Origin of the sequence: Phaeobacter cretensis (genome assembly GCF_047372505.1) — a bacterium.
Lineage (GTDB): Bacteria > Pseudomonadota > Alphaproteobacteria > Rhodobacterales > Rhodobacteraceae > Phaeobacter > Phaeobacter cretensis.
The window spans coordinates 115,343-203,490 of sequence record NZ_JBKBEU010000002.1 but is presented as its reverse complement, the minus strand read 5'-3'; the positions used below and the strand labels follow the sequence as shown (position 1 = coordinate 203,490).

The following is an 88,148-nucleotide window of genomic DNA, read 5'->3' as shown; positions in this document are numbered from 1 at the left end:
CTCTGTTCCTCATGCTCTGTAGCGCGCCCTTGTTGATCTTGTGGACGCTTTTTCTACCTAGAAACTCGTTTACGCCGAATTTGCAAAAAACGCAAAACCTAATATCGTAAGAATAAGCGTCCTGTCCCCACAGGGACATAAGCGGCAATAGACTGGTCAAAGCCCTTGTTTCGAAGCGTCCGGGCGATTCGGAGCATGCATAGGTCTCAAGCCTAGTCTCTGGATGTGAGACCCTAATATAGGGGGACACGGTTTAAGATACCGCTCCATATTGGGGGACATTTTCCACCCATTAGGGGACATCCAGAGCGTCACCCAATACCACTAATACCTATTTTTGATTCAAGAATGGGATTGGGGCGAGGAAGCAATCAACAGCAGGCTTGACAGAATCGCATCTCCGGACGCAAATCAGATAGGCGAACCCAAAAACGTTGAGTTCGGGCTGAAACTGAGCCAGTATTGCAGAGACATAACCGGAATCACTTTCCGCAACTGGCAATTCAGAACCAACAAGATCTCATGGCAAACATGAGACAATAGAGGCAGTCATCCAATAAAGGATGAAGACAAGAGGGCAGCCATGCTCATCAACAAACCCGTCGGGCGACAAGCTGCGGCATTAAAATATGATATCCTCACGGCAATGGGGACCTATGCTCTGTCTTTAGACAAGGGACCACAGCGGCTTGTTCTTCGCTTCATGACTCTCATGACAGCGCGCTATAACTGGCAACGAAATGAGTTGGCGGTTGGGCAACGCGAGATAGCCCGCATGTGGTCCGTGGATGAGCGCACCGTTAAACGAGAGATGGCCAAACTGCGCGCACTAGGGTGGCTGGTCGTGAAACGCCAGGGCTCGCGGGGGCGAGTCACCGAATACGGATTTGATTTGGAGTCCATCCTAGAGGACACCCGCAGTTGTTGGTCAGCAGTCGGTCCAGACTTCGATCACAGGATGAGCGGGAGCGACGTACCAGAAAAGAACGTGGTGCCATTGATGACCGGCACTGCGGCGGCAGCACCCGATATTACTGACGGCAGCGAATGGAGCCTGGCCAAGGCAGTGTTGCACAAAGAAGATGCTGCGACCTACACGGCCTGGATACAGGCGCTCACACGTGAGGGCAGGGCAGGGGGGCGTTTGGTCCTGCGCGCACCAAGCCGGTTTCATGGCAACTATGTCACCGGGCATCTGCATGATAGGCTGCTGGCCACCTGTCGCGATATCGATAGTGACGTAGACATGCTGACGATCTTGTCATGATGTGGGCATGATACTGCGCCTTAGCAGACAAGCATAAACCCTCTAGAATTATACAAAGGCTTAGACCGAACAGACAGAGGGATCTTAGCGTCGACTGGGGACCTTATTTTCAAAGTGTCGAAACGCGAGTGTGATTAATCCAGCTATCGCCATGTAGACCAGTGCCAATAGCAGCAGTGGTTCATACACAATGAAGGTGTCAGAGCGCACCCGCGATGAGACGGCATAGATGTCCAAAACTGTAATCGTTGCCACCAGTGGTGTGGCCTTCAATTGCAGAATGGTTTCACCACCTAATGTTGGCAGTACATTGCGTACAGCCTGTGGGAGCCATATCCGGCGGAACATAGTCGTGCGCGGCATGCCATAGGCCTTGGCTGCCTCGAGCTGGCCCTTGGCAACGCCGGAAAAGGCGCCCCGCATCACTTCACCCTCATAGCCTGCATATGACAGCGTAAGCGCGAGCACCGCGTAGGGCCAAGCCTGCCGTAGATAAGGCCAAAGCTCGCTGGAGCGAATCCACGGGAACTGCGGAAAAAGGGATCCCAACCCGTAATAGAGCAGCCAGATCTGAAGCAACAAAGGCGTGCCTCGAATGACGGTGCAGAATATCCGCGCAGGTACTGCGAGGTACCACGGCCCCACAGCTTGGGCGAGGCCCAGCGGCACTGCCAACGCAAACCCAAGGATGGTGGTGACAATAAGGATCCAGATCGTGGTCCATAGTCCTTCAAGCGCGAGGGGTGCGTATTTCGGAATCCAATCCCAGCGCAGCACAAGAGCGCACCAAATAACCAAGGCTGCGAACAAAGCCATCAGCACAAGTCGATGGGGTTGCATGAGTGGTCTCAGTAGGGTCATTGGCGCCCCTCTCTCAGCGAAGGCTGGCCGCGTCTTGCCCACCGTTCGATCCAACCAAAGATCACGCCTGAACACAGAGTCACCATTAGGTAAAGCGCACCAGCAGCGAGGAAAAACGTGAAGTAGGCACGCGTACTGCTCGCCGCTTGCCGGGTCTCCAGTGTTAGCTCGGCAAATCCGACGATTGCCAAGAGAGCCGTGTCCTTTGTGGCAATCAACCAAAGATTGGCAAGCCCCGGTGTTGCAAAACTCATCATCGCGGGGATGGTTACGCGGCGCATGGTCATGAAGGCTGGCATGCCATACGACCGTGCCGCCTCTATCTGGCCGGGCGGCACTGCTTTTATGGCACCGCGCAGTACTTCTGTCGCGTATGCGCCTTGGACGATGCCCAGTACCCAGATGCCCGCAACGATACCGCTGATTTCAACCCGCCCATAGCCCAGGCTGGCGGCAACCTTATTGATCAGATCGGTACCGACATAATAGAGGATGAGAATCAGCACCAGTTCAGGAACAGCGCGGATTACGGTGGTATAAATGGCGAGCAAATCCCGCAGGATTGGCCCGCCGTAGAGTTTACCGTAGGCCCCGAAAAGCCCGATAACTAGCCCTATACCGAACGCGCCAAAGGCGATTTGAAGCGAATTGGCGAGGCCCCGCAAGAGGTTGCTACCCCATCCTGGAGACGAGAGCGACAATAGCTGCGCGCTCTCGGCCAGACCAAGCAGGTCGAGGAGTCCGGTCACGATGCGCCCTTACTCGGAATATATGCTGGTCGTGAAATACTCTGAGGTGATATTCGCGTGGGTGCCGTCGGCCAGGATTGCAGCAATACCTTTGTTCAGCGCTGCCAGAACCTCTCCTTCGCCTTTGCGTACCCCGGCGCCGACCCCTTTTCCGAGGATCGCCTCATCATTGGCAACCGCGCCTTTGATCTCGCAGCATCCACCGGCATCAGAACCGACGAAATCCGCCATCGCGATGCTGTCAGCCTGAGTGGCATCGATGCGACCCGCGAAGAGATCTTGATTGGCTTCGTCTTGGGTTTGGTACACTCGCAGTTCGGAATCTTTGAAATACTCCTGAGCATAGGCCTGGTGAATGGTGGAGGCCTGTATGCCGACAATCTTACCCGCAAGGGAAGCTGGTGTTGCGCCGATATCCATCGATTTGTCTGCCACGATGACCGCCGGAGTGTTGTAGTAAGGATCGGAGAAGTCGATGGTTTTCAGACGCTCTTCCGTGATCGACATGGAGGCCATAATGGCGTCGATTTGCTGACCGGTGAGCGATGGAATAATGCCGTCCCAGGCTACGGGTGTAATCACGCAATCCAGCTCAGCGGCGGCACAAACCGCATTGATGATATCAATTTCCCAGCCAACCCACTGACCCGAGGAATCCAGCGAGGCAAAAGGTGGATAGGGTTCGGCAGCCACGCCGATTTTGACCGGTTCCGCCTGTGCAATAGCGGCAGTCGCTGCCAGTACCGTTGCCGCAAGAGCTGTAAATTTAAATTTGTACTTCATAGACATAGCTGTCTCCCTGTTTTGTTTTTGTCGTTCTTGTAGTGCGTTGATTAGGTGACTGAGCTGAGGAATTGTTTTAAACGCTCAGATTTTGGATTGCCAAAAACCTCTGACGGTGGACCCTGTTCTTCGATCAGGCCTTCAAAGAGGTAGACAACGTGGTTGGCGACCTCTCGGGCAAATTTCATCTCATGTGTGACCAGCAACATAGTGCGGCCCTCGGATGCTAGACCCCGGATCACGGTCAGAACCTCACCCACAAGTTCCGGATCCAAGGCTGATGTAGGCTCGTCAAACAGCATCACACTCGGGTCCACTGCAAGAGCGCGCGCAATAGCGGCTCGTTGTTGCTGACCGCCCGAAAGGAATGCTGGAAAGGCGTCCGCCTTGTCACCCAGACCAACACGGGCCAACAGTTCACGTGCGCGAATGATGGCTTCAGACCGGGGCGTTTTCAGAACATGCACCGGAACTTCAATCACGTTTTCCAGCAGGGTTCGGTGGGTCCATAGATTGAATTGCTGAAAGACCATCGCCAACCTGGTACGAATGCGTTCGATCTGACGTCGGTCGGCAGGTCTACCATCGGAGCGCATAGCGATTTTCTCACCTGCTATTTTGATTTCGCCTGAGTTCGGTGTTTCCAAGAAGTTGATGCAACGCAACATGGTGGATTTCCCGGACCCACTGCCACCAATGATTGCTACGACATCACCCTGTTTGGCGGTCAGAGAGACGCCTTTCAGAACTTCCAGAGAACCGAAGGATTTATGCAGGTTGTCGACCCTGATCGCCTCGGCGCGCGGCGCGACCTGGGTATCTTCATTGGGGGAGACTAGTACGGCCTCAATGGTTGTCGAAAGCGGGGCAGGATCTGCGGCTGCCGGATCAGGCATTTTCTATTGTCCTCATATTTCGGGTTGTAGTAAGGCGGAGTTGGCGTAATTATGCAAGTGTATAATTATTACGAACCCGTCGTCGCACAACGCCTAGGAGGTCCTGTGTCAGCTGAACGCCGAAAATTTAAGCGAGCGACCGCAGAAGAGCGCAAGCACGCGTTGATAACCGCTACGTTGGAGTTAGTGGTTGAAAAGGGTGTGCGTGGTGCAACTGTGCGCGACATTGCCGAACGGGCGGATGTTACGCAGGGGCTGATCCGGCATTATTTTTCCTCGAAAGAGGAGCTTATGACGGCTGCTTATGAACATCACATGGTGTTCATCAGTGATCTCACCTTTGATCCTGTGGCTGGGATGGAAGGCGACGCGCGTGCGCGGCTTGCAGGCCTTGTAGAAGCGTCGTTGCGGCCTCCTGTTGTGGAGCCGACAGCGGTGGCGCTTTGGGCTGGGTTTTTGAACAAAGTTCAGCAAGATCCGCAAATGCGGGAGATCCACCAGCGTACTTATGAGTATTTTCGTAACAAGCTGGGTGAGCTGATCGCTGCCGCACTGGAAGAAGCGGGGAGGCCTGTTGACGCCGCGCGGCTACACCATCTGGCGGTGGCCTGCAACGCTGTGATCGACGGGCTTTGGATGGAGGGCGGGGCTCTGCCAGACGCTTTTGAGGAAGGTGAATTGCCAACCATCGGCCTGGAGTCCGTTGGTGCGATTTTGGGATTAAATTTGCAGCATAAGGCAGAACAGTCATGAGAATGACCGATGTGACCAAACAACTGGCGGGGCTTGGCGGAGCAAAATGGCAGGTGCATCTAGCTGCGCGAGAAATGGTAGCCGCTGGGGCGGATGTCATTGAGATGACGATTGGTGAGCCAGACGTGCCACCGCCCGCAGAGCTAATGGAGACAGCCAGCGCTGCAATGTTGGCGGGGCGAACGGGGTATTCTAACGGCCGCGGTGAGGCCAATCTGCGCGAGGCGCTTGCGGAACGTTATAGCGCCAGCAGCGGTCGACCCATTGCATCGGAAAATGTGCTGTGCTTTCCGGGAACCCAGACCGCCTTGTATGCAGTTCTGATGGGTGTGGCCCAGCACGGAGACGAGGTGCTGGTGGGTGATCCAATGTATGCTACCTACGAAGGCGTCATTCGAGCAACTGGTGCAGACTTGATCCCTGTTGCCTTGCGTCCGGAGCACGGATTTCGAATGCAGGCTTCTGATATAGCAGAAAAAATCACGCCGCGCAGTCGCGCTATCCTGCTGACGACGCCCCATAACCCGACGGGATCCATTCTGACGACAGATGATCTGGATGCCATCGGGCGCTTGGCGGCGATCCATGATCTCTGGATCATCTCGGATGAGGTTTATGACCAGCTGGTTTTCGATGCAGCAGAATTTGTTTCCCCGCTGGCGCGGGCAGCCTTTGCCGAACGGGTTATTGTGGTCTCTTCAATTTCTAAATCTCATGCTGCGCCAGGGTTCCGCAGTGGCTGGTGCATTGCCAGCGCCGCGTTTTGTGACGGGTTGCTGCCTTTGTCGGAGACCATGCTGTTTGGCAATCAACCGTTTATTGCGGACATGACGGAGCAGGCGGTGCGCGACGGTTCGCCCGTGGCGGCCGGTATGCGTGAGCGGTTCGCGGCAAGGGCGATCAGGTTAGAAGAGCGCCTGCATCATGACACCAGTTTGAGGGTGCATCTCCCTGAGGCTGGTATGTTCGCGATGATTGATGTGACATCAACCGGTATGGATGGCGACGCTTATGCACAGGATCTTTTGCATGGTGCCGGTGTGGCGGTTATGCCGGGGTCATCCTTTGGCGAGAGGCTGCGCGGCTGGGTACGGGTCGCACTGACCATTAAAGAAGATCGTTTTGATCTGGCGCTGACGCGTATGGTCGATCATGCCAACCAAAGATCGGTGGCCCCGACATGAGTGGGGGTGATAGCCAAACAGCCGGACAAACAGTTGGCGAAGCATTGGTGGGCGAGTTGGCGGCGCGCGGCGTGCGCCATGTTTTTGGGATCCCCGGGGTTCACACGGTTGAGCTGTACCGAGGTTTAGGCCAATCAGATCTGCGTCATATTACACCGCGTCATGAACAAGGCGCCGGTTTCATGGCTGATGGCTATGCGCGGGTGTCAGGCCGACCTGGTGTTGCTTTTGTCATCACAGGGCCCGGAGTTACCAACTTACTGACGCCCATGGCGCAGGCGCGCGCAGATTCGGTACCGATGTTGGTGGTTTCAGGCGTGAATGAAAGCCGGTCGCTTGGCCGTCAGTTAGGCCATTTGCATGAGCTACCGGATCAGCATGCACTGGCAAAACTCGTCGCGTTGAATTCGGAGCATGTTTCGGCGGCGGAGGAATTGGCCCCAGCTCTGGAGCGGGCATTTGCGCTGATTGATGGCAGCGAAACCGCGCGACCGGGGCCGACCCATTTGCAGATTCCACTGGATATTGGGGGCAGTGCAGCTGCGTATAAGAGCGAGATTGCGGCGGACCACACGGGCGGCGACAGTTTGGAGCAGGCCATTGCCGATCTGCCGCTTCTGATGCAACGCCTCACCGCCGCGGAACGACCGGTTATTCTGGCTGGAGGGGGTGCGCGGTTCCAGGCTAATCAACTGCGACAACTGGCAGAAAACCTAGGCGCGCCAGTGATTCAGACGGTAAACGCCCGTGGGGTAATGTTTGACCATCCGTTGTCGGTGCCAGCCAGCCCCAGCCTTGCGTCTGTCCGGGCGCTGATCGAAGCAGCGGATCTGGTTCTGGCCTTGGGAACGGAGTTGGGCCCAACCGATTATGACATGTATGCCACAGGAGTCATGCCACAGATGACGGGGCTGATCCGGGTGGATCTTTGTGCCGAACAACTTGAGCGCCACCCTGCTGAACTAGCGATCCAGGCTGATGTGGCTGATGTTCTGTCTGCGATCTTGGCCGACCTTGAAGCTGTCACTATGACACTCAGTGATTGGGGGGTGAATAAAGCCAGTGAAGCCCGCGCTGCCGCTTGGATGGAAATTGGCGAAGGATATCGAGCGCAGGTTGAAGTGCTGAACGCATTGCGCGCGGTCGCGCCGGGCTCGATTGTTGTCGGCGATTCCGCTCAGCCGATTTATGCCGGCAACCTGTACTATGATCATGATCGGCCCGGTGGCTGGTTCAATGCGGCTACGGGATATGGTGCGCTTGGCTATGGTATTCCGGCAGCTATCGGCGCGGCCATCGCCGCGCCCGATACCACTGTGATCTGTATCGTTGGCGATGGGGGGGCGCAGTTTTCGTTACCCGAGATCATGACGGCCGTCGATGAGGATTTGCCGATCACTTTTGTGGTGTGGAACAACTATGGATATCAGGAAATTGCACGCTCCATGCAGGATGTCGGAGTGCCGGTAGTCGGGTGTGACCCGACACCGCCGGATTTTTCTGCAACGGCGCGATCCTTTGGGGTATCGCACCGGGCGATTTCTGCGGATCCGCAAGACGTCGCCGCTGCCATGCTGGACTGCGCCAAAGAGACAGGGCCCAGCATGATTGAGATTATCACGCCGAAATTCGTGCCGACACCGGCCAAAAAGGACTGAGTTATGAGCAACCCGACATTTGAATTCACCCGTGCCATCACCCGTCGCCCGGCATCCAGCATTACGGACGGGTTGCGTGCAGAGGATATCGGCACTCCAGATCTCGCCCAGATGCTGTCAGCCCATGCTGAATATGTCGCAGCCTTGAAATCCACCGGTGCCGAGGTAATCGAACTGCTCCCGCTTGAGGCCTTTCCTGATGCGGTTTTTGTAGAGGATACAGCATTGTGCCTGCCCAGAGGTGCTGTCCTGATGCGGCCCGGAGCGCCATCGCGATTGGGCGAAGTTGCCGAAATGGCCCCTGCGCTGCGCCAATGCTATAACGACGTCCGCGAGATCACCGGCCCCGGTTTCATAGAGGGCGGCGACATTCTGGTGACCGACCGTGAAATTCTCGTAGGTCGCTCAGCGCGTACCGATGCCGCAGGGGTCGCTGAACTAGCGGAGATTGTGTCGGACTGGGGTCATCAACTGCGCGAAGTGTTTACGCCGGAGGGCGTTTTGCATTTCAAGACCGACTGCTCCTTGATGGATGGCGAGACCATTCTGGCAACCAAACGGCTGGACGCCTCTGGATGTTTCGAAGGCTACCGTGTTCTGCATGTCGCTGACGGTGAAGAAGCAGCGGCAAATGCCATTCGGTATAACAACCTGGTGCTGATGGCTGCGGATTTTCCACGCACGGCCGAAATGCTGGACCGCGAGGGGTTTGAGGTTGTTCAAATCAGCAATTCGGAATGCGCGAAGCTGGATGGCGGAATGTCTTGTCTATCATTGCGATTCTGAAATCAAACCCCTCCTGCAGGATCTCCTCGGGTTTCGGAGGCAATCTGGCTGCATATGGTTGAAACTTAGTTCCTACGCCCCTTATGAAAGGCAATCGGGCAGATTAGAACCATTGGAGTAGCGTATGAGTGGGACAGAACGGATTTGCGTGATCGGGCTTGGCTATGTCGGGTTACCTCTGGCCGTCGAGTTTGGAAAATCGCGCCCAGTTGTCGGTTTTGACATTAGCGCGGATCGCATCGGTGCATTGCACGCAGGCGCGGATAGCACCCGTGAAATCAGTGCAGAGGCACTGGCGAGGGCTACACAACTGACATTGACCGACGATCCGGCAGATATTGCCGATTGCACAGTTTTTATCGTTACAGTGCCTACCCCAATTGATAGCAGCCGTCGCCCGGATTTGACGCCGCTGCTACGGGCGTCCGAGACCGTTGGCAGGGTGCTGAAAGCTGGCGATTTGGTAATCTATGAATCGACAGTCTACCCGGGTGCCACTGAGGACGATTGCGTGCCGGTTCTGGAACAGATGTCAGGGCTGGAGTTCAATCGTGATTTCTTTGTGGGATATAGCCCGGAACGGATCAATCCGGGCGACCAGACGCGGCGCTTGCCGGATATCGTCAAAGTGACCTCAGGCTCAACACCGGAGATCGCAGATCGGGTTGATGCGCTTTACCGTGAAATCGTGACGGCGGGCACCCATAAGGCGGAGAGCATTCGTGTAGCCGAGGCCGCCAAGGTGATTGAGAACAGCCAGCGCGATATCAATATCGCGTTGATCAATGAGCTGGCCAAGATCTTCAATCGGATGGATATCGACACTGAGGCAGTGCTGCGGGCAGCCGGGACCAAATGGAATTTCCTTAACTTTCGCCCCGGACTGGTTGGCGGGCATTGCATCGGCGTTGATCCCTATTACCTTACCCATAAGGCCGAGCAGCTGGGCTATCACCCTGAGATCCTTTTGGCAGGGCGACGGCTGAATGACGGTATGGGTGCCTATGTGGCAAGTCAGATGGTCAAATCCATGCTCAAGCGCAAGATGGCGGTCGCCGATGCACGGGTATTGGTGATGGGGCTGACGTTTAAGGAGAACTGTCCGGATCTACGCAATACGCGGGTGATCGATGTGGTGCATTGTTTGCAGGAGTTTGGCCTGACAGTTGATGTTCATGACCCCCACGCCGACCGAGATGAAGCGCGCGAGGAATACAGCATTGATCTGGTCAACCTCCCGGAGACAGGCATTTACGATGGAATGCTATTGGCGGTAGCGCATCATGAGTTCCGAGAGATGGGAGCGGATCAGATCCGGGCGTTGGGCCGCGCTGGCGCGCTCCTGTACGATCTGAAGTATGTATTGACGCCGGATCAATCTGATCTGCGGCTCTGAGTTGACGTTTTGGCCCTAACCGTCGTTATTTCGGAACCTTTGGGAGTTTGCCACCGCGCCAATAGGCACCGGTATCTTCTCTCACTGTTTCATAGGTGCGGATCCTGTCTTGCGCCGTCTCACCGCCGGCATCGATCAGATGGGTCAATAAGCAATCAAGCACAGCCATCGCCCCGCCGTAGCCACCAAATGGATGTAGTGTGTTATCGGACACCAGTAACAGGTGATCAGGTTGTAGCGCGGGGGCGATAACCTCGCTGTCGGAGATCAGGATTAGGGTTGCCCCCTTGTTACGGGCCAGCCGCAAAGCCTGAAGCGTTTCTGAAGAGTAGGGCGCAAAGGTCATTGCGATCAAACAATCCTGAATGCCGATGTCCATCAGTTCATCCACTGCAGTACCCATGTGGCGCGGAACCAGATCCAGACTTGGTAACGCCATCCGGCCTACGTAGTGAAAGTAGTAGGCCAGCGCATAGCTGGCGCGCGTTGCAGTGACATAGCAGTGACGGGCAGAAGTTAGCACGGTAACGATTGAAGTGATGCGTTCAGGCGTCATCAGGCGCAGTGATCGGGCGACGATGTTAACCTCATTGCGGGCGATACGGCCGTGACGCGCTGTCGTCTCTGTCTGTTCCAGACGATCAAGCCAACCAAGACCCAACCCACCTTCACGGTCTGTGGTCAGCGCTGAGCGAAAGGGGCTGCGGAGGGCTTCGAAACTGTCAAACCCGAGATGCGTTGCCAGACGGACCAGTGAATTGGCACTGACACCGGCCTTGGTTGCTGAGACACGGATCGGATCAAGACCAAAGTCACCGGGATTGTCGATGATGTACTTCGCAGCCACCGATAGCGCGGGTGGCAGACTGTCGATCTGTGTCTTTAATTGGGTTAGCAGGCGATGAGGCTGCTTTGGGTCAATAGCTGTGTCCATCCCACACTTCAGACCATTTGTGTGAAAGAGCGCAAGTAAGAACATCTGTTTCTGCCCCTCGAAAAGACTGATTTATGTCAAGCCGAGGGACAGAAAAGAAGGGCGTAGGACTAGGCGGATACGACCTTTAGCCCCTGCGTTGTCGGCGGAATGATCGAACCATCTTCGGCCACGGTGACCTGATCACCATGTTCCAATTGATCCAACCCTCGGCAGGCCACAAGCATCAGAATGTCTTTTTCGCGGGCAACAATCGCCATATGGCTGAGCCAGCCGCCGACTTCGCTGAGTACCGCACCTGAACGCTGCACATAGGGTAGCCAGGCGGGATTGATCATACGGCAGGCCAGAACATCGCCATTCTGGAACCCGTCGAAAACCTCTGGACCGATGGCGGTTTCATCCTCAACCCAAAAAACACGGGCTTTCACCTCGCCGCTGCCGGCCACGCAGGTGCCGCCCAGATCACAATCGCTGGCTCCGGTCTGCGCACCAAGTGAGAGAAGTTCGCAATCGCGGAGAGACAATGTGACGTCAGTCGGTGCGGAGAGCTTGCGCAGCTCCTCCTTATGTTTGCGCGCCAATGCGGTTTCTTTCAGGGCTTCCGGCCTATTCCAGCTGTCGGTGATAATCTGATCCATGCTGAGATAGAAAATCAGGTCGTTCAGTCCCGTATTGGAGCCAAGGGCCAGCAACGCGCGCCGCAGCTCTGCCAAAACGCGCAGTGCCTCATGTTTGGCTTGTTCTTTGAGGTCCTGATAGGCGATTGCCAGATCCAGTGTATCGTGCAACCCATCCGGCAGATGAGCGGGATTTGCTAAGGTTCCGTTGATAGGCTCGACCGAGCTATTGAGCAGAGAGGCAAGAAGGGTAGGTGCTTCACTATAGCGGGGGGTAGCCAGCTCGTAGTCGAAGATCGAGCGGTGGCCCATGAGCTCTTGCGCGCGGCTTTCAGCATCCGGACCTGTACAGGACGCGAGCAAGCTGGACGGAGCATTGGGCAATTCGGTATGCATCAGTTTAGCCCGTAGCGCTGGGTCGCCTGCGGCAGCCGCGCTCGCTTCGCTCATGGTAAATCCTGCTATAATGTTGATTTTTTCAGCCTCGACATAAATGTCGGTAACAAAGAGATCGCGTAGGGTTGCGATGGCTTCCAGCAGTTTGTGCCGGGGCAAAGCCTTGTAGTCGACCGCCTGCCAAAACGCCAGCTGATCGGTTAGCTGCGGCATCAGTTCATCCTGGAAGTGGGATATTATCGGCCGGGCTTGCTTGCGGAGTTGCTTTGCTTTGGTCGCTGTTAGTTTCAGCGTCATCTGTTCCTTGAGGCTGACATCAACGTATGTCTTACCAAAAAGGTTCACCATGTGGCCGGGGCGATCTTCAGGCAGTTTATACGGCACAGCCAATGCGCGGCACGCGAGATCAACACTGCCACCGGGCGCCCATAGACTACTCATCAGCGAGAATGACAAAGGGGTTGGGCGGGGTAGTACTTCGGACATTTCATCCTGTTCCAGCAGCGGCTGATCGGGACCGTTTGTGGCATAGCGCTCCAGCAGACAGCGCCATTCGGCAAGACGAACGCGTTCTGCTTCGGCCCCAAGCGACAACGTGGTGATATCGCGGCTTTGTACGATCTGGAATTGCCCATCGGCATAGGCCCATTCGACATCCTGAGGTGCGCCAAAGATCTCTTCAATCTGCTTGGCTAGAACAAGGAGAGGCGCCATATCGAGTGTCTGGTCCTGATCGGTATCTGCGGGCAGATTTGAATAACGACCAAAACGCAGACTGGTCGGGGTGACGCGGCCTGAGACGAGATCTTCGCCACATCCTTCGACCCATTCGATCATTGTCATGCCGGGGGCCATCGGATCCTGAGTGAACATCACGCCGGCATAGTCGGCTTGCACCATTTCCTGCACCACGATGTTTCCCTGATAGGTATTGTCACCATCACCATCACCATCACCATCACCAGAATAGCTGGCGGCGCGGGTAGAAGAAAAGCTCGCCACCACTTCATCCAAGGCAGCGCGCATGGTGTCGGTGGTGACGTTCAGAACGGACTCGAATACTCCGGCAAAGCTCTGATCTGCGCCGTCCTCATTGCTAGCAGATGAACGTACGGCGACGGGTTTGCCACCAGCCTGTTGGAAAACATGCACCGCAAACACATCTTTTTGTGCATCTGTCATGGCATGATAATCACGAATGGCATCCGAGCGTAGGATCACTCCGCCCGGAATCGGCAAGCCAGCGTTTTTAAGGACCGACAGCCGAAGAGCCTTATTGCCGGCGTCTGGCAGTTCTTCGGTATATCCCATCGGGATTACGCCGCGCGGTAGTTTGGTCAACTGACGCCGGTGGAGCAACATAGACACTGTCTTGCCTAGGTTAAGGTGCATACCGGTAACATAGGCGCGTTGAAGCAACAGGAATGTTAAGCTGAAGCAGAGATATGCGTTTGCGGCACCGGACAGCGCGAACACCATGGCAAAAAGCGCAGGCAGCCCCAACACCATCCATAGCAGTTTCTGTCGTTTGGTTTTTGCCACGGCCCACAGGAGGTAGATAGCTGCCAAGCCACAAAACAACAGTGGCATGATGAACAGCGGGTCAGATTTGCCAAGATCAGACATCCAGAGAAAGCCGGATTGCAGGCTGGCGCTGGCATCCTGCGCGGCTGATACGCCGAGCATCATCACCGGCAGGAACAGAAGAGCGGTGAGATTCTTCATCGGCGTCAGTCCCTTATCGACATAGAACGCCTGAACCGCGCGCGCTTTGCGTACAGGATCATGGGCCAGCTTTATCTTCAGCGCCTTCATCTCATCGGCCGTCTCTGCGGTGATGATCTGGTCGCGTTCAGATTTTAGCGCCACAGGCAGTATCAGGATCCGTGTGATCAAAGAGAGTGCTAGTAGACCGAGAAGAATATGGCTGCGCTCATGGACCCAAAGCAGGGCTGCCGATAGTGTCGAAATTGCTTTGTCCCAAAGGCCGGTTTGTTGATCCGCCAGCCAGGCCTGAACGTGTGGTTTGGGTTTAGGAGCAATAAAATACTCCCAGGGCAACGTATAGCGACCACGAAAATCAAACCCTTTTTGCGATAGCTCAAGACCCAGAACCTGGCTCATGAAGCAGCTGCGACGGTCATAGCATGCCGCTAGCGTTGGCTTGTTTGGGTCTAATTCGTCTATGCGCTGCATCAAATCGGCTGTTGTCATCTTACGGATCGGAAGATTGACTGCCCCTGGTAGGTGGCCGCTATCAAAATCACCGGGGTAGCGAGTGTCGACAATTTGCAAATCTTCTGTGTTCAGCAACTTGGTGAAGTCAGCAGTGCTGAGCAGCACATCGCGACCGGGATACTCTGGAATTGCGCGTAGATCAGACAGTGTCTTCACATTTTTGTCTGAGAAATCCCGCCCTTCCACAATCCATTTTTCGATGCCACCAGCGATAAAGCTGCAGTCGATACCCATCTCGGCCAGCTTCGCACAGGTTTCCGAGCTGCGGTTCCCGTTATGGCAGAACAAAACAACCTTTTGTCCCAGTTGTACGGGGCGCGATTGCAAAAAGTCGGGGAAGCGGATGTGGGTAGAGCCCGGTAAGGTACCCATCGCGTTTTCACCGGTTTCACGAATGTCGTAGAACAACGTTTCGCCGTCTTCCAACGCCATCGCTGCAGACGATGTTGACATTGCAAGCGGATGATCCGACTGGTGCAAGAAGCTGGTCTCTTTTAGGGAGGCGTCCTTGATCTTGGTTCCATCAAATTGCGCAGGACGTACCAGTGTCGCTTGCAAGCGTGCTTTCTCTGCTGCGCGTTGATTGTTGAACTGCCAGTAGTTCAGGACGGCCATGGCGAGGGCCGCCAATACCAATCCCATGATCAGTCGTACTGGATATCGTTTCGCCTGCGCGCCCTTTTGGGGTTGGAAACCCAATTTGGCAGCAATCACAGCGCCAAGACCGGATACCATAGCGATCCCTACAGCGAAGACCTGAGACAAGGATGAGACTGACCCGATCACCAGTTCTGGTGAGGGGATGGCCCAAGCCGTAGCGGGAACTGCGCTGATCAACAAGACAATCGCAAGCTGAAGGCGAGAATTGGGTGTGCGGGAACGAATACATTTTGCTATCACGAGCTGTCCTGTCGGGGTTCAACCCGATCTTCAAATTTGTGACGAATTTTATAAAAAAGCACTGAAGTCGTTACTGAAACATTAATATTGATGTCACGTTAAAAGGGTGGCGGTAATATTAATTTACTATTTTAAGGCCACTTAACCAAATTTTCTTACTATTCAGGGTAAACAGATGCACGACTTCACCGATCCGGCACCGGCTGGGTCCATACAGGAGGTGACGATGTTGATCGCTCCGAAATACACACTTCAACCCGCGAGCTTTTTGCGCTTGTGGTTTATTTTCTGTGTCTGCGTCGTGGTGTCGATGGCGCCTTTGACAGCTCGCGCTGATATCACGCTGACGTTTGGTACCTACGCCGCGGATAAACCAACTGTAACGGTCAAAAAATATCGCCCGTTCCTGACATTTTTATCCAATCGTCTTGGCGAAGCCCTGGGCGAGAAGGTTGTCGTTCGGATGACTGTTGCTAAGGAATATCAAGAGGGTATCAATCAGCTCGCCAGCGGCGAGGTCGATTTTGCGCGGTTCGGGCCTGCGTCCTATGTCCATGTGATGAATCAGAATCCTGACATTCAGATTGTTGCCATGGAATCGAAGAAAGGGCGCAAGCGTTTCAAAGGCGTGATCGTCGTTCATCGCGATAGTACTATTACAGATCTGTCGGATCTGTCGGGCCTTAGTTTTGCATTCGGGGACGAGCTGTCAACGATTGGTCGTTATCTAGCCCAGAGCCATCTATTGGAGGCAGGGATCGATAGTGATGATCTACACACCTATGAATATCTGGGGCGTCACGATTTAGTGGGTGAGGCCGTTGGTGCCGGAAAATTCACGGCAGGTGCTCTGAAAGAGAGTACATACAAGAAGTTGATCTCAAAGGGTGTACCGATTCGCATATTGACGAGTTTCGACAATGTGACGAAGCCTTGGCTTGCATCTTCTGCTCTGCCGGAACACGTTCTGCTCGCTATGCGCCAGATTATGCTGTCATCAGAAAACGAAGAGATCGTGCGACGAGTATCCAAAAACGGTTTTCTTGAGGGGGCCGACTCCGATTACGACCTGATCCGCGACGCCATGGAACAGAGCCAAGCCTTTTAGCGTCGTTACCGAGGACCCCAATGAAACGCACGGGCATACTCTTTCAGATTGTACTGTCACTATCGCTGGCCGCCATGCTTGTGGCGGCGGCCATCGGTGATGTTGCGCGACGCTATGAGACCCGTAATCTTCAGGCGCAATTGAAAGAGCAGGCAGAGCTGACGATCTCTCTATTGAGTGGGTTGATGTTAGAATCGATCATTGTCGAGGACGTGCCGGTTTTGGAAACTGGGTTGATTGAGGCAATCACTCGCAATCCCAAACTCTTAAAGATCCAGATCCAAAGTAGCGAGGGCGTTCCTATAGCCAAAGCCGGCCGGACCGATGAGGTCGGGCCGGATGATTTTGTCATGTATGATCGTCCCATTACGCTTGATGGTTTTGATTTTGGTCACATGGTGGTGCATTGGTCCACTCGCGAAGGGCAGGCCATGGTCCAAGAGAAGGTCAGCCAGACGATTATGTGGACCGTGATTGCCGTAGCAATGCTATCGCTTTTGGTTTTGATCCTGGTGAACGTGCTCGCCTTGCGACCGCTACAAATCATTCATCAACGTATGTCTGATGCCATTGCGGGTCTGTCGAACCGAAAATTGCGGTTGCCTTGGTTCGCCTCACGTGAATTCAGGGCACTCAATTTTTCGGTTGGTGTTCTGGAGGACACCTTTGACGAACGTGACGAGCGAGAATACGCCTTGGAAGAGGCGCGAAAAGCCGCAGACATAGCCAACCGGGCCAAATCAGAATTCCTTGCGAATATGTCGCATGAGATCCGCACACCGATGAACGGGGTGATCGGTATGGCGGAACTGGTTCTTGAAACGGATCTGGATGAAAACCAGACAATGTATGCTGAGACTATTTCCAAGTCCGGTTCAGCGTTGCTGACCATCATCAACGATATTCTTAATTTCTCCAAAATCGAAGCCGGCAAGATGGAGCTGGATCGTGCGCCATTTAACCTGCAAACCGCTGTAGAGGATGTGGTGACGCTGTTGTCGCCGAAAGCTGCTGAGAAAAACGTCGAAGTAACCCTCCGCTATGATCCCAGCCTGCCGGAATGCTACGAAGGGGATGTAGGACGTATTCGCCAGATCCTGACCAATGTTGCAGGCAATGCGGTCAAATTTACGGCAAAAGGATATGTCTACATAGAGGTGTCCGGCCAGTCAGGGGATGACCAGACAGATTTGCGAATTTCGGTGACAGATACTGGCGCTGGGATACCCGATGATCGCCTGGACCGTATCTTCAACGCGTTTGAACAGGCTGACGGCGCTGCGACTCGAAATTATGAAGGTACCGGCCTTGGTCTGGCAATTTCTACCCGTTTGCTGAATCTGATGGGCGGGCGTATTTCCGTCCGTTCTGAATTAGGGAAGGGCTCAGTCTTTACCATCGATTTACCGCTGCGTATCCGTCCAGATCCACCGAAGCGCTCGCAGGATGAGCGCGACTTTAATGGTTTGCGCGCTTTGATCGTTGATGATCTAGAGCTTAACCGGGTCATGTTGACAGAACGATTGGATACCTGGGGCGTAGACAACGTTGCGGTGGGCTCGGCGCATCAAGCGTTGGAACTGTTGTTGGATGCGCGCCACGATGGGGTGCACTACGATGTGATTTTGCAGGATTTTCAGATGCCGGGAATGGACGGCAAGGAACTTGCTCAGCGTATTCGTGAGATCCCGGAGTATAAGGACCTGCCAATCGTGATCTTGTCGTCGGTGGAAAACATTTTCGAGCAGGATATGCGTGATCAATTGGGGCACTGCGAGGTAGCGCTTAAACCGCTAAGGGCAGCGCAACTCCGCTCTGTAATGAGCCGCGTTCTGGGCGATGTACCGGATGAAGCGCCTCAGGTTGTTCAGGCACCGGTATCGGAAATGTCGGATGCGCCACACGTAAAATTACTATTGGCTGAAGACAATCGCACCAATCAAATAGTGGTGTCGCGCATGCTGAAAGCCGCGCCGATAGAGGTGTTGATTGCGGCCAATGGTGAAGAGGCCGTGGCAATGTTTCAGGAGCACCATCCGGATATTGTGCTGATGGATATGATGATGCCGGTCAAGGATGGGATCGATGCAACGGTAGAAATACGGCAGCTGGAGCAGAAACTGGGGGCAGGGCGCTGCCCGGTAGTGGCATTGACCGCTAATGCACTTCAGTCGCACCGAGAGGAGTGCCTCGCCGCAGGTATGGATGATTTTCTCAGCAAACCTATCAACAAGAAAGCCTTGCTTGGAGCGGTGGGCAAGTGGGTGGATTGTGGTCCGCAGGCGAAAACGGGAACCTGACTCCAAGAGGCTTCTAAAACCGATGGTACGTCGGTTTCGATGAGAAAGCACATTATAGCGAACAGAATACAAGCAAGTAAGCCTCGATTGCTTGTTCCGTATTGCTGTCCTGCTGTTTAGCTCACGCTTTTTGAGACCAATTGCTTCAGACTTGAACCCGCGAACATAACCGCTGCTAAGCACACGATTGTGGGGCCGGTGGGTGTATCGAATGTGAACGCGAGCTGTAAACCGCCAAGGGCAGAAATCGCACCGACAATTGCTGCGATCATGGTCATTCGTTCCGGTGTGTCAGCAAACGAACGCGCTGTTGCAGCGGGGATGATTAGTAATGCAGCAATAAGTAAAACGCCCACCACCTTGATTGCGACAGCCACCACAACCGCCAGAGCCAAAGTCAGAACCAACTGTTCACGTTTTGGGTCAATTCCAGCGGCGTAGGCAAGGTCAGTGTTGAGGGTTGAGGTGAGTAGCGCTGACCAGCGCCAGCACAAGAGTATGACAACCGAAATCGCCCCGCCCCAAATTACGAGCAGATCTGTACGGTTTACAGCCAAGATATCACCGAACAGATAGGCCATGAGGTCTAATCGCACCCCGTGCAAGAAGGATACCGCCACAAGGCCGAACGCTAAGGAGGAGTGTGCGAGTACACCCAATAGGGTATCAACGGCATATCCGCGGCCACTCAGCGTTGTTACCACTGTAGCCATTATTAATGCCATCGCCAAAACACCCAAAAATATTGGTGTATCGAAGCTCAGAGCGAGCGCGACGCCTAGGATGGAGGCATGTGCCGTCGCGTCGCCAAAATAGGCCATTCGACGCCAAACGACGAAACAACCTAATGGTGCAGCCGCGAGAGCAACACCGACGCCGGCAAGGGCGGCGCGGACCATAAAGCTATCCAGTAATATCATGAATGCGGTCCAGTCACATCGACGCCGGTCGGCGTTGGATCATGGGCGTGATCATGACCACATTGATGATCATGAGAATGGTTGTGCTCATGACGATAGAGAGCCAAAGCACCCTGAGTGCCGGTACCAAACAGAGCCCGATACTCCGGTGCAGACGCAACATGCTTTGGCGCACCTTCGCAACAGATATGGCCGTTGAGACAGATCACGCGATCGGAGGCTGCCATGACAACATGTAATTCATGGCTAACCATCAGGATTGCACAGCCCAGCTCCTGCCGAAGCTGCTCAATCTGTTGGTAGAACGCAGCGGAGCCGGGTTGGTCCAGACCCTGTGTTGCCTCATCCAAGATCAAGAGTTGAGGATTGCAAAGCAGCGCGCGCGCCAACAGGACACGCTGAAATTGCCCACCAGATAGACCGGTCATTTGGCGTTTCATCAACTGCCCGGCGCCTGCTTGTTCTAGCGCAGTTTGCGCCGCGGCATCATTGACGGGTTTCGGTAGGCTCAGAAAGCGTCGCACGGTGAGGGGCAATGTCGGATCAATATGGAGCTTCTGCGGAACATATCCGATGCGTAAATCGTCTATCCGGGCGACTGACCCGCCTGTGGGCTTGAGTGCGCCTATTACTGTGCGAAGAAAAGTAGATTTTCCAGATCCATTAGGACCGACGATCGTAACGATTTCACCGGCGGTGATCGAAAAATTTACGTTACGTAATACGGGGTTGGCGTTGTGCTGCACCGTGATATCAGTAAGTGCAACTAGGCTCATGCTGTATCCGTGGACTGACATTTGGGGCAAAGTCCCTCGGCTTCAACCACCGTGCGCTCGATCAGAAATCCGGTGTCTCGTGCAGCTGAGCCCAGACGACCGTTCGTGGTCTGAGAGGGCGCCTCTGCAACTGCGTTGCAACCACGGCAGATCATGAAGATTGGTGCGTGATCGTCGCCGGGATGGCTACAGGCGACAAATGCGTTGAGGCGTTCAATTTTGTGAACAAAGCCATTTTTTACCAAAAAATCCAATGCCCGATAGGCTATTGGCGGCTGGGATCCCAAGCCTTCATTGCGCAAAATATCAAGAAGATCATAGGCACCCATTGCGCGATGGGCCTGCAGCAGGATCTCTAATACGCGTCGGCGTACTGGTGTGAATTGCAACCCGTTTGCCCTGCAATGTGCATCCGCCACCGCGATCCCATCGGCGATACAATGGCTATGATCATGGGCGTCAAATCCGATGGGGTCCATCTATGGCTCCGTTTGGTGTCCTCTTGAGGCTTGATATGTTATGTTATGACGCTTATCAACTGGCGCAATGTTATACAATTACATGGATGTATCATGCGACAAACACGTTTTATTGTCACTGCTGCCACTGTCTGGTCGTTGGCAACCGGTGCCTTTGCGCAAGTGCCTGAAGTTGCGGCCGATATTGCACCGGTGCACGGCTTGGTCGCGCGGGTTATGCAGGGTGTTGGCACTCCCGAACTGGTAGTACCGCGGGGTGCGTCTCCACACAGTCATGCCATGCGCCCGTCGGAAGCACGGGCACTGGATCAGGCTGATCTGGTATTTTGGATCGGGTCGCGGCTGACCCCATGGTTGGAAGGCCCGATTGACTCGCTTGCCTCCGACGCCAAGGTTATTTCATTGTTGGAAGCTGATGGCACGCGCACGCTGACTGTTCGCGATACCGCTCAATTCGGGCGCGGCCATGATGATGACCATGACGAAGAGCGCCACGACGATCAGCATGATGAACATCACGACGATCACCATGACGAGCATAGTGAAGATCATGATGCGAAGCATGATGATGGGCATGACGACGATCACGCAGAGGGTCATGACGGAGAGCATGATCACGATCACGAAGTCGGTAGCCTGGATGCACATGCTTGGTTGATGGCAGAGAACGGCAGCGCCTGGCTCAAGGTCATTGCTGATGCATTGGCGGAGTTTGATCCGGAAAACGGAGATCTGTACCAGCGTAACGCGACAGAGGGCCAAGCAGAGATCGCTGCCGCTACAACCGCGATTTCAGCGAACCTCACCAAGGTGGAAGACGGGACATTTGTCGTTTTTCATGATGCGTATCAGTACTTTGAGACTGGTTTCGGTATTCAGGCTGCTGGCGCGATCTCGCTTGGTGATGCAACAGACCCAAGTCCGGCGCGGATCGCCGAAATTCGTGATGTTGTTCGTGAGATGAATGTGAAATGTGTTCTGTCTGAGCCTCAGTTTAGCCCAGGTCTGGTTGAGACCGTTCTGGATGGAACCGAGGCGCGGACCGCCGTGATTGATCCGCTTGGTGTCAATCTGGAACTGGGAACAGACTTTTATCCGATGTTGTTGACTGCCGTGGGAGAGGCTATCGCCAGCTGCTACTAATCTGCGATAGCAGATTTTTGGCCTGTTCTTTGGGCCAAAAGGTGAACCAGCGTGGCGCCGGTTTCGTAATAGGCGCCACGCAATCCGGCAAAGGGCAAATTGTGTTGCTTGGTCACGCTGACCGGGAGCACAGAAGGATCGTTGCTGATGAGTGCTTCAGCCATATGCTGGCCAAAAAGAGTACCGGGCCCGATACCGCGCCCTGAATACCCGAAACAGGCATAACCTTGGCCAAGATCGAGGATCTTCGGGATGTGTTCCGTTGTCATTGCGATCTTACCCGCCCATTGGGCTTCGAAGGGATGATTGGACAGACTTGGAAACATACTTGTCAATTTACGGCGGAGCCAATTGGTGTGGATCTCTCCGGCGATATGAGACGGTGTGCCCATGCCGCCGACAATAAGCCGTCCGGCGCGGTCACGTCGCCAAGACGACATGATCAAGCCGGTATCCCAACATCCCTCTTCTTTTGGTAGAATTTTGGCCGCGAGGTCATCATGCAATGGTTCGGTTGCTGCTTGAAAATAGCTGACAGGTATAGTGGTTGGCGCAGGATAGCCCGAGATTGGTAGTGGATAAGCGTTTGTCGCCATGATCAGCTGGCGTGCGCGGACGCTGCCATCGGGTGTGGAGACCAACCAACCGTCCGTTTCGCGCGACAGTTTCACTGCTGGAGATTTTGCATATAACCGTGCGCCTTGTGAGGCAGCGGCGCGGGCCAGTCCGACGGCATAGGCCAGCGGCTGGATCGTCCCGGCACGTGGGTCGAACAACCCGCCATGGACAGCATCGCTCCCGACCCGCGCTACGGCCTCGTCACGGGATAGCAGTGTAACGGGAGCGCCAATTGCGTTCAATTGACGGTGGCGATTTTGTAGATCTTTGAGCCCCGAACGCGCATGGGCGCAATGCAATGTACCGTTTTGCGTTGCCTCACAATCGATCTGATAGGTTTTGATCAGGTCGAAAACAACAGCAGGGGCTTTAGCAAGTAGCCTACTTAGTCGTGCACCAGCCGTGTTTCCAAGGAGTGCGCCGATCTTCTCAGGAGGTAACCACAGCCCAGCGTTGACCAATCCGACATTGCGCCCTGATCCGCCAGAGCCAAAGGTATCAGCCTCTAGTAGGCAAACATCGGTACCCAATTGGGCAGCTCGCAAAGCAGCGGAGCATCCGGTGTAGCCACCGCCGATAACAACAAGATCGGCAGTGACGTGATCGACCAGGTTTGATGCGACGACGTCTTCGCGACATGTTTTGTGCCAAAGAGAATGCGATAGATCACCGGTCATGGGCGGCCTCGGTTACAGTGGTCATCTGGAATCAGATGTCGTTGTCGTTGCATCAACTGTTCCTTACTGTGCTGCTTTCGCTATCTGGAAATTTAGGACATTAGGTGTGGCTGATGCTTGATCAGATTTTCGACATATCGCAGCTGTTGATCTCTGCCGAGGAAAATAGTTCATTGTAGCCTGATTTGTTGCGTCGTGAACTGGTACGGATGAGTTTATGTGCGGCTTCCGCTCACATCCTCTGGTGCGACGGAAACGGATTTTACAATTGCGTGGCAGTGTGCTCCAACCGAAAGCTTCATAGCCGCAGCCGACCGTCGGGTTACGCGTGCGAGCAGGGTTCCGGCGTTGGTCTGGAGCGAGACCATCATCCCCGGCCCTTCGCCACTGCGCAGCGAGGTGATTGTACCTGGAAGAATATTCAGCGCAGAGAGCCCATGGGGGCATTCACGCGACAGTATGATTTCATGCGCGGAGATACGCACACGCACGGCCTGACCAGGTGGATGAGGGACCTGCGGTAAAAATAGGGGTATGCCACCGGCATTCAGTTCACTTAGCCCGTCTGAGTGGTGACGATGCACATGAGCCTGCAGGATTGCGCCAGCTGCACGGACTCCTGTGGGCATCACCGCCGGGTCTGCAAGGACAAGATCTGCGGGACCGCTGCGAATGCAGCGCCCGTCCTGCAGGACAACCACAGTTGTCGCGAGCCGGGCCACTTCGGCGACCGAATGCGTAACATACAGGATCGGGAGGGAGATTTCGTCACGAAGTCGTTCCAGATATGGAAGAATTTCAGACTTTCGGGCTTCATCTAGAGCGGCCAATGGCTCATCAGCCAAAATCATATCCGGAGCAGATAAGAGTGCCCGACCAATCGCGACCCGCTGCTTTTCCCCGCCGGATAAATGCGCTGGATGTCTGTCTAATAGACCATCAAGACCAAGCATCTCGACGACAATGTCTAGCGATGTGGCCTGCTTGCGCTTTGCCGTAAACCGTTGGCCGTATATCAAATTCTTTGAAACGGTCATATGCGGGAAGAGCCGTGCATCCTGGAATATATAGCCGATGCGTCGGCGGTGCGAAGGAACGCTGATACCGTTCAAGGTGTCCAGAACAACCCGTTCTTTGATACTGATTTTACCAGCTGAGGGGGTCAGCAGACCCGCGACCGCATTTGCGACGGATGTTTTTCCGGCACCCGAGCGACCAAACAGAACGGTCACACCATCGGGTGCAGAAAAACTAACATCAACAGCCAATGGTCCCAATTGGTGTGTCAACGCGACTTCTAGCATGTTGCGCCTCGCACTCGGTCCGCGACTCTGCGGGCGAGCCATTCGGACAGCAACAACGCTGCCATTGCAATGACGACAGATACGATGACCAATCGCAACGCGGAGTTCTCACCGCCCGGAACTTGGAGGAAGGCATAGATCGCCGACGGTAGGGTGCGTGTCTGGCCGGGAATATTGGACACAAAGGTGATCGTGGCTCCGAATTCGCCCATTGCTTTGGCAAAGCCAAGCACCGCCGCGGCCAGCACCCCGGGCAAGATCAGAGGCAGCGTAATGGTCAAAAACACCCAGATCCGCGAAGCGCCCAACGTCGCGGCAGCCTGTTCGAGCTTCGGGTCCACCGCCTCTAGTGACAGGCGCATGGCTCGGACCATTAGTGGAAATCCCATGATCGCAGCAGCGAGAGCGGCGCCAGTCCAGCGAAACGCTAAGACAATACCAGCAGATTTAAGAGCCGCACCGATTGGGCTCGGGCCGCTGAACACAATTAGCAACACATATCCTGTGACCACTGGCGGCAGGATCAACGGAAGATGTACCAAACCGTTGAGCAGGGCTTTTCCGTGAAACTGCCAGCGGGCCAAGGCAACGGCAACCAGTAGAGCAATCGGCATTGCCAGAAGAGTTGCCCAGAACGAAACTTTTATGGACAAGGCGACCGCCTGCCATTCATCTGGGCCCAGCCATTGCATTCGGTATGGTCACTCCGTTAATACAGTGAAACCTTGCCTGACAAAGATTTCTTTCGCAATCGGACTGCGTAGGAAGTTTAGAAAATCAGTGGCTTCTATACGGTCGTTCGTAGCGGCGATCGGGTAGACGATCAGCGGGTGGCTGTCTAATGGGAAACTATCCAGCACAGTAACACTTGTCGTGCCTACGACATCTGATCCGTAGACAACGCCCAGACCGGCGGCACGGCGCGATACCAATGTCAGCGCTGCGCGTACATTGTCGGTTTGTGCGACATGAGGCTGTATCAGGTCCCAGAGGCCGAGATATTGTAGCGCCGACTTGCCATATATTCCCGCGGGGACAGCATCGACCAATGCCATCGCTAGCGGGCGACCTTGCAGTACAGTCAGCAGCCCGGGACCATCAGTCAGCGATAATTTTGCGCTATCTTCCGGCAAACCAGTGGGAGCAATCAGAACTAGGGTATTGGTCAAAAGATCGAAGCGCGTCTCCGCTGCAATCAACTGGTGTTCTTGGGCCCAATCCATCCAGGCGCTATTGGCTGAGATAAAAACATCGGCTGGGGCACCAAATTGTAGCTGTCTGGCCAGTAACGATGAACCTGCAAGGGATAGATCGACAGCTACTCCGGTCTTGGCCTCATAAGTATGCGATATTTGTTCTAGTGCCGTTTTGAGACTTGCAGCTGCGAAAACCGTGATACGTTCTGCGCTACCAGCATTTGGTAAGACGAAGGCCAGAACAATGGCAAGGGCGGCAATCTGGCGATAAACGAGCTGTCTAAAGTGTTTAGCTGACGCTGTCTGTTTAGGTCGTTTTTGCACGGTGGCATCCTGTTTTCGCCTATAAACAAGATGATAGTGGTCAGTGCGACTATGCTGCAAGAGGTTATCATGCCATGTCGTGCCGGGGCTGCAACGTGACAAAGGGCCCGGAACTTGCCGGACCCTTTACCAAATTTATCTAAGGTCGCTGTAGGTGCTCTCTGAGCAGGAGACCCGGCTTGCTGATACTAGAACAACGTGACCGCGCCCACGTCTGCTGCAGGTTTGGGTGCTGCTGTGGGTCGTGCAGCGACGCGTTCCTGTTCGCCTAGACGTCTGTCGTCCTTGACCTGGGTCTGTTGCGCTGCTCCGGATGTCGCATGAAAGCGAACACGTCGAGCGGAGGTGCCGCCTACGCTTGAGGAGACGACGGCGATGCCCTCGTCTCGTAAAAACCGTTGCACAAAATCCGCGTTCGAGGCACCGATGTCTGACAGATTGGCTGACATCTTGGCACCGCCGAAAACCTTTGCCTTTAGGTTTTCACGGCTTGCACCTTTTTTCATGATGCCGTTGATTAGCAGCTCCATAGCATGAATGCCGTAACGGGCATTTACGCTATCGCTGGCGGTCGAAGAGGCCAGCAGGAAATGGTTCATACCACCAATTCCGGCTTTTTCGTCGTATATGCAGGCAGCGATACAGGATCCCAGCACGGTGGAGAACACCACACTTGGGGCTGTCGATACGCGATACTCGCCTTGTAGAACTGTCACCGTGGTGGAGTTAGCAAAAACGCTCAAGGTGGTTTCCTTCCCAGTTATCTGTCAGGTTTTGCAGGCCTGAATCAATGTTCCGGCCATTCGCGCAAGCGAGACCTGTTGCTGCGCAGCGCCCATTTCCCAGGCGACTCGTGGCATCCCGTAGACGACGCTGCTTTTTTCGTCCTGCGCAAAGGTTTTTGCCCCAGCTTTGCGCAGTTCAAGCAGCCCCTGTGCCCCATCTTGCCCCATACCGGTTAAGATTGTGGCAACAACGCTCTTTGCGATAGGCACTGCAGACATAAAAAGTGCATCGACGGACGGCATGTGGCCCGAAATCGGAGGCCCTTCCTTGAACCGGGTTCGATAGGGTTTGCGCGGGGTTAATCCCATATGGCGGGGCTGACCGGCAGCGACATAAACATGGCCGGGTGCGAGTGCCATACTGTCATCTGCAGTCACAACCTTAGCAGGGCAAATCCGATCAAGAAGTGACACCAAGCCACGGCCGAAATTTTTGCCGGTATGCTGAACGATCATGGTTGGCGGGCAGTTTAGGGGAAAACCCACCAAAACGCTGCGAAGCGCTTCAACACCGCCTGTGGAGGACCCGATCAGGATAATTTTGTCACTGCCTGGTCCTGTTGTAGATCCGACTTTATTTTGTGCCATCTGAGACGGCTGATCCTTACGCGGTGCTTTAACCATCATGTCAAAGTAGCGTGCGAAATCTTGCGGATTGTCCGATTTCGAGAGTTCAAAGATACCGGCGCCAACATCCAACAAAGGTGATGAGCTGCGTGCAGGTGTTGATCCTTGACTGTCCATCACCGATACCCACCGGATATCGAGAGCTGAGAACAACGCAAGCATCATTTCAAATTCAGGAAGCTTTGTGAAACCGTCTTCTACAAAGGCGAATTTCGGTTGTCCGGCTTCAGCTTGATTGTAGGCCATCATCAGGTTGTTGGCCAATAGCACTTGAAGGCCCTGATAAGTGGCCTCCATGTGTTGTTGTAGATTCTGCGCAAAACGCCGATCTGTCGTGATGATCAAGAGGCTCTGTGACAATGCTCATTCCGCTCGTTGCGTTCGGACGAGACGCCCGAAGTGTTTTCAGATAGACCCCCCCAGCTCGAGACCGGGGGTGGTCGGCGGGATTAGAAGTCCTGCCAGATGTCCTTTGCAGCGCTGCCGTTTGTGGCGGCGCTTGCTGTGGCAGGGGCAGGTTTTGGCGTGACAGCGTCGATATCCCAATCATCGCCATGTGCGCTTGGGGCCGCTGGTGCGGGTTCGCTGTTGGCAGCCGGGCGCGGTGCCGCAGCTGGTGCCGGTGGTGCTTTGCGGGCAGGTGCCGTGGATTGCGCACCACCTGCGGCGACGCGAAAGTGGGCAACGAGCTCGCCGAGTTTGCTGGCATCTGCATTGAGCATGTGACCAGCTGCAGTGGCTTCCTCGACCATCGCAGCATTCTGCTGGGTCACCTGATCCAATTGGGTCACACCGGTGTTGATCTCATGCAGGCCGGTTGACTGTTCTCCGGCACCCGTGGCGATACCAGACACCAATTTTGAGATATGACCAACCCGTTCGACGATGCTTTGCAGCGCGTCGCCGGTCTTGCCAACAAGATCCACCCCGCGCTCCACCTGTTTGGTGCTGTCGCCGATCAGGGTTTTGATCTCCATCGCGGCATCTGACGAGCGCTGCGCGAGGGCACGGACTTCGCTGGCAACCACGGCAAAGCCTTTACCGGCTTCGCCAGCGCGTGCGGCCTCGACTCCGGCGTTCAGCGCCAGAAGGTTGGTCTGGAAGGCGATGTCATCAATCACACCGATAATCTGGGAGATATGGGTCGAGGATTGCTCGATCTCGGTCATCGCAGAAACGGCGCTTTGAACCACCGTGCCGCTGGTTTCGGCCTCTTCCTTGGCCTCTTGCATGATGCTTTCGACACTGCGCGCGCCTTCAGCTGCAGATTTAACGCTCGCGGTCATCTCATCCAAAGCAGCCGCGGTTTCTTCCAACGTGGCGGCCTGGCTCTCGGTGCGGTTCGACAGATCATCCGACGCTTGGCTGATCTCTCCCGCTCCACTGCGGATGCTTTCCGCTGTGTCGATAACCTGCGTCACAGTCGTGCTGAGTGTTTCTGCAGTTAGGTTGAAATTCTCGCGTAGCTTTTCGTGGTGCGATGGGAAGGGGCTGGCAATCGGTTGGGAGAAGTCCCCGCCAGCCAAACGGACCAGACCAGAACTGAGCTGTTCAACCACAACTTCTTGTTGTTGCTGGAGCTCTGCACGTTCAAGTTCCGCAGATCGTGCCTGTTTTAGGTCATCCTGTAGGCTGATCAATTGCTTACCGATGTCACCGATTTCGTCTTTTCGGCGGGCTTCTGGAATATTTGTTTCGAGGTTCCCGGATGCAACTTCGTCCATTCGGTTGCAAATACGATTGATAGGTTGGGTGATTGACCGTGCAAAGAGCCAACCGCCAAGTGACATAGCTGCTGCACACACCAAGGAAATCAGCAGTAAGCGGTTACGTTCCCGTGCAACTGGGGCAAACAGCTCCGCGCGTCCTTGCTCTGCGACAATGGCCCAATTCACCTGTGGCATCCCAACGGGCCGGGAATAGGCAATAACCGCCATACCGTTTCCATCAACTGCGTCTGGGTAGAATCCGGTTTTACCAGCAAGCGCCGCAGCAATCTGTTCTGTTGGTGCTAACTTTTCGAGGATCTGATGCACATCGTCGTGACGCGAGTTAGTACGCACTTTCAAATCTTGACCAACAATAAACACATCAAGTGTTTCATTCAGTTCGCTGACTGGGTTTACGATCTTGGTCAGCAAATCTACCGGCACCTGTATAGCCAACACTCCCTGAAGTTTGCCCGCAGCGTCAAAAACAGGAGTTGCGACAAAGGCAGCGGCAGCTCCGTTGCTTGGCGCATATGATTCAAGGTCGGCAAAAAATACCTCACCTGCTGGCATTTTGACTGCGGCTCTGAACGCTTGACCCAGTCCTGACGCAGCGTAGGTGCCGTTGGCCAGGTTTGTGGCATAGTCTGCTTCTTTGGTTACGGAATAGACGATGTCGCCGGCCGGATTGACCAAGAAGACGTCATAGTACCCTTTGTTCTGCAAAACCGCAGTCAGCGATGGGTGAAACCGGGCATGATGCATATGGTATGGCGAATCACCGGTCCCGCGATTGAGTAGGTGTTTCTTACCCGCCGGGTTAGGATTGTTTTCGATGTAAGCATCGCGCAGCGTTGTCTGCGGATCGCTTTCTATTCCGTCCCAGGTCATGGTGAACCATTCAAGAGCGGTGGCGGTCGATGGGATTGCAGCCAGGGTCGACGCATCTGCACGAATGCCCTCCACAAGGGCTCTCAGCGCAGTACTGCGGTCCTCTGACAAGGCGTGAAATTGTTCCTCGGCATGCTCAACCGCATTTCGCTGAAAAGCGAGCGAACTGATTGTAACAAATATCGCCGTTACCAACACACCAAACCCTACAATAAAGAGGGGCAATTTGTACGCTAGGCGCAAGGTGGGAATAATTTTCATTTGGTACTCCATTCACAGGCACAAGAAGAGGGTGGTGACCTCTCCTTTTTCCCTTGATGCCTGCTAGGAGTTAATTTCGACCTTACGAGGGATTGGTTTTTCACGGCAAAATCACGGCTAAACAGGTCGCCGACGGATTTGATTGAGTCCGTATAATTATATCCCTCTATTCGCCGATGCCGACCTCACGGCCAAAATAGCGACGCGAACATTCCTGCGTCGAGTGGCCGGTAAAATTTGACGTAATTCCGATTGGTTTTTACTGCTAATTCCACGCTGAATCCGGGATGGGGTAGGTGGGTATGGCAATCAAATATTAAGGCCCGCTGTCTACTTCTAGGTCATCGACTTGAAACCTGTCGCCGAACACGGGGGTGCGAATCGCTGACCATGACGACGGAAACGCAAAAACATATATTAGACCTGCCCAATGCCTTCTCGGACCTTGAACCGTTGATCGCATTCTTGCGCGGGGCGCGCTCTCAGCAAGTTGAGATCGACTGTAGCAATGTGGCGGTTATGCCATCGCGTTGCTTGCAGCTTTTGCTTAGCGCGGAACAGCAGTGGCGGTCGGAGGGGCTGGGTTTCTCAGTCGCCAAGATCACCGAAGGGTGCCGGAAATCACTCACTCTTTTGGGGCTCGAGCCCAACCGATTTGAAGACGAGGAAACAGCATGAAGACCAAAGTTCTGGCAATCGACGATTCCCGCACCATCCGGAATCTCCTGGCCGCCGCTCTCGAAGAGGCTGGCTTTGAATATCACTGCGCCGTAGATGGCCGCGAAGGTGTGGATATGTACGCCGACGTAGCGCCTGATGTAGTGATAACTGACATCAACATGCCTAACCTCGATGGGTTCGGCGTTATTGAAGAGCTTCGCGGCGACGGAATCAACTCGAAGGTTCCGATTTTGGTGTTGACCACCGAAAGCGCGCCCGAGTTGAAGGCCCGTGCCCGTGGTGCTGGTGCAACCGGATGGATCACCAAGCCATTTGACGATGCTTCGCTCATTTTCGCGCTGAAGCGCGTAACAGGGGCCGCAGCCTAAGATGGCCGGGTCGATTCAGGACACATTCTTTGAGGAGTGCGAAGAGCTCCTTGAAGCAATGGATGAGGGTTTGACCGCTATCGAAGGAGGCGATCACGACCCAGAGGTGGTCAATGCCGTTTTCCGAGCGGTTCACTCGATCAAAGGGGGGGCCGGGGCGTTCGGTTTGGATGAACTCGTTGCCTTCGCCCATAAATTCGAAACCGTCTTCGATGAGGTGCGTGCCAACCGGCTAGATCTCGATACCAAGCTGATTCAGCTGCTGCTGCGCTGTAGCGATCATCTGTCTGATCTTGTCTCGACCTCCCGTGATGGGGGCAGCGTCGATGAGGCGCATAACGATGTGCTCGTCGCCGCGCTGGAAGAGTACATCGGTGAAGAAGAAGAAGAGGTTGTCTTCCAGCCCATGGGGTTGGGTGGCGCATTTGAGATGGCGCCCATCGAGGATGAGCAGGAGCGGGTCTATAACATTCGCTTCCATCCTTTAAAGGACATGTATGGGACCGGAAACGAACCCTACTTCTTGTTTCAGACCCTGGCCGATCTTGGCACGCTTGAGGTCACGCTCGATGAAAGCGAGTTGCCTGGTTTTGACGCGCTGGATACCGACGATAGCTATCTAATCTGGGCTCTCGTGTTGACGACAGCCGAGCCGAAGTCGGCCATTGAATCGGTTTTCGAGTTTGTCGAAGGGCTTTGTGAGCTATCGATCGATTCCGATATGGATGAAGAGGATGATGCCAACGCTTTGGCAGCACTGGAAGCCGCCTTTGGTGGACCTCCAGAGGAAGGTGGTGATCAGGTGACTGTCCCTTTTGAACCGCCGGTCTCAGTTCCCGAACCGGAGGCTGTGGCGGCCCCGGTGGCCGCAAAAGCGGCTGCGCCAAAAGCTGAGGCCGCGAAGTCAGAGCAGCGCGGGCCCAACCCGACGCTGCGGGTCGATCTCGAACGGGTCGACCGTCTGATCAACGCCGTTGGCGAATTGATTATCAACCATTCGATGCTTGCGCAGCAGATCGCCAATCTCGATGTTGCTGATCTGCGGGATGTTGAAACCGAATTGGAGGGCTTTAAGAATCTGGCCCGTGATATCCAAGAAGGCGTCATGTCCATTCGCGCCCAGCCGGTCAAGCCGCTGTTCCAGCGTATGGCTCGGATCGTGCGCGAAGCATCTGCTGCAACCGGTAAAACGGCTAAGCTGATCACAGAAGGTGAGAACACGGAAGTCGATAAGACCGTCATTGAGCGGCTGTCTGATCCGTTGACTCATATTCTGCGTAACGCTGTCGACCACGGGGTTGAAAAGCCCGAGGATCGAGAGGCCGCTGGCAAAAGCCGTAACGGTGAGATCCGGCTATCGGCATCGCATCGATCCGGCAGCGTCTGTATCGAGATTAGGGATGATGGTGCCGGGGTTAATCGTCCTCGCGTCAAGCAGATCGCCATCGACAAGGGTTTGATCCCTGAGAATGCCGAGCTGACTGATGGCGAGATCGATAACTTATTGTTCCTGCCAGGGTTTTCGACGGCGAAGGAGATTTCAAATCTTTCGGGCCGCGGCGTGGGGATGGATGTTGTAAAAAACGCGGTAACTGCGTTGGGTGGGCGGATCAATATTTCTTCTACACCCGGCAAAGGGTCTGTGTTTACCATTATCCTGCCACTGACTTTGGCAGTTATGGACGGCATGGTCGTATCCGTCGCTGATCAAACAATGGTTGTTCCGATTACATCGATCGTAGAAACGATGCGCGGGAGCGATGACATGGTCAACAATCTCGGCGCTGATGGAACACTGCTGTCGATCAGAGGTAACTTTGTTCCTGTCTGCGATGTCGGTGGGGCACTGGGACTATGCCAGAGCGATCATGACCAACCACCTGGTGTCTATCTACTGGTGGAAACGGAAACGGGTCAGCGCAGCGCATTGGCCGTGGATGATATCCACGATCAACGCCAAGTCGTCATCAAAAGTTTGGATGGCGTTTGCGGGAATATTCCGGGCGTCGCTGCTGCAACCATTCTCGGTGACGGCAAGATCGCCATGATCCTTGATCCTGAAAGTATCCTTGCGGCTTCGCCTTCTGCAGCCGCGTTCGACACAGAGCGGAGAATAAGCAATGCAATCGCAAGCTGATGCCAAGTATGACGATTCGGAAATTAAACACGCCGAGCACAGCGAATTTGTCAGTTTTACCGTTGCTGGCCAGGCGTTTTGTCTGAAAATCACTCAGATCCGAGAAATTCGGCGCTGGTCCCCTGTAACTATCCTGCCGCATGCTCCGGCAGATGTGCTGGGGGTGATGAACCTGCGTGGCGCGGTGATCCCGATCTATGATCTGTCCGCGCGTTTTGGTTTGCAACAAACCGAGGCAAGCGAACGCAACGTTGTGATCGTGGTGTCTGTTCATGGGAAACCGGTTGGTTTGTTGGCCGAGTCAGTATCCGAAATCATATCAATCAATCCAGATGATATTCAGGATACGCCGCCGGTCGATAGCCGTAACACGATGGATTATATCCAAGGCATCATTTCCCACGATGAAACCATGGTGCGGATCATCAATCTGGATGCTGTAATCACTGTACCGGAACAGGTGATCTCGTGACTATAGCCAACCCCATTGACACTCGTGGGGATGGTTTCAACCTGTCTGACCAGGATTTTGAAGCCATTGCCGATTTCGCGCACAAGCACTTTGGGCTGGCTATGTCGAGTAGCAAAAAGCCCTTGGTGTCGTCTCGCCTAGCAAGGCGGTTGCGCAAGCTGAACTATACCGATTTCAAATCCTACCTTCAGGAATTGAACGGCCCAAATGCGGATTCAGAGCGTAGCGAGTTGCTATCGCTGCTGACCACGAATGTAACGCAGTTCTTTCGTGAACCGCATCACTTCGACACCCTGCGAGATGACGCCCTTCCGGCGTTGTTGGAAAAGGCGCGTCGCGGCGATCGCGTTCGGATTTGGTCTGCAGGTTGTTCGAATGGCCAGGAACCCTACACCATCGCAATGGTGCTAAAGGACCTTTGCCCTGATGTCGAAAAACTGGATGTGAAAATTCTCGGCACTGATATCGATCCGGTGGTTGTCCGCAAGGCGTCATCAGCACGGTATTCCGCTGATGAGCTGTCGCAGATCCCGCAGAAATACAGCGGGTACTACAAGATCGATGGCCAGGATGGAGCGATCCGTGATGACTTACGTGCTCTGTTAACGTTTGGGGTGCTTAACTTGATTGAGCCCTTTCCGTTTAAAGGGAAGTTCGATGCGATTTTCTGTCGGAATGTCGCCATCTATTTTGACACCCCGACGCAACAGAAAGTCTGGCACGCGTTTCAACGTATCCTGAACCCCGGAGGCTATCTGTTCATTGGCCATTCGGAGCGTATGTCCGGTCCTGCTGCATCAGCTCTACAGACGGTCGGTATCACCACTTACTTGAACTCTCCTGCTGGTGGGAACACCTGAGCAGTCGGGCATAAAAAGAGAAAATGAGGAACTAAAAATGAGCTTGAAAGACTCTCTGCGCGTGATGGTCGTTGACGACATGTCCACCAGCCGAGGCATCTTGACCCAGTGTCTGGATGAGCTTGGTGTCAGCAACTATATGGTCGAAAATAATGGGCAATCTGCGTTCCAGAAGCTCGTTGCGAATCCGGTTCACCTTGTCTTATCAGACTATAATATGCCTGGCATGGATGGGTTGGGATTGCTCAAGGCGCTGCGTGAACACCGCGTGACGCAGCGTGTGGGCTTCATTCTCGTCACCGGGAAGCCAACCCCGGAAATTGTCGAAGTCGGGCGTCGTCTCGCGATGAACAATATTATTCGTAAGCCGTTCACTGTTGCGACGATGAAGCAGGCTATCGAACAAGTTGTTGGCCGCCTATGAACATGCAATCGACACCACCATCGAAAGGTCACACGATAAGTGACCTTTGCGATGTGTCGCGTGCCGAGATGCAGCGGCTGCAGAAGCAGGTACAGCTTCTTGAAGATACCGTGTTGACAGTTTTTGAGCGGGGAACTCCTCCGACCCGGGAAGAGAGGCAGTCGCTTCAGGATTTCGACCTTGTAGTTCAGACGCTGGCAGCTATGGATAAATTCTATGGAGAGCTTCGAAAGCTCACCATGGAAACCGGTGCTATCAACCTCGTCGATAGCAGTGAGGTCGTAACGCTTCACAATCTACGTGATAGACTACGCGATCCTATCAACACCGGCCAAGAATAAGAAGAAATGCAACGCCCATAGGGCGTTGCATTTCAGCGCTTGCTACTTTGTTCCTGTGTTGGTTTGACCGAGCCTTCCGGCTCTTGTTCCGGGGCTGACAGGTTTGTCTCACTTTTTTCGCTAGCGCGAGACAGAGTGACCAAACAACGCGAAGAAACCACTCGTAGACCGAAGCTGTACCAGCGAACCTTGCGCACATTTTTGATCTAGGATTTTATGTCAGTCGCTTACGTAAGTTCGGTAGACGTGACAATACCAGCCCATCTATGCACATCACGCATAACAGAGCCAACCCTGCCATTGGGAACGCCATGGATACGGCGAGCCCTACCAGCATTGCGCCTTGCCAGATTGGCAGTTCTTTTGGCATCGGCGGTGCAGCGAGACGACCTGCACTTGTAGGGCGACGTTTCCACCACAACACCACGGCGCTGCCACAGAGGAACAGTACCGAGAGGCATACCAATGTATTGGCCAGAACACTCCATAGGCCCAGGGTTCCCATATGGAGGGCGATCCCGACTGCCATTGCTTTGCCTGTCCAAGAGTAATCCACGAAGCGTACGTCTGCGAGAATTTTGCCGGTGTAGCGATCTACATGAACAGTACGATCCGAGGTTGGATTGGTGCTGTCGGTGCTCATTGAATCACGACTGAGGGTCCAAACACCGCTGTCGCCGCGCGGAATGCTGAGCTGATAGCGACCGGTAAACCCGATCTGGCGTGCCAGAGTATCGACGCTATCGATATTGACAACTGGGCCTGACACTCCGCTCAGCCCAGCTTCACTGCCTGACGCCGGCATAGGTGTTTGCTCAAGCGCCCACGGAACTTCGCGGCGGGTGTGGTCCATACTGGCGTGGGTGTCATCGGACAGAGGGACATTGTCCCACTTTTCTGCCGGGAACTGGTTCCATGCCTGTACCATTTTTTCTCCCCAGATCCCGGCCCAGGAGAGACCAGAAACCAGAAACAGGACCAGCAACAGCGAAACCCATATGCCCACAACTCCGTGTAGAGATTTCCACAGGCTGCGGCCACGGCCTGGAGTCGGCAGCAGAGCTCTACGCCAACCGATTTTACGAGGCCACCACATGTAAAGCCCAGTTGCGATCAATACGAGAGCCAGCGATGCGGCAGTCTCCAACATGCGATCGCCGGTGACTCCCAGCATCAAATCGCTGTGGAGCCCGTCAGCGAAATCATACCAGCCGCTGCGGCGTGGAAAGGTTTGGATGACTGTCGCTGTGTAAGGGTCAACGGCAACCATGATAGCATCGCCGTTGTGATCAACCCGGAAGAGGGCCGCGAGATCTGGGCCGCGTGGAGCGACGTATTGTTTCAATGCGCCATCAGGCAAGACCGCCTGTGCCGCATCTGCCTGAGCAGACAGCGGCATGCCCTGCTCTTGTAGTGTAACTGCTGTGTGTTCTCCGTCGCGCCCATCGATCCAAGCGATCCAAAGCATGGCCAGGCCAGTAACGGCGAGCGCAGTGAGAAATGGAATAACAAATAAGCCAGTGTAAAAGTGCCACCGCCAGGCGGCAAAATAGAGCTTCTGAGCGCCGCCTTGTGGCTGCGCCGAGGATGTAGACATGTTCATAGGTTGGCTCCAGGCCGTTTGCCTGTCGGAAAGACAGAGCAGGATTTCAAATTGACGTCATAGAGATCCGGTCAAAGGCGCTGGAGGGGCACGAGTAGGGCGCGAAGGGTCGCGCAAAAGGGCTTTGCGTAAAAGCACGATCACCGCTGCACCCACTGTCGGTCGCTGAACTGAGCACATGCCAGGGGTCACGGGATAGCTGGGGATTAAGGCCGCAGCCACGAGGCGGCACGCGTCACAGTTAGCAAAACTGGTATGCTCGGGGTCAGAGATGTCGCCACAAAGATCGCTGAGTGTCCCACCAGCTGCTAAAAAGGCGGCATATTCTGGAGAGTCTTCCGCACGGTCATAGCTATGCGCAAAACCAGTGCTGGCCATTGCCAAGGCCAGGGCAAGGACCATCGCCAATCGTGGGAGGATATGAACTGCGAATCGCATGATAATTGTGTTAGTTGGACTGAGCGCAGATTGCGAGTAATTCTGTTGGCGCACTGAAATTCGCCTAACCATATTTCATGAGCTGAGGTATCTAAGAGATCATCCGCCAACCTGAAGATAGTCTGTAGAGCAACGGATTAACCTGTGGAAGCGGACAGACACCAGAGCTAATGTGGATACTGCTTTAGGGTCAAGATGTGCGCACTGCTGACGTAATGAAATCAAGCAGGGTGACTCTGATGCGGCGCATTGGAACATCGTCCAATACGCTGCGATAGGCGCTGCCTTCGATCACCTCGACAATCATCTGGGCAGTGTCCTCAGGGTTGAGATCTTGACGCATATCGCCGGCGTTCACGCCGCGGGTAAGAACGTCGGCAAGCGCAGAAACCAATGCATTGCGATTTGTCAAAAATAGCGTGGCAATATCAGGTTTGCGAATAGCCTCTCCAGTGATCTCTAATCCCAAAATGACGTTTTCAGGCACCGCAAGATATTTGGCGTAAGCTTTCACAAAGTTGCTGAGCAGTTTGAGCGGGGGGCGCGGCTTGGAGAGGGCAGAAATAAACGGTTCCAGCTCTCTTTGTTCAAGGGCGGCGATTTCAACCAAGACATCGTGTTTGCCCGGAAAGTGGTTGTATAGGTTGCCAAGGCTAACCTCTGCGCGGGTTGCAATGTCGCGTATTCCGGTTTGGTGATAGCCATTTTCAAGAAAGCACCGGATGGCGGCCTCTAAGATTTGTTTGCGCCGTTTCGCGGTGGTTTCAATCCGGGTGGGTTTGCGCTGACTGTCTGACATTTGTGTCCTTAGGCGATTGGGATTTTCGCGAATGTTGCGGGGTCGCGCTACCGGGGCAGGGTGTAGTACCCGTTTCGAGCCCTGACAAGAAGAGGGCTCTAACCGGGGTGTTGTCCGCGACCGGTTTCGCTGGGTAGGTGCCCGAACCGAGCCTTATAGTCGCGCGCAAAGCGACCTAGGTGCGAAAACCCATTGGAGAATGCGGCGGTGGTGACATCTGGTTTTTCGCGATGCGCCATCAACTGGTAATGTGCCGCATCCAGACGGGTGTTGCGCAACACCTGCATCGGACTTTGACCGAAGGTTCGACGGAACCCTTTCTGCAGCGTGCGGATGTTCATACCAGCATGGGTTGCGATATCAACAAGTTGTATCGGATTGCTGAGATTTTCGTGGATGTAGTCCACGGCCGCACGGATTCTCTTCGGTAGAGAGCCGTGATCGGCACGGTCGATAATATGTGAGATATTGCTGGGTATGTCAGTCAAAAGTGCTAGTGCCAGCTCCTGCTCCACCCGGATGTCAGATCCGCGCAAGGGGCCTTTGAACAGCAAACCAGCCTCTGCGGCTTGGGCACAGGCCCAGACCATCTGCCGAATGCGCCGCCCGCCTTTGGAATGAAGGTCGACGTGACTGGCAAACCGGATCGGGCCCGGCAGTTCGGTGCCAATCAGCTGTTGGGCTGCTGTTTCAAGATGGTCGCGATCTATTTGAAGCAATAGTTTGCGGCAGTCCGAACTCCATCGCATTGTTGTTTCGCGATCGGGGTTTAGCAATGTTGCAGACGTTGCATTGGCTAAAATATCATCGCCGCGATGGCGTATGTTTGCATGTCCAGAGAGCGGGATCTGCAAGAGGTAAAATGAGCCTAACATGCCGGGATCGATGGTCACATCGGCGCCGTAGTGCAGGTAGTTGATTGAGCTGTACTGCCCGGCCACATGGTTATGACGAACTGCTAATCCACTGTGACGTTGTGTGATATCAAGTCGGTGATCGCAGAATTTTTGACCAACCCTATGGCGTGCCTCGTCAAGATCCCCGGTGCGCAGCAGCGGGTGATTGCTCAGGTGTTCAACTGGTTTTGCACTGGCTGCGATGGCTATCTTGCCTCCACTTCGGGCGCTGCCAGCTTAGATTGCCGCCAAGATATTTCAAGGCTTACAGATCCTGCGCAAAAACTGGGTTCGTTTTCTGGATAATAGGTTTTCCTAAGCTGGTGCAGGCTAACTGCTACAAATCGGTTTCAGGGAGTAAGTGAGTATGGAAAAAGGGATAACCAAGGCAAGCGACGGTATCCAAGATATGTCCTGGACGGTCGTTGGGCAGACCTATGTGCCCAAGTTGCTGAGCACAGACGCATTTATTTGGGATGCACTATTACCAGCCGAAACCTTTGTCCCGCCGCATATCCATCCAACTCAGGATGAATGGATATGTGTTCTGTCGGGGGAGCTGGAGGTAGAGTTCTTGGGTGATGTGCATAAAGCCGGTCCGGGCGATACCGTACGCATGCCCAGGGGAGAAGCACATGCTATTTTCAATCGGTCCGGTGCTGAGGCCCATTGCATTTTCGGCGTCGCGCCGGCGCGTAAACTGTTTGACCTGTTCATTGAACTGGACGGGGTCACCGATCCGGAAGAGCTGGTGCGCCTTTCGGCGCTGCATGAGGTTGATTTCCTACCACCCCCTGCTGACGCTTGATTAGCCCAAAGCCCAAAGCCCAAAGCCTGGAGCTGGATCGGGGTCGAGAAGGGATGTGTCCGAAACAATCGACCGGCAGGGGAGGTGGGCCGACCGAACCGTGCAGTCTAGCAAGTCACTTGACGAATAGGGGAGAATAGCAAATGACACGACGCAAGACGGTTGCTGTGATCGGCGGTGGCGTAAGTGGCTTGGCTGCGGCCAAAGCGTTTGACGAACGAGGCCACCGGGTGATCGGATTTGAGCGAAGCCATGATTTTGGCGGTGTATGGGAGCCGTCGCGCTCTTACCCAGATGTGCAGACACAATCACCAAAGGATCTATATTGCTACACTGATCACCCTATGCCGGATGATTACCCGGAATGGCCGAAGGGGCCACAAGTCCACGCCTATCTGCATTCTTATGCCGACAAACACCGCCTAGGGAGGCTGTTCCGTCTTAATACCTCCATCTCCGCCATGGGACGGCGGCGTGACGAAAAGCCGGGTTGGACCTTGAGCATTGAAGCCGCAGGGCAGGTTTGGGAGCAGGATTTCGATTTTGTTGCTGTGTGTACGGGTCAGTTCTCAGAAAAAAATATAATCAGCCACCCTGGTCAAGATGCGTTCATTGCGCGCGGTGGGCAGGTGATGCATTCGTCCGACTACACAGATCCGGACCAAGTGGTAGGAAAGGATGTAGTTGTTCTGGGGGGATCAAAATCGGCGACCGACATTGCCGTCAGCGCTGCAAAAAACGGTGCAAAGTCCGTCCGATTGGTCTACCGCGAGAATGTCTGGCGGGTGCCTTACTTTGTCGGGGGGATCAATTTCAAGAAACTGCTATATATGCGTGCGCAGGAGCAGCAGTTTAATCAATGGGGTAAATCTCCACTGCAGCGCGTTATTGCTGCTGCTCTGAGACCATTGGTCTGGGCTAACTTTCGCGGGTTGGAAACACTGCTCAAGCTGCAGCTTGGTTTGAAAAAGCACAATATGGTACCCAGCACGCCGATCGAGAAGGAGGTGTCGTGTTCCGTGCCCATTGTGACACCGGGCCTGTTTGAGGGGCTGAATGATGGCAGCATTAAACCGGTAATTGGCACATTTGAGAGCTATCAGGAAGAGGGTCTTCGACTGAGTACCGGCGAGGTGGTGCCATGTGACTTAGCCGTTCTGGCGGTTGGCTGGAAGCTTGGCGTGCCCTATCTGGAGCAGGCGTATCGCGACAAACTGATAGAAGGTGATGGCCAGTATCGAGTCTATCGGCTTTCAGTGAATCCCGACCTGCCAGATATGGGTTTTGTTGGCTTCAATTCCAGCTTTTGCACGGTTCTATCGGCTGAGATGATAGCCAATTGGCTGGTTCGCTATGCCGATGGAAAGTTGGCCAACCAACCCGATTCCGCAGAGATGGAGCGCAGTATTGAGATGATGTTGAACTGGCGTCGCCGCGAGCGTCCTGCGGCGCAGGTCTATGGTGGGCTGTGTTCAGCGCCGTTCCATTTTAAGCACTTCGATGAGTTGCTGGCCGATATGGGCGCGCGCATGCGCAAGCGAAAAAACCCAATTGTTGAACAGTTTGCGCCGCCGGATGCCGCAGCCTATGGACAGTTTTTGGCCTCGACACCGCAGTATCAGGCCGAATGACCAGGGGCCGCAGGTGACGGGCAAAGCCCCTAAGGCGTGGCAATAGCCGGAGGTGTCGTGCAACTTACTCCTGCGATCATATTAGCGCATCTCGCTGCGTGCTTGTGGCAGCAAGAAGGGTATGTCAGCCGCAGGCGTAGTATTGATTGGGACCGGACACTCATAGACGTCACGAAGTGTAGCGTTTGTCAAAACCTCCTGCGGGCGTCCGTTGGCAGCGATCCGTCCATTGTGGATTAATGTGATCTGATCAGCGAACATCGATTTCAGATTTAAATCATGCATCACCGCAACCACACCGCCACCGCCTTTGGCGTAACGTCGGGCAAGATCCATTACGGTGAACTGATGACCGATATCGAGGCTGGCAACTGGTTCGTCCAAGATCAGCCAACGGGGTCGCCCATCGACGATTGGGTGCCAGACTTGTGTCATAACCCGAGCCAGCTGAACGCGCTGCTGCTCTCCGCCCGAAAGGTCCTGATAAAAGCGATTGGCGTAACCCTCCAGATCCACCGAACGCAATGCTTGCAATGGGAGATCCGTGTTTGCGGCAGCCAGTCCGGAAGAGAGGCCCAGCCGCACTATTTCTTGGACTGTGAACGGAAAGGCGATTGCCGCAGATTGAGGTTGTACCGCACGAATCGCTGCCAGGTCTCGTGGTTTCATTCCAGCCGTGTTGCGACCGTTGAGATAAACGTGACCTTCGAATGGGACTTCGCCAGTTATCGCCCGCAATAGAGTGGTTTTGCCTGACCCGTTTGGTCCCGCAATGGCGGTCACTTCGCCTGAACGGGCGCAGAAATCTATTCCACGAAGGATGTCACGTTGGCCCAGGCGAACCTTTAGACCAGTCGCTGTGAGAGTTGTAGCTGTCTGTTGCGTGGTGTCCTTAGGCTGTTTGGGCAGATTTTTTTGGTCGGTTTTCTGAGTAATAGATAACATTAAATCATCCGTCAGAGGGTGATGCCGCCGAAGCGACGCAACAGAATCCACAAAAATACGGGCGCGCCGAGGACGGCAGTAACGATGCCGATAGGCAGCTCTGCCGGCGCGATGACTGTGCGGGAAATCACATCGGCCGCTAACAAGAGCGATGCTCCAAGAAGGGCTGCATTGGATAACAGGCTGTGGTGATCAGGACCTGTAGCTAGTCGCAACAGATGTGGCACCAGAATGCCGACGAAACCGATACCCCCTGAGACCGCAACAGCTGCGCCAGTGGCGGCGGCAACGGCGAGGATCGCGGTGTTCTTTACACGCTGAACAGGTATGCCTGTGTGCTCTGCAGCAGCTTCGCCCAGAGCCAGCCCATTGAGACCACGCGCCAGGAATGGTGTCACGATCAGACCAAGCGCAATAAAAGGGGTGGCAGCCAAGATTTTCGCCCATGTTGCCCCGGCGAGTGATCCCATGTTCCAAAAAGTTAGATCGCGCAGTTGGCTATCGTCGGCCATATAGATTAACAAGCCAGCGCCCGCGTTAGCCAGAGCACCGAGGGCTATTCCGGCCAGTAGCATGGTCGCAACCGAGGTTTGACCACCTCGCGTAGAGACACGGTAAAGCAGCAGGATAGCGGCCCAGCTGCCAATAAAAGCTGAGACCGAGACCAGATAGCTGCCCATGGTCTGTTGGATTGTTGCGGGCAGTAAGCCGCCCAGAACGATTGCAGCTATTGCTGCCAATCCGGCACCGGCGCTGACGCCGACAATGCCAGGGTCTGCCAATGGGTTGCGAAATAGGCCCTGCAGAACGGTGCCGGAAACGGCCAAAGCACTGCCTACAATGGCTCCCATTATTAGTCTGGGCAGCCGAATGTCGAACAATATGATCTGATCCAACCGTGCAAGAGTGCGCCCGGCCGCCAGATCACCAATTGCTCCCCAGATTGAGGTGCCAGATGCGCCCCAGCCGAGTGAAATCAACGCAGTGACTGCCAATAGTAGGATAAGCACACCAGTCAGGCGGCGCGCTTTGATACGTCGGTCCAGTACGGTTGTTGAGCCCAACCCGGAATCCACGATTAATGCCATTGTGTTACGATCCCGCACCATAAAGCGCAGCTGACAACTCAGAGACCACAGTTGCTGTACGCGGACCAAATCCGAGCAATTTCAGACCATCCATACGGATTATTGCGCCCGCCTGAGCTGCCGGTGTGGGTGCAATGGCAGGTAACGCTAGCAAATCCGATGGTGGTGTATTGTGGTCGCCTGATCGATCCATCATCAGAATGACATCCGGTTCCGCTAGGGTGACGGCCTCATCCGTCATCGGTTTGTAGCCACTGATGTCTGCGGCAGCATTTACGCCGCCGGCAAGGGAGATGATGCCATCCGCTGCGGTCTCTTTGCCACCAACCATAATTCGGCCACCGGCTGTGGACAGAATAAACAGAACTTTTTTAGGAGCGACGCTGTTCGCGACGGCTTTCGCAACGGCCTGTTGTGCCGTGTTTAGTTCTGCCATTGCCTTTGCCGCGAGGACCTGCGCTGCTGCGTCCTGACCTAGGGCGGCACCAACAGTCAGAATCTTGGTGCGGATGCCTTCTGCTGTATAGATTTCTGGCACACTCACATAGGTGATATCAGCGGCTTTTAGAACATCGAGTGTTTCTGGCGGACCTGCACCATCGGTGGCGATGATGAGATCGGGGGCAACAGACAATACCCCCTCTGGCGAAAGGGCACGGGCATAGCCGATATCCGGTAGCTTTTGGACCTCGACAGGAAAGGAAGAGGTGCTGTCACGGGCGATCAAACGCTTTTCTTGCCCTAGCGCATAGACGATTTCGGTCAGGGCCCCCCCAACGGTGACAACACGGGATTTTGCATCGGCGAGTGCGACCTGTGCTGTGAAGATAGAGAGCACGACGAGGTTCAGAGTAGCAGCAAATTTGGCGAAGCGGCTCATTCTGCGGGCTCCGTAACGGGGAGCGATTCCAGATCAGCAACCAGAGTATTCCAAGCAGGGCGGTGATCCTTGGCTTCGGTACGCCGACCAAATACCTGTAGGATCAAACCACCTTCAGCGTCGAAAGCTTCGACAGAAACAGCATCGCCCCGTTGAGTTGGTTTGTTGACAGCCCAGACCTCTGCGATGTGATCCCGTCGCAGGTGCAGATCAAAACCAGGGTCGAGAATGTTCTGCCATCGACCCATCTCACGCAGGGTTTGAATTGGGCCGCCGTGAATTTCGATACATCCCATATTGCCGACAAAGATCATGACCTCGACAGCCTGATCGCGCGCTGCGTGTAGCATTGTGTTGACTGCCTCGGGCGCGAGGGCACGAACGAAAGGTTCGCCTGCAATACGGTATGCACCCAAACGGTTCATCTTTAGCTTAGAAGTGAGGCGCATGAACTGATGGGTGTCGGTCATCTTGGTCCATTCGGATCGCAACATCTCTGCTTTTTCTGGGTCGGCTTTGGGAGCCTCAGCTGGTTTGCGCGGCTCTACCGGCTGTTCGGCGCTTTGGTCTTCTAGCGCCAGTTTGTTGATGAGCTGAGTGTATGCATCGATGTTCGAATTAGGACGCAGATGCACCTTGTGTACTGCGTCGCCTGCGGCGTCAAAAATCTGGATCGAGCGTTTAGGACCGTCGTCTCCGGGCCGCTCGACAGCAAATGCAGATACAAAATGGCGTGGGAAAAACCGTAGATCAATTGCTTCGGTTAGGATCATGGAAGCGTGCTGGCCTGAGTGATAGTTCTCGTATTTACCCACTTTTTCGATCACACAGGACGTATTGCGGGTCAATGCCATGACCTCGCCCAGGTCGCAGATCTGGGGCATCAGATCATCTGGCGCCGCACTGACACGAGTCACACCATGACCGACGTAGGCGGCGACCAATTGAGCCTCGGAGATCTGGAATTTTTCGGCAAAATCACGGTCACGTAGTTTTGCGTGTTCGGTACGTGCGGTGCGAATATCGGCGGGGAGCATTGGCGCTCGAGATGTCATGTCAGTCCTTTCAGATGTCGATCTGAGTTACGGGCTGGCACGGCGACAAGAGGGTTTCGCGTTGGCTAGCGGCTGCAAATTGCAGTGTGTAATTTATATTGACTGTTTTAGTCAGCTTTATTATGAGCCTCAAGCGGAAATTTAAAAACCGCAAAGTTACAATAATTTACCGCGCCAGCCTCGCCGCAAGCATCCGGTTCAAGTGAACAGCAGATGCAAGGAACGCAAGATGGGGCAACACCAGCAAGGGTGGCGTTATTGGGGAACGGTTTCGGTACTTGGCCTGATGGCCAGCACTGGAACGGCAGTAGCGCAAGAATTAGATGATCTCGGCGATGGGTTCCTGGGCACAGTTGAGCTTGGTCAGGGCAAACGCGAAGTGCAGGTTGATACGGCGACGCCGGTAACTGTTATCAATCAGGAAGAGATCGATGATCGGCAGGCAGCGACGGTTGCGGAGCTGATCGATTCCGTCCCCGGGGTCTCGCTGGTGAACGGCAACACGCCCAAGGGTTCTGGTATTAATATTCGCGGTTTTGGCGCGACCAGCAGCTTTGGCACCGATCAAAAAGTGGCCGTGGTTGTGGACGGCGCTAGCACAGGTTCGGAAGAACTTTACCGGATCGGGACGCAGCTTTTCACCGATCCGGAGCTCTACCGGGGCGTTTCTGTTCTGCGCGGCACAGTTGGCAGTTTCGAATATGGCTCCGGCATTATTGGCGGTGTCGTGCGGCTGGAAACCAAGGATGCATCTGATTTTACTGATGGTGAAATTGGTTTGCGCGTGCGCCAAACCCTACAGGCTGTCAGCAATGGCTCCGGCTTTGCCACGTCAACAATCCTGGCTTGGCAACCGACTGAAAGTTTCGAATTCCTGCTGAACTACACTCTGCGTGACAGCGACAACTACGACGATGGTGACGGCAATGAAGTGGCCAACACCAAATCCCGTATGCCATCCTTTTTGGCCAAAGCAAAATACAGCTTTGGTGATGCGCAGGAGCATTCGCTGACCGCCTCCCTTAACCAGAGTGAGGTGGATGAAAAAGACGCACCATATGATGCCTTTGGCACCACAAGCACCAGCTTTGGTCGAGTAGATCGCCGCATTGACAATCGTGTGGCGGGGCTACGCTATCAGTGGACACCTGTTGGCAACGATTTGATCAATCTGGACGTAAATCTGACCTATGCGGATCAGCAGATCGATCAATCCTACATCGTTGGAAGTTCGTTCTGCGATGATGGAGGTGTAGTCCGCAATGATCCGAATTGTGCCCGCAGCGGGCCCGCCGGAACCCCATTCAGCAGTGCGACACAGGACGCCGATCATCGCTATGAGACCACGAAGCTTTCGGTGAAGAACTCCATGTTCTTTAGTACTGGGGCTGCCTACCATGATTTGCGTGCTGGACTGGAATTGATACGCCGCGATCGGCTTGATGCATCCTCCGCGCCGGGTGGTACAGACGACCGTATCGCGCTGTTTGCGGTTGATGAAATCTCGATCGGAGAGAATTGGACGATCACGCCTGCACTGCGGTATGAAACGCAAAATATCGAGGCACATGATGGGTCGGCGAGCTATGACAACTCTGCCCTAATGGGTGGTTTGTCGGTTCGCTATGAATTTGCTTCTGGATTGGCGCTGTTTGGTAGTGCCGCTTACACCGAGAGCCTGCCGATCATTGATGATCTGGGCAACGCCACCTTTATGACTCAACCCGAGCGGGCCCATACATATGAAATTGGTGCCTCCTACGCTGCGACGAATGTCTTTAGCGCTGAAGACAGCCTGTGGGTGAAGGTGAATTACTATCAAAGCAAACTTTGGGACATCACATCTTATACAAATTTCAGCGCGGCTTCTCGCTCTTTTGTGCCGCTGGATAAAGTTGAAACCGAAGGCGTTGAGATCGAGGCGAGTTATGCGCATGGATCCGGGATGTATGTGGATTTGAATGCCAATATCGCTGACGGGACGGAATACTTTGGTGGCACAACCGCGCGTTGGCGTAACCGCCCGGCAGATGATCTGCGACTGACTGTTGGAAAGCGCGTCGGCGCGACTTGGGATGTGAGTTGGGAGCTGGCAGCGGCCAAATCCGGACTGGACGCATCTGGTTCTGCAGTGGCGGGTTACGGTGTGCACAATCTACGCGCCACCTACCGGCCGCAACAGGGCGTCTTCGAGGGAGCCGAGATCAGGGTTGGTATGGAGAACGCCTTTGATCGCGACTATCGCCCCAGCCTTTACTCACGCGATGCTGCCGGTCGCAGCGTTAAGCTGACCTTGGCCAAGACGTTCTGATCTCCCCGAAGATTCAAGAGGTATGAGATGTTGATTTTGAAAAACTCTCGCTGTTTGGTTGGATCCGCTATCCGATCTGCTATCATTTCAGTTGCATTTCTGGCCACTGTTTGGCCAGAAGTCACGGCTGCGGATACGTCTCAACCCGTGCAGACCGGAGCGCTTTCGATCGAGCTCAGCTCGGCACAAACTGATGGCGCGAGCTGCCTGTTGTCCTTCGTGACACAAAACACCTACGCGCAGGATGTGGCGCAAGCCGTGTTTGAGACTGTCCTGTTTGATGCGTCTGGGCAGGTGTCACAACTCACACTTCTTGATTTTCAAGATCTTCCTGCCGGGCGCACACGTGTCCGGCAGTTTCAATTTCCAATGGCCTGTACAGATATCAGTCGGGTGTTGATCAACGGTGCCGAGACCTGCCATGGCACCGACCTGCCAGAGAATGCCTGTACTCATGACCTGACATTAACAAGCAAAGTCATGGAGCTTGCGGGATGACAATGATGATTGAAGCCTTGCGCAATGTATTTGAGATGGGCGGCCCGGTTGTTGTGTTGCTGCTTGTGATATCTGTGCTGACAGCGACCTTGGTTTTTTACAAGATATGGCAATATCAGGTGGCGCGGGTGGGGATGCATCGTGCATTGGTCGCTACGGTGCAGGCGTTTGATGCGGGTCATCGAGATATAGCGCAACGTCACCTGTTGCAGAGCCGGTCCTACCTGGCACCAGTCCTGCAGAAGGCGTTGGAAGGTTGGCAGACCCAGATGCGGGCGGAGCGCGCCGATGCGGAGGCTGAGGCCCGATTGTCTACTTTGGAACGTGGTCTTGGCGCGCTGGATATGGTGGCACAGCTGGCACCACTGCTGGGGTTGTTCGGAACAGTATTGGGTATGATTGAGGCCTTCCAGAAGCTGCAATCCGCAGGATCTTCCGTTGATCCAGCTCTATTGGCTGGCGGGATTTGGGTGGCTTTGCTGACAACTGCGGCTGGATTGGCTGTTGCGATGCCGACATCTCTGGCCCTCAGTTGGTTGAGCGCGCGAATGCAGCGTGAACGGGTCTTTGCCAACTGGGCGTTACGGATCGTCTTTGCGCCGGACACGCAAAACCAGTCCCCAACACATCCATTGCGTACCTCTGCCAGCCCTACGCAATCAGAGGCAGATTTGCAGGCGACCTATGCCGGTTAATACTAAGGTTGCGCCGCGCAAGCGGCTGTCGATGACCTCGTTGATTGACGTCATCTTTCTGCTGCTGTTGTTTTTTATGCTGACTTCTACATTCTCAAAGTTTGGCGAAGTTGAACTGATCTCCGCCGCAAAGGGAACGGGTGACGATGATCGACAGATCCTGTTTCTACAGATCGGTTCTGACGAGATTACCCTGAACGGTCAGCCGGTTGATATTGGTCGACTGGGAGATCTTATCTCATCTCAGCCGCAGGATGGGCGTGGCCATATGGCGCTGATCAGCCCGTCACCGGAGGCGACATCGCAGCACCTGGTCGATGTGCTGGTGGCTCTTCGCAAAATCGATAAGCTACAAGTCAAAGTGTTAGGCTGATGCGGACAAAGACAATCAAACCTCGAGCTAAGGAACCGACGATTGCATTGATTAACATCGTCTTTCTGATGCTGATTTTCTTTATGATCGCGGGTACTTTGGCGGGGCCGATTGACCGAAAGGTGAGTTTGATCAAGACGACCGATATTGACGGCCGTGAACCCCCTGATGCGTTGGTTATTTATGCGGACGGCACGTTGCATCTGCGGGGTGTCATTGTCACCGACGCCACTGCCTATCTTGCAGAGTTGACGACTAAAGAACGCGCAGTTGTTCGCATTGTACCTGATCGTGACTTGCCAGCACACAAGCTGGTGGGGATTGGCAGCGCGTTGCGTGCGGCGGGCGCAGAGCGTGTCATGCTTGTCTCGGAAAAGGCGCTGCCGTGATGGCGCAGGGAATACCGCGATCTTCGATTGCAGGGTTTGCTTCTTTGTGTTTTGCGGCGCTGGTGCACGGTAGCTTTGTACTATCCTATAAATCAGCACCGGTGGAGATCGCAGGCGGGAATACCGCTTTGGCAATGGCTGGAACATCGTTCGCAGATCTTGCGGTTGGCGTGGCTAGTGGCAGTGACCATGCAGGCCCTGTATCGCCGAAAAGCCCGGATCGCGTCGTTGCGCCAGCAGCGTCTAAGCCACAATTGAACGCGCCGATGCAGCCCGTGGAACGCACGGTACAGCGCACTGCTGCTCAGGCTCAGACTACAGCAGTTGCGGATACGGCGCAGACAACAGCTCCCAAAGTTACTCAACGCCCTGTACAGAATGTTGCCTCACGACCGCGTCCGAAACCAGCTACGCCACAGCTGGTAAAGCCGACACCAGAGCCTAAACCAGTGCCAAAAGAGCGGGCAAGACAGCCTGCGGCACGTGGTAACAGCGATCAGGCCAGTACAAAGGGCCGGAATACGGGGCAAGCAGAGCGTACCGCTGGGCAGGCGGAGCGCGCGCCGGGGAAAGCCGTGCAACAGGGCAATGCTGCGGCGGACGACTATCGGGGCAAAGTGTTACGCCGTATCCAGCGGGCCAAGCGGCAAAGCGTGAACATTCGAGGTACAGCGCTTGTTCAATTCTCGATTACGTCAAGTGGGAGCATTGGCAGTGCGGCAATCGCCAAAAGCTCGGGCTCGGCTAAACTGGATTCCGTTGCATTGGCCCAAGTTCGCCGCGCAGGCCCATTTCCGTCACCCCCGCCCGGTGCGCGGACGCGTTACAGTGTCAGGATTAAGGGTAAGTAGCGATCATCGGCGCATGATCAACTTGGAACTGCGTTCAGACGGGCGCTAGTGTTTTCGCTGCTGTTGCCGCCAGTCATACCCGCAAAGGCCGAACGCCATCCGGCCGCGAGATCGCTCATGTCGGCCAATACAGAAGCTTGCTCTGGTAGGATCTTACGGGTCAAGCGAGCCTGTGTGACACGTCGGACACTCCAATCCGGATGTCGGCGCTCGATTAGCCGTATCTCGCCTTCGGTTTGAGCCGTTCCCGGTTCGAGCACGCGATAATACCACCCGGTGCGTCCAGTTTTCTGAAACAGATATGGCATCCGCTTGTTGCCGGTATAAAGACCAAGTTTCCAACAAGGTTGCCTGCCTTGGCTAATCTGAACTGTTGCTGTCCCCAGCCGCAGGATGTCTCCTATGCATAGGGTGTCCTCTGTCATGCCAAAGCTTGCAATGTTCTCGCCGAAAGAGGCCGGTGTAGCCGTGTGCGAGATCTCCGCTTCATTTTTCCAGAGCCGGTAATGATCGCTGGCATAGTGGTGGATCGCCTTGTCGACGCCGCCATGAACGGTCGGATCGGCTTGAGCGTCACCAGTGAACCCATCAAAGTCTATTGTTTGGGGGCCGGTAACAGGCGATTTGTGAATGGCCGACGGCGGTTTATCCTCCCATGGCGTGCGCACTGCGCCGTGAAAAACCCCGGTAATCCGAGTTGAGAGATCAGGCTGTGTCATCTGTCGGCTCCTTATGCTCTACACATATCAAATCGGGATCGCCGCGTTTGAGCGGCAGGTCGAGAAGTGTGCAATAGCCATGCGCTGAGGTAGCATCGTGAAATGTACAGGTCTTACAGAGGCCAAAAGCCCGATCGCCGCGCGCGGCCAGAGCCGTACGTAGGGTTGTCTCCAACGTGGCTTCCAACGCTGCGATTTCTTTTTCTTTCATCCCTGCCAGCGCATCACTGATCGCAGATGCTACGCCTGCAAAGGCCTTCCCATCGGCAGTTAAATTATATGAAATCGAACGCCGATCACCTTCTTTGCGTTCTTCAGTCACCAATCCTTTGCGGGCCAGTGCCTTAAGCGTTTGGGACATGGTGCCGCGGGTCGTACCGAGGAATTCTGCAACATGAGAAGGAGCCCGTGAGTACCGATTTGCATTTGCCAGATAGTCCAGCGCAGCAGATTGGGCCGGGTTCAGGCTGTCAGACCAGCCTGAAGTGGCGTCTATACGGGCCAGTCGATTGATCAATGAGCGGATGCGAAGTGATATCATAGTCAAAATGATATCGATTCGATACTACATTTGCAACGAGCTATATCCCGTGGCCATACGCAATAAATTAGACAAGGAATTCAAGCACGGCCAATCCCCGGTGGAAAATCCGCAGATAGCTGCTCACGTTAGAGATCAAGTATGAGTTTCTTGCCCTTTGCGCGGGATACGCAGGTGCAGAGATAGGCTTGTGACGCCTGTTCCTCTGGTGTGAGGATGCCATCGCGATGGTCCACTTCACCATCAATTACATCAATAATACAGGCACCGCATAGCCCTTCGGAGCAGCCAAAATCCACCGGGATACCGTTCGATTTCAGTACATCTAGAATACTTTCCTCGGGAGAGACGCGCAGCAGCGCACCTGAGGACTGAATTTCAATGTCAAAGCCGGCATTTGCGCCATGATCTTCATCGGCTGCCGCCGCAAAGCGTTCAAAATGGATAGTGCCACCGCGCATACGACTGCCGGCCTCGAGCACCGAGTTCAGCATGGGTTCTGGTCCGCATGTATAGACATCGCTGCCGACTGGCATGGACTGTAGGACATCGGCCAGATTCAATCGGCCGTCGCTATCATCGCAATGGAGGTGGTAGCGATCGCCAAGACTCAGAGCGCGAAACTTGGCGTCCATCGCCGCGAGGCCTTGGGATCTGACAAGATAGTAGACCTGAAAATCACGTCGCGCATTTAACAGTTCTCGCGCCATGGCTACCAGAGGTGTTGCACCAATTCCGCCCGCGATCAGAGTGACATAGCTGGCATCTGGCTGCAGCTTGAAGTGATTGCGCGGGCCACCAATAGCGACCTCATCACCGGGGTTAAGTGCGTGCATGGCGCGTGACCCGCCGCGACCGTCAACCTCGTGCTTGACCGCTACATTTAGCTGGCGACCGTCCTGGCTCCAGCTCCAGATCGAATATTGCCGAACAAGATCCGAGCCCAAATGAACATCAATATGTGCGCCCGGTTCCAGTTCGGAAAAACGATCCTCGCAGAGTTCGAAAGCAAAATCGCTGGTGTCTGCGCTCAGCGCGGTCTTGTGAAGAAGGCGTGCAGTCCGGGTTTCCATTCGATTTCCTTCCTTCAGGGCGCAGAGTCATATCTCTCAGAACCGCATTTAGGTTTGCCATTCAATTCGAAAAATACTCATACTCGGATGAGCTGATATCACCCATAGCCACGCATAATCACAGAGTTGCCATGTCGAGACGTCATTACGATCTACCGCCCTTGACCACATTGTCCGCGTTTGAAACTGCTGCCCGTCATCTAAGCTTCAAGAATGCGGCGCAAGAGTTATCCGTTACGCCGGGGGCTGTCAGTCATCAGATAAAGGCCCTTGAGGGTGAATTGGGCGTGGCTCTATTTCAGCGCAAACACCGGGGTGTTGAACTAACGCGAGAGGGGCAAGAGCTGTTCGAGACCTTGGTGACATCGTTCAGGCAAATTTCGCGTCAGCTGTTGAAGACCCGACAAAACGGTGAGGAAGATGCGGTTACTGTTGGTTCGACAACGGCAGTTGCGGCGCTATGGCTGTCGCCGGTGACTATTCGATTTTGGCGTGAATATCCGGATTTGAACATTCACCAGATCACTCAGGACCGACCGTTTCATGACACCGGGCAGTTTGATTTCTTTATCCGCTATGGGCGTGATGCAGATACGACATTGGCCCATACCTCAATCTACCGCGATCAGCTGGTGCCAGTAGCCCGACCCGATATCGCCGACGATTTGGGCAAAGCGTCGTTGCAGGAGCTGGCAGCGCAGCGTTTGATCCATCTGCAAAGTGCCAGTCAGAGTTGGACCACATGGGCCGATTGGTTTCATGAGTTGGGCTATAAGGGTGATATTTCGGTTGGCACTCGTGTCACCAGCTATTCTTTGGCTTTGCAGATTGCACGCAAAGGGGCTGGCGTAGCGCTTGGTTGGAAGCGTCTGATCCAGCCAATGCTAGATAGTAACAAACTGGCCATCGTCGAGGGCCATAGCGTCCCCGCCCCCCGTGAATTCTATCTGGTGGGCCTGCCAGAAGATGAACTGTCACCTAATGCCCAAACGCTGAAGAATTGGATCTTGTCGGAGGCGAAAGATAGCTCAGTTTAGATGATCTCATCCATGAATGAAGTTTTCGCCTATTGAACGGACGCGGCCAGATCCTCCAATTGGGGAAAGCTAGTCTCGTCATGGAGAGTTCGATGAACACGCATAGCCAACTATCATCCGTACTGGCCCCGGTGAACACCGCAAATGGTCTGCCAAACGAACATTACGTTGATCCGGGCGTTTTCGATGAGGAAAAGCGAGCGGTTCTTTTTGCAAATTGGTCGGGTATCGGTTTTGGCAAGGATGTTCCCGAGGCAGGCGATGCTAAGCCGATCGACTTTCTTGGAATGCCCTTGCTGTTGGTGCGGGATCGCACGGGTGCAATTGGTGTGTTTCAGAACACCTGCCGTCACCGCGGCATGATCTTGGTCGACAAGCCACAGAAAATTCGCGGTGCCATCCGCTGCCCGTATCACAGCTGGTGCTATGGGCTGGACGGCGCACTGCGTACGACGCCGCATGTGGGCGGACCGGGGCAGAACACTCATGATGACATCGATATGGGCAAGTTGGGTTTGATCCGTATCCGTGCGTATATCTGGCGGGACGTGATTTTTGTAAATGTCGACGGTACAGCGCCGGAATTCACCGAAGTTCATGCGGGTCTTCTGGAACGTTGGCGGGAGTTCGAGACACCGATTTACCATGGCGGTGAGGGATCCTCGCTCAAATTGGAAGTTGCGACGAATTGGAAGCTGGCGGTCGAAAACTATTGCGAAAGCTATCACTTGCCATGGGTTCACCCTGGCTTGAACAGCTATTCTCGGCTGGAGGACCACTACAACATTGAGAAGCTTGGCGAGTACTCTGGACAAGGGACGTTGGTCTATCGCCAGCTGACTGGTGAAGATGGTGCTATGCTGCCGGATTTCGACGGACTGAGCGATCAGTGGGATGAGGGCGCGGAATATATCGCGGTTTACCCCAACGTTCTATTTGGGGTGCAGCGGGATCATAGCTTCGCGATTGTTCTTGAGCCCAAAGATTGCGGCAATACCGTTGAACATATCGAGATCTACTACGCCAAGAGCGAGCGTGAGACGCCTGAGTTTGATAGTCTGCGTGCATCTAACGCACAGCTTTGGAAAACCGTCTTTGAAGAAGATGTGTTTGTTGTTGAAGGTATGCAAAAGGGCCGTCACGGCATGCTGTTTGATGGTGGACGGTTCTCTCCTGCAATGGACGGGCCGACGCATAACTTTCACCACTGGGTCGCGACGCAGGTCCAAAAAGGGCGCTCAGAATGAGTGAATTTCTGAGCGATGGGCTGGCACGAAACTACGTTGCAGGTTCCTGGGCTGAAGGTGATCGTGGAGCAGTCATCGCAGTTGAAGATCCGGGCACAGCTGAGCATTTTGCCGACGCCGCGCAAGCCGGGGAGGTTACGCTGGCAAACGCTCTGGAGTCCGCGCGGCAGTCCTTTGAGAGGGGCGATCTGGCGGATATGCAACCTTCTGCCCGTGGGCGAATGTTGCTCAGGGTGGCACGCGAAATTCGTGCCATCGCGGCGGAAGGCGCTGATATTCTATGCCGGGAGAGCGGTAAGACGCTAAGCGCTGCGCGGGATGAGTTTGAGGAAGCCGCATTATATTTTGAGTACTACGGTGGTGTCGCGGACAAAATTGAAGGCAAGTCGATCCCGTTGGGTTCGGACTATGTCGACTATTCCGTCTTCGAGCCTCACGGCGTCTCCGCGCAGATTGTGCCTTGGAACTTTCCGGTATCAATTGCGGCGCGGTCATTGGCTCCATCGATGGCGGCGGGCAATTCGACGATCGTCAAGTCGCCCGAGTTGGACCCAATCGCCCTTGCTCTTCTCGGCAAAGCATTGGAGCGAGCCGAGGTTCCAGCTGGTGCAGTGTCGATCCTAAATGGTGTCGGCGGTGATCTTGGTGCGTGCTTGGTGGCAAGCAGTGAGATAGATCAGATCGTCTTTACCGGATCGGTGCCAACTGGGCAGGCTATCCTGCGGGCTGCAGCCGAAACTGTCACACCTTCGCTGATGGAGTTGGGAGGTAAATCTGCTGCAGTAGTATTCAAGGACGCCGATATTGATGGGCTGATGGCCAGCCTGCAATCGGGTATTTTCTTCAACGCCGGTCAGGTCTGCTCTGCGATGGCGCGCGTATTGGTGCACCGTTCGATCTATGATGACGTGGTGGAGCGTGCGGTGTCTCTGGCTGATGGGTTGCGTGCAGGTCATGGGATGGAAAACCCAGAGCACACGCCGGTGATCTCTGATCTTCAGTTGTCGCGGATCGAGGCATTGATCGCGACCGGTGAGAGGGAAGGCGTCCGTGTTGCCGCCGGCGGTGTGCGACTGGATCGTAAGGGTTACTATTGGGCACCGACTATTTTAGCCGATGTCGCTCCGAGTGCCCGGGTTGCACAGGAGGAGATCTTCGGCCCGGTCACGTGTATCACGCCGTTCGATACGGAAGCGGAAGCTATTGCTATAGCAAACGGAACTGAGTTTGGTCTTGTTGCCGGTGTCTTCACGCGGGATCTGTCGCGCTCACACCGCGTCGCCCGTAAACTTCGAGCCGGTCAGGTCTTTGTCAATGAATGGTTCGCAGGTGGCATTTCTACCCCCTTTGGTGGCGTCGGTAAATCTGGCTTTGGCCGCGAGAAGGGATTGGAGGCGCTTTATAACTATGTGCGCACCAAGAACATCGCGATTTCACTAAAGGGCTGAAGCCATGGAGCCTGACGACCTTGATAGCGCTTTGCTACGCGCCCATGCGGAAAACGACAGTGTCGCTTTGGTAAGCCTGTATTCGCGTGCAGCGGACCGGGCAGAAACGGCGAACGACATCGACCGGGCCTGTTTCTATCTTACGCACGCCTTCGTCTTTGCATTGGAAAGCGGCTCAGCTGAGGCTGAACCGCTGAATGCCCGGCTTGCGGCGCGCGGGCGGGCAAAGCTGCTCACTTTTTGAGATGTCGCAAATGGGCATTTTTATCAGAAAACCGGCTGGCACCATAAGATGGCGATGCCGACTAACCAGATCAGGTTTTCCACCCGTGGCGGATGCAGCGCGTACAGCTGATGCCGTCAACAAAGGCTCTTGAAGGGGGCATAGATGCGTACAGAAGCACAAGCAGTTGTGATTGGCGGAGGCGTCATTGGCTGCTCAATCCTCTATCACTTGGCGAAACTTGGATGGTCCGATGTGGTGCTCTTGGAGCGGGATGAGCTGACCTCGGGTTCGACCTGGCACGCAGCGGCAAATATTCACGGGCTGCATGACAGTACCAATATCAGCCGCATCCAGCACTACACTATGACGCTTTATAATGAGTTGGAAGCGGAGACCGGCCAAAGTTGTGGTGTATTTCAACCGGGCTCTCTTTATCTGGCGCAGACAGAGGAACGTGAACATCAGCTGAAGCTGCAAGCCGCTAAGGCTAAGCTTTACGGGATGAATTTCTACGAGATCAGCACCGAAGAGGCGCAGCGTCTCAACCCGCTGGTCAACTACGATGGTATTCGCTGTGTCATGTATGAACCGGATGGCGGTAACGTTGATCCTTCTGGCGTGACCAATGCCTATGCGGTAGGGGCGCGTCAGCGTGGTGCAGAAATTCACCGCTTTACACCTGTAACGGCTACCGAACAGCAGGAAGATGGCAGTTGGCTTGTTAAAACTCCCAAGGGCGACATCCGAACACCATGGGTCGTGAATGCTGCCGGCCTCTGGGGGCGCGAGGTGGCCAAACTGGCGGGAATTGAGCTGCCTTTGCAGCCGACAGAGCACCAGTATTTCGTAACCGAAACCATGGCAGATGTTGCTGAACATGGAACGCGGCTGCCATCGGTCAGCGATCGGGACGGTGAATATTATGTGCGCCAAGAGGGACAAGGGCTATTGATCGGGGCCTATGAAAAAGACATGAAGTTCTGGGCAGAAGAAGGGACACCCCTGGATTTTGCGCATGATTTGTTTCCAGATGATTTGGAACGGATCGAGGACAACATGATGAACGCCATCGAACGTTTGCCAGCGGTTGGTGAGGCGGGGATCAAACGTGTCATCAACGGGCCGATGATCTGGTCGCCTGATGCTAACGTTCTGATGGGGCCCGTGCCTGAGATCGAGGGGTATTTCTGTTGTAACGGCATCATCCCTGGGTTCTCGCAATCCGGCGGCATGGGTTTGATGGCAGCGCAGTGGCTCATAGAAGGTGAGACGCAGTACGACATGTTCGCTTGGGATCTCGCACGGTTCGATACCTGGGCCACAAAGGCGTTCACAAAGGCGCGTGTGCAGGATCAATATGCCCATCGCTTTGCGATCCACTTCCCCAATGAAGAGCGTAGTGCGGGACGCCCTGCGCGCACCCGTCCGATCTATGACATGCAGGTCGAGATGGGCGCTGTCTTTGGTCTTAATGCAGGTTGGGAGCATCCGTTGTGGTTTGCTGATGCGCCAGGTGTCAAGGATACCAATGGGTTTACGCGACAGAACTGGTGGGAGCCGGTGGGCGAGGAATGCAAGATGCTGCGTGATCATGCAGGTATCATCGACATCTCGAACTTTGCCAAATACCGATGCAAAGGGGTAGGTGCCGAGGAATGGCTGAATGCTGTTTTTGCGAATGCTATGCCCAAGACGGTTGGCCGATCCTGTCTGACACCATTGATTTCCAAACGCGGCGGTATCGCAGGCGATTTCACAGTAACCCGCCTGGCCGAGGATGAGTTCTGGATCATCGGGTCCGGGATAGCTGAACGCTATCACAAGCGGTTCTTCAAAGAAGTTCCGCTGCCGACGGACACCACATTTGTGTCCATGACCGAAGTTATGTGTGGCTTTAACGTAGCGGGCCCGAAATCACGCGAAATCCTGCAGCGACTGACCAATGCGTCACTCGCCACCGAGGACTTCCCGTTCATGCATTCTGCCATGATTGACCTTGCTGGCATCGAGGTGCTGGCGCTACGGGTGTCCTTTACCGGCGATTTGGGATGGGAAGTTCACTGCAAGAGCGAAGACCAATCCCGCCTATACGCGGCGCTATTGGAAGCAGGAAAACCGCTGGGAGCAGGTCCTGTTGGCAGCCGCGCATTGATGTCTTTGCGGATAGAAAAGGGCTATGGCTCCTGGAGCCGAGAATATAGTCCCGAATATTGGCCGCAAGAGGTTGGGTTGGATCGACTTTGCAAAATGCAGAAGGAGTTTCTGAATAAATCTACTGTGCAGACCGTTCTGGAAAACCCGGCGCGCGAGCGGTTGGTGTTGCTGCATTTGGACGAGGCCGAGACCGCGGCGTCTCGTGCTGATGCAACGGGTGGAGAGCCTATTTTCAAAGATGGGGAAGGGATTGGTCGTGTGACCTCTGGCGCATATGGTCATAGCGTTGGCATGTCCCTAGCACTTGGGTTTGTGCGGGATGTAACCCCAGGTGACGCGGTTGAAGTTATGGTTCTGGGGCGTCCGCACCGGGCCAAGATCTTGGAACGCCCACCTTTCGACCCTGATGGGGCGATCTTGCGCGGCTAACGGACCTAATTTGCACAAAAAAGGAGGCCAATATGGCCTCCTTTTTCATCGTTTGTGTCTCTAAGCGATATCACTTACAGCAGTGCACGCACTTTCTCGAGCAGAGTGGCGTTTACGGCGACTCCTTCAGATTCTGCGCGGATGCGGCAAGCCTGGCGACCATCGCCAGGAAGGCGGGCACCGTCCTGTTCGCGGATCGATGCCATCAGATCTGTTAGCTTTTCCTGAAATGCGCCGCCTGCCGTGGCCTCTGGATCAATAGCCACAAAGAACTGACCTGTCTTTGGTGGGCCACCAGCAGTGCCGGAGAAGGGGCTGGCAACGGAGCCAAGCGTTGCGCCAGTCATCGCTGCTGCCATCAGTTCAACCGTCAGGGCAATGCCGACGCCTTTGTAGCCACCAGATGGGACCATCGAACCCTTGAGGCCTGCATCGGGATCTGTGGTTGGATTGCCTTCAGCGTCCAACACCCAGCCCTCTGGTACAGATTTGCCCTCACGGGAGTGCTTCATGACCTCGCTTTTGGCGATTGTGCTGGCAGATTGGTCGATCAACAGCGCGGCATTGCCGTCTGTATCAGGGGCCGAGATAGAGAATGGATTGGTACCGACAACAGGCTTGGCACCGCCAGAAGGGGCGATAGACGCTGGTGCATTGGTAAAGCCGATACCAAGCAGACCCGCCTGTGCCAGACGCTGTGTGTGAACGCCCAATACGCCGCAGTTGTAGGAGTTGTTCACAGCCAGTACCGCGACACCCATTTCGCGGGCCAGCGGGATCAACTTTTCAAAACCTTGATCGATGGCGCTATGTGCAAACCCTGTCGCGGCGTCTACCGTGACCACAGCCGGGCGGGGCTGATTGACCACTGGCTTCGCTTGTCCGTCAACTTTGCCGCATTCGACATGCTGGGCATAAATTGGGATGTAGGCCAGACCATGCGATGCTACGCCGTCTGCCTCGGTCATTGCGGTGGCGACGGCCAGCGGGCGTGCATTCTCTTCGGATGTGCCGGCTTTTACCAGGGCTTTAAAGGCCAGATCTTCGATTTCTGCAAGGGTCAGGGTTTCGGTCGCGGTCATATCGATCTCTCTATTCTGAATAGATATTAGGAGCGCAGGGTGGACCAGCGCCCTGGGGATGAATCAGTCGTTGTCACTAAGGCCCGCACCAGCGCCTCGCAGGCGGCTTTCTTCTGTTGCAGGTGCAAAGGTGCGATGGGCAAATTTTCCGAGCTGTTCCCAGCTTTCTTCGGACACATTCGCTCGCATCACCGGTTCCAGTTGACCCGTCATATCGGCGGGTGCAGAGAACACCATCCGCTCGGTCTGCCGGGTTCGCAATACGTCGCTGGACCCTTGCACACACAGCCGTTTGCCATCGGTGGCTACGCGGGCTCCATCCCATTCGGCAGCGACGGGGCGGCCCAATCGTAGCGCAGCACCACCCATGAAAGGGACCGCCAGCAGAGGAATACTGACGTTTTCCATTGTGATCGTACCCCGCTCCAACAGACGTACAGCGCAGTCGCTCAGCGCTGCTCCTGCGATCAGGGGGCTCATACGTCGGGCAGGGGCGTGCCAGATCTCCGCCCGCAATGATACAGGCGAGACGTCAATGGATGGGATCCGGTCATTCATGTCCAATAGATTGGCCAACATTTCGGTTCCGGGGAATCCAAATGACGACAGCCAGCGCGTTCCTTTAGCAGCTTCTTCCGCTAGGCCCCAAGAGAGGCCTGCACCGCGAGCCGCACGTTTGCTCATCGCTTCGATTTCATTCAGTGAATGGCTCATGCGGGGACTTTCTCCAACTCGGGGAACACCCAGAATTCTGCATTTTCTACGGACAGTTCAGTCGGAAGTGGTGCGTTGCCATACATACAAATTCTCACCCAGCGATCCGACCGAGGGTCAAATTTTGTGGCTCCGAAGAACGCCAATTTACAGCGCAGCATATCGATCGGGAGCACCTGATCAGAAATGGTGTTGTCACGGATTTCGGCATAAGGCGCGCGACCCACGATCTGTACCCGGCGCAGCACGTGGCGATGTTCAGAGTGGCGCAGCAGGAAATCTGCGACCTGTGCCTCATCCGGCCAATGGGCGATTGCCTGATACAACATCGCGGCATCGCGGCCCGGTGCCAGAGGTTGTTCATATTCCTCAATAGGTTCTTCAAAGCGCTCGCCGAGTCTTGGCTCCAGCTTCTCTTCCGACACATACCAAGCGCGTGCCTTGTTTTCCGGTGCTTGCCAGTTGGTGTCGATCGCCCAAGAGTAAACGGTACATAGGATTTGGCGCAGATCGCCAATGCTCATCGCGCCTGCAATGCGGAAGGTCGCGGTGTTATCGGCTGACATGTCGCCGGCAAACCCGTCAACGAGTTCGCCATAAGGTTCTAGCATGAGAGATGCGATCCACTCCTGACCTTCCAGAGATAGCGTTTCTTCTGCCCAGCGGTAGAGAACATCCCACGGTTTTGCGCCGGTTAATGTTTGTACCTCGAGGTAACTGGTAACCTCATCGACGTCTGATCGCAGTGCCTGAAGCTTCTGGATCTGGATTGGATGTTCTGATGTCCAGTCCGCAATCGTCATCTTGCTACGGTCTACGAGAGAGCGGAAAAGTACAACCTCATCGCTGTGGGCTTCTTCGACGTTGCGCACGCCTTGGATCGCTTTTTCGCGTGCGGCAACCCAGTTGTTGAACAGCACCGGGTGATTTAGCAGGAACGGTGCCATACCCAAACCAGTGGAGTTACCAATACCCATGGAGCGTGCCAGCTCCGGTGCAAGTTTTGCGGCGCTGGTGCCCTCGGCTTTGGCTCGTCTGTCGGCCATATGCTGTACCAGATCGGTGACAAACCAACGGGTCAGATAAACCGACAGCATCTCTACCTGAAAAGGTGCGCGAAATTCGGGACGATCAGCGATCATTTCGCGATCTGCGGCCCCAAGCTTTCCAGAGCCATAAACAGCTGTGGTGCGCATAAGATAACCCACGGCATCGATCTGTTCTGCCGATGGTTGATGACCGGCTGCGAGAGCGCTGACCACATGTTCCCAGAGGCGCACCGAACGGTTGGCGCGCGAGACCGACAGCTCCGAACCCGAAACGCGCCCGGCTTCCTGCACGGGAATATTCTGCGATAGACGGGCGATATCCGCGTCAGATGGAACACCGTCGAAAAGTGTAAACGTTGCATCCCATGCTTCTGCTATGACCCGGTCAGATCGTTTTTCTGGTGGCAGATCATGGGCGAATGCGACGAGAGAGTAGGCACGGTCTGGTCCATGAACGGTATAAACCGCGTGTCCTTGGCCACTGTCATCTATTTCAAAAGCAGTTTGTTCAAACCTCCAGCCCTCTCGCGCGAGGCGGCGTGTTAAGACACGCATGAATGACAGGCGCGATTGGTGCATCGAACCGAGGCGCGCTAAGCGCATGACAGTGTTTGGGTCACGGCAGAGAATGTCGGTCATTCGGATTGGCCTTTGCAATCAGGTCGTTAGTTATATCCCGTATGATCTGAACAGGTCGGGCAGTGTGGGCGGGGTTCGCCGGGCGCTGGTGATACGCCCGGCAAGTATTCAGGCCTGTTTGCCTTTTGCCAATGTGATGCGCAGGGCATCCCATAGCGAGGGTAGTAGGATCAGTGACACAGGGACTGCTGTCACCACGATGAAACTCTGTAGTTTTGATACGCCGCCGGATCCAACAGAGATCAAAATGACCGCCATTACACCCATCGCGATGCCCCAGAATATACGTACTGAAGTACTCGGCGTGTCGCCTTTGGTCATCGTAGCGGAAATCACGTAGCTCATCGAATCCCCGGTTGTCGCCACAAAGATCGTGGTCAGGATCAGGAATAGGATGGAGACGACAAACCCCATTGGTAGATTGTTGGTGATGGCCAGCAGGGCTGCGGGCAGGTTAAAACCTTCAAACGCTGCGGAGATAGTTCCGGGTTCGGCCAATTCCATTGCAATGCCAGAGCCACCGATGATGGTGAACCAGAAGTTGGTCACGATAGGCGCAATGATTGACAGCATGATGATGATCGATCGGATCGACCGTCCACGGGACACGCGTGCAATGAACATCGCCATGAGTGGTCCGTAACCCATGAACCAACCCCAGAAGAACACGGTCCACCAGCCCAGCCAACCGGGGGCTCCAAATACAGCCGCATCACCGCGGTAGAGAGCCATCTGGAAGAAGTTTCCGAGATAGGCTGCAAATCCGGAGAAGAAAGAACCAAAAATGAAGCCTGTTGGGCCTGCGATCAACACGTAGAGCAGCAGTGCCGCCGCCAAGATCACGTTGATCTTGGATAGCAATTGGATACCTCGCGACAGGCCGGTCATGGCTGAGATTGTGTAGAGTGCAACCAAGGCCGCAATCACCATGAATTGCGTTGCAAAGACATCGGGAATGCCGAAGAGATCGGACAGGCCATAGCTGACCTGAAGGCCCAGGAAGCCGATTGGGCCTACGGTGCCTGCGACCACAGCGATGATCGACGATGCATCTGCAATCACACCGATAGGGCCGTTGATCGCTTTGTCACCAAACACCGGGTACAGCAGCGTCCGGGGTGCAAGAGGCAAACCTTTTTCATAGTGGTAGTGCATCAGCATAACTGTGGAGAGCGAGCCAAGTATTGCCCAAGCCAGGAAGCCCCAATGCATAAAGCTTTGTGCGATAGCCGGGGTCACGGCCGCTTCAGTTCCGCCTTCAGCGCCATATAGAGGCGGTGAATAGAGGAAATGTGCAATTGGTTCACCCGCAGCCCAGAATACGCCGCCGCCCGCGAGCAAGGTGCACATGATCATGGAACCCCACTGGAATGTGGTGAATTCAGGAGCAGCCAGACCACCCATAATAGCGCGGCCGCCGGGCAGTATGCAGAGGACGAGCCCAATCAGGAAAGTCGCCAGCAGTAGAATTTGCCAATATAGGCCAAAATATGTCGCGGAAATGTTGAAGCCCCAATCGACAAGCGCGGACAATCCATTAAGATTGACCAGCGCTGCGATACAGAACAGGGCAATAAAACCGCCTGAAAGCAGGAAAAGCGGCATATTGATCCGGCTTTTCTGCTGTGTTGTTTTCATAGATGTCTCGGACATCCGTCCCTCCCATTGGTCGGTCCCTCTCGCTATCCAGGACCGTATCTTGTCTTTATATCTCGCGCTTCAATCCCCTGATCTAGGCACGAAATTCTCTTCAAAGAAGCGGTGCCAATTGCCGCCCATCACGGCTGCGACCTCATCTTCATTCATGCCCACTTTGCGAAGCCCGTCTTCGATATTTCCGAAATCACGGTTGTCTTCGAACCAGTGGGGCATTGGCGGGAAACCAGGCGCAGATTTGGAACCTTCGCCATAGTCGATTTCTTTGGTCCAACGGCCGACCCGCATCCATTCGACGATACTGTCAGGCTGGTCTTGGCAAAGGTCGGTGCCAATGCCGAGATGCCGAACCCCGTAGCGATCTGCCGTTCTGGCGATCATCTCGCAGAAGCTTTGCAGCGTGCAGTCGGATTTGTCTTTGAGGTGATGCGGATAAATCGAAAAACCGAACATACCGCCATGTTCCGTCACTGCCCTGATCACATCGTCTTTCTTGTTGCGCAGGGCAGGGGACCAGTCATGCGGATTAGCATGCGTGATGGCAATCGGGCGCTCCGACAGCTCAGCCGCTTCGATGGTCGACCGATCCGCCGAATGGCTCATGTCAACGACGAGGCCAACACGGTTCATCTCTTTGATGACCTGCTTGCCCATGCGGGTAATACCGGTATCCTCGGTTTCGTAACAGCCCGTCGCCAGCAGCGACTGGTTGTTGTACGTCAATTGCATGAAGCGCGCGCCCAGAGTGTGGACGATCTCGACCAGCCCGATATCATCTTCGATAGGCGAAGGGTTTTGGAAGCCGAAGAACACCGCAGTGCGCCCGGTTTCGCGGGCCTTGTCGATGTCACTGGCCCACTGACCCTTCATGATCAGATCGGGGAATTGCTCAAACCAACGGTTCCACTTTTCAAAGTTCAGAACCGTTTCGCGAAAATTCTCGTGATAGGAGATGGTGACGTGGATAGCATCCACGCCGCCTTCGCGTAACTGGCGAAAAATCTTCTCCGACCAGTTGGCATATTGCAGACCATCAATCCTGAACGCGGACCGCATCAGACTGCGCCTGCGCTGATATAAGCAGTTTTGACAGTTGTGTAGAACTCGGCGGCTGCCTTGCCCTGCTCGCGAGGGCCATAGGAGCTGTCGCCACGACCACCAAAGGGCACGTGATAATCGGTGCCTGCAGTTGGCAAGTTCACTGTGACAACACCGGTGCGCGCGTTACGGCGGAAGTGCGTGGCACGGGCCAGAGATTTGGTTACGATACCAGAGGTCAGGCCAAAGTTGGTGTCATTAACTACAGAAAGCGCCTCATCATAGCTGTTTACCTTGATCACGGAAGTGAGGGGGGCGAACATTTCTTCGCGGTTGATGCGCATATTGTTGCTGGAGTTCAGGAAAATGCCGGGAGACATGTAGAAGCCCTGATGCGGCATCTCCAGACGCTGACCGCCACAGGCCAGTTCAGCGCCTTCGGTTTTGCCCAGATCGACATAGGCGAGATTTTCGTTCAGTTGCTGTTCGCTGACAACCGGACCCATCTGTACACCGGCTTCCAACGCGTGGCCGACCTTCATGGCCTGAGCGCCTGCAATCAGTTTTTCTACGAATGCGTCGTGCACACCAGCATGAACAACCAGACGTGAGGAAGCTGTGCATTTCTGACCAGTACCGCCAAAGGCACCGCCCAAGGCCAAGGTTACTGCCAGATCGAGATCTGCATCATCCATCACAGCGAGCGCGTTCTTGGAGCCCATTTCCATCTGAACCTTTGTCAGGTTCTGAATGGCGGCTGCCGCGATGCCTTTGCCTACTGGCACAGAGCCGGTGAAGGAAATTGCATTTACCTTGGGGCTTTCGACCAAGCGCTGACCGATGGAACGGCCGGAACCCATTACAAGGCTGAACAGACCCTTTGGGATATCCTGGCGATTGATGATCTCGGCCAGCGCGACGGCAGACGCCGGGGTGATGTTGGCGGGTTTCCAGACTACGGCGTTGCCATAGCAAAGAGCCGGCGCGATTTTCCACGAGGCAGTCGCTGTCGGGAAGTTCCATGGGCTGATGATAGCGACGGTGCCGACGGCTTCCCGGCGTACGTCTACTTCGATGTCGGGGCGAACTGAGTCTGCATTTTCACCAATCTGACGCAGGCATTCGGCAGCATAGTAAGTGAAGAACTGACCCGCGCGGAAGACTTCGCCCTTGCCTTCGGCCAGCGGCTTGCCTTCTTCGCGGCTCAACAGCGTGCCCAATTCCTCGGCACGTGCCATCATCTCATTTCCAATAGCATTCAGAACGGCCTGCTTGCGCTCGATGCCATAGGCCGCCCATTCGCGTTGTGCGATCTTTGCCTGGTCCAAAGTCGCCTCCAGCTGATCGGCGCTGGCCTGTGCAAAGATCCCGACCAGATCGCTCAGGTCGGAGGGGTTGCGGTTCTCGACTTCGCTTTCACCAGCAAGCCACTCACCGGCAATTAGGTTCTTTTGGATATTAGTCATTGTCAGAAGCCTCACACAGAATTCAGTTTCCATTGGTATGGACATGTGTGGAGACTTCAATCAAACTCAAATTACTGAATAGCATTTCAATAACTTTGAAGTTAGAGCTCATGGCGTTGAAAATCGAACTGCTTCGCGGTTTTGCCGCAGTCGCCCGGAGCGGCAATCTGAGTGATGCGGCTGGCATTCTGGGGCGGACGCCATCGGCTGTTTCGATGATGCTCAAGCAGCTGGAAACCCATCTCGGCGAGCCGCTGTTTGAAACCGATCGTAAGAACAGACTCACCGCGCTGGGGGCTTATGTCTTGGAGCAGGCCGAGAGCGAACTACAGCAATACGATAACATGATCAAAGCCATTGAAGGCTATGCGAAGGCGACCCATGGGCATGTCCGCATTGCTACTGTCCCCTCCATTGCTGGTACCGTTATGCCCCTAGTGTTTTCGAGGCATATCAATGATTTCAAAAACGTAGACATTGAATTGAGGGATATGGATTCGATCTCTGTCCTGCATGAACTCTCACGCGATCGTATCGATATCGGGATCGCGACACTGGGGCAAAATAGCTCAGGTCTTCATAGTCAGCATCTCTTGTCGGATGCATTTGGCGTGATCTGCGCACCAAGTCATCCGTTGGCGCGAGAGCCTGGAAAAATCGAATGGGACATGCTGCGCGACGAACGGTTGATCGCCAATAGCTTGTCAGCCGGAATCAAGGCAGAGCCGTCGCGAGAGCTCCACGAAAAGGCTCTGTTGAAAGCGCAAAACCTGACCTCCATCATGGCCATGGTCCAAGCCGAAATAGGGGTAACTATTCTTCCTGAAATGGCAGCGCGAGTGGCAAATGCCGCGGGATTGGCGTTTCGCCCTTTGGCTGATTCTCTTGCAACACGTCAGATCCATCTCCTGCGCAAAACCGATACATCACTGTCACCAGTGGCGCGACTCCTGGAGAAATATATCCTCGACTGTGCTGCTGCGCTAACCGAAGGAGGCCTATCATGATCCAACCTGACGCGCCGCTAAAACTGGCCATTCTGATCTTTCCCGGGTTCCCGATGGCTTGTCTCACGTCCTGTATCGAGCCCTTGCGAGCGGCCAATGAAATTTCTGGCAAGGTCGCCTTTAGCTGGACTGTGGTAGCTGAAACCGTCGAGTCGGTCGCCTCTTCTGCCGGGGTGACCTTTGGCACTGATGCCATTCTGGCTGATCTGACGGATTACGATTTTTTGTTCTTTGCGGCTGGCCCAAATGCACGGTTTGAGCAGCCAGCGCGTGCGAATGCAGCACTTCAGCGGCTCACCCGGAGAAAAACCCGATTGGGCGCTTTTAGCGGCGGGGTCTTTCCGCTGGCGCGGACGGGCTTGATAGCAGAAAATCCACTATCAGTTCACTGGTGCTATGAGGCTGCATTCGTAGCGGAGTTTCCAGACATCGAAAGCCACAGCACTGTGATTTGTGACGACGGTGCGTTTACGACCATTTCTGGTGCGACTGCAGTGTTTGATTACATGCTTTCACTGATCGAGGAGCACCTAGGTGGTGAGATCATGGCTGAAGTTGCATGCTGGTTTCAGCATCCTTATGTGCGTAGCGCCACGACCTCACAAAAGACGCCAGCGTTTTCAACAGCCAAGAGCAAGGATCTGCTGCCCAAGAAGGTGCTGAGGGCGATAGAGCATTTTGCAGAACACATCGAAAGCCCTATTCAAATCAGCGACGTCGCGGATGCTATTGGGGTTTCGGCCCGGTCGCTTGAGCGCAGTTTCAAAGAGGCAACAGGACAAAGCCCGCTGAAATACTATCGGATGATGCGTATGAACCAAGCCCGGCAGTTGGTGCTTTATTCCAGCACATCAGTCACCGAAATTGCCTATATGGTTGGCTACAGCACGCCTGGGGCGTTCCTGCGTATCTATCGTGAGAGTTTTGGTGTCACGCCGATCAATGACCGACGTGCCAAGAATTCCTTGCGTGTCAAAAGTGGTGATGCTCTGCCTGCCGGATAGAAACCCAACAGGCAGGCAAATATCACGTGATCGATCGGGCGGCGGTGACCAGCGCGTGGTGTAAAGATTTTGCCGATGAGCGCGGACCCAGAACTGCCATCTGGTCCTCCTCCAGACGCCACAGGAACACACCTAGATGTTCCAGCGTGCCACGAATGGCATTCCCAGGTGTCATAGTGCGTACGGGTGCGTTGCTCAGCCGCTCGAACAGATCACAGAGCCTTGGGCCGACAACGTCGAAGCGGCACCAACCATCGGTCTGTTCAACTACTGATGCAATTCCGCCAACAACTTGTTTTAGATTTCGGGCCAGCAGTTCGTGCCGGTCGTGTGGGGCTGATATCATCCATTGATCAGGCCCCATCCAAAACACCGATAGATCCTCTGACCGGGAGGATGCGCCTACATCTGGTAGTGTAATGCCATGTGTGACCTCAAGCGTCGAGTGCAGCGTCGATACTTGGTTTGCGCGCGCAGTAAGAGAGGCAAGCGCATTGTCTGTGATCTCGGCAATAGTCAGGTTGCCGATCTCAATGATCTGAGGTTTGTCGCTGCCAAGGGGAGTGAGCGGTTTAAGCTTATGCACGGAGCTTCTCCCCTTCGGGGTCAACAAAATGTGGACTGACAATTTCGACCATGACGGTTTGGTTTTCCAATGGGTTAACAAGGCGAAGCTGTTCGCCCATCCGGTTCGATCCACCTTTCACAAAGGCCAAGCCAATCGCGCTTTGCAGGATAGGTGAATAGGCGGCAGAGGTAACATACCCCTGATCATGCGCGGCATCGATCGGACCCTCAGCTGCCATGAGATGCCCGCCGGCTGGTACGCTATCCTTGGTGTCAACAGGACGTAGTCCGACCAAGTTCAAAGCTCCTTCGGCATTCATCCCCTCGCGGCGACTGAGAACATTGCCAATGCAGTCTTTTTTGGATGAGACCATACGTCCGAGACCGAGATTCAACGCAGATGTTGTGCCGTTCAGTTCATTTCCTGCCGCATGACCTTTTTCGATCCGCATGACGCCCAAGGCTTCTGTGCCATAGGGGGTGACATCGAATTCTTCACCGGCGGCCATCATCTCGCGCAGCAGTGCATCGCCATAGCGGGTGGGCACCGCAATTTCATAGGCAAGCTCGCCCGAGAATGAAATCCGGAACAAGCGAGCACGACAACCACCACATACGGTGATTTCGCCACAACCCATGAAAGGAAACGCCTCATTCGAGATGTCAAATTCCGGATCCACGATTTTTTGCAGCAGTTTACGCGCATTGGGCCCCGCCACGGCATATTGCGCCCAGGCTTCGGTAGTTGAGATCAGCTGCACATCAAGATCGGGGCAGAGGCACTGACGCACAAATTCCATATTGCGATAGACCAGAACAGCGTTGGCCGTTGTGGTGGTGACGACAAAATGATCCTCTGCCAAACGTGCTGCGGTACCATCATCCTGGGCGACGCCATCTTCCCGAAGCATCAGGCCATACCGCACCTTGCCGACCGGAAGTTTGGCGAAACCATTCGCGTAGATCATGTTCAGGAAGGCCGCGGCGTCCTCACCCTGGACATCTATTTTACCCAATGTGGTGACGTCACAGATACCGACGGAGTTTCGGGTTTGCAGAACTTCGCGATCAACCGACTGACGCCAATGGGTCTCTCCATCGCGCGGGAACCACTGTGCACGCAGCCAGTTGCCGACCTCGACAAAAACCGCGCCTTGCTCCTCGGCCCATTTGTGGCTGGGTGCCAGACGGGTCGGGTGAAAATCCTTACCGACTGAGCGACCTGCCAAAGCACCCATTGCGACAGGCGTGTAAGGTGGACGAAAGATAGTGGTGCCGGTATCTGGGATAGACTTGCCGGTCAGCTCGGCCATGACCGCCAAAGCTCCAAGGTTTGAGGTCTTGCCCTGATCGGTCGCCATGCCAAGCGTCGTATAGCGCTTCAGATGTTCCACTGAGGTGAAGTTTTCCTGATGCGCAAGCTGCACATCCTTCACGGTCACATCGTTCTGGAAATCCAACCAAGCGCGTTTTGCACCTTTGACATGCCAGAAAGGAGCCAGTGTGACCGGTGCATCTTCGCTGTGGGGGAGATCTACCGCCCTTGCGGAGATGCCGAGATCGCCAAGCGCCTCAATTGCCGTTTGCGATCCGCTGGATAGGGCCTGCGCAGTTGTGAACTCTCCCATCGCAGCACCGGCCACCAGTTGGCCCGCCGGAAGCCCGTCTCCGGGTACGAAGGACTGGATCGCCTCGTTCCAGGAAGGGCGGCCACGCTGGTGGCAAGTGAGGCCCAGATTGGGGTTCCAACCGCCGGACATCGCCAATGCGCCACAGTCAATGGTGCGCGTTTGGCCATCGGCCAGCCGCACGGTGACCGAGGAAAGACCATGACGACCCTTGGTATCGATGACCGCGGCCCCGGCCAGCACTTCGACCCCATCTAGTGTTGGTGCATCTGTGCGTACGTCGACTATGGCGCGGACTTCCACGCCTTTTGCCATCAGGTCGCGAGCGGTTTGATGCGCGTTGTCGTTATTGGCAAAGACCACAACCGATTGTGCAGGTGTGGTTGCCCAGCGGTTGGCATAGGCCCGCACTGCGCCTGCCAGCATCACGCCTGGACGGTCATTATTCTCAAATGCGATAGGGCGTTCAATCGCACCAGTCGCAATTAGCGCGCGTTTGGAGTAAATCCGCCAAAGCGTTTGGCGTGGCTTATTAGCGATGGGAACTGGTAGGTGGTCTGCGTTTCGTTCAACTGCGCCATAGACACCATGATCATAAGCGCCGAACACCGTTGTTCGAGGCATTATTCGCACATTGGGCAGTGCGGCCAGCTCTGCTTGTGTCTGTGCGACCCAATCGGCACCGGACAGATCTGACAGCGCAGATGTTTCACAGAGGAGGCGGCCACCGAGGTGGCAGTCCTCGTCTGCCAGAATGACCTGTGCGCCAGCGCGCCCGGCAGTCAAAGCAGCGGCCAGACCAGTTGGACCCGCGCCGATGATCAGCAAGTCGCAATGAAGATAGCCTTTGTCGTAGGCATCTGGGTCCGGTTCACCGGTCAGGCTGCCAAGCCCGGCGGCCTTGCGGATGATTGGTTCATAGAATTTTTCCCAGAACGCCCGAGGCCACATAAAGGTTTTGTAATAAAAGCCGGCTGCCAGAAAACTCGAAAACCGATCATTGATCGCCATCACATCATGTTCGAGGGATGGCCAGCGGTTTTGCGATTGCGCCTCCAGCCCGTCGTATAATTCGACGACTGTGGCGCGGGTGTTTGGTTCCTGGCGCCCGCCAGTACGCAATTCCACAAGTGCATTTGGCTCTTCGCTGCCGGCTGTCAGCACCCCACGCGGGCGGTGGTATTTGAAGGACCGCCCTAATAGGCGCACACCATTCGCCAAGAGGGCCGACGCCAGCGTATCACCCTGATGACCCTGATAGGCCTTGCCGTCGAACCGGAAAGAAAGTGGTTTAGTCTGGTCGACCAGACCGCCGGTGAGGCGATTTTTCAGCGATTGTTCCGCAGTCATTGCATAGGCTCCTGCGGATTGTTTGCAGCCTTTTTGGTCAGCGCCACATCGCGTGCCAGCTCGACCTTCAGGATTTCGTGCGTGGTTGTGTTGCGGGTTACTACCAGCCAGGATCGGTCACCTTGTTCATGGAACCAAAGTTCACGATGTACGCCTGCAGGGTTTTCGCGCAGGTAGAGGTAGTCGTGAAATTGCTGCAGAGCGGTTTCCGACAGCCAATACGGGCGGTTTATCAAACCCGCGTCGCCCAGATAAGTGAACTCCTGCGCGTCGCGAGGCCCCAGCAAAGGATGGTTTATAATCATCTGGTTAATCCCTCAATGCAGGTTTGGTTGGGCGCCTTGGCCCTTTTCGTCGATCATGTGACCGGACATGAAGCGATCCAACCGATAGGCAGTAGCGGTTCCATGTGGCCGTTCGGTTTTCAGAAGATGGGCAAAGCAGTAACCGGCAGCGGGGGTCGCCTTGAAGCCGCCGTAGCACCAGCCGCCATTGAAATAGAGGCCGTCGATATGGGTTTTATCGATGAAAGGAGAGCCATCCATCGACATATCCATGATGCCACCCCAGCTGCGCAGGAGGCGTGCGCGGCCAAGGGCCGGGACCAGTGACATACCGCTCTCGATAACATCTTCGACGACCGGTAGATTCCCACGCTGCGCGTAGGAGTTATACATGTCGATGTCCCCACCGAAGACCAACCCGCCTTTGTCCGATTGACTGCAATAGAAATGCCCGGCGCCATAGGTGATCACTCCGGGTATAAAGGGCTTTAGGCCTTCAGAGACAAAGGCCTGCAAGACGTGGCTTTCGATTGGCAGGCGCATCCCGGCAAGGGCCATCAGTCGGCTGGAGTTGCCAGCGACAGAGACACCAACTTTGCCGGTCCCGATATATCCACGAGTGGTTTCAACACCCAGAACCTTGCCATTCTCAATGCGGAGGCCGGTGACCTCGCAGTTCTGTATGATGTCGACGCCGCGGCTGTCAGCACCGCGGGCATAGCCCCAGGCAACCGCATCGTGGCGTACGGTGCCGCCACGACGATGCAGCAGCCCACCTTTGATGGGGAAACGCGCGTCATTGAAGTTCAGGAAAGGATACATCGCGCGTACGCCGTCAGTATCCAGAAGTTCGGCATCAGATCCGTTAAGGATCATCGCATTGCCACGCCGTCTGGCTGCGTCGCGTTGGGCGTCGCTGTGGATCAGGTTCAAGATGCCCCGCTGGCTGACCATCGCATTGTAGTTGAGGTCCTGCTCAAGGTTCTCCCACAGTTTCAACGAGAATTCGTAGAATGGTTCATTGCCATCCAGGAGATAGTTCGATCTTATGATCGTGGTATTTCGACCAACATTACCGCCTCCGATCCAACCCTTTTCCAACACTGCAATGCGCGCGCCACCAAATTCTTTGGCGAGGTAGTAGGCGGTCGCCAGGCCATGTCCGCCGCCGCCGATGATGACGTAGTCATAGGCTGCTTGGGGCGTTGCATTACGCCATTGCGGCCTCCAGCCTTTGTGCCCGGTGAGGGCTTCTTTGATCAGACCAAACGCAGAGTATCGCATGGGGGCTCCTGTTTCTTACAGTGTACAGTTGCCGCGGAATCACCTGAGTTTGCCGATGCGTTTTCGGACAAGATTCATCTCATAATCGACAATTCAGCTGTCGATACGACCTTCAAAGTTGGCAAAGCCGCGCCGAATTGAAGAAGGTCATGGACGCCAGGCAGCGTGTTGGATCATCTAGTTGGTGAGACAGTGTTAACAACAAAACCGGATGCTTAGGATTCTGAATTTACGAGACTGCAGAGATTGCATACTTCAGCCCAGAAACCCAAAAAACAGATATTCTTTAACACGCAGAGAATGGCCCGTAAGAGTCCGGAGCACCGAATGCTGCGTTTTACGCCCGGTGCAGCTATGCGCAGAAAGCGGACTAAGCTGCTGTCTATGCCTGATCTCTGGATGTCAGGAAAGGAACAAAAAGCTGACCTTCGTTCTTTGAAATTTGCCCTAGCTAAATGAAGGGTTTTTGTGGATGGAACATCTGAAAAAGAGGAACTGTAACATTCAGCAAGGCCTTGTAGCCCAAATCGTATGAAGGGCGTTCTTCCCCTTCCTTACGCCGGACGGACTAGCCTAGGGCCACAGTGACAGGTATGCCAAGCGCAGTATAGCGATTGAGCACGGCGATGCGGATTTGGATCTTGGCGACCTGCCTGTCGAAGTCCCGTACCATGAGAGATTGGCCCATCAGTTTCAGGCAGTGCATCTTGGTTTCGACGCGGCTTCGTCGGTGGTACCCGCTCCAGCGTCGCCACACAGTGCGTCCCAGATATCGTTGTGCGCTGACCGCGTCGTTCCGAGCGAGAGCTCCGGCGCTCGTCGGTTTCCAGGGTTTGGCATTTTTGCGTGGTGGGATCACCGCGTGAGCGTTTCTGGCAGCACTGGCTTCGTGGCATTTGCGCGTGTCGTACGCTCCGTCTGCCGTGACACTGCCGATATCTTGGTGGGGTGGAATTTGGTTCAAGAGATCGGGCAACACTGGCGCATCACCGATGTTGCTGCTGGTCACTTCTACAGCCCGAACTTCCAGCGTTTCCTCATGGATCCCTATGTGTATCTTGCGCCAGATACGACGTTTGGAACCACCATGCTTGCGGGCATTCCACTCGCGTTCACCTTCGGCTTTGATCCCTGTGCTATCGATCAAGAGGTTCAGGGGGCCAGTGCCGCCGCGATATGGAAGGCTGACATTCAGTGTTCGTTGACGGCGGCAAAGGGTGCTGAAGTCAGGTACCGCCCAATCCAGCCCGATGAGTTGCAGCAGGCTTTGCACAAACCTTTGGCCTGTCGCAAAGGCAGTCCGAACAGCACCTTCAAAGTGAGACACGCTTGGATCGTAGCTTCACTAAAGTTCTGTTGCTGACCACGCTTGCCGCTCGGTGATGGGACCCAAACCATCTCAGGATCAAACCAAATAGACAGGGAGCCACGACGCTTCAAACTGTCATTGTATGACGACCAGTTTGTCGTCTTGTATTTTGTAGGGGATCAACGGCTCATAGCTCCCAGCTATCATGCTGGATTCATGAGGTGAATCCTTCACGCAATTTGTGCAACAAAGCCGCCTCGGATGATCGGCGAAGCATCAACCAAGGCTCAGGTTTCTCCATGAACGTCCGCTTTCGGGGAATGTGACTGGAGCTTACACACTCGTGGCATAGCGATTGTCGCAGGCAGCTCTAATGTCTGCTTTGGGACGCTGTCGACCACCTAACGATGCTTAGTCTACCGTCCTGACGCGCGATCAGCATGCCGCACCGCCGCAAGACTGCTCTGGGCCCAACTATCGAATTCTCCGCATTTAACGCAGGGCCGCTGCTCAGAAGAAACCGTTCATTTTGGTAGGTCATACAGCCCAAGAGAATTTTCGTCACGATCAGAAAACTCGGAATAACTCACGACATTTGGGACCGCGATAGCCTCTCCCGTATTTACTCCAGCTTCAGCTCCGGCGCGTTGAGTTATTTCAATGTCATTGACCAAGAACCGGACGGTGGTTTGTCATGATTGCGAGGTGTCTGCTTCGAAGATCTGAGACCAAACATTTGGTTCCGCTTTAAACTCCGCTACGCCGGGAACCGGGTGCAGAACTTCGACATCCGAACCAAAGAAATTGAGGTGCCAAACCTCCGCGTCATCGATGGACGTCACGGGAATTCCAATTGTGACTTCACTGAAAGGATCGGCAATTGTAACACTGTTGTAGCGGCTATGATCAGCGCATGCATTAGGTCACTCCGCCAGTCAGGTCCTCGGCAAGCATCAACGCATTACCATCGGGATCGAAAAACGTTGCGGTTTTGACCATGCCTTCGACGACATCCGTCTCACCATCGAACTTTACGTCGGCTTGTTCCAGTTTTCGCCGGGCTCCATCCAAATCAGCGATTCCAAAGACTGGAACGCAGTTGCCCGGCGCAGGCTTAGTGTGTTCGCCTAGGCCGATTACAACACCGGGTGTGTTTGTCTGAATCTCTGACCATCCAGCCTCATCGGCGTGGTAATGCAGTTCGAAACCTAACATGTTTTCAAACCACTTGGCACTCGCATGTCGATTTTTGACCGACATTGCGATGGTAATAGTTTGATCAACTGAAATGAGGGACATCGGCTTTCCTTTTGACTCTAAATGTAGTAACTATACTTTATGGACATTAAGTTATTTGTCAACATTACTTCAAGAGCGTGGGCCTGGCCTATACTTTGTCAGTTGCACGTCGGTACTCCTGGTCGACAAGCGCCACTGTTGGCGGCAACTGGCGCTGGCAGGACTGCTTTCGCACAAAGTATGGAACATCTGATCGCAATAGGATTGCTTGAACGAAACCCTGGCTATGGCCATCCATTGCGACCAGAATTTCGACTTACGCAAATTGGAAAATCTGCCGCCAAACTCGCTAGTCAAATCAACAGCGTCTCGACTGAAATAGATCAAGACCTGCTTCGGCGTTCCTGGACCCTACCTGTTTTGGCATCCCTTCATACCCCACGTTATTTTTCAGAAATCAAACAAACCCTGTCACCGATAACGGATCGCGCCCTGTCGCAGTGTCTGAAATCAATGGAGGGACAAAACTGGGTGTGTCGCAGAGTCGACGAGGTCGCTCGGCCACCCAGATCTCTATATGCGGCGGTGAAAACCGGCGAGGTTATAAGTCAGGTCACGGCGTCTGAAGTTATTTTCAACTAGCAGTGCCTGTATTCAATTTGGAAACCACGGAAGGTGGCGTTTTCCGTACTGCCGCCGGTCGAAGAAGCAAGATACATCGGCCTGCAGCATCGGGATCGCTGTTCGTAACACGAATGTCTGCTTTGAGCTGTGGACGGCAAGGTAGTGTCACAAAGTTCCGGATTTGAGTTGCGTTGCCTGGCGCATCGAGAGGGACCTCCCATTTTCCCGAGCCTCAGTCAGGATTGAAGAGTTGATCAGTTTCAAAGGCGCGCAGTACCCGAAATCCGTGATCCCGTACGCCGTGTATTTTTACGTTCGTTTTCCCGTTTCGTATCGCGATCTCGAAGAGATCATGGCCGAACGCGGCGTGGATTTGGATCATGCGACTCTCAATCGGTGGATTGAGAAATATGCGGGCGCTATTACCAAAGAAGCACATCGTCGAAAGGTGCCAACGGGTTGTTCGTGGCGGATGGACGAAACTTATGTAAAGGTCAAAGGCCAGTTTGACCAGGCCGAGCAGTCTGGCTTCGCGCAGTTCGCCGCGCTTGCTGGATAAGTGTGTCCACTCGTAGAGCTACCTTTGGCGCGGCGCAAACTTTGCGACACTACGCACTTGCACCCTCTTGATAGACACCCAACCCGATCAACGTGGTTTTGACGGTGAGCCAAAGTTCATCCTCATCAGTCAGCGCCTTTGCAAAGGCGCTGAGCCCAACCATTAGATTTTGCAGTGCCAGCGCTGTTGCCCGTGTGTCGGCCAAGTTTGGCAATTCACCACGGGCGACAGCGATTTCTAAAAGCTCTTGAAATTTGTTGGCACTGTTCATGACCGCGTCCACAATCTCTTGCCCAAGCTCATTCCCATCGCCCGTCAGTTCGACCAGACAATTGACCGCCAGACAACCGCGATGCTCCGGGTCGGCAGCGCGTTCCTTACAAATCTCGCGGAAGGTGCCTGTGATCAATTCTGAGATCGGCCGGTCGGGCAAATCGCCGTAAAGAATGCGATCTGGTGTCTGTTTGGCATAGGCGGCCAGCACTTCCTTGAACAAGCCCTCGCGTGATGCGAACGCATTGTAATAGCTTGAACGGTTGATCCCCAACGTCTCGGATATGGTTTTAACCGTGCTGGCTTGGTAGCCGATCCGCCACATCTCCTGCATCGCGGTTTCTATTGCAGCCTCTCGGTCAAAGCTTGATGGGCGCCCCATTTTGGTCTCCAAATAAAGTTTTGTTCACTTGTGGACAAAACGCGTTCAGCATGTTTTATACATGCATGTACAAAACGAAAACGTCAAGGAGACACCCCTATGAACGCTTTTTTAGTGTCGCGAATTCGCGTGAAAGACCCAGCAAAGATGCAAGAATACGCGCAGGCGGCAGGCCCGACGATTGCGTCTTATGGCGGGCAGCTGGTGGTGCGTGGAACATTTGCCAAACCGCTGCTTGGAGAGGCAGATGACCATCAAGCCACAACTATCATCCAATTTCCGGATTTGGCCGCCATCGACGCCTGTTTCTCGTCGCCAGAGTATCAGGCACTGACCGCACTGCGCGAGGCTGCGGGCGACATGCAGTTGCTCGCCTACGAAGACCTGGCCAACTAACACCCCACTACTCACCTCAGACTGAACAATCAACCGGGCAGCGGTGCTGACCCGGACAGGAGAAGCTGTACTTGATCTACTGAAATCAACTACGGTTGCATTGGCATTGGCATTGGCAGCTGCGTTTGCGCCCGTCAATGCACAGGAAACCGGGTCAAAATTACCCGCCATTGCTATTTCGGAAGAACTCACCATCGCGCGCAATGAAGTGGCGGTCTTGGGATCTACGATGTCCTATCTTGAACAGGGCGAAGGCGAGGCGGTGGTGTTTTTGCACGGCAATCCGTCAGCAGCCTATCTGTAGCGCAATGTCATGCCCTACGTGGCCGAAACCCATCGCGCAATAGCACCCGATCTGATCGGCATGGGCCACTCTGGCAAGCCCGAGATCGACTACACTTTTGCCGACCACGCAGACTATCTGGATGCCTTCATCACGGCGATGGATCTGGATCAAGTTACCCTTGTCAGCCACGATTGGGGGCCGCTCTTGCTTGGGATTTTGCGCGGCGTCATCCTGATAAAGTCGCGCGATTGACCTTCATGGAAGGCGTCTTACCGCCTGCTGTCCCGCAGCCAAGCTATGAGGCAATGGGCGAAGAGATGGGCGGCATGTTCCGTGCCCTGCAAGACCCTGAACAAGGCTAAGAGATGATCATGGAAGGCAACATGTTTGTCGAAGGCATCCTTCCGATGATGATCAACCATCCTCTCGGTGAAACAGCCAAGGCTGCCTACTGGGAGCCATACCTAGACGTTGAAAGCCATCTTCCCACATGGATGTGGCCTCGCGAAGTTCCTATTGGCGGACAACCAGAAACTAGCGTCGCGTTGATGCAAGACATCGCAACCTTCATGGGCGAAACAGAAATGCCTGTCCTTTTGGCCTATGCGGAACCCGGCGTGCTCGTGCCACCTCAGGCGGTACCATTTTACACCAACCTTATTGGCGATTTGGAAACCGCATTCATCGGCCAAGGCCTTCACTTCATTCAGGAAGATCAACCCGATGCCATCGGTCGCGCCATCGCTGACTGGTTGCGACGGAACTAATCCAACAAAGTAACGGAAACTCTCATGAAGTTCTTTCACCTTCCCGCAAGCTGCTCATCTGCAGTCCATGCCGCACTCAAAATCACAGGAATCCCGTTCGAGATTGAGGCCGTCGATCTGGCCAGCAAATCAAAGGCTTTTCAAGCAGCCAACCCCTTGGGAAAAGTACCTGCGCTACTAGACGATGAAGGATCACTGTTCGAAGGCGGAGCCATTCACCTTTGGTTGGCTGCGAAATTTTTGATACAGTGGGCACTAGCTGAGTTCAGAACCGGCAACGATGCGGGTCAACCATGAGCCGCATCGTTCGTTGGCCCGCTCACAAATTGGTTTTTTGATGAGATCTTGGTCAGATCAACGATGGCTGGCCTCCGAAAACAGAGAGCGTAGGGTCTGGTTCAACGGACACCTATTTATATTGGCTCATCTGTCTCATTGCTGAAGCGGTGACTCCATGTTGCGCCCGAAATGCCCGACGAAAGGCATTCGTGTCGGAGTATCCTGCGAGTACGGCAATATCATCGACGCTTTTCCGGCTCGTTTGTAAAAGGGTCTTAGCCATCCTTAAACGCACGGTCTGAATGAATGCGCGGGGCGATTGCCCCAGCTTATCGTTGAAGTACCTCTGCATAGTTCGCGGGCTCATCCCCAGATGTTGTGCAAGCGCAGCGACGGATTTGTCTTTGATATCAGCCTTTCGAACCCATCGATCCGCTTTGGCAATGCGTGGTTCTCGCAGCGCATCGACCAACGGGATAACAAAATCCTCTTGCGACGCCCTGTCTTGGTTCAGAATAAAGTATCGGGCAATGCGTTCCGCATGGGATGCACCGGCATCGATTGTGATCCAGGATAGAATGGCATCGAAATAGGCCGCGCCTGCGCCTGCTGTGGTGATCCTTCCATCCTTAATAACCATGTGTTCAGTCTGAAATTTCGCCGAGGGGTAAGTGTCCCTCGCCTCTCGTGTGTTCCACCATGACGTTGTCGCATGCCGACCCGATAGAAGGCCGGCCTCAGCCAGCAAAAGCACGCCTGTGCATAGCCCGATGATCGGAGTCTGTGGTCGAAGTTGCGTGGATAAGAATTCCATGATGTCTGGATGTGAAGCTAGAAACCTACGTCGCTCTCCCGCGTCATATCCACCAAATCCCGGTACAATAAGAAGGTCACAATCGGCCGCTTCTTCCAGTCCAATCGATGGGACAAGCGCAACACCGGACGTTGTTTTGAACGGGCCAACCGCCGCGAGGTTCCACGCGTAGTGGGGTACAGTCGATCGGCCTTGGGCTGGATATGCGGAGCGGATGGAATTGGCGACATAGAACAAATCGGCCGGACCTGTGATCGATGACGCGAGCGCGCTGTCGAACCCCAGAGTGACAATTCTTGTTGTTGCTGGCGGAGCCTTTCTCATTTGTCCGATATTGCAAGAAAAAATTCCCTTTGGCCACTCACCGATAGGATTTGACACCTCTATGTGTCTTCCAGACATAGAGGAGAGCAATATGAAACTGTGTTTCATTGGTATGGCCACGGTCGTTTTTGAGATTGGCGGGTCCCGGTTTATCACTGATCCCGTCCTAGATCCTGCAGGAACGGGATACACTCTGGGATCAACCGGAGCGGTTCGTTATGTGAACGAAGTCGGCCCCGCCACAGCGGTAACAGACATTGGGCCGGTGGACTATGCATTGGTCAGCCACGATCATCACAAAGACAATCTAGATCGCTCGGGGCGAGATTTCCTCAAGACTGCAACAAAGACGTTTACAACAACGGCCGGGGCGCAAAGGCTTGTCCAAAGGCACGGTATCGATGCGGTCGGCATGCAGCCATGGGACCAAAGGGAACTCACCTTACGTGATGGCACGGTCTTGCGCATCACTGCCACCCCGGCGCGCCATGGTCCTCCCGTCGTTGCAAAACTGCTTGCCGGGCCGGTCATCGGCTTCTTGTTAGAGTGGGATGGTTTTCAAGATGGTGCTGTCTATTTGACTGGCGATACACGGCTTTTCGAGGGAGTTCGACAGGTTGCACGCGATTTCGATGTTGGCACTGTTTTTATGAATCTACGTGCTGGCAGCTTTGGCTTAACGGGCTCAGTGTGCTATTCTATGCCTGCTACAGAAGGCGCGAAAACGGCGGAACTGTTCCCCAAAGCGCGTATCATTCCTTTGCACTATGATGGGTGGTCGCATCTATCCGAAAATCGTAGCGATGTGTTGAAGGCTTTTGACGTCCCACACTTAAACCAGCGCCTGCATTGGCTTCCAAAAGGCCTGGAGGTGTCGCTCGAAGTCTAGAGGTGTTGCGCGGACACCCGGACACCCGGATAAGCGTTGGCCCGTTTTTCAAGGCAGCGGACATTCGTTTGCCCTGCAGAGCTGGTCAGAATGGGCAGGATTCAGTCGTTCCTTGGGTTGGCAAGCAGGATCAATGCCAACCCAAGAGGGCGAGGGCGGCAGTGCAGGTTACAGCAACATTTCGCTGTATGCGCGGCAATACCAGCTTTTGGTGAACTGTACTGGTCGTCGACGGTCCGCACTCAGGTGGACCGCTAGACTATTTTATGAACTCTTTACCAGAGCGTCGACTTCCGCGTCGGCGCGGGAAAGCGCGGTATCATCCATAAAGTGCCTATCAGCGGCAATAAATGTGACATCTGAAATCCCAATGAAACCAAGGATATGGCGGATGTAACCACTTGCAAAGTCGATGTCCGATCCGAAAGGCGTGCCCCCCGACGCGAAGACGACGATGGCCTTTTTGCCTGTCATCAGGCCTTTGGGACCATCTTCAGAGTACGCAAAGGTTCTACGTGCCCTGCAGATAAGGTCGATCCATAATTTCAGACTGGCTGGCACGGAAAAGTTATAGACCGGCAACCCGATGATGAGTGTATCTGCCGCTTCGATTTCGCCTATCAAACTGTCTGATAGCGCCAGCGCTGCATGATCCGCGTCTGTTCTTTCCGCCTCAGGCGTGGAGTTGGCGGTAATCCAAGCCCCATCAATTTGTGGCAACGGAGTGTCGAGATCGCGCGTCGTGATCACTGGCGCGTGCCCGTTTTCGTGCAATCCCTCGATAATACGGTCGGTGAGACGGCGGCTTTGCGCGGTTTCTGTCTGGGCACTGCTGTAGATGCGAAGAATGTTCATAGCGACGTCCACCCACCATCAACTGCAATTTCCGAACCACGCATGTATGAGGATGCATCGGACGCGAGGAACAGGACAGCGCCTGCGATCTCATCAGGTGTGCCGAACCGACCAGCGGGCACTTGGGAAACGATGCCAGATGCCATCTCACCCAATTGCTCCTCGCTCATGCCAAGTTTGCTGTAAATTGGCGTCTCGGTCGGGCCGGGAGCGACGGAATTGACGCGAATGTTCTTGTCTCCGAGTTCCGCGGACAGAGTGCGCGTTGCAGAACGCAACGCTGCTTTGGATGCCGAATAAACAGCCATACCCGGCATGCCGAGTTCATCAAGGCAAGATGTGTTCATTACAATAGAGCCGCCCGAGTTCATCACAGTCGAGACAGCCTGCACAAGCATCAGCGGGGCGGTGAAGTTGACCATCATCTGGGCTTGCGCTTGTTCGGCGTCAATCTGTCCCAGCGGGGTAGGCCAGGTTACGCCAGCATTGGCGAAAAGGATGTCGATGGTGCCAACTTCGGACGTCAAGCGCTCGACCAGCGCGTCGCTGTCTTGCGCATGTTCGGCGCGCCAGCGGATGGCCAAAACACTGGCGCCTTTGCCAGATAGTTCGGCACGGGCGGTTTCGAGACGCGCCTCGTCCTGACCTGTGACGATAAGAGTTTTTACACCCTCGGCGATGAAACGTTCAGCACTGGCCCGGCCAATGCCTGTGGTGGCTCCGGTCACCAGTGCGACCTTGTCTTTGAGTTGCATGTTCTCGTCCTTGCATTTGATTTACTGATTGGTTAGATAAGTAAGGGAGGCTGGATTGTCCACAATTAAATACTGATCGGTAAAATAAATGTCTGAAATAAACTCGGGAGAACCCCGCACGAAAGGGCGACCGCCCTCTATAGACCGGGTCGCTGCTCTGGATGCGGCTGTGCTGACTTTCTGGGAAAAGGGGTATGACGGCACATCGCTAACGGATCTAACAGATGCGATGAAGGTGTCGCGCCCGTCGCTTTATTCTGCGTTTGGTGACAAAGCCAAACTTTTTGACGCTGCTTTGTTGCGGTATGCGCAGACGATTGGCAGTGCTGCGATGGTGGCATTCCAAGCTGAGCCGGACATTGAAAAAGCTGTGCGGACCTTTCTGCGGGTGTCCGCAGAAGGCAATACTGCTAAGGGCCGACCTAGTGGTTGCTTGATCGGCTGTTGTGCACCCGCAGCCGCCGAATCCGATCCTGACGTAAGACAAAGGTTGGATGACCTTATGTCCGCCACCGAAAGCCAATTGGCATTGCGGTTCGCAGCTGAACCTGACCTTCCATCCGTTCCTGAGCCAACGGCCCGCGCCGCCTTGATGCTCGATTTTTTGTATGCGCAGGCCATTCGAGCGCGCGCGGGCGCGTCTCGGGCTGACCTGATGGACGGGCTGAATACACGGGTTCAGGCGGTCTTGGGATATCAAACCTGATGGGAACTATGGCTGACGGTAGATGGGTTACGGATGCTGATATCGCGACCGCTAAAGACGGTGCATGGCAACGTACTCCGTCCGTTTTACGCGGAATCGTGAAGCCGGCTGGCTCCAAAGGTGACTTTGTCGCGGAGGCAGGGCGCTATCATCTTTATGCAGCGTGGAATTGCCCGTGGGCCCACCGTGCCCTGCTCGGACGCGTATTCAAAGAGCTAGAAGGTGTGATTGGCGTGTCATATTGTGCCCCACGTCGCACCGATCAGGGATGGGTGTTCACTCGGGAGTATCCTGATGATCTTCATGCCAGCAGCGCCTTGCATGAACTTTATGCGCAGGCAGTTTCTGATTATTCTGGGCGCGTGACAGTTCCAATCCTCTGGGACAAACACGCCTCTACGGTTGTCTCGAACGAAAGCGCGGATATTTTGCGCATGATGAGCAGTGCTTGGAATGACGCCGGTGCCAATGACCTTGACCTCTATCCACTCGCCTTGCGCCATGAAATCGACGGTTGGAACGAGCGCATTCACACAGGCCTAAACAACGGTGTCTATCGTGCAGGCTTTGCCGAAACGCAGGCCGCTTATGAAAGCGCCGTCAGGGAGGTATTCAAAATGTGAGCGATACCTGAACTGCGTCTCCTATTCCTTCTGAGGGTAGGGGCGTTGGCCGAGCTCTTCCATCATCTTTTGGCGAAAGACTTCTGCGGGGGTCTTCCATCCGAGGCATTTTCTGGGCGTCGCGTTGAGGCGGTCACAGATCATTTTCAACTCATGATCTGAGACCGCCGCGATGTCGCGCTTGCGAGGCAGCCATCTTCGCAACCTTCGATTGGTGTTTTCGACTGTCCCTTTCTGCCACGGACTGGACGGATCACAGAACCAGGTTTGCGTGCCGATCTCGGCTTGCAGATGAGGCCAGCTGACGAATTCGGTGCCGCGATCGAAGGTGATAGATTTGCGGGCCAGGTGGGGCAGGTCGCGCACGGCCTTGATGATCTTGCCCATCACAGGTTTTGTTCGCTTGTTCGGGTTCTTCAGAAGCACGGTGAACCGGCTCACGCGCTCAACTAGCGAGGTCACGTTTGATTGCCCAAAGCGTTGTTTGAACAGCATCAAATCGCCCTCCCAGTGACCGAACTGGCGGCAGTGCGCCACGTCATCGGGACGAAACAGGATACTGACATCGCGGTCGAACTTGAGCGCCTGGCGTTTCCTTGCCCGGCGAGGCCTGAGCGACTTTCGGTGCTCGGGCAGGTACCACCAGAGCTCTTGGTCCATGCCTTCTTGGGAAGAGATGTAGCGATAGATCGTTTCCTGGCAGACACGCAGCTTCGCGCCTTCATAGATCATGCGATTGCCGATCTGCTCGGGCGTCCAACCTTGTTTGATGCGTGCGATCACCGTCCTGCACAGGTCTGGATGTCGGATCAGCTTTCGCTGCACGGACCGGCGTTTGTCCGTCTGCAATTGAGCAGCATGACCGAAGTATCCCGCATACTTCTTCGGGAACGCATCATCAGCCCAAAAGTTACGTTTGATCTCGCGAAAGATCGTCGATTTGTGGCGCTTCAAGACACGCGCCATCTCTCTGACGGGCACTTTAGCGTGCCACCAGTTCTCAATCTTGCACCGTTCCTGAACGGAAAGTTGCGAATACACAGCTCCCATGCGATGTTCTCCTATTAGATAACTCGTTGTTTTCTAATAGGAGTCGCACTTCAGGGTAGCGCGCTCCCGGCTACATTCGCTTTCTCCAATAAGAATAGTTATGGTAATATTTTGTCGATATGGTTATAAGTTACAGGATCGAACGCGACGTTATGACTTCAATGCCTGAGCAAGATCTTGGATGCCCTTTTTCAGTGTCCCTTCTGTAAATCCTGCGAAGCCCATCACGAGTCCGTGGCGGGCGGGATCATTTGAAAAATAGGATGATAGCGGTTGAACACTAACTCCGGCTGTTTTTGCACGATGTGTGGCCTCGATATCGGTCATCCGTGCGCTGAGTTGGGGAGTGAAAGTCGCGATTAGATGCATTCCCGAGGGTATTGGGTCCACCTCGAATAGGTCGCTCGCGTATATTGCGATCGCTTGCAGTAGTGCCGCTTGTCGTTTCGCATAAAGCCGTCGCATACGCCTGACATGAATGGCAAAATCACCGCTTTGCATGAAGCGGGCCAGAACGGGTTGCATCATCAGCGAAGCCTGTGGATCTGCCCGGTCCAATGAGATTTGAACATTTGGCAGTATTGAATTGGGAAAAACAACAAACCCAAGACGCAATTCAGAGAAAATTACCTTGGAAAAACTTCCAACGTAAATAACTCGATCTTGGTTGTTCAGGGCCATCATAGCCGGGAGCGGACGCCCCTGAAATCGGAACTCGCTGTCAAAGTCATCTTCTATTACATAGCCTTGGTTCGCAATAGCCCATTCGATTAGTTCAAGTCGTCGAGATAGCGACAGGGTTACGCCCAAAGGGTAGTGCCGCGACGGAGTAACAATAGCAGCCGTCGCACTGGATGTAAGTTGCTCGGCGATTTTGATATTAAAGCCATTTTCATCGACCATTGATGGTACCGGAACCATACGGTTGCGGTGTAGAGTACGATTCAAAACCGAATAACCGGGATCCTCAGTGAATACTTGATCGCCGTCACGCAGAACGACTGCGCCAATCAGGCCAATAGCGTCGACCACTCCTGCGGTGATGAATATCTGTTCAGGGGAGCAGACGAGGCCACGCCATTCTTGCAGGTGGTCAGCGATTGCCGACCGTAGCGGCCGCCAGCCAAATGGATCAACCCGCGTCAAAAGAGCCGGTTCCGGGCTACGCCACGCCTGGTCGTGGTGGCGGCTCCATTGTCGGTAAGGAAACAAGTCGCGTTCTAGCGCAGACATATCGAATGGCTGTCGGGCTGTGGAGGCTTCGATCTCGAATTCGCGGGTGGATTTGCGTGGC

General features: G+C 54.7%; 85 protein-coding genes and 2 pseudogenes (1 of these 87 cut by a window edge). 41 read left to right on the top strand and 46 right to left on the bottom strand.

The genetic code is table 11. The features are described from left to right. Window positions 1–583: 583 nt before the first annotated feature. The gene (locus tag ACEWZM_RS19785; protein ID WP_414008174.1) at window positions 584–1,267 is read left to right on the top strand and encodes a DnaA N-terminal domain-containing protein; all 684 of its coding nucleotides are present in this window, start codon (window positions 584–586) and stop codon (window positions 1,265–1,267) included. Between the two features lie 84 nt (window positions 1,268–1,351). On the opposite strand, the gene ACEWZM_RS19780 is transcribed toward ACEWZM_RS19785, so the two are convergent. The 4 genes from ACEWZM_RS19780 to ACEWZM_RS19765 are packed head-to-tail and all read right to left on the bottom strand — an operon-like array spanning window position 1,352 to window position 4,556. Continuing rightward, window positions 1,352–2,128, bottom strand: a complete 777-nt coding sequence (locus tag ACEWZM_RS19780) for an ABC transporter permease (RefSeq protein WP_414008173.1) — start codon at window positions 2,126–2,128, stop codon at window positions 1,352–1,354. Then, complete coding sequence (locus ACEWZM_RS19775; protein WP_414008172.1) at window positions 2,125–2,877, bottom strand: ABC transporter permease; 753 nt, start codon at window positions 2,875–2,877, stop codon at window positions 2,125–2,127. The genes ACEWZM_RS19780 and ACEWZM_RS19775 overlap by 4 nt, the downstream gene beginning before the upstream one ends. 9 nt (window positions 2,878–2,886) lie before the next feature. Beyond that, complete coding sequence (locus ACEWZM_RS19770) at window positions 2,887–3,666, bottom strand: transporter substrate-binding domain-containing protein (RefSeq protein ID WP_414008171.1); 780 nt, start codon at window positions 3,664–3,666, stop codon at window positions 2,887–2,889. A 44-nt stretch (window positions 3,667–3,710) separates the two neighbouring features. Beyond that, a complete protein-coding gene (locus ACEWZM_RS19765) occupies window positions 3,711–4,556 on the bottom strand; it encodes an ABC transporter ATP-binding protein (protein WP_414008170.1) in 846 nt (281 codons plus the stop codon). 105 nt (window positions 4,557–4,661) lie between these two features. Between ACEWZM_RS19765 and ACEWZM_RS19760 the strand changes: the two genes are divergently transcribed. The 5 genes from ACEWZM_RS19760 to tviB all read left to right on the top strand — a co-directional run bounded on the left by ACEWZM_RS19760 (window position 4,662) and on the right by tviB (window position 10,333). Beyond that, window positions 4,662–5,309, top strand: a complete 648-nt coding sequence (locus ACEWZM_RS19760; RefSeq protein WP_414008169.1) for a TetR/AcrR family transcriptional regulator — start codon at window positions 4,662–4,664, stop codon at window positions 5,307–5,309. Further along, complete coding sequence (locus ACEWZM_RS19755; protein ID WP_414008168.1) at window positions 5,306–6,493, top strand: pyridoxal phosphate-dependent aminotransferase; 1,188 nt, start codon at window positions 5,306–5,308, stop codon at window positions 6,491–6,493. Before ACEWZM_RS19760 ends, ACEWZM_RS19755 begins: the two co-directional genes overlap by 4 nt. Continuing rightward, window positions 6,490–8,151, top strand: coding sequence for a 5-guanidino-2-oxopentanoate decarboxylase (locus ACEWZM_RS19750; RefSeq protein ID WP_414008167.1), 1,662 nt, complete (start codon window positions 6,490–6,492; stop codon window positions 8,149–8,151). The genes ACEWZM_RS19755 and ACEWZM_RS19750 overlap by 4 nt, the downstream gene beginning before the upstream one ends. Window positions 8,152–8,154: 3 nt before the next feature. Continuing rightward, a complete protein-coding gene (locus ACEWZM_RS19745; RefSeq protein ID WP_414008166.1) occupies window positions 8,155–8,937 on the top strand; it encodes a dimethylarginine dimethylaminohydrolase family protein in 783 nt (260 codons plus the stop codon). 124 nt (window positions 8,938–9,061) lie between these two features. Beyond that, window positions 9,062–10,333: a Vi polysaccharide biosynthesis UDP-N-acetylglucosamine C-6 dehydrogenase TviB gene (gene tviB, locus ACEWZM_RS19740; RefSeq protein ID WP_414008165.1), complete on the top strand. Its 1,272-nt coding sequence runs from the start codon at window positions 9,062–9,064 to the stop codon at window positions 10,331–10,333. A 25-nt stretch (window positions 10,334–10,358) separates the two neighbouring features. Here tviB and ACEWZM_RS19735 read toward each other — a convergent pair whose 3' ends face one another. Then, window positions 10,359–11,267 (bottom strand): MurR/RpiR family transcriptional regulator, encoded by a 909-nt coding sequence (locus tag ACEWZM_RS19735; RefSeq protein WP_414008164.1) that lies wholly within the window; start codon window positions 11,265–11,267, stop codon window positions 10,359–10,361. A 110-nt stretch (window positions 11,268–11,377) separates the two neighbouring features. Further along, a complete protein-coding gene (locus tag ACEWZM_RS19730) occupies window positions 11,378–15,421 on the bottom strand; it encodes a PEP/pyruvate-binding domain-containing protein (RefSeq protein ID WP_414008163.1) in 4,044 nt (1,347 codons plus the stop codon). Between the two features lie 175 nt (window positions 15,422–15,596). On the opposite strand from ACEWZM_RS19730, the gene ACEWZM_RS19725 reads away from it, so the two are divergent. Beyond that, complete coding sequence (locus ACEWZM_RS19725; RefSeq protein ID WP_414008162.1) at window positions 15,597–16,529, top strand: PhnD/SsuA/transferrin family substrate-binding protein; 933 nt, start codon at window positions 15,597–15,599, stop codon at window positions 16,527–16,529. Window positions 16,530–16,549: 20 nt separating this feature from the next. Further along, on the top strand, window positions 16,550–18,829 hold the full coding sequence (locus ACEWZM_RS19720; protein WP_414008161.1) for a response regulator: 2,280 nt from the start codon (window positions 16,550–16,552) through the stop codon (window positions 18,827–18,829). A 116-nt stretch (window positions 18,830–18,945) separates the two neighbouring features. Here ACEWZM_RS19720 and ACEWZM_RS19715 read toward each other — a convergent pair whose 3' ends face one another. The 3 genes from ACEWZM_RS19715 to ACEWZM_RS19705 are packed head-to-tail and all read right to left on the bottom strand — an operon-like array spanning window position 18,946 to window position 21,004. Next, the gene (locus ACEWZM_RS19715) at window positions 18,946–19,749 is read right to left on the bottom strand and encodes an iron chelate uptake ABC transporter family permease subunit (protein WP_414008160.1); all 804 of its coding nucleotides are present in this window, start codon (window positions 19,747–19,749) and stop codon (window positions 18,946–18,948) included. Then, a complete protein-coding gene (locus ACEWZM_RS19710) occupies window positions 19,746–20,525 on the bottom strand; it encodes an ATP-binding cassette domain-containing protein (protein ID WP_414008159.1) in 780 nt (259 codons plus the stop codon). The genes ACEWZM_RS19715 and ACEWZM_RS19710 overlap by 4 nt, the downstream gene beginning before the upstream one ends. After that, window positions 20,522–21,004, bottom strand: coding sequence for a Fur family transcriptional regulator (locus tag ACEWZM_RS19705; RefSeq protein WP_414008158.1), 483 nt, complete (start codon window positions 21,002–21,004; stop codon window positions 20,522–20,524). Before ACEWZM_RS19705 ends, ACEWZM_RS19710 begins: the two co-directional genes overlap by 4 nt. A gap of 93 nt (window positions 21,005–21,097) precedes the next feature. Here ACEWZM_RS19705 and ACEWZM_RS19700 point away from each other — a divergent pair, with 93 nt between their 5' ends. Then, complete coding sequence (locus ACEWZM_RS19700; RefSeq protein ID WP_414008157.1) at window positions 21,098–22,147, top strand: zinc ABC transporter substrate-binding protein; 1,050 nt, start codon at window positions 21,098–21,100, stop codon at window positions 22,145–22,147. On the opposite strand, the gene ACEWZM_RS19695 is transcribed toward ACEWZM_RS19700, so the two are convergent. The 7 genes from ACEWZM_RS19695 to ACEWZM_RS19665 all read right to left on the bottom strand — a co-directional run bounded on the left by ACEWZM_RS19695 (window position 22,144) and on the right by ACEWZM_RS19665 (window position 30,539). Further along, on the bottom strand, window positions 22,144–23,442 hold the full coding sequence (locus ACEWZM_RS19695) for an NAD(P)/FAD-dependent oxidoreductase (RefSeq protein WP_414008156.1): 1,299 nt from the start codon (window positions 23,440–23,442) through the stop codon (window positions 22,144–22,146). The two genes, ACEWZM_RS19700 and ACEWZM_RS19695, sit on opposite strands and share 4 nt — an antisense overlap. Window positions 23,443–23,657: 215 nt before the next feature. Further along, window positions 23,658–24,746, bottom strand: coding sequence for a molybdenum ABC transporter ATP-binding protein (gene modC, locus ACEWZM_RS19690; RefSeq protein ID WP_414008155.1), 1,089 nt, complete (start codon window positions 24,744–24,746; stop codon window positions 23,658–23,660). Next, on the bottom strand, window positions 24,740–25,438 hold the full coding sequence (gene modB / locus ACEWZM_RS19685; protein WP_414008154.1) for a molybdate ABC transporter permease subunit: 699 nt from the start codon (window positions 25,436–25,438) through the stop codon (window positions 24,740–24,742). The genes modC and modB overlap by 7 nt, the downstream gene beginning before the upstream one ends. Before the next feature lie 9 nt (window positions 25,439–25,447). Beyond that, window positions 25,448–26,266, bottom strand: a complete 819-nt coding sequence (gene modA / locus ACEWZM_RS19680) for a molybdate ABC transporter substrate-binding protein (protein ID WP_414008153.1) — start codon at window positions 26,264–26,266, stop codon at window positions 25,448–25,450. 188 nt (window positions 26,267–26,454) lie between these two features. Then, window positions 26,455–27,009 (bottom strand): chemotaxis protein CheD, encoded by a 555-nt coding sequence (locus ACEWZM_RS19675; protein ID WP_414008152.1) that lies wholly within the window; start codon window positions 27,007–27,009, stop codon window positions 26,455–26,457. 24 nt (window positions 27,010–27,033) lie between these two features. After that, window positions 27,034–27,975, bottom strand: a complete 942-nt coding sequence (locus ACEWZM_RS19670; RefSeq protein ID WP_414008263.1) for a CheB methylesterase domain-containing protein — start codon at window positions 27,973–27,975, stop codon at window positions 27,034–27,036. A 152-nt stretch (window positions 27,976–28,127) separates the two neighbouring features. Further along, window positions 28,128–30,539 carry a methyl-accepting chemotaxis protein gene (locus tag ACEWZM_RS19665; protein WP_414008151.1) on the bottom strand — a complete coding sequence of 804 codons (2,412 nt, stop codon included), beginning with the start codon at window positions 30,537–30,539 and terminating at the stop codon, window positions 28,128–28,130. A 390-nt stretch (window positions 30,540–30,929) separates the two neighbouring features. On the opposite strand from ACEWZM_RS19665, the gene ACEWZM_RS19660 reads away from it, so the two are divergent. Genes ACEWZM_RS19660 through ACEWZM_RS19630 form a run of 7 tightly spaced genes read left to right on the top strand, consistent with a single transcriptional unit; the run spans window position 30,930 to window position 35,822 of the window. After that, window positions 30,930–31,217, top strand: a complete 288-nt coding sequence (locus tag ACEWZM_RS19660) for an STAS domain-containing protein (protein WP_414008150.1) — start codon at window positions 30,930–30,932, stop codon at window positions 31,215–31,217. Further along, window positions 31,214–31,588 carry a response regulator gene (locus ACEWZM_RS19655; RefSeq protein WP_014881839.1) on the top strand — a complete coding sequence of 125 codons (375 nt, stop codon included), beginning with the start codon at window positions 31,214–31,216 and terminating at the stop codon, window positions 31,586–31,588. The genes ACEWZM_RS19660 and ACEWZM_RS19655 overlap by 4 nt, the downstream gene beginning before the upstream one ends. A gap of 1 nt (window position 31,589) precedes the next feature. Next, on the top strand, window positions 31,590–33,725 hold the full coding sequence (locus ACEWZM_RS19650; protein ID WP_414008149.1) for a chemotaxis protein CheA: 2,136 nt from the start codon (window positions 31,590–31,592) through the stop codon (window positions 33,723–33,725). Beyond that, complete coding sequence (locus ACEWZM_RS19645; protein ID WP_414008148.1) at window positions 33,709–34,197, top strand: chemotaxis protein CheW; 489 nt, start codon at window positions 33,709–33,711, stop codon at window positions 34,195–34,197. Before ACEWZM_RS19650 ends, ACEWZM_RS19645 begins: the two co-directional genes overlap by 17 nt. Beyond that, complete coding sequence (locus ACEWZM_RS19640; protein ID WP_414008147.1) at window positions 34,194–35,057, top strand: CheR family methyltransferase; 864 nt, start codon at window positions 34,194–34,196, stop codon at window positions 35,055–35,057. The genes ACEWZM_RS19645 and ACEWZM_RS19640 overlap by 4 nt, the downstream gene beginning before the upstream one ends. A 37-nt stretch (window positions 35,058–35,094) precedes the next feature. Beyond that, the gene (locus ACEWZM_RS19635; RefSeq protein WP_014881835.1) at window positions 35,095–35,481 is read left to right on the top strand and encodes a response regulator; all 387 of its coding nucleotides are present in this window, start codon (window positions 35,095–35,097) and stop codon (window positions 35,479–35,481) included. Window positions 35,482–35,483: 2 nt separating this feature from the next. After that, window positions 35,484–35,822 carry a hypothetical protein gene (locus ACEWZM_RS19630; RefSeq protein WP_414008146.1) on the top strand — a complete coding sequence of 113 codons (339 nt, stop codon included), beginning with the start codon at window positions 35,484–35,486 and terminating at the stop codon, window positions 35,820–35,822. Window positions 35,823–36,036: 214 nt separating this feature from the next. Here the strand turns inward: ACEWZM_RS19630 and ACEWZM_RS19625 are convergent, their stop codons facing one another. From ACEWZM_RS19625 to ACEWZM_RS19610, 4 genes are all read right to left on the bottom strand, one after another. After that, the gene (locus ACEWZM_RS19625; protein ID WP_414008145.1) at window positions 36,037–37,425 is read right to left on the bottom strand and encodes a PepSY-associated TM helix domain-containing protein; all 1,389 of its coding nucleotides are present in this window, start codon (window positions 37,423–37,425) and stop codon (window positions 36,037–36,039) included. Window positions 37,426–37,482: 57 nt separating this feature from the next. Beyond that, complete coding sequence (locus ACEWZM_RS19620) at window positions 37,483–37,863, bottom strand: hypothetical protein (RefSeq protein ID WP_414008144.1); 381 nt, start codon at window positions 37,861–37,863, stop codon at window positions 37,483–37,485. A gap of 190 nt (window positions 37,864–38,053) precedes the next feature. Beyond that, on the bottom strand, window positions 38,054–38,662 hold the full coding sequence (locus tag ACEWZM_RS19615; protein ID WP_414008143.1) for a TetR/AcrR family transcriptional regulator: 609 nt from the start codon (window positions 38,660–38,662) through the stop codon (window positions 38,054–38,056). Between the two features lie 98 nt (window positions 38,663–38,760). Then, the gene (locus ACEWZM_RS19610) at window positions 38,761–39,714 is read right to left on the bottom strand and encodes an AraC family transcriptional regulator (protein WP_414008262.1); all 954 of its coding nucleotides are present in this window, start codon (window positions 39,712–39,714) and stop codon (window positions 38,761–38,763) included. 211 nt (window positions 39,715–39,925) lie between these two features. Between ACEWZM_RS19610 and ACEWZM_RS19605 the strand changes: the two genes are divergently transcribed. Together ACEWZM_RS19605 and ACEWZM_RS19600 are read left to right on the top strand one after the other, a co-directional pair. Next, window positions 39,926–40,366, top strand: a complete 441-nt coding sequence (locus ACEWZM_RS19605; RefSeq protein ID WP_414008142.1) for a cupin domain-containing protein — start codon at window positions 39,926–39,928, stop codon at window positions 40,364–40,366. Window positions 40,367–40,509: 143 nt separating this feature from the next. Further along, window positions 40,510–41,997 (top strand): flavin-containing monooxygenase, encoded by a 1,488-nt coding sequence (locus ACEWZM_RS19600; RefSeq protein ID WP_414008141.1) that lies wholly within the window; start codon window positions 40,510–40,512, stop codon window positions 41,995–41,997. An 81-nt stretch (window positions 41,998–42,078) separates the two neighbouring features. Here the strand turns inward: ACEWZM_RS19600 and ACEWZM_RS19595 are convergent, their stop codons facing one another. The 4 genes from ACEWZM_RS19595 to ACEWZM_RS19580 are packed head-to-tail and all read right to left on the bottom strand — an operon-like array spanning window position 42,079 to window position 45,965. Then, window positions 42,079–42,942 carry a heme ABC transporter ATP-binding protein gene (locus tag ACEWZM_RS19595; RefSeq protein WP_414008140.1) on the bottom strand — a complete coding sequence of 288 codons (864 nt, stop codon included), beginning with the start codon at window positions 42,940–42,942 and terminating at the stop codon, window positions 42,079–42,081. An 11-nt stretch (window positions 42,943–42,953) separates the two neighbouring features. After that, complete coding sequence (locus tag ACEWZM_RS19590; RefSeq protein WP_414008139.1) at window positions 42,954–44,030, bottom strand: FecCD family ABC transporter permease; 1,077 nt, start codon at window positions 44,028–44,030, stop codon at window positions 42,954–42,956. Window positions 44,031–44,034: 4 nt separating this feature from the next. Beyond that, a complete protein-coding gene (locus ACEWZM_RS19585; protein WP_414008138.1) occupies window positions 44,035–44,910 on the bottom strand; it encodes a heme/hemin ABC transporter substrate-binding protein in 876 nt (291 codons plus the stop codon). Continuing rightward, window positions 44,907–45,965 (bottom strand): hemin-degrading factor, encoded by a 1,059-nt coding sequence (locus tag ACEWZM_RS19580; RefSeq protein ID WP_414008137.1) that lies wholly within the window; start codon window positions 45,963–45,965, stop codon window positions 44,907–44,909. Before ACEWZM_RS19580 ends, ACEWZM_RS19585 begins: the two co-directional genes overlap by 4 nt. 229 nt (window positions 45,966–46,194) lie before the next feature. On the opposite strand from ACEWZM_RS19580, the gene ACEWZM_RS19575 reads away from it, so the two are divergent. From ACEWZM_RS19575 to ACEWZM_RS19550, 6 genes are read left to right on the top strand one after another with little or no spacing between them, the layout of a single operon-like run. After that, on the top strand, window positions 46,195–48,276 hold the full coding sequence (locus tag ACEWZM_RS19575) for a TonB-dependent receptor domain-containing protein (RefSeq protein ID WP_414008136.1): 2,082 nt from the start codon (window positions 46,195–46,197) through the stop codon (window positions 48,274–48,276). A 27-nt stretch (window positions 48,277–48,303) separates the two neighbouring features. Beyond that, window positions 48,304–48,774, top strand: coding sequence for a hypothetical protein (locus ACEWZM_RS19570; RefSeq protein ID WP_414008135.1), 471 nt, complete (start codon window positions 48,304–48,306; stop codon window positions 48,772–48,774). Then, entirely contained in the window at window positions 48,771–49,469 is a 699-nt protein-coding gene (locus ACEWZM_RS19565) for a MotA/TolQ/ExbB proton channel family protein (protein ID WP_414008134.1), read from the top strand. The genes ACEWZM_RS19570 and ACEWZM_RS19565 overlap by 4 nt, the downstream gene beginning before the upstream one ends. Beyond that, a complete protein-coding gene (locus ACEWZM_RS19560) occupies window positions 49,459–49,842 on the top strand; it encodes an ExbD/TolR family protein (RefSeq protein ID WP_414008133.1) in 384 nt (127 codons plus the stop codon). Before ACEWZM_RS19565 ends, ACEWZM_RS19560 begins: the two co-directional genes overlap by 11 nt. After that, a complete protein-coding gene (locus ACEWZM_RS19555; RefSeq protein ID WP_414008132.1) occupies window positions 49,842–50,231 on the top strand; it encodes an ExbD/TolR family protein in 390 nt (129 codons plus the stop codon). The genes ACEWZM_RS19560 and ACEWZM_RS19555 overlap by 1 nt, the downstream gene beginning before the upstream one ends. Beyond that, window positions 50,231–51,082: a TonB family protein gene (locus ACEWZM_RS19550; RefSeq protein ID WP_414008131.1), complete on the top strand. Its 852-nt coding sequence runs from the start codon at window positions 50,231–50,233 to the stop codon at window positions 51,080–51,082. The genes ACEWZM_RS19555 and ACEWZM_RS19550 overlap by 1 nt, the downstream gene beginning before the upstream one ends. Window positions 51,083–51,099: 17 nt before the next feature. On the opposite strand, the gene ACEWZM_RS19545 is transcribed toward ACEWZM_RS19550, so the two are convergent. The 3 genes from ACEWZM_RS19545 to ACEWZM_RS19535 all read right to left on the bottom strand — a co-directional run bounded on the left by ACEWZM_RS19545 (window position 51,100) and on the right by ACEWZM_RS19535 (window position 53,415). Next, window positions 51,100–51,801, bottom strand: coding sequence for an MOSC domain-containing protein (locus ACEWZM_RS19545; protein WP_414008130.1), 702 nt, complete (start codon window positions 51,799–51,801; stop codon window positions 51,100–51,102). Continuing rightward, a complete protein-coding gene (locus ACEWZM_RS19540) occupies window positions 51,788–52,342 on the bottom strand; it encodes a MarR family winged helix-turn-helix transcriptional regulator (protein ID WP_414008129.1) in 555 nt (184 codons plus the stop codon). The genes ACEWZM_RS19545 and ACEWZM_RS19540 overlap by 14 nt, the downstream gene beginning before the upstream one ends. Window positions 52,343–52,470: 128 nt before the next feature. Continuing rightward, window positions 52,471–53,415, bottom strand: coding sequence for a PDR/VanB family oxidoreductase (locus ACEWZM_RS19535; protein ID WP_414008128.1), 945 nt, complete (start codon window positions 53,413–53,415; stop codon window positions 52,471–52,473). Window positions 53,416–53,546: 131 nt separating this feature from the next. Between ACEWZM_RS19535 and ACEWZM_RS19530 the strand changes: the two genes are divergently transcribed. The 5 genes from ACEWZM_RS19530 to ACEWZM_RS19510 all read left to right on the top strand — a co-directional run bounded on the left by ACEWZM_RS19530 (window position 53,547) and on the right by ACEWZM_RS19510 (window position 59,956). Continuing rightward, entirely contained in the window at window positions 53,547–54,452 is a 906-nt protein-coding gene (locus ACEWZM_RS19530; RefSeq protein WP_414008127.1) for a LysR substrate-binding domain-containing protein, read from the top strand. Between the two features lie 92 nt (window positions 54,453–54,544). Beyond that, entirely contained in the window at window positions 54,545–55,699 is a 1,155-nt protein-coding gene (locus ACEWZM_RS19525) for an aromatic ring-hydroxylating oxygenase subunit alpha (protein ID WP_414008126.1), read from the top strand. Next, window positions 55,696–57,147 (top strand): aldehyde dehydrogenase family protein, encoded by a 1,452-nt coding sequence (locus ACEWZM_RS19520; RefSeq protein ID WP_414008125.1) that lies wholly within the window; start codon window positions 55,696–55,698, stop codon window positions 57,145–57,147. The genes ACEWZM_RS19525 and ACEWZM_RS19520 overlap by 4 nt, the downstream gene beginning before the upstream one ends. Window positions 57,148–57,151: 4 nt before the next feature. Then, entirely contained in the window at window positions 57,152–57,391 is a 240-nt protein-coding gene (locus ACEWZM_RS19515; RefSeq protein ID WP_414008124.1) for a hypothetical protein, read from the top strand. Window positions 57,392–57,535: 144 nt separating this feature from the next. Beyond that, the gene (locus tag ACEWZM_RS19510) at window positions 57,536–59,956 is read left to right on the top strand and encodes a GcvT family protein (RefSeq protein WP_414008123.1); all 2,421 of its coding nucleotides are present in this window, start codon (window positions 57,536–57,538) and stop codon (window positions 59,954–59,956) included. Window positions 59,957–60,030: 74 nt separating this feature from the next. On the opposite strand, the gene ACEWZM_RS19505 is transcribed toward ACEWZM_RS19510, so the two are convergent. The 6 genes from ACEWZM_RS19505 to ACEWZM_RS19480 form a co-directional block, all read right to left on the bottom strand. After that, window positions 60,031–61,038, bottom strand: a complete 1,008-nt coding sequence (locus tag ACEWZM_RS19505; RefSeq protein ID WP_414008122.1) for an Ldh family oxidoreductase — start codon at window positions 61,036–61,038, stop codon at window positions 60,031–60,033. A gap of 63 nt (window positions 61,039–61,101) precedes the next feature. Then, on the bottom strand, window positions 61,102–61,752 hold the full coding sequence (locus tag ACEWZM_RS19500) for a DUF3726 domain-containing protein (RefSeq protein ID WP_414008121.1): 651 nt from the start codon (window positions 61,750–61,752) through the stop codon (window positions 61,102–61,104). Further along, window positions 61,749–63,440, bottom strand: a complete 1,692-nt coding sequence (locus tag ACEWZM_RS19495; protein WP_414008120.1) for a hypothetical protein — start codon at window positions 63,438–63,440, stop codon at window positions 61,749–61,751. The genes ACEWZM_RS19500 and ACEWZM_RS19495 overlap by 4 nt, the downstream gene beginning before the upstream one ends. Window positions 63,441–63,548: 108 nt before the next feature. Continuing rightward, window positions 63,549–65,093 (bottom strand): BCCT family transporter, encoded by a 1,545-nt coding sequence (locus ACEWZM_RS19490; RefSeq protein ID WP_414008119.1) that lies wholly within the window; start codon window positions 65,091–65,093, stop codon window positions 63,549–63,551. Between the two features lie 66 nt (window positions 65,094–65,159). Continuing rightward, complete coding sequence (locus tag ACEWZM_RS19485; protein WP_414008118.1) at window positions 65,160–66,152, bottom strand: membrane dipeptidase; 993 nt, start codon at window positions 66,150–66,152, stop codon at window positions 65,160–65,162. Next, the gene (locus tag ACEWZM_RS19480; protein ID WP_414008117.1) at window positions 66,152–67,600 is read right to left on the bottom strand and encodes an aldehyde dehydrogenase family protein; all 1,449 of its coding nucleotides are present in this window, start codon (window positions 67,598–67,600) and stop codon (window positions 66,152–66,154) included. The genes ACEWZM_RS19485 and ACEWZM_RS19480 overlap by 1 nt, the downstream gene beginning before the upstream one ends. Window positions 67,601–67,710: 110 nt before the next feature. On the opposite strand from ACEWZM_RS19480, the gene ACEWZM_RS19475 reads away from it, so the two are divergent. Both ACEWZM_RS19475 and ACEWZM_RS19470 read left to right on the top strand, forming a co-directional pair. Continuing rightward, window positions 67,711–68,607, top strand: coding sequence for a LysR family transcriptional regulator (locus ACEWZM_RS19475; RefSeq protein ID WP_414008116.1), 897 nt, complete (start codon window positions 67,711–67,713; stop codon window positions 68,605–68,607). Continuing rightward, complete coding sequence (locus tag ACEWZM_RS19470; protein WP_414008115.1) at window positions 68,604–69,611, top strand: GlxA family transcriptional regulator; 1,008 nt, start codon at window positions 68,604–68,606, stop codon at window positions 69,609–69,611. Before ACEWZM_RS19475 ends, ACEWZM_RS19470 begins: the two co-directional genes overlap by 4 nt. A gap of 22 nt (window positions 69,612–69,633) precedes the next feature. Here ACEWZM_RS19470 and ACEWZM_RS19465 read toward each other — a convergent pair whose 3' ends face one another. The 7 genes and pseudogenes from ACEWZM_RS19465 to ACEWZM_RS19435 all read right to left on the bottom strand — a co-directional run bounded on the left by ACEWZM_RS19465 (window position 69,634) and on the right by ACEWZM_RS19435 (window position 77,332). After that, window positions 69,634–70,197: a sarcosine oxidase subunit gamma gene (locus tag ACEWZM_RS19465; protein WP_414008114.1), complete on the bottom strand. Its 564-nt coding sequence runs from the start codon at window positions 70,195–70,197 to the stop codon at window positions 69,634–69,636. Then, complete coding sequence (locus ACEWZM_RS19460) at window positions 70,190–73,156, bottom strand: sarcosine oxidase subunit alpha family protein (RefSeq protein ID WP_414008113.1); 2,967 nt, start codon at window positions 73,154–73,156, stop codon at window positions 70,190–70,192. Before ACEWZM_RS19460 ends, ACEWZM_RS19465 begins: the two co-directional genes overlap by 8 nt. Beyond that, a complete protein-coding gene (locus ACEWZM_RS19455; protein ID WP_414008112.1) occupies window positions 73,153–73,461 on the bottom strand; it encodes a sarcosine oxidase subunit delta in 309 nt (102 codons plus the stop codon). Before ACEWZM_RS19455 ends, ACEWZM_RS19460 begins: the two co-directional genes overlap by 4 nt. Before the next feature lie 12 nt (window positions 73,462–73,473). After that, a complete protein-coding gene (locus tag ACEWZM_RS19450; protein ID WP_414008111.1) occupies window positions 73,474–74,724 on the bottom strand; it encodes a sarcosine oxidase subunit beta family protein in 1,251 nt (416 codons plus the stop codon). Between the two features lie 568 nt (window positions 74,725–75,292). Then, window positions 75,293–76,164: pseudogene (locus tag ACEWZM_RS19445) on the bottom strand (IS5 family transposase). A gap of 561 nt (window positions 76,165–76,725) precedes the next feature. Continuing rightward, a complete protein-coding gene (locus ACEWZM_RS19440; protein ID WP_414008110.1) occupies window positions 76,726–76,875 on the bottom strand; it encodes a hypothetical protein in 150 nt (49 codons plus the stop codon). A 76-nt stretch (window positions 76,876–76,951) separates the two neighbouring features. Beyond that, entirely contained in the window at window positions 76,952–77,332 is a 381-nt protein-coding gene (locus tag ACEWZM_RS19435) for a VOC family protein (protein ID WP_414008109.1), read from the bottom strand. A 39-nt stretch (window positions 77,333–77,371) separates the two neighbouring features. Here ACEWZM_RS19435 and ACEWZM_RS19430 point away from each other — a divergent pair, with 39 nt between their 5' ends. Both ACEWZM_RS19430 and ACEWZM_RS19425 read left to right on the top strand, forming a co-directional pair. Further along, window positions 77,372–77,914 carry a winged helix-turn-helix transcriptional regulator gene (locus tag ACEWZM_RS19430; protein WP_414008108.1) on the top strand — a complete coding sequence of 181 codons (543 nt, stop codon included), beginning with the start codon at window positions 77,372–77,374 and terminating at the stop codon, window positions 77,912–77,914. Between the two features lie 232 nt (window positions 77,915–78,146). Next, window positions 78,147–78,404: pseudogene (locus tag ACEWZM_RS19425) on the top strand (IS6 family transposase); the annotation flags it as partial. 100 nt (window positions 78,405–78,504) lie between these two features. Here the strand turns inward: ACEWZM_RS19425 and ACEWZM_RS19420 are convergent. Next, entirely contained in the window at window positions 78,505–79,110 is a 606-nt protein-coding gene (locus tag ACEWZM_RS19420) for a TetR/AcrR family transcriptional regulator (RefSeq protein WP_414008107.1), read from the bottom strand. Between the two features lie 99 nt (window positions 79,111–79,209). Here ACEWZM_RS19420 and ACEWZM_RS19415 point away from each other — a divergent pair, with 99 nt between their 5' ends. The 5 genes from ACEWZM_RS19415 (at window position 79,210) to ACEWZM_RS19395 (ending at window position 80,856) form a co-directional block, all read left to right on the top strand. Continuing rightward, window positions 79,210–79,506, top strand: a complete 297-nt coding sequence (locus ACEWZM_RS19415; protein ID WP_414008106.1) for a DUF1330 domain-containing protein — start codon at window positions 79,210–79,212, stop codon at window positions 79,504–79,506. Between the two features lie 43 nt (window positions 79,507–79,549). Further along, a complete protein-coding gene (locus ACEWZM_RS19410) occupies window positions 79,550–79,810 on the top strand; it encodes a hypothetical protein (RefSeq protein WP_414008105.1) in 261 nt (86 codons plus the stop codon). Between the two features lie 9 nt (window positions 79,811–79,819). Next, a complete protein-coding gene (locus ACEWZM_RS19405; RefSeq protein ID WP_414008104.1) occupies window positions 79,820–80,044 on the top strand; it encodes an alpha/beta fold hydrolase in 225 nt (74 codons plus the stop codon). A 119-nt stretch (window positions 80,045–80,163) separates the two neighbouring features. Further along, on the top strand, window positions 80,164–80,559 hold the full coding sequence (locus ACEWZM_RS19400; protein WP_414008103.1) for a hypothetical protein: 396 nt from the start codon (window positions 80,164–80,166) through the stop codon (window positions 80,557–80,559). Between the two features lie 24 nt (window positions 80,560–80,583). Next, window positions 80,584–80,856 (top strand): glutathione S-transferase N-terminal domain-containing protein, encoded by a 273-nt coding sequence (locus ACEWZM_RS19395; protein ID WP_414008102.1) that lies wholly within the window; start codon window positions 80,584–80,586, stop codon window positions 80,854–80,856. A gap of 112 nt (window positions 80,857–80,968) precedes the next feature. On the opposite strand, the gene ACEWZM_RS19390 is transcribed toward ACEWZM_RS19395, so the two are convergent. After that, window positions 80,969–81,976 carry a GlxA family transcriptional regulator gene (locus tag ACEWZM_RS19390; protein WP_414008101.1) on the bottom strand — a complete coding sequence of 336 codons (1,008 nt, stop codon included), beginning with the start codon at window positions 81,974–81,976 and terminating at the stop codon, window positions 80,969–80,971. Between the two features lie 91 nt (window positions 81,977–82,067). On the opposite strand from ACEWZM_RS19390, the gene ACEWZM_RS19385 reads away from it, so the two are divergent. After that, window positions 82,068–82,865, top strand: coding sequence for an MBL fold metallo-hydrolase (locus ACEWZM_RS19385; protein WP_414008100.1), 798 nt, complete (start codon window positions 82,068–82,070; stop codon window positions 82,863–82,865). A 264-nt stretch (window positions 82,866–83,129) separates the two neighbouring features. Here ACEWZM_RS19385 and ACEWZM_RS19380 read toward each other — a convergent pair whose 3' ends face one another. Together ACEWZM_RS19380 and ACEWZM_RS19375 are read right to left on the bottom strand one after the other, a co-directional pair. Then, a complete protein-coding gene (locus tag ACEWZM_RS19380; RefSeq protein ID WP_414008099.1) occupies window positions 83,130–83,720 on the bottom strand; it encodes an FMN-dependent NADH-azoreductase in 591 nt (196 codons plus the stop codon). Then, complete coding sequence (locus tag ACEWZM_RS19375; RefSeq protein ID WP_414008098.1) at window positions 83,717–84,475, bottom strand: SDR family oxidoreductase; 759 nt, start codon at window positions 84,473–84,475, stop codon at window positions 83,717–83,719. The genes ACEWZM_RS19380 and ACEWZM_RS19375 overlap by 4 nt, the downstream gene beginning before the upstream one ends. Before the next feature lie 88 nt (window positions 84,476–84,563). Here ACEWZM_RS19375 and ACEWZM_RS19370 point away from each other — a divergent pair, with 88 nt between their 5' ends. Then, the gene (locus ACEWZM_RS19370) at window positions 84,564–85,181 is read left to right on the top strand and encodes a TetR/AcrR family transcriptional regulator (protein ID WP_414008097.1); all 618 of its coding nucleotides are present in this window, start codon (window positions 84,564–84,566) and stop codon (window positions 85,179–85,181) included. Window positions 85,182–85,189: 8 nt separating this feature from the next. Further along, a complete protein-coding gene (locus ACEWZM_RS19365; protein WP_414008096.1) occupies window positions 85,190–85,804 on the top strand; it encodes a glutathione S-transferase family protein in 615 nt (204 codons plus the stop codon). 21 nt (window positions 85,805–85,825) lie between these two features. On the opposite strand, the gene ACEWZM_RS19360 is transcribed toward ACEWZM_RS19365, so the two are convergent. Continuing rightward, the gene (locus tag ACEWZM_RS19360) at window positions 85,826–86,854 is read right to left on the bottom strand and encodes an IS30 family transposase (RefSeq protein WP_414008095.1); all 1,029 of its coding nucleotides are present in this window, start codon (window positions 86,852–86,854) and stop codon (window positions 85,826–85,828) included. Between the two features lie 150 nt (window positions 86,855–87,004). Beyond that, window positions 87,005–88,148: the 3' portion of a MocR-like pyridoxine biosynthesis transcription factor PdxR gene (gene pdxR / locus ACEWZM_RS19355; protein WP_414008094.1), read on the bottom strand. 302 nt of this gene lie beyond the right edge of the window; the window shows 1,144 of its 1,446 coding nt (coding positions 303–1,446); its start codon lies beyond the right edge, outside the window — the gene reads right to left on this strand; the stop codon is at window positions 87,005–87,007.

Excerpts from the sequence above, each read along its gene's own strand:
- ACEWZM_RS19785 (WP_414008174.1), top strand. The coding sequence starts at position 584 with ATGCTCATCAACAAACCCGTCGGGCGACAAGCTGCGGCATTAAAATAT.
- ACEWZM_RS19780 (WP_414008173.1), bottom strand. The coding sequence starts at position 2,128 with ATGACCCTACTGAGACCACTCATGCAACCCCATCGACTTGTGCTGATG.
- ACEWZM_RS19770 (WP_414008171.1), bottom strand. The coding sequence starts at position 3,666 with ATGTCTATGAAGTACAAATTTAAATTTACAGCTCTTGCGGCAACGGTA.
- ACEWZM_RS19765 (WP_414008170.1), bottom strand. The coding sequence starts at position 4,556 with ATGCCTGATCCGGCAGCCGCAGATCCTGCCCCGCTTTCGACAACCATT.
- ACEWZM_RS19755 (WP_414008168.1), top strand. The coding sequence starts at position 5,306 with ATGAGAATGACCGATGTGACCAAACAACTGGCGGGGCTTGGCGGAGCA.
- ACEWZM_RS19750 (WP_414008167.1), top strand. The coding sequence starts at position 6,490 with ATGAGTGGGGGTGATAGCCAAACAGCCGGACAAACAGTTGGCGAAGCA.
- ACEWZM_RS19745 (WP_414008166.1), top strand. The coding sequence starts at position 8,155 with ATGAGCAACCCGACATTTGAATTCACCCGTGCCATCACCCGTCGCCCG.
- tviB (WP_414008165.1), top strand. The coding sequence starts at position 9,062 with ATGAGTGGGACAGAACGGATTTGCGTGATCGGGCTTGGCTATGTCGGG.
- ACEWZM_RS19735 (WP_414008164.1), bottom strand. The coding sequence starts at position 11,267 with ATGGACACAGCTATTGACCCAAAGCAGCCTCATCGCCTGCTAACCCAA.
- ACEWZM_RS19725 (WP_414008162.1), top strand. The coding sequence starts at position 15,597 with ATGCACGACTTCACCGATCCGGCACCGGCTGGGTCCATACAGGAGGTG.
- ACEWZM_RS19720 (WP_414008161.1), top strand. The coding sequence starts at position 16,550 with ATGAAACGCACGGGCATACTCTTTCAGATTGTACTGTCACTATCGCTG.
- ACEWZM_RS19715 (WP_414008160.1), bottom strand. The coding sequence starts at position 19,749 with ATGATATTACTGGATAGCTTTATGGTCCGCGCCGCCCTTGCCGGCGTC.
- ACEWZM_RS19710 (WP_414008159.1), bottom strand. The coding sequence starts at position 20,525 with ATGAGCCTAGTTGCACTTACTGATATCACGGTGCAGCACAACGCCAAC.
- ACEWZM_RS19705 (WP_414008158.1), bottom strand. The coding sequence starts at position 21,004 with ATGGACCCCATCGGATTTGACGCCCATGATCATAGCCATTGTATCGCC.
- ACEWZM_RS19700 (WP_414008157.1), top strand. The coding sequence starts at position 21,098 with ATGCGACAAACACGTTTTATTGTCACTGCTGCCACTGTCTGGTCGTTG.
- ACEWZM_RS19695 (WP_414008156.1), bottom strand. The coding sequence starts at position 23,442 with ATGACCGGTGATCTATCGCATTCTCTTTGGCACAAAACATGTCGCGAA.
- modC (WP_414008155.1), bottom strand. The coding sequence starts at position 24,746 with ATGCTAGAAGTCGCGTTGACACACCAATTGGGACCATTGGCTGTTGAT.
- modB (WP_414008154.1), bottom strand. The coding sequence starts at position 25,438 with ATGCAATGGCTGGGCCCAGATGAATGGCAGGCGGTCGCCTTGTCCATA.
- ACEWZM_RS19670 (WP_414008263.1), bottom strand. The coding sequence starts at position 27,975 with ATGGAGGCCACTTATCAGGGCCTTCAAGTGCTATTGGCCAACAACCTG.
- ACEWZM_RS19665 (WP_414008151.1), bottom strand. The coding sequence starts at position 30,539 with ATGAAAATTATTCCCACCTTGCGCCTAGCGTACAAATTGCCCCTCTTT.
- ACEWZM_RS19660 (WP_414008150.1), top strand. The coding sequence starts at position 30,930 with ATGACGACGGAAACGCAAAAACATATATTAGACCTGCCCAATGCCTTC.
- ACEWZM_RS19655 (WP_014881839.1), top strand. The coding sequence starts at position 31,214 with ATGAAGACCAAAGTTCTGGCAATCGACGATTCCCGCACCATCCGGAAT.
- ACEWZM_RS19650 (WP_414008149.1), top strand. The coding sequence starts at position 31,590 with ATGGCCGGGTCGATTCAGGACACATTCTTTGAGGAGTGCGAAGAGCTC.
- ACEWZM_RS19645 (WP_414008148.1), top strand. The coding sequence starts at position 33,709 with ATGCAATCGCAAGCTGATGCCAAGTATGACGATTCGGAAATTAAACAC.
- ACEWZM_RS19635 (WP_014881835.1), top strand. The coding sequence starts at position 35,095 with ATGAGCTTGAAAGACTCTCTGCGCGTGATGGTCGTTGACGACATGTCC.
- ACEWZM_RS19630 (WP_414008146.1), top strand. The coding sequence starts at position 35,484 with ATGCAATCGACACCACCATCGAAAGGTCACACGATAAGTGACCTTTGC.
- ACEWZM_RS19625 (WP_414008145.1), bottom strand. The coding sequence starts at position 37,425 with ATGAACATGTCTACATCCTCGGCGCAGCCACAAGGCGGCGCTCAGAAG.
- ACEWZM_RS19620 (WP_414008144.1), bottom strand. The coding sequence starts at position 37,863 with ATGCGATTCGCAGTTCATATCCTCCCACGATTGGCGATGGTCCTTGCC.
- ACEWZM_RS19615 (WP_414008143.1), bottom strand. The coding sequence starts at position 38,662 with ATGTCAGACAGTCAGCGCAAACCCACCCGGATTGAAACCACCGCGAAA.
- ACEWZM_RS19605 (WP_414008142.1), top strand. The coding sequence starts at position 39,926 with ATGGAAAAAGGGATAACCAAGGCAAGCGACGGTATCCAAGATATGTCC.
- ACEWZM_RS19600 (WP_414008141.1), top strand. The coding sequence starts at position 40,510 with ATGACACGACGCAAGACGGTTGCTGTGATCGGCGGTGGCGTAAGTGGC.
- ACEWZM_RS19595 (WP_414008140.1), bottom strand. The coding sequence starts at position 42,942 with ATGTTATCTATTACTCAGAAAACCGACCAAAAAAATCTGCCCAAACAG.
- ACEWZM_RS19590 (WP_414008139.1), bottom strand. The coding sequence starts at position 44,030 with ATGGCATTAATCGTGGATTCCGGGTTGGGCTCAACAACCGTACTGGAC.
- ACEWZM_RS19585 (WP_414008138.1), bottom strand. The coding sequence starts at position 44,910 with ATGAGCCGCTTCGCCAAATTTGCTGCTACTCTGAACCTCGTCGTGCTC.
- ACEWZM_RS19580 (WP_414008137.1), bottom strand. The coding sequence starts at position 45,965 with ATGACATCTCGAGCGCCAATGCTCCCCGCCGATATTCGCACCGCACGT.
- ACEWZM_RS19575 (WP_414008136.1), top strand. The coding sequence starts at position 46,195 with ATGGGGCAACACCAGCAAGGGTGGCGTTATTGGGGAACGGTTTCGGTA.
- ACEWZM_RS19570 (WP_414008135.1), top strand. The coding sequence starts at position 48,304 with ATGTTGATTTTGAAAAACTCTCGCTGTTTGGTTGGATCCGCTATCCGA.
- ACEWZM_RS19565 (WP_414008134.1), top strand. The coding sequence starts at position 48,771 with ATGACAATGATGATTGAAGCCTTGCGCAATGTATTTGAGATGGGCGGC.
- ACEWZM_RS19560 (WP_414008133.1), top strand. The coding sequence starts at position 49,459 with ATGCCGGTTAATACTAAGGTTGCGCCGCGCAAGCGGCTGTCGATGACC.
- ACEWZM_RS19555 (WP_414008132.1), top strand. The coding sequence starts at position 49,842 with ATGCGGACAAAGACAATCAAACCTCGAGCTAAGGAACCGACGATTGCA.
- ACEWZM_RS19550 (WP_414008131.1), top strand. The coding sequence starts at position 50,231 with ATGGCGCAGGGAATACCGCGATCTTCGATTGCAGGGTTTGCTTCTTTG.
- ACEWZM_RS19545 (WP_414008130.1), bottom strand. The coding sequence starts at position 51,801 with ATGACACAGCCTGATCTCTCAACTCGGATTACCGGGGTTTTTCACGGC.
- ACEWZM_RS19540 (WP_414008129.1), bottom strand. The coding sequence starts at position 52,342 with ATGATATCACTTCGCATCCGCTCATTGATCAATCGACTGGCCCGTATA.
- ACEWZM_RS19535 (WP_414008128.1), bottom strand. The coding sequence starts at position 53,415 with ATGGAAACCCGGACTGCACGCCTTCTTCACAAGACCGCGCTGAGCGCA.
- ACEWZM_RS19530 (WP_414008127.1), top strand. The coding sequence starts at position 53,547 with ATGTCGAGACGTCATTACGATCTACCGCCCTTGACCACATTGTCCGCG.
- ACEWZM_RS19525 (WP_414008126.1), top strand. The coding sequence starts at position 54,545 with ATGAACACGCATAGCCAACTATCATCCGTACTGGCCCCGGTGAACACC.
- ACEWZM_RS19520 (WP_414008125.1), top strand. The coding sequence starts at position 55,696 with ATGAGTGAATTTCTGAGCGATGGGCTGGCACGAAACTACGTTGCAGGT.
- ACEWZM_RS19515 (WP_414008124.1), top strand. The coding sequence starts at position 57,152 with ATGGAGCCTGACGACCTTGATAGCGCTTTGCTACGCGCCCATGCGGAA.
- ACEWZM_RS19510 (WP_414008123.1), top strand. The coding sequence starts at position 57,536 with ATGCGTACAGAAGCACAAGCAGTTGTGATTGGCGGAGGCGTCATTGGC.
- ACEWZM_RS19505 (WP_414008122.1), bottom strand. The coding sequence starts at position 61,038 with ATGACCGCGACCGAAACCCTGACCCTTGCAGAAATCGAAGATCTGGCC.
- ACEWZM_RS19500 (WP_414008121.1), bottom strand. The coding sequence starts at position 61,752 with ATGAGCCATTCACTGAATGAAATCGAAGCGATGAGCAAACGTGCGGCT.
- ACEWZM_RS19495 (WP_414008120.1), bottom strand. The coding sequence starts at position 63,440 with ATGACCGACATTCTCTGCCGTGACCCAAACACTGTCATGCGCTTAGCG.
- ACEWZM_RS19490 (WP_414008119.1), bottom strand. The coding sequence starts at position 65,093 with ATGTCCGAGACATCTATGAAAACAACACAGCAGAAAAGCCGGATCAAT.
- ACEWZM_RS19485 (WP_414008118.1), bottom strand. The coding sequence starts at position 66,152 with ATGCGGTCCGCGTTCAGGATTGATGGTCTGCAATATGCCAACTGGTCG.
- ACEWZM_RS19480 (WP_414008117.1), bottom strand. The coding sequence starts at position 67,600 with ATGACTAATATCCAAAAGAACCTAATTGCCGGTGAGTGGCTTGCTGGT.
- ACEWZM_RS19475 (WP_414008116.1), top strand. The coding sequence starts at position 67,711 with ATGGCGTTGAAAATCGAACTGCTTCGCGGTTTTGCCGCAGTCGCCCGG.
- ACEWZM_RS19470 (WP_414008115.1), top strand. The coding sequence starts at position 68,604 with ATGATCCAACCTGACGCGCCGCTAAAACTGGCCATTCTGATCTTTCCC.
- ACEWZM_RS19460 (WP_414008113.1), bottom strand. The coding sequence starts at position 73,156 with ATGACTGCGGAACAATCGCTGAAAAATCGCCTCACCGGCGGTCTGGTC.
- ACEWZM_RS19455 (WP_414008112.1), bottom strand. The coding sequence starts at position 73,461 with ATGATTATAAACCATCCTTTGCTGGGGCCTCGCGACGCGCAGGAGTTC.
- ACEWZM_RS19450 (WP_414008111.1), bottom strand. The coding sequence starts at position 74,724 with ATGCGATACTCTGCGTTTGGTCTGATCAAAGAAGCCCTCACCGGGCAC.
- ACEWZM_RS19435 (WP_414008109.1), bottom strand. The coding sequence starts at position 77,332 with ATGTCCCTCATTTCAGTTGATCAAACTATTACCATCGCAATGTCGGTC.
- ACEWZM_RS19430 (WP_414008108.1), top strand. The coding sequence starts at position 77,372 with ATGGACATTAAGTTATTTGTCAACATTACTTCAAGAGCGTGGGCCTGG.
- ACEWZM_RS19420 (WP_414008107.1), bottom strand. The coding sequence starts at position 79,110 with ATGGGGCGCCCATCAAGCTTTGACCGAGAGGCTGCAATAGAAACCGCG.
- ACEWZM_RS19415 (WP_414008106.1), top strand. The coding sequence starts at position 79,210 with ATGAACGCTTTTTTAGTGTCGCGAATTCGCGTGAAAGACCCAGCAAAG.
- ACEWZM_RS19405 (WP_414008104.1), top strand. The coding sequence starts at position 79,820 with ATGCCCTACGTGGCCGAAACCCATCGCGCAATAGCACCCGATCTGATC.
- ACEWZM_RS19400 (WP_414008103.1), top strand. The coding sequence starts at position 80,164 with ATGGAAGGCAACATGTTTGTCGAAGGCATCCTTCCGATGATGATCAAC.
- ACEWZM_RS19395 (WP_414008102.1), top strand. The coding sequence starts at position 80,584 with ATGAAGTTCTTTCACCTTCCCGCAAGCTGCTCATCTGCAGTCCATGCC.
- ACEWZM_RS19390 (WP_414008101.1), bottom strand. The coding sequence starts at position 81,976 with ATGAGAAAGGCTCCGCCAGCAACAACAAGAATTGTCACTCTGGGGTTC.
- ACEWZM_RS19385 (WP_414008100.1), top strand. The coding sequence starts at position 82,068 with ATGAAACTGTGTTTCATTGGTATGGCCACGGTCGTTTTTGAGATTGGC.
- ACEWZM_RS19380 (WP_414008099.1), bottom strand. The coding sequence starts at position 83,720 with ATGAACATTCTTCGCATCTACAGCAGTGCCCAGACAGAAACCGCGCAA.
- ACEWZM_RS19375 (WP_414008098.1), bottom strand. The coding sequence starts at position 84,475 with ATGCAACTCAAAGACAAGGTCGCACTGGTGACCGGAGCCACCACAGGC.
- ACEWZM_RS19370 (WP_414008097.1), top strand. The coding sequence starts at position 84,564 with ATGTCTGAAATAAACTCGGGAGAACCCCGCACGAAAGGGCGACCGCCC.
- ACEWZM_RS19365 (WP_414008096.1), top strand. The coding sequence starts at position 85,190 with ATGGCTGACGGTAGATGGGTTACGGATGCTGATATCGCGACCGCTAAA.
- ACEWZM_RS19360 (WP_414008095.1), bottom strand. The coding sequence starts at position 86,854 with ATGGGAGCTGTGTATTCGCAACTTTCCGTTCAGGAACGGTGCAAGATT.